This is a genomic window from Ruegeria sp. I3 (assembly GCF_056532525.1).
Window position 1 is genome coordinate 1 of record NZ_JBQFNI010000008.1, and the last position, 115,343, is coordinate 115,343.

Consider the following 115,343-nt stretch of genomic DNA (forward strand, 5'->3'; position numbering starts at 1 on the left):
CATCAAACGGCCCTGCATGTCAACCAGACAAACCAATACCGTATCAATCTCGCCAGACGAAACCTCAGCCTTCAAATGCTCAAATGTCAGCGTCGCGCTCACGATGCCCCCTCCCTGATCGTGATATCGTTCAGCGCCGGTTCAAGCAGCGCCAGTATGTCCCGGGACATGTTGGCAACCTGTACTTCATTGCCCAAAAGATCATTGCGCACTTCGATCATCACATTAGCCAGTCCTCGGCTGAGCGCATGTAGACGGAGCGAATGTGTCACTCCGTCCGCGGGGCCATAGGGTTCATTGCGTTTCGTACGGCGGAGCGGGATTTGGTCCACGTGATCCAGCATGGCATCAACCAGACGACTGTCTTCATCATGGAGCAGACCCAGTTCTACCGCACGCGGCTGCCCAAAATATACCGGCGTAAAGGAATGAACGGTTACGACGACCGTGTCCGGCCCGCGCGCGTCCAGCATCTGCGCAACAGCCTGACAGAACGGGATATATACCGATTGGATTCGCGCATCGCGTTGCGGTTGATCGAGGCCCACATTTCCCGGCACTTCGATCAGTTCAGATTTCTCGGGCATCGCGCTTGCCGCTTCGGGCGGGCGATTGCAATCATAGACCAGCCGCGACAACGTTGAGGCAACCACCGGCGCATCCAGTGCCTGCGACAACACCTGGGTCAGCGCCAACGCGCCAGGGTCCCAGGCGGCGTGGCTGACCTGATCAGCTTCGGACAGACCCAGCCCATCATATTCTTGCGGAATGTGGTTGCTTGCGTGTTCGCACAACAGAACAACCCGCCCCTTACCCGCCTGGTTCAGGATTTCGACCGATCCGGTCATCCTTTGACCTCGGTATCCGCATCCTGTTCCATCTGCGGCATTTCTTCGATCAGACGCGTTTCAAGCAACTGCCCATTGCGATACAAGATCGGATAGGCAACCGCCGCGATATGGCTGTTGAATTCGCGAAAGGCGCGCAGGGTTTCGAGGTGGATGTCACTGGTTTCAAAGCTCTCCGCACTGCCATGTTGCAGACGCTTTAGGTGACGTTTGCGGCTGTCACGCTCGGCCCGTTTGATTTCGGTCTTCTCAAGGCTCAGCAGGCGCGCGCTTTCCAGATCGTCCGAGATCAGCACGTTCGAGGCCAGTTTCAGATTGGCCAGAATGCTTTCGTGCATCTCGATCAGCTCGGACCAGCCTTCTTTCGAGAACGAGGCGCCCTTCTTGCGCATAACATCTGCCAGTTCAGTCAGGCGTTTGGCCGCCACGTCGCCCGCCGTTTCCAGACGAATGGCATACTCCATCAAGTCACGCGCGATCTTGGCATTTTCCTTGCCGAACGCATCAGCGGGGATCGCCGCCACAAATTGCCGGATGCCGGACAGGCATTCATTCACATCGGTATCCATGTCGCGGATCAACCGAATCTGCTCTTTGTCGCCACTGCGATACATCTCCAGCGCAGGGCGGAACATCGCGCCAACCATGTCGCTCATCCGCAGCAGTTCGCGCTTGAGGCTGGACAGTGCCTGGTTGGGTCTGGCCATGGTGTCGAGATCCAGCGCGCTGATCGGTTGGCCCGGCTGTGAGCTGCTAACGGTTGTCTTAGGATCAGGTAGCAAACGCTCGAACGGCGCGCACAGCATGCCACAGAACGGCAGGGCCAGAACCAGAAGCGAAGCGTTGAACAGCAAATGCGAGTTCACCAGCATCTGCCCGCCCTGCAGGTCTCCCAGCACCCCGGTTCGAAGCGCGAGATTGGCGGCAAACAGAGAGACGATGGACCAACTGCCCCGCAGAGCCAAATTGGCAAAAGGAATGCGTCGGGCAGACATGGGCATGCCGCGTGTCAGCCAAACCGGGATGAAGGCGGACCCGAAATTAGCACCCAACACCAGCGAGAGCCCGGCGGCAAACGGGATCGCCCCGATTTGCACCAGGGTCACACACATCAAGATCGCAGCGACCGAAGAATGCATGACAAAGGCCAGCGCTCCACCGACTAGGAACGCTGTGATGTAATCACGCGCAAGATACTCGGCGATGGCGGGTAGAAAGGCGCTGTCACGGATTGGGTCCATCGCCTCGCGGAGAAAACGCAGCGAGATCAGGATGAATGCGACACCCATCAGAATACGGCCCAACTGGCGCGGTTTCTTGGCCTCTGTCTTGACGAACAGATAGCCGCCGACCGCAAGCAGTAGCGGCACCAACCAATCCAGTTTGAAGGACAGAACCTGAATGATCAGCGCCGAGCCGAGATCGCCACCCAGAACCATCGCGAGCCCTGTCGGAAAGGCCAACATCCCGCCCGCCGCAAATCCGGAGGTCAGCAATGCAACCGCGGCCGAGCTTTGCAGGACGACGGCCATTGTAAGCCCTACCATCGAGGCCTGCACATAGCTGCGCTGCCCCGTCATCACCCGCTGAAACGATGCACCATAGCTACGCTCGATGCCCGTGCGCACCATGCGCACAGCGTAGAGCAGCAGCATCGTTGCACCAGCCAGACTTATGAGGAAACTGACAATCGCCATTCCGTTATCCGTTCACCAGGTCAAGCAGCTCGGAATGCAGTTGCGGCGTGGCCGCCGATATGACTCGGCCGTCGGAGTTCAGACCTAGCGGCTTACCCTCCCAATCGCTCATGATCCCGCCCGCAGCTTCAACTACGGCGGAAACCGGCAGATAGTCATAAGGCTGCAGATCATAATCAATGACCGCATCAACATGGCCCATCGCAAGCAGTGCATGCGGGTAGCAGTCATAGGCAAAGCGTCGGGTCTGTCCGGAATTCATCAACCGATCAAACAGGGCCGGATGATCCCGGTAAATCTTGTCGCCTTCGTTGACGAAAAAAACTGCGTCGCTCAATTGGCGTGTAACGCTGACCGAGACAGGCTTGCCATTCAGTGCGGCCCCTTGACCTTTCATGCCGATCAGAAATTCGTTCAGGGCAGGCATGCCGATGACCCCCAATCGGGGCACACCATTCGTGAGATATCCCAACAGGAACCCAAACAACGGATGCCCCGACAGGAATGACCGGGTGCCGTCAATGGGATCTACAACCCAGACATTCTGCCGATCCTGACCTTCGAACCCCTGTTCTTCGCCAAAGATACCGTCATCTGGAAAGTTCTCAGCCAAATATTGTCGCACCACGGCCTCGACACCCTTGTCCGCCTGTGTGACCGGGCTTTCGTCCGCCTTGAACTCAACCCCCAAACGTCCCCGAAAGTACCCGCGCGCAGCCTGCGCGGCGATATTGGCGATTTCGGCGGCGTGAATCGCGATATCTGCCGTACCTTCGGGCGTTGCAACGGTATTAGGTGGGGTTAGCATCTGTTTTTGTCCCTCATTGCAATGCCTTAAGCAGTATTCAGAGACGCCGTCATGGTACAGGTAAACTGGATGACTAACGGATCGCCATTGCACATGGGTGTTCCGGTTGTATCGTCACTCTGCGATGCTGCATTACGCAACATCTTTTAAGCATCAACGTCACAAAACCCCACACAGCACAGCAACATTAACCCACAAAAAACAACTTATTCAACCAAATTATTCCGTTTTTGGTTGATTAGCGGTTTCGTTTGTGGATTTTTGAGCGGTGGGTATCGCCATTCCGAGGCAAAGCAGGCAATACCGCCGCGTAGTTTTGGCAGGAATACACGCGCAGGGCCAAGGATTCGGTTCAGCGATCAGGAGCACCGGGATATGACAGACAAACACAACGTCCTGTTTATCATTACCGACCAGATGCGGGCGGATTGTTTGTTTGGGGCATTGGATGCCCATGTTGACCTGCCTCACATGCGCGCGTTGATGGAGGACAGTGTTTCTTTCACGCGGCACTTTTCCGTTACCAACCCCTGCGGGCCATCGCGCGCCTCATTGCTGACCGGGCAATACGCGATGAACCACCGGTCGGTACGAAACGGCACGCCCCTGCGCCACGATGCACCGACCATCGCCAGCGAGATGCGCAAAGCAGGGTATCTGCCGATGCTGTTTGGATATACCGACACATCACAGGACCCGCGCGTGTTTGATGCAAAAGACCCGGCGCTCAGGTCATATGAATTCCACATGGCCGGTTTTCAGGAAATGCTGGAAATGCGGCTGGAGATGTCATTCCCATGGCGTTCTCATCTGAAAAACCGTGGATATGAGTTCGAAAACTATATTGACGTGTTCAAACCGGTCGCACCCGATGGCGGCCAGCCTGCACTGAATGACCCGGCCTTCTACGCAGCCGAGGATAGCGATACCGCCTTTCTAACCGATCGGTTTCTGGAAACCATGCCGGCGTATGCGGATGATGACAGGGGATGGTTTGCACATCTGACCTACATTCGCCCGCATCCACCGCTGGTAGCCCCGGCACCATATAACCGAATGTATGACCCTGCCTCGCTACCATTGCCATCGCGACTGCTAACCGCCGAGGCCGAAGAGGCGTTGCATCCGTTTTTCGCTCCGGCACGGGCCAACAGCACGGTTGCCGGGTTTGTTGAAGGTTTCCCGGACCTTGAACCGACGGACGAGGTAGTGCAGACGCTGCGTTCGATCTATCTGGGTCTTGCCACGGAGGTAGATCATCATATCGGCCGCGTGGTTTCGTTTTTGAAAGAGACAGGGCAGTACGACAACACAATGCTGGTGGTCACCGCAGATCATGGCGAGATGCTGGGGGATCGGCACAGTTGGGGTAAGATGTCGGTTTATGATGCGGCCTATCATACACCCTTGATCGTGCGCATGCCCGATGGAGCCCGTGGTAAACGGGTCGAGGCACCCACGGAATCGATTGATATCGTTCCGACGATTCTCGAATGGATCGGGCAGACAATACCGGATTCCATGAATGGGCATTCGCTGTTGCCCTTCCTTCAGAGTGAATCCTCAACCCCGGCTGACTGGCGCCGCTATTCATTCTCGGAGTTGGACTTCGCTGATCCGCTGAACCCAACCCGCTGGCAACGCGAACTGGAAACGGGGTTAGAGGACAGCTGCCTGAGCATCCTGCGCGACAACCGGTTTACATTGGTTGAGTTTGCGGCTGATCTTCCGCCCATGCTGTTTGACGGTGAAGGGCAGGGTGAGATGGAGAACGTGGCAGAACATCCTGAACACGCCGCCACATTGGCGCGCATGACACGCGACATGTTGCGTCACCGGATGCGGAAAATGGACAAGACCCTATCAAACTGGATGATCACACCGGATGGTCCGCGCCATCCTTGACGTTCCTATATGGCTGAGGATCGTCAACCACCCCACGTTACAGTCATCAGCATATCCTCGAACTCTGCGGTGTCGAAAAACAGCACGATCTCACCCGTTGGGCCTGCGGGCAACGGAACCGTCGCCAACTGACCAACCGCCAGATCGCCCAGTTCCGGACGGCGGGTCAATGTGTCCTGAACCACACCTCCGTCGCTGGTATCAGAACGATCAGACACCGTGATTGTTGCCGGAGCAGCATCCAGACTGCTTTCAGCAAAAAGATCGCACCGTTTGAGCGTCGTGAGGCGACCAGCCGACCAATAGGGATAGTGCTCGGGTCGGAGTGTCAGCCGCAGCTCGTGACGCCCACCCGCAGCGGGTGTTTCGCGGCGGAAGCGTGCCCATTCTGTCGGGAACTCGTGCCGCAGTGAGAATAGCCGCACATTGCCCACAGTCCCGTCTGCCGCGATATCGGCTTTCAGATGATCAACCGCCGCATTGCGCACAGGTCCACCGCCATCCCGCGCAGTGTAGCGCAGGTGCAAGACGACGTCCGAGATCGTGTCATAGTCGAACTGTTGCGGATCGCCCTGCGTTGGGTCCGCCGGCAGCTCTAGCCGCCATTCGCTGACTGCGCCCACATTCTCGAATGGTAAATAGCGATCATCAGGCATGCCCTCGAACTGACCGGTTTCCATTTGAGCCGCACTGAACACATTGCTTTCGGCGCTGTGAATATCGGCGAAACGGTCGTCTTCGGGGCCCGTGCGAACATAGCCATCCCCGATATCCGGTCGTTGCCGGATGCTGCTCTTGAGATGCACGAGTTTCGCGTGGGTCCCAATATAGGGCCCGGACACGCAGGGCAGGCTGAGCGCAACATTCTTGATCCGGCGGAAGTAGTGGCCCGGCCCATCCAGATCGAACTGCGCCTCGGGGATTTTGAAGGTACACCGACCCGTGCGTCGTAGGTTGACCAGGGCCAGTGGATCGATTTGCAGCAGGCTGACATGTTTGGTCAGCTCGTATTCGTTGCGATTATGCTCGTGATACGCAAGCTCCATCCGCTTGACGTCGAGCAGTAGCGCCTCGCCGGAAAGAAGCCCTTTGCGACCACCGTCCCAATAGTTGAATTGTACCAGAGTTTTCTGATCCAGCTCGGGCCGCATCAGTTCGGCTTTCATGGTCTGCTCCGCACGCCGCGCGGTATCGAAGGCAAAGCGATAGTACTCGTAATACAGCTTTGACAGCTCGCCCTGCAGCCAGTCGTAGAGTTCTTCGTTGGTATATTTGTCCTGCAGGAAATCGCGGGTCTGTTCGGTCAGACGGATTGCCTTTTTGACGTTCAGATATTCGCGATGCTGCGCCTGTTCCGCGATCAGCGACGTCAGGATCTGACGCCCGATCTGCATCACATCATGGGCCGCCAGATTGTGCTGTAAAATCCATTCGTCGGCGCGGCGTTCATAGGCGGCAGCGCGAGCCGCCATCCCGGCCTGATCACGGTTCCAATCCGCGATCATCCCGGATACATCCCCCGCGATCCGCATGACCGAGGACAGTACGGTTCCCACCTTAAAGTCGATGGTGCCACCGAGGCCCCAATAATGCAGGTCCAGTTTCGGGTCGGGGATCGGGGTAAGCGTTGCCGAGATCGAGTGGAACACCGATTTGGCCAGCGTCGTGTCCCGGGCTATTGGCAGCAGGATGTTAAGTTCTTCATTCTCTTTTTTCGACAGGTGAAGGTCTCCGTCCCCGGTTTGGCCTGACGTCTGCGCGCCATCGCCATCGCCCGGACGCTCAAGATCGGGAAACTCCAGCCGCTGAACCGGCACGTCATATTGCGCAACAAGTGCTTCGTAGGCTTCGTCGAAATTGGCCTTTGTCAGGGTCTGACGGGTCAGCTCCAGGGTCTCGGGCGCATTTGGATCAGCTTCCTGACCCAGCAGGCGCTTGTAATAGTTCAATCGCTCAAGCGCCGCGCCACGGCTGCCTATCAGCGCTTGCGTCGCTGCTTCGGTATTTTTCCATTGCAGGTAACGCAGATCGACTTGCAGTTTCTGCAAGCTGACTTCGTGCCCCTGCCGCAACAGGGCTAGCGCCTCGGCGTCGCGTTTCTCCAAGGCGGTCAGCAACGCCGACCCGATATTTCGGACCTCACCAGCCAATTCCGCCGCCTTCTCGATCAACACGCGCGAGCGGACGGGGCTGACCGGTTGATTTAAGCCTGACACGACCGAGCCGATATCCAGCCCAGCCGCCGCCGCCTTGACCAGCATTCCGGGATCGATCGGCGGGTCGAACAGGGCAAGCGGACGAACCTGCCCTTCGATATCCATACAGTTGCGGATTTTGAACAGCCGGTCGGCAACCGTATCCCAATAACCCAGCAGCTTTTCATTATGCGGGATGCAGAAATACAACGTGCGGGCCATACCGAATAACGGCGCAGCGCTGTCGCTGGTGCCCGCACCTGTTGGCGTTGTGAAATTGAAGGGGAACGCGCCTTCAAGCTCGACCAGTGCATTGCCCATCGGATCAAGCCCTTGCGCCCGAAGCTGCGCAAAGGTGCGTGGCGTGGTTGTTCCACCCGCAGGTGAACGCTGCGGCTTGTCGCCCAGCAAGTTCGAGGCGAGCACATAGATCTGCAGCGCTTCCATGATGGCTTCGCGCGTGAATTGCTGGAACAGGTTGTCACCCCAGGCAATCAGATTGTCGAGGTACTTCATCACCACGTGCATCATGAATGAAATCGTCCGTGTGCGCGCGACTGCAAAGGGCTGAAACGGGGTGTTTCGCACCGCTTCATACCCATTTAGGATCGCTTCTTTCTCGGCCAGCTCCGCGTCGGTGCATTCGTCGTTTGGTTTGCTAAGCAGGGTCAACAACGTATCGATGGATTGGGCTTCGCCCTCGCGAAAGGCAAGGAAACGCCAATAGCGTGTGGGCACCGGTACATCGGGGTCATTCTCGGTCGGATCGAAAATCAGATGGAACCAGCGTTGCGCTTCGGCGAAACGTTGGGTCTTGGACAAGTGCACCGCAATGGTCAGCGGCACATGGAACATCAGTTCCCAATTGTAGTTGGCATAAGGCCCACCCATCCGCGTGTCGATTTCCTTCGGGAACGAATGGATGTCGATCTTGTCGGTTTCCTGCGGGGAATAGAGGGAATTGAAGAATGACTTGCGCAAGCTTTTGTGAAACTCCGGGGACAACATCCCGGGCACACCCTGTATGTTCAGACGCTCGATCAACTCCGACACGAAGGGGTGGAAGAAGTTTTCAAACGTGTAGTCCCAGTGTTTTTCATAGCTGATAAGCTTGATCTTCTGGGGGCCGAAAATGTCCTGATCAAGCAGGTGATGATAGCCGTAAGTGCTGATCTTGCTGGTATCCATGATCAAAGTCCTTTCCGGATCAAGTGCGACGCATGCGGACGGTGCTGCCCATCGGGCCGATGTCGCGGTCGCCAAAGCGGACCGTGCCACCGGTGCCCAGCGCTGTATGGACAAAGGCGTCTTCGGTCACGAATGCACGAAGAGTGCTCAGGTCGGCGCTGCCAAAGCCGGGGATTGCAGTCACCCGTTCAATCCGGTCGGGCTGCTCGGCAAGCGGCTCGAATGCCAGCACCATGGTATCGATTGTCGGGTCAACTTCGGCCACGCGGCCAAAATCAAGCCAAGTCACAACTTCAACGATCCGCTGCTTCGTGGACACGTAGAACACATGTCGCGGGTCGGCATAGAAGAACGGCGACTCCCAGGCTTCTCCATTGGTCGGGTGATGCGGCTGTGTGGCCTGATCGGGCGCCTTATTGGACAGCAACCGATGCGTGATCCCGTCATTGGAATAGATCGCTGTAAGGCGGTTTGACCCGGTCGACGTAATACGTTTCGGCAAGAAATGCGGCGCCTTCTTGGGTGAACGCGTATCGGGTGTGCTAAACGTGTTGTACATAAAGAACGAAACGCCCAGCCAATCCTTGTACGAGATCGATATCCGCATCCCGTTGGTCCATGGGAATGAAGACAGGCGGATGCCTTTGCGGAAATTGCGCATCTCTCGGGCTGGCACGTTTTCGCGCAGCAACAGGGGCTCATCAGGATCCGAACTGCGCGGCGGTTGCCACACGCCATCCACCCGTTCGGTCCAGTTCAGCATGACCTTGACGTCAAAGGTGGGTTCATCAACATCCATCAACGATGACGCCTCAACCTCGGCCAGCGGGCCTGATCCCGCGTTGGGTGTTCCTTGTGCCGTGTTTTCCGGCATCATCTTGATCCAGAACAGGAACAGACGATTGTTCCAGACCAGCGGCATGACCGGATTATCCTCGATATCCAGCGGGATTTTCTCCCACGCGCTCCACGAGCCGTAGGCACGGGTCCGGTGGTAATAACTGCGCTTGGCCCCGGCGGTCCGCCCGATGACGTGCAGCACATCGTCTGCTGCACCCGGATCGCCCTCGATCTGGTAGAGGCCGCATACTTCTAGCTTGGCGACCTCTTCCAGTTTCTGCAGATACCCGATCAGCGAGGTGGCTGCGCGTTCCTCGGTGATGTCACCCTGCAACAATTCACTCATCGCCTCGCGGAAGAAGGGTGACTGGTCGTCGCGCAATTCCGGCTCCATCCAGTTTTCAGGGTACAGGAAAATTTTCCGGTTTGCCTCCCACACGCGATAGCGTTTCATCCATTCCCAGTGTTTCGACCTGAGGCTGGACGCGGCTACACGGGGTTCAAGGTTCATCAGGCAGCGCTCGGTAAAGATCTGTACCGAGGACAATGCGTGGCGAACCCGCGAAGTGAGCATGCACGGCTCCATCTGCACGTCCATCAGGAAGTATTCGAACAACTTTTCGGGCGTGTTGATATGCGCCGCATCCGGACGCCCGCGCAGATCGTGCAGGATATGCGCCACCAATGCATCACGCTGGCGCTTGCGCAGGCGGTCATTGATCGGTTGCAGGATTTTGAGCCAGTCATCCGGGCTGTAACGCGCACGAAGGGCGGCGCGGAAATTCCGCACAATGGGTCCGGTTGGGGCGGGTGTTGCGGCAGCGATAAGCGCTGTCGCCGGAATCCCAAGTGCCGTCAGCCATTCGGCGATGTCATGAAGCCGCTCCAGAACGGCCAGATCGCCAATATCGGCTGGGGTGAGTCCGAAATGTACCAACAGGGCGGCGATATCCACGGGATCCCAGCGCGTGACTTGGAACAACTCAGCCTCGGCGTCGGCTATGGCGACCGCTGGATTCTCGGCTATCGAAACCAGCCGGGCATTTTCAGGGGCATAAGCCACCTTTAATCGCGCCATGCGCAGGTGGGCCGTTAGCACCCCCATCAGCGCGGCGGAGGTCGGATCATCGGGTGTACCGGTGATGGGCAGGCTGTTTGGCCAGGCCGCACCCGCAATCTGCAAATCGCCATGTGCCGTCAGGTGCAAGACCTCAGCGACGTCAAGTTTCAGCGTTTCGGACAACCGTGCAATGCGGCGCGTGCGGAGGTAGGCCGCGCCCAGATGCGATACCGGATCAGCCGGGTAGAGATGCGAAGCGCCGATGACCTCAGTTCCTCGGCCCGGTGCACTCCAACGCAACGCCAGACGGTCGGTCACATTGGCCACGCCCAGCGCGATTTCGACCAAAGTGCCTGCGCGAAGCTCGATCGCGTTGGTGTTTGACCATATGCCGCCCGCCTCGGTCAGAGGAACAGGTTCGCCTGCGATGCTGAGTGTCACGGTCGCGCCCGCATCAGCTTCGACAGCAATGTTGAAGAATCCGTTTTCAGGCGCTTCCAGATATCCCCGTAACTGGATCGAAATCGAAGAACCTGGTGTGGTTTGATTGTCTGGCAGCACTGTTCCAGTGGAGGCAAAATCAATCGCGCCAGATATGGTTTCGACCCGCGCAGGCGGTGCAGTGTGGGCCGGACCATCGCTGATTTCAGCACTCAGACCCCCGGATTCGAGCATCAGGGCATCCTCAAGCGCGGAGCTGGCTGGATCAGTCGCCGCATGCAGAACCTCGGCCTTTTCGAACAGGACAGCTGCCAGATCAGCCTCAACTTCGATCGCGGTACCCAGAAGCTGCAGCGCTACCTGACGTTTCCGTCTTGAGATCAGCTGCGGCAGGATGCCTTCCAGCAGGGCGCGATAGGCCTCGGCCTTTGGAGCGACTGAACTGCGATAGGCGTCGTGCAGCGGCAGCAGCTCTGGGAAGCGGGTGAAAAATGGCTGCGATTGTGCCTCGCTGGCGTTGAACAAGGCGTCAATAGCTGGCGCGAAGGCGGCAGGGGTCCCGGCAACGGCCTGCAGGGCATCCCTGACCGTGGTCGACATGAGCCCGCTGAAAACCAGAACCTTGCGGAAATCATCATAAGCGATTTGATCGGGTGCCTCGGCCAGAATTGCAGGCTCCAACACGGGTGCGGAATGGTCATAGGCAACCTCGGTCGAGGATGTGGCCTCAAGATATCCAAAAAATTGCTCGGTCGCTTCGGCCCCGTAGACCAGAGACATATGGGACCGGGCAATGCCGCCATCGGGATCGTCCACCAGAACAAAGTCATTGGTGATCGCCGCAAACCCTGCACGCAGATCGCGTGCCAGGGTCGTGATGTTTTCTGCGGGCGGTGTCGTCTGGCCACTTGGGTCATGGTTCAACAGCAGCGCCAGCGCTGTTTCCAGCGACAGGCCTAGCTCGGACAGGCGATGCACCAGATCGATAACCGTCAGCAGAGCGGGTGCAGTGGCGTCTTGCGGGCCATAGGGGTCAAGACCGGTGGCTTGCAGCAAACGCTCCAATCCCGGCACGCTTTGCTCAAGCGCGCGCGCCAACCAGCCGCGACGGTAGATTGCGCTGACCGACTCAATGGTCAGGGGTGTCGTGTCATCGAACCCCAAAACAGCAACGATCCGGTTAAATTCCGGACCCGTCAATGAAAAGGCCGCGCGCAATGTTTCAACCTCGGGCAGCAACAGGGCCGCAGGGTCTGTAAGCACGCCGCCAAAACCATCTTCGGCAAAGGCGGGGTTTTCGCGAGCAGGCCGCTGGAACATTTCACGGAATAGCGCGGCGGTTCCATTGGTGCTGATTGGTCCAAAGAGGGCCAGGATCGGGCGCAGCGCGTCCTCAGGCCTTAGCTCCAGCGCATCAAGGGCCGACATGGCGATGCCCAACTGTGGCAGGAGCTCGGCAAAGCCGGCGTCCATGCGAGCCAGGTCTACCTGCGCGTCGGCGCCGTCCGACATCTGGTTCGTCGGATAAAGCGCCGAGATGATAGCATCCGTGTCGGCAATGCTAAGTTCCAGAACACGCCACAGACGGACGAACCGGTTAATCCGGATAAAGTCATTCCATTCAAGGCGGTTGGACAGCGGATCAGGGTCTGGGTGACGCAGTTCAAGCGCGCTTAGGTCGCACATATCCGACGGGTCTTGCGGATTTGTAAGCACGATCAGACCCATGATCCGGTCGAAAGTAGTGTCATCAAGCAACCATGCCTCGATATCACCCCCAAAGCGTTCAGGCTCGACCCCTGCCGCCATCCGGCTTTGTAGTTCTGCGAAGTTGACCGCGCCGTCCCGGAAGGCCCGGATATCGTCGAAGCCCAGGCCAAGATGCTCAAGCTTCGGGATCAGCGCGGCTCCGGGGTTCACGAACTCGGTCTTTAGGATGTTCACGAGATCAACCGGCGTGACCTCGGTGCGGCGGCACAGGTCGCGCACGCTTTCCAAGCCATCACGCACTTCGGCTGCGCTGGCACCCGCATCAAAACCATAAAGCGAACGCACTGTCAGATCGGGTCGCGCTGACCCGGCAACCGACACGCTTTCGGTCAGGACGGCGTTGAGACCGCGCGAGATGTTCAAGCGCTGCAGCCAGATGTCGCGCCATCCGTACGGTGCATCGTCCAGCGCGTCTGACGAACGCAAGTCAGCCATAACCCGATGTAAAGGCGCGTCGAAACGATTGAACAGGGCCTTCAGTGCCTCCAACGAACGGTCAAACGGCAATGGGGTGGGGAACTGGGCGGTGGCCAGCGTGGCATAGGCGGCATCGCGTACAAATTGAGGGCTGGCCAACAACTCTTCAGGCGGTGTTTGACCATCGGTCGAATGACCCTGATATCCACCCAAAGACATGCCATTGACAACGAAATGCTCAAGCACCTCGTTCACCAAGTCGATGTATGGCACAGGCGTCAGAGTGTTTTCGCAAGTCAGAGGCAGGTGTTGAATATCAGGCCGCCGATCAAGCAACACATCAAGTGGATTGGTGAAGCCGTTCGGAATCTCGGTCGCGGGGCGATCGAGAAACAGCAGAAGATCGACAAGATAGGCTGCGGGGCTGAGGACTGACCGGCAATGCTCGCATCCGCAATAATCCATCGAACCGAAAAGCTCTTCTAATGTGGAGTATGCGAGCACATCACCAAAATTGTCCGACCCGCCCGGGGTAGGGTTCAAAAATCCGTCAGCAGCGCCCACGCTGGGGCCGATCGCTGGCATCATCCGATGAGTCATATAGGCGGTGGCCAGATTCAGAACCGCTCCATGGACCTGTTCTGCCTTGCGGTAGATCTGCATCGCGACGGCCTCGTTCAGAACGGCCTTGTGGGCGCGCAGGAACTCATCTTGTGGCAGCGCCACGACCGTATAGGCCGAATCCAACCCTGCAGCCAACATGGCATTCATACTGCTGTCGTCGGGCGAGATCTGATAGACCCGCTGAATGCGTGAGATTTCGCGCACCACTTCTGGCGGTTCGTCCAGCGCATTTTTTGCAATAAAGCGCGCAACGGGCTGCTGGCCTATCTGGAAGGTATCGGCATGTTTTGCGAGGAAATCATGCACGTTATTCGACAGCCCTGTATCGACCAATGGCGTCTCCTGCGCCCGGACCATTTCCGCAACAACCGCAGTCGGGAAAGACAGCCGCACCTGAGCGGCCATGAATTCTGCATAGTTGGCGCGTCTTTCGGCGGCATCCCGGCCCTGAACTGCCTCTGGCACGGGGTCGGTATCATCCATGATCGCGGCCCAGGCATCGGCTTTATGAAAACCCGCCTTCACTAGGCCTCCCAACGTACCGTCCGCATCGCCATCGGTGTCACGGTGCAAGCGTTCGACCAGCTTGGAGTTGTTGAGCGTCAGATAGGCAAGCTTGCCATCGGTCTGCAAACGGGTGGCTTTGTCCTGACCCAACTTACCCTCTACCTCGGTCCAGAATGTATCGAGATCATCACTATGCGCCGCATGGAGCGCGGCAAAAGTTTCACGCTCGTCATCCCGCGTCAGCGAAAGTGCAAGCAAAGGCTGCATTCCGGCCAAAGTCCCGGGAGGGGGCGTATCCAGCCGCACGCGCGCGGAGACTTCGGTAAATCGGGCAAGGGAGGCATCTGTCTGATCCGCCAGTTTGGCGTCGATCAATCCTTCATCCAGCGCGGATTTCCAGATTTGCGCCACTTTAGCAGGGGGCGTGCGGAAAACCGCGGTGTCATCGGCGGGAACACCTGCACGTAAAAGCGCATAGAACAGGCCAGAGTCGATGCGTTGACCACGCCGTCCAGCGGTCTTGTCTGACAACTGCTGGGATAGCGACGCCAGTGCCACGGCGCGCGCGTCCCAACCTGTTTTATTGGCCAGATATGTGATGTCCTGACGGGTATCGCTTTCTTCAAGTTTCGACAAGGGACCGTTGAACTGACCAGAGAGCGCCTTGGTCAGTGTGGCGTGTTCTGACGACAGTTTTGCGGCGCTTTCAGCAGGCAGAACCACGGAAAGCTTGGAATCCGGTCCGGCGTCATATTCCACCGCCGAAGCGGCAACCACATCGTCATTCAAACGCACCTGCACCTGAAGGTCTGGTGCATCCTTGCCGCGCTTGGTGATCTGATCTCCGGCAAACACAATCTCGAAGGCACCGCGTTTACCGGTTGTAGCCTTCCCCAGTTCAACGTCGCCGCCGACACCTTTGTCGACAACAACAACGGCAAGGCCATCAACTGCCGCACTTTGCGCACTTATGACGCGGCCGCTGACTCGGTAGGTGCCAAAATCCGTCGGTGTGTCCAGTCGAGCGACCAGATCGTTAATCATAGCCGCCGTTCTTTTATCGACACTGCCGGTCGGGGACAGATCGGCCTCTTTCTGAACCAGGCGAACGGCTTCAGTGGTGCCCTTTCCGTAGGTCGGTGTGCGGCCATCCTTTTCGCGCGACACGATATCGGCCAGCGCTCGGCGCGCGCTGATGTCATTGGCCAGCAGCAAGCCTTCACGCAGCAGTGCCAGCAAAGCGGATTGCAGATCGCCCACCGTAGCGCGGCGCATTCTGGGCTTTAGCGGATGCGTAACTTTGGTCATGAGGAGGTACCCTTTCTGACAACTGCGTTCACCATTTCAAATGGCCTTTGATGCCCTGGCCTTGCAGGATCGACATCGTGCCTGCCGCGCCCAGGCCAAGGTAACCAGCGGACCGTCGGAAGAAGCCGCCAACGCCGCCCTGACGATGGCCTGCATCGATTTCGTCCACCCAAAAATCGGCCGCTTCGCGTGCGGCGGTTTTTTCGCCTTTGATTGCGGAGCGAGCTTCGGTTCCGGCCAGTGCAATTGAGCCGAAAGCTGCGAGCCCGGCGGCAAGGACCGATCCAGCACCACCACCCGTGACGAGCTTGCCCGACACCGAGACCACGTTGAGAGTGCCCGAGGCCGTGCCCTCGACCACATTTGCAGTGCCAACGCCGGTCTCGCCTTCGGCGATTTGAGTGATCCCTGTGCCAACCTGAATGCCGCTGGCCGCCATACCGATCACCATGAGCCCACGGCCCATGACCCCTAGGATGGCGCGGCCCCCGGACAGGGTCTGCGACACTGCCTTGCTACCCCGCATTGCTTTGGCGAGCTTGGAGATTGAGGTGATTTTGCCTTGCTTGTTCACCATGTTCATGGTGTCGACTTTTTGCACCATCGACGCAGTGTCAGGCGCAGCGCCCGGGCGGTAGACTTGCACGGTGCCCTTTATCATGCCGGTATTGGTGTCGAATGAGGTCAACATTCCGTTTCCCTGTTTCGGGATCTCGATCAGCGTCCAATTGCCGTTGCCATGCGCCACCAGGTGAGACCGGACTCCGGCGACCTTCACACCCTGGGCATGGGTGGTGTTGACGTCTGCAAAGGAAACCATGGCAGTGGGCGGGTGCGTGTGTGCGATAGCCGTCGTTCCCTTTGGAATCGAGACCTCGGGCTTGGTGGCCGTGCCCTTCAATATCTTGAACGTGTTGTTCTCTTTGATAAGGGCGAACTCCTGCACGCTGCCTTCGGTGTTCCTGACCTGAGTCGCCAGCGCATCAAGCGTCTCAAGACCCTTCTGCAACGATGCAACTTCAAGGCCTCCGTTGGGCACAGTGGGCGGCGCAGTGCCCTCGGGATCGTTGAGCGTTACCGGGTTGTTATAGGCATAGGCATAAAGGTTCAGCCCGCCTTCAATTCCGATGGGATCGGCGCTGATCCATCGGCCGAGCCAAGGGGCGGCATAGCGGGCACCATGATGGTTAAGCCCGGTTTCGGCATCCCGCTCCATCGCGGTATATCGAAAACGTTTCGGACCTAGGCCAGCGGTGGCAACGCCTTGATAGGTGGTACTGCCAAAGGGGCTGTATTCCTCGTAAGACAGAACATTGCCGTTCTCGTCCAGTTCGATCCCCACACTGCCCACATGGTTACTGTGCTGATAACGAATGACGCGGCTGACCGCACCACCGGCGATCGTCGTCTCAACCAATGCAATACGGCCAGCTTCGTCACCCACATGCAGGGTCTCTCGGGTCCGCGGGTTTGCACCCGGTTCGCGGATAATGTCGAGCCCGCCCAGCGAGATCGTCTCGCGACGGATGGCTCCTGCAGCGGTTTCTGTCACTTTTCGGATGCGGGTCCCGTCAGATGCGTAAACAAAGAATGTGCGGTCCCCCTGATGGGCAAGGCCGTCCGTATCACCCGGTCCAACTGCCTGACGGCGACACATACGCAGCTGGTTGTCGTGATCCCATTCAATCTGATCGAGGTGGGAAAGCCGCAACATGTTACCCATCGCGTCATAGCCATCGCCGCCCTGACTGATGATATCATTCAAGGCACCGACCGATGTTTGACTTAAGCGGTTCGAGGATACCCCCGCGGCCAGATCGCTGTCCTCGCCATAGGTGTAGGTCCGCGTCCAACCGGGCGCCACGGGATCAGAGCCCCGGTGGCGCATCTCAATCAAGTTGCCCGCAATGTCATAGTGAAAACGCTCAAGATAACGGCCAAGGGCGAAACCATCACTGCGGTGTGGCAGCCGGGTTCGCGCGGCGTCATTATAGCTGTGGGCGCCGGGTGCGCCGCCTTGCTGGCCCAGATGTTCGCGGCCCGTCGCCTCGATCAAACGATGCAGGGCATCAAACGTATAGTCGTTAGAGGCATCGACACGGCGATTGCGGAAAAAGATCTGCTGTTGCGCGCTGTCGCGGATGTGGGTCACGTGGCCAGACACATCGTAGATCATGTGCTGCGCCTGCAAGTGGCATCCTGGCCAGCCTGCAACTGGCGGTGTCGGACAGTCCGAGCCAAATCCGATTGCATCGCGCCGGGTGATGATGCGTTCGGTGAGACGGGTCAACGGATCATGTAGGATTTCTGTTTCAACCGCGTTGCCATAGGTGATGCGTTCGCGGTCGCCCCAAGGGTTGTATGCAATGCCTGTGACCACGGCATGATCCGCAGTGGCGGGATCCAATAAAGTGTCAGGTGCCGCGGGTCGTGCGTGCCAGGTGTCCACCCGATCAAGCCGCGAGGACGGGTTATAGCGGTACTGCACAACCTGGATGCGCGCGCCCGGCCCTTGCGGTTGCAGCGGCACCAGTTGGACCGGACGGTCCAGCGCGTCAAAGCGGGTTTGCCCTGCGAAAATCTCGGGCTCAGTCGCCACGGGTGCGGCCCAATCGAGCGTGGTGCGAAACTCCTGCGCCAGTTGCCGCTGGCTGCGGATTGGGTTGCCTTTGAAATCATGGGCCAGAATTTCCATCGTGCCGGATTGGTCGCGGCTGATCGCAATGCGTTTGCGATGGTTCAGGGCTTCGGGCGTCGGCAGCGATTCTCCGTAGATCGTTTCATCGATCCGCAGCTCAGGACCCGCATTGATGCTTAGATGAGTGGCGATGGGTCGGCGCAATACATCGAATTCGTGGCGCAGCCGGTGGTCGCGCGCATCCCACGTAAACGCCGTTTCGCCACTTACATCCGTTAGCCGCCAACGGGTACCGCCCTCCATACTGTCGGTCCGAATGGCGGTGCTGAGCATGTCGAAAGCGGTACGCTGAACCTCGCGCCCAAGCTCATCCCAGGTTCGGCGCGTATTGCCTTCGATATCGATTTCGGTCGCAACGCGGTGGAGTGTCTCGGTCGGTAGGGTGCCCGGGGCCGCGTTGCTGTAGAGCGTGCGGTTCGGAGTTAGGCGCGCGATCAGCGCACCACGGGTATCCGCCAAAGCCCGCATCGGTGTGTTATCATAAAGCGCCGATTTCGATGCAGCCTCAGTGGCGCGCTGCCGGTCTTCGGGATCGGGGAAACGGGTAGCCAACGCCTGCGCTTGCGCCGGATCAGTACGCAGCGCGTGCCAAGTGGGTAAATAGACAGCCTGCGGCAACCTGCGGAAATGGTCGCCAAGATCGGGGTCTTGGGCGGGATCCGAAATCAGTACAGTATCGCCCGGGTCCCATGTCGTCTGGTCCCAAACAGAAAACCGGTGTTTGCTCCATGTATGATCGGGATTCAAAATCCCGATCTCTCTGCCCAATGCGTCGTAGAAGAAAATTGGGCTTACACCGATGCGGATGTCGGACTCATAGGTCGGGCGATCTGTGAAGAACGGTTCGAACTGTCGAACAATATTGCCTTTGTTGTTGCGCACTTGCCAGCCGGTACCGACCCAGCGTGGCGACTGCGATGCGGACATAACCGGCCGACCATCAGGTCCCAGCAGAATGCTCCCCGAGCCATCACGCGTTGGGACCGGACCGTCTTCGGCCTGAATCTTGCGTTGAATTTCCTGCCCCATCCCATCTGTAAAGGTAAGTTCGGCCAGGAACGGGGTGGCTTGACCCGGCAAAAGATCGCTGTCGTGAACCTCTCGATGCAGGGAAAGACCGATGACGGGTGATGGGGCAGGATCCCCACGAGAGTGATAATAGGCCCAGGGATCATAAACATAACGCATTGTTGCGCGCCCAAGTGCTGCCAGAGCTTCAGTTCCACGCGGATCGTTCAGCACTTGGGTGCGCGCTGCAGGCACCAGTGTCGGATCAAAGCCATCCAGCCTGTCACCTTCGTCGGGCCCATCGACCTTGCCCATTCGGGCCATGCCGGTCACGCGGCCATAGGCGTCAAAGACCACCTCGCTGCGATTACTGTTCTCATCGGTCAATACCGAGGCTTGCAAAACGCGATAATCCTGTCGGCGTTCGGTGATTGCGCCAGCTGGACCGGTCGAGCGTACCCCTGCCGACATGCGATTGCCCAATGCGTCCTGCGTTTCCTCGATCAGCAGGTCGAAAGCGTCATAGCGGGCTGTTGTTTCCGTATGTGTCGCAGGCTGATGGAACGGGTCCCGCAGGCGATGTGGTCGAAAGAAATGCTGTCGTGCAAATGCCAGCTCTTGCGCGGGCGTATCACCGCTTGAGGGCGACAAAAGCTGACGGTCCGATGGGCGCCACCACTGGCCGTCGCCGTCAATCTCGGTGTATCCCGCCTGCGCCATCTCGGCCGCACCAACGCGGCCTCCATAAACCTGCGTGACAAGACCCGGCGTGAAGGCCAGTTGGAAGCTTTGATGGAGAAGCCCCAAACTGCCCATCTGGCCAAGCGGCAGTGGGCCGGTCAGCGTATCATCCCTGAAGTACTGACGGCGGTGTTCGATCAGACGACGCTGCACCTGACCCGCGGTTGAGGTCGCTTCATAAGCAAGATCGGCTGCAGCGTTCGCCTCTGTCTCGATCTCATCAAAGGACAAACGCGTACCCGGCGCTGGGCTTAAGCCGGTAAGCTCAAAGCTTTGTTCTTCACATGACACCGGGGCGCGGTAGGTTTGATCTGTCGCGATCAGGTCCGTGACGCGCCGCGTGTGGAATACCGCATATAACTGCGCCTGACGCACCTGATCTTCAGGCGTCAGCGTCGGATCAGGTGTTTGCCGGCCATACATGACATCGACGCGGCGCAGTTCAGTCCCAAACGGGTCAACCTCCAGTATGACCTGATGCTGAAGGCGTGGGTCATCGGGGATCCGCTCATAATGCGCGGTTAGACTTTCCCGGGCATGGGTCAGAAACACGGCATGACGGTTGGGTCCACGGGACTGCAGCAGATGCACAGTCTGCGTTTGCTCGACCACCTGATAGGGGTGACCGTTGGGATAGCCGGGCTCCGCCCTGCCATCGAGTGCGTAGGTCTCACGTCGCAGCACTGTGCCGCGAAGCGCGCGCGCAGCCTCGCGGGTTTCTCCGGTTGTCAATCCGGGTGGCAACACCGTGTCGGGCAAAAGCCGCCGCCGCGCTTCAACATCGTCGTCACGCCAAGCGGGTGCGCGCCAGTATTCCCCACGATCCTGCCCATCAAGCAGACCAGCCAAGACATCGGGCAGACTACCTTGGTCGAGATACACGCCGGTATGAAACCATGTTCTGGTCAGTACGGGCGGAACATGAGACGCCGGGTCTTCGTTTGATGCCAGTGGCCCCAGCGCATCTGACGAGAGCGCTGCGAATTCCTCGGTGTCCCATTGTTCGACCATGCCAAACCCGCGAAACTCTCGCTCGACCCCGTCGAAATGGCCATGGTGAAAGGCAAAGCGAGATACGAACCGGGTTTGCGCCACACGATCATGTGTGACGATGCGATCAACCACCTGCACCGGGAACGGCAGGCGCGTGGCCCAAGGGCGTCCTTCATAAAGGTCTTGCAGGTAAAACCGCGACGACGAGGCATAGCGCAATTCGGTCTCGCCACCGAAATTGTTGACATATCGGGTCATAAGATGCGGTTTTTGTCCGCCCATCAGATCGACGTAACGCAGTGGCTGACCTGCGTCGCGGGACAAAGTAGAGGACCACACAAGACAGGCGGTGCCCGTTCCAAATAGATCGAGCAGATCAACCGAAGTTTCGGTATCAAGCGGCGGCACATTCCCTAGGCGTCGACGCGGTGCGAGCCGGTTGCCAGACATGTTGAAATAGAGGTCGATACCTTCTGCACCCAGATAGACAATGTCGGTGGTGCCCGAGCCGTCGATATCCGTCAGGCGCAGGCGGCTGCGGTCGAACATTTCGGGGCGATCAAATTGTGGCGCGTCGTCCATCGCCACTTTGGTGCCGAAACGCCCATATCCGCAATTGGGCCAATAGGAGACTTCACCACAGCGGATACGAACCAGATCAGACAATCCGTCGCCGGACATATCCGCCAGAAATATTGCAGCCTCCGGATCGGAAAACACAAGTCGGGGTCCGTCAGTGTCGTTCCATGGCTGCGCTTGCCTGCGCGCGGGGCCAAACCCGGCCTCGCCTTCGGAGGGGTACCAGACAAAAGCGGTGTCCTCGGTCAGAAGAATGTCTGCAAGGCCATCGCCTGTCAGGTCAACCATCTTCATGCTGTCATTGGACGCATCTACATGTGGCCAATATTCAAACGCGCGGAAGTCGGACCAGCCGGATTGCGCGTCGCGCTCATGGAACCCCGGAGTGGTCCGGTCCATTACCACCAGATCCGGGCGACCGTCCCCTGCAAGGTCCATCCATTGGCCTGACTCAGCAAATGCAGGCCGCTCGGCAACCAGCACGGGGGCCGCAAAGCGCGCCGTGCCGTTCATTGGCCCAAGGTTGCGAGTGTAGTGCCAGGCACCCGGGGTCGAGGTCAGTATTCCACCAACACCGTCACCGTCCAAATCAACCCAGTTTGCCGGATCGGTAAGTCCGGCCGGAGCACCTTCGGTCTGCCCGCGGTCAAGGCTGTGCACAATATCGTTCACCTCGGCCCGGCTATAGGTGAATTCCACCGGTGGAATCGCCTGACGCCGATAGGCAAGGAACGTGGCTCCGTTCACATCGCGCGGTGCAACAGTATCGTCCGGAGCGAAGCCCGACTGCGCGACCGCCATGAGGAATGAGCCATAGCGCGTACTGCCGGGGTGCTGACGCTCGTCATCAGTGTCAGCACCGGGAGGGGTGAAATCGTCATAGGAAAACTCAGTTGCCTTCACGAGACCGCGATAGCCCGGTTCGCCCGTCGGCAGGTCGGGGATATCGTGAAATGTCAGAATTCGATGGCAGCGACGATAGCGCCGAACCTCAAAGCCCGCGCGGTAGCTTGATGTGGGGTCCGGGCGCACTTGCCAATTTCGGCCGGGATCAGCGGATGCATGGACAAGCTCATGCTGAGCATCCGCCGCCACGTTGGGATCAGGTGCGATTGGCAACAGGTGGTCTTCGCCATAATCGAATACGACCGTGAACAGCCATCCACCTGCATTCACATCCGGATCAACCAAACGAGAGACTCGATTGCCGTAGCGGATGCGTTTCAGATACCGCTCGGCTGTGCGGAACCGATTGGCTTCGTGCGCCTGCGCCTGATCGATGCCAACTGCGTCTTCGGCGACATGCTCGTATCGGATGGCGTTGCCTTTGTCGTCAAAGGTCTCGGACAACAACCAGCGAAATACACGGGCGGGGTCGTCCGGGTCTGCCACCCTTGATAGGCCTGACGCGCCATAGATCGAAGTGACGTTTTCGCGCGACGTGACACGCCAATGCGCGATACCCGACGCCTCGTCTGTCCACCGCTCAATGCGGGCAAAAGTGCTTTCGATCCGTGGGCGGAACCTGTGGATGGTCACACCTGGAAACCGCGCGCGATCTTCCCATTGTGCCCCCTGAGAATCGAGCAGCGGCACCAGATCTTCAGACCCAGAAATCAGGAAGACATCCGATCTGGCGGCATCGTCGTATTGGGGCAGGCCCTTTTCCGTTTTGCGCGTGATCTCGGGCAGCGAAAGCGACCATCCAAAGCCGAAAATGCCGCTGCTGGTGCCAGCCTCATAGCTCAGTTGCAACTCTGGTGTGAAACCACCACGCCCGGGGCTCACAGGAACCGGAATCGTCAAGGACGCAGACCCGGTCACCGGATTCGAGGTGATCTTTTCACCAATACCAGAAATCGCGCCACCGCCTTTCGGCAGATTAAGCGACAGCACATCTTTGTTGGCGCCATTGTCACCTGAAATGGCGGATGCTTCCGACCTTTGAGGTCGGGAAATGGCAGTGGAGCCTAACATTCGGCCACCATAAATTCGTCATAAAAATATCAGCGCCACAGGGGTGCTTTACGTAGGGTAAGCAATCGGAAACCGCTGGGTCAATGCAATCAGATGGGATCGGCGATTGTCTGCCATACCGTTCTGGTTGTGTTGTTAAGCACAAGCTCGCAAGCCTTGGACAAGGCTACGAAGTTTCATTGCGCCGGCAGTTTATCACCGGGGTTGCGGGACCTGCAGAAACAATAAACCAGTAGGGGTAAGGGCAGGGTACGCGTGCGAATCCGGTTCATGTGGGCCAGCTAGAATCAGCGATCCGACTAACGGACGCGCCTGAGGTAGACGTAATAGGCGCCATCACCGCCATGGCTGATATGTGCGGGTGTTACCTGCAGCACCGCTTGTGCAAGTGGTGGAATAGATAACCAGTGGGGCACCTGATTGCGCAAGACCCCACGCGGCGTTGGAATGGGTCCCGGTTCGTCCCGGTCCTTGCCCTTGCCGGTTATGACAAGCACCAGCCGTTTGCCCTGTGCCTGTGCGGTCAGGACGAACCGAACCAATGCGGGATGGGCTGCGCTCATGCGCATCCCGTGCAGGTCCAGCTTGCCTTCGGGCTTGAGCTTGCCGCGTTTCATGCGACCAAAAGACTTGGTGTCCATCTGCACCGGATTTGTCCGTAGACCTTCGGTGATCGATGGCTTCAGGTTATTCCGTGGCGGTTTGGTTGGCGCAGTCTGACCCAGTTCAAAGGCTTCTATCCGCGCCTTGGGCGTTTTGGTCGGTTTGGGCTTGGGCAAGGTAGTGGGGTGCACAGTCTGAGGCAGTTCGGGGTGCAAACGCTCAGCCTGTTTGGCGACCTTGCGCCACAAATCGATCTCATCCGCAGTTAGTTTGCGCCGGGTCATCAGAACTCATCCGGTAACAGGGCGTAGGCCCTCTGGATCGGCAACAGCACAACCATACGGCCGGGATCCTTCAAGCGACCGGCGGCCTGCCCGGCATCATCCCCTGTGCCCATGAAAATGTCGGCACGTTGCGCACCCTTGATCGCCGATCCGGTGTCTTGTGCGATCATCAATCGGCGCAGCGGGTTTTTGCCATCCTTTTCTACCCAAACTGGCGCGCCCAAAGGTGTATAAGCCGGATCTGCCGCGATACTGCGCATCGTGGTCACTGAGCGGTTCATGGCGCCTAACGGTCCGAACTCGGGCGCGACACGCGTCACTTCACGGAAGAAAACATACGAAGGGTTGTGTAGTAACAGCTCAGCCCCGGCTTCAGGGTTTTTGCGTACCCAGGTCCGGATCATCTGCGCGCTGACCTGGTGCGCGCCCAGCGCACCCCGTCGGACCAGTTCCGCGCCGATCGAGCGATAGGGATGCCCATTCGCACCGCCATATCCAACCCGCAATGCACCGCCATCGGGCAGACGTATCCGGCCCGAGCCTTGAATTTGCAGAAAGAACAACTCAACAGGGTCATCGACCCACGCTATCTCAAGGCCCCGACCTGTCAGGGCGTCACCGGTCAGCAGGTCACGGCGACTGAGCCACTTGCCCGCCTCTCGCGCCTCGGGCGGCATCCGGTAGAGTGGATAGCGGTATTTATCAGTTGGGGTTTTCGACCCATCCAGTTCAGGTTCAAAATATCCGGTGAACAGGGCGTCATCGCCGTCTTCGACCAGAACAGGACGAAAGAACAGCTCGAAAAAAGCCCGCGCCGCGCCAGGTTCATAACTCTGAGCCACGCCACACAGCGCCTGCCAATCAGGATCGTCCAGATCACCGCAGGTGTTCAAAAAAACCGAAAGGGCCGCCCCGTGATCGTCGGCGGCCCAGCCATCGAGGTCATCGAATGACAGGATGGATCGCGTCGCCTCGGCTCCGGCGGCGCTGGCAGTGGTCATGACGACCCCCAGAAATAGCGACCGGAGCGCTGCAATCATGCGTCCGTGGCAACAAGCAGCCAGTTCGGATCGTCCGCGCCCATGACACGGGCAAAGGTCCAGCTGTCCTTTTGGCGTTTGACGGTGTTCGGGTTGCCTTCGACAATATCCCCGCCGCGATCGCGCACGACTGACGTCAGCTCACCGATAAAGCGCATGGTGATCTCAGCCTGATTGGTATCCTTATCGAAGGTCGCATCGACCAGAGTGGTTTCACGCACCCCGATGAATTCGGCTTCGATGGTCAGACCTTTGTCTTCGCGATCCGCAACAACTGATACAAAACTGTCGAATACTTCTTCTGACAGGAATGGCTGAATTTCGTCCAGATTGCCCTTTTCAAAACCCATAACGATCATCTCATAGGCGCCGCGCGCGCCCTGAACAAATTCGCTGACAGAAAAACTGGGTTCGACCCGCTTCATTGCGGCCAATGTTTGCGCCTGTTCACTGTCTTCGGCCACATGGTCGGTGATGTCGTGATCTGGCCCGCCTTCAATCACTTCGAAATCACGGCGCGCGCCATTGGTATCAGGCTGTTGCTGAAGGGGCGGTTTCTCAAAACCTTCGCGTGTACCCAACACGCTTTTCAAGCGCAGGATCAGGAAAATAGCAATTCCGGCCAGCACCAGAAGCTGGATCAGGGGTGAGTTCATTTCGTCCTCTTTTCAGAACCCGGGCTTTGTATACGCTGCCCTCTGCCACTATGTAGGTGACAGTCGGGGCCAAGTCCACAGCCCGGACCATGCTAAAGGATACCGCAAATGTACTTGTTCTTGGCTTTTTTATTGGTTCCGATCATCGAGATCGCCTTGTTTATACAGGTTGGCGGTCTGATCGGGCTTTGGCCGACGCTTGCAATCGTGGTTCTGACCGCCGTTCTGGGCACGGTTCTGGTGCGGACACAAGGTCGCATGGCGCTGGCGAATTTGCAGCGATCCTTTGCCGAATTGGACGACCCAACCGAACCGCTGGCCCATGGGGCGATGATCTTGCTGTCTGGTGTTTTGCTGCTGACACCAGGGTTTTTCACCGATGCCATTGGTTTTGCTCTGCTTGTTCCCGGCATCCGGGTCGCAGTGTTCCGCTATCTCAAGTCTAAGGCGACCATCACGCATTTTCAAATGGGCACCGGCGCACAATTCAGGTCGGGGCCAAACCCGTTTGATCAGGACGATGTGATAGATGGCGAATTCACCGAGGTTCGCCCTCGCCAGAACTCCGGAAAGCCGTCGAAGTGGGTGGAAGGCCCGCACCAGCATTGAGCTATCCGGCCCAAATTGCTAAGCAGTGCCGAATTTCAATTCCGGAGAAGTTTCATGGCTGACGAAAGCCCTGCAGAAAACACCGCCGCACAGGCAGCCCCTCAGATCCAGATGCGCGTTCTGGGACAGTTCATTCGCGACATGTCCTTTGAAAACGTCATGGCGCAAAAAGGCGTCTCAGGCGACGTACAGCCCGAGATTTCAGTTCAGGTCAATCTGGACGCAAAGAAACGCACGACCGAGCACCAGTATGAAGTCTCGATCAAGCTAAAACTGACATCCAAGGCCAAGGGCCTGGAAGACGTCCTGTTCCTGTGCGAAATCGACTATTGCGGCCTGTTCCACGTGGAAGGCGTGCCCGAAGATCAAATGCATCCGTTCCTGATGATCGAATGCCCGCGCATGCTGTTCCCGTTCCTGCGCCGCATCGTCAGCGACATCACACGCGACGGTGGCTACCCGCCGGTCAACCTGGATAACATTGATTTCGTGGCGCTCTATCGCAACGAACTGGCGCGCCGTCAGGCGGCCGCACAAGAGCAAAAAACCGACGCCTAAGGTTTTGGTCCGCGTCTGGTTCGGGTCAGGCGCGGGTCCACAGGGCGTTCTCGCCCAGCTTTTCAACAAATTTCTGATGTGCTGCGCGCTCATCCTCGGTGATCCGGGATGGCAGGGCATCGGGTCGCGCTGTCGGGCGCCATTCCTCACCACCGCCAGACGCTGCGCTTGCCGACGTTGACAATCCAAAGTCGGGCTGACGGCCTCCGATCAGCTCCAGATACACTTCGGCCAGAATTTCCGAGTCAAGCAGCGCGCCGTGCAGCACCCTGTTTGAGTTATCGATGCCAAACCGGCGGCACAACGCATCCAACGAAGCGGGTGATCCAGGAAACCGCTTACGCGCAATGGCCAGCGTGTCGATTGCCTGATCCATCGGGATCAGCGACACCCCCATCCAGCCCAGTTCGGCGTTCAGAAACTTCATGTCGAACGAGGCGTTGTGGATCACCAGCTTGGCGTCACCCACGAATTCACGAAACCCTTGCCCAACCTTGGCAAAGACAGGTTTGTCCTTCAGCGTCACTTCGCCCTTTTCCGGCGGGCGCGGGTTTTCCAGCAGGTCGGGGCCGATGCCATGCACACCAAATGCCTCTTCCGGCATAGAACGCTCGGGGTTGATGTAGACGTGATAAGTTTCTCCTGTGGCAACGTGGTTCCACAGCTCAACCGCGCCGATCTCGACGATCCGGTCGCCGCTTTCGGGATCAAACCCTGTGGTCTCGGTATCGAGTACAATCTCACGCATCTGCCAACCCTGCCCGTATCTGCCTGACGATATCCTGCACCTGCGCGCGAGCATGGTCCAGAGTATCCGTGACAATCACGAAATCCGATCGCGCGCATTTCTCTTCGTTTGGCATTTGCTTGGAGCGAATCTGTTCAAACTGCGCCTCATTCATCGTGCCGCGCGCCATGACCCGTCTTTTTTGTTCTTCAGCAGAGATTGAAACACAAGCAACAGCATCCATCGCCGCATCACCACCGGTTTCAAACAACAGCGGAATGTCGAATACCAAGATATCGGCGGACGACGAAGAACGAAATGAGGCGCGATCCGCCGCTACCAGAGGGTGTACGATTTTTTCAATTGTTTTTAGCGCGTCAGGATCATTCGCAATGATTTGCTTCAATGCATCCCGGCTGACCGCATCCTCGGCAATGGCGGTGGGAAACGTAATCCGCATGGGCTCAACCGCAGCGCCGCCCTTTGCATAGAGCCGATGCACCGCAGCATCGGCATCCCAAAACGCACAGCCTTCATCTGCAAACATCTGAGCGGTCGTGCTTTTTCCCATTCCGATTGATCCGGTGAGCCCCAGCGCAAAACTCATGCCAAGGCCGCCGCGCGGGTTTCAGCGTCCACTTCTGGGCGAACACCGAACCAGCGTTCAAACCCGGGAACAGCTTGATGCAGCAACATTCCCAGCCCGTCGACCGTTGTACATCCAACCTCTTCCGCCTGTTGTAACAGATGCGTTTGAAGCGGCGCGTATACCAGATCGGTGACAACAGCGCCGGGTTGCAATCCATCCAGTGGAACGCGTAACTCTGGCTGCCCTTGCATACCCAAAGACGTAGTATTCACGACCAGTTCTGCGTCTTCGATCACATTTCCCGCCTGCACCCAGTCGACGACCGTAATCCGTTGGCCGAACTCTTCTTTCAAATGATCCGCACGGGTGCGGGTGCGATTGGTCAGCAGGATTTCAGGCACTCCGGCTTCTGCCAGCGCTTGAAGCACCGCCCGCGCAGCACCGCCCGCACCAAATACAACCGCAGGCCCATCCTGCGGGTTCCAATCAGGCGCACCGCTGCGAAGATTGGCCATGAACCCGTAGCCATCCGTATTATCCGCGTGAATTGAACCATCCTCGCGGAATACAAGCGTATTTGCCGCCCCGATGACTGAGGCACGGTCCGAGACATGATCCGCCAACCGCAAAGCAGCCTCTTTATGCGGTACGGTCACGTTGGCCCCAACAAACCCAGCCTTGGGTAGTGTCCGCAGAACGGTTTCCAGATCGGCTGGGGCGACATCCATTGGGATGTAGTGCCCCACCAATCCATAGGTTTTCAGCCAATGCCCGTGCAGTTTTGGCGAGCGGGAATGTGCGATGGGTTGCCCAATCACGCCGGCCAGAGGAACGCGATGCTCCGTCATTGATTGATCACTCCCTTCACGGCCAGAAAATTGAGCAGCTCTAACAGGGGCATACCCAAGACGTTAAAGTAGTCGCCGTCAATGGTGGCAAACAGGCGCACGCCTTCTTCTTCCAGTTTGTAAGCCCCCACTGCGTGCCGAATACTGTCCCAGTTCCGCGCCACGTAATCACGTAAATAAGCATCCGAGCTCGCCCGCATCCGCAAACGCACCTGACCTACATGCCGCCAGATGGGCTCACCATCCTGATAGATCACCGCCGCCGACAGCAACATATGTCGCTTGCCGCGCATTGCTTTAAGCTGCGCCAGTGCTTTTTCGGGTGTTTCCGGCTTCGACAGCATCTGACCTTCGAAATCCAGAACCTGATCGCAACCCAGAACCATAGCGCCGCGCACTTTGTCACTGATCTTACGTGCTTTCATTTCGGCAAGCGCATCGGCAACATCACGGGGCGAAGCTCCCTCAGCAATCAGGGCGCGTTTGGCTGTGTCTTCATCAACCCGCGCGATCTGAACCGAAAACGGGACGCCTGCGTTTCTGAGCAACTGCGCGCGGATCACGGACCCTGAGGCAAGGACTATGGGGACAGTCATGTGGAAAACCCCGTGTGCAAATCAATGAGTAGTCTCGAATGGTTTGTATGGCTTTACGGTTGACACGCAACCCCGGGAATTTGGCGCAAGACTTCCCCGAGTCGCCCGGATCCTGTCCAGACGGGACAAGGATAAGTTGGAATACTCGGATAAGCATCCCGTCCCGGATTGTTCCAATGGTTATCCACAATTCAGCCCGAGCTTTTATCTCATAATTTATTGTTATTAATCATTTTTTTTCTTGATCAACAGATTCTGCGCCGATGTGCTTCACTTTTCCCACCTGGGGAAAAAGGCAGGACAAAAAAGTAATCCACCGAATTTGACCTCCCTACAAAACCATCATCCTTTTTCTTTCTTATTTTTTTTATTAGGAGGGGTTCAGGTAAGCCCGGAATACCCAATGACCGATATTCTTTTCGCAATATACCCTTGGGTGAAATCGCTGCACATCATGGCCGTGATTTCATGGATGGCTGGTTTATTCTATCTGCCCAGATTGTTCGTGTATCACGTTGAAAAGGCGCAAGCCGTAGAGGGTGCGCAACAGATTTTCTTTGAAATGGAAGAAAAGCTGCTGCGTGTGATCATGCGCCCCGCAATGGTCGTGGCCTGGATTTGCGGGCTGATCATGGTGTTCACGCCTGGTATTGTCGGATGGGACTGGAGCTGGCCCTGGGTCAAAGGCGCAGCAGTGATCGGCATGACATGGTTTCACCATTGGCTTATGGCTCGGCGCAAGGACTTTGCAGAGGGGCGAAATAAGCTGACTGGGCGGCAGTACCGCATGATGAATGAGGTTCCGACCGTTCTAATGGTTGTTATCGTTCTAGCGGTCGTTGTGAAGTTCTGAGGGCCTGTTTGACTCTTTTGAGGTAAGCGCTTATCTAACGCGTAACGCGCCCGTCCGGGCGAGGTATCTTCCGTTCTGAAATTCCACTCTGGTGCCGCGATCCAAGCGGCCGAGGTTCGTATCATCATGACAACTGAATCCCTGAATCTGGCCGATCTGAAGGCCAAAAGCCCCAAAGACCTTCTGGCCATGGCCGAGGAGCTTGAGGTCGAAAACGCCTCAACCATGCGCAAGGGCGAGATGATGTTTCAGATTCTGCGCGAACGTGCGGATGAGGGCTGGACCATCGGTGGCGACGGCGTGCTGGAGGTTTTGCAAGACGGGTTCGGGTTTCTGCGCTCGCCCGAGGCGAACTATCTACCCGGACCGGATGACATCTATGTTTCGCCTGACATGATCCGCAAGCATTCGCTGCGCACTGGAGATACGGTTGAAGGTGAGATCAAAGCGCCTGACGAGAATGAACGTTACTTTGCGCTGACAAATGTCACCAAGATCAACTTTGAAAATCCGGACAAGGCCAAACACAAGATTCTGTTCGACAACCTGACGCCTCTGTATCCGGATGAGCGTCTGAAGATGGAAATCGAAGATCCGACCATCAAGGACAAGTCTGCTCGCGTGATCGATTTGGTTTCGCCGATTGGTAAAGGTCAGCGATCGCTGATCGTGGCGCCTCCGCGGACTGGTAAGACGGTGATCCTGCAGAACATCGCGCATTCCATCGAGCAGAACCACCCGGAGTGTTATCTGATCGTCCTGCTGATCGACGAACGCCCGGAAGAGGTGACTGACATGCAACGCTCGGTGAAGGGTGAAGTTGTGTCTTCAACCTTCGATGAGCCCGCGACCCGCCACGTGGCCGTATCCGAGATGGTGATCGAAAAAGCCAAGCGTTTGGTTGAGCATAAACGAGATGTTGTTATTCTACTCGATTCGATAACAAGACTTGGTAGGGCGTTCAACACTGTAGTGCCATCTTCGGGTAAGGTTCTGACCGGTGGTGTAGATGCAAATGCCCTGCAACGGCCCAAGCGCTTCTTTGGTGCTGCGCGGAACATCGAAGAAGGTGGTTCGCTGACCATCATCGCCACCGCCCTGATCGATACCGGCAGCCGCATGGACGAAGTGATCTTCGAAGAATTCAAGGGCACTGGTAACTCGGAAATCGTTCTGGATCGTAAGATTGCAGACAAACGCGTGTTCCCGGCAATCGACATCCTCAAATCCGGCACCCGGAAAGAGGATCTGCTGGTCGACAAAGGCGATTTGGCCAAGACCTTCGTTCTGCGCCGCATCCTCAATCCGATGGGCACAACAGATGCAATCGAGTTCCTGTTGTCGAAGTTGAAACAAACCAAGACGAACGGCGAGTTCTTCGATTCAATGAACACCTGACAAGGTTCTGGCACTGACGCGGGGGCTATCAATGGATACGATATTCGCCCTGGCCAGCGCCCAGGGCAAAGCAGGCGTGGCTGTGATCAGGCTTTCTGGTCCGCAGGCATATGCCTCCGCCAATGAGTTGTCTGGCGGGGGCCTGCCAAGGCGTGGAATGAGAGTACGAACACTCAGCGCGTCGGATGGATCGCGGTTGGACGAGGGCTTGGTTCTGACGTTTCAGGCCCCGTCCAGCTTTACCGGCGAAGACGTGGCCGAGCTTCAGATTCACGGAAGTATGGCGTCAGTCAACGCTGTGCTGACCTCTCTTTCGGATATGGACGATCTTCGGTTGGCCGAACCTGGTGAGTTCACGCGTCGTGCACTGGAAAACGGCAAGATGGATCTGGCGCAGGTCGAAGGTCTTGCTGATCTGATTGATGCAGAAACCGAAGCACAACGGAAACAAGCACAGACGATTTTGGCTGGTGCCTTGGGCACACTGGCTGAAGGTTGGCGGCGTGATCTGATCCGTGCGGCGTCTTTGTTGGAAGCCGTGATTGATTTTGCTGATGAAGAGGTGCCGACAGATGTATCACCTGAGGTTCGGAGGTTGATCTCTGGTGTGATGGCCGAATTGACCCAAGAAGCCAAAGGTGTTCGGATCGCCGAGCGCATTCGCACCGGCTTTGAGGTCGCCATAGTTGGTCTTCCGAACGCAGGAAAATCGACCTTGCTGAATGCGTTGGCAGGGCGGGAAGCCGCAATCACCTCAGAATATGCCGGGACAACCCGCGATGTAATCGAAGTTCGCATGGATTTGGACGGACTGCCTGTCACGCTGTTGGATACGGCTGGTTTGAGACAGACCGAAGATCACGTTGAAAACCTTGGAATTGAACTGGCGCGCAAGCGGGCAGAGGCCGCTGATTTGCGGGTGTTTCTGACGGATGACCCTGATCACTTAGGTGTACCGAGGCAGGCGGAAGACATTCATGTTCTGCCAAAATCTGACCTACGTGGGCCTTCTGCCGGCGGCATATCAGGGAAAACCGGGCAGGGGATTGACCAGCTGATAGACAACATATCGCGTGTATTGATAGCCCAAACTGCTAGTCATGGTATTGCAACGCGGGAACGCCATCGCGTTGCGATGACAAAAGCAGCTGACTCTCTTGCCGCTGCGCAAGCTGTTCTGGAATCGGGCCCAGATATGTATGATATAGCTGCTGAAGAACTAAGGACGGCCATTCGGTCGCTTGAGTCTCTGGTTGGCAGGATTGATGTCGAGACCCTTTTGGATGAAATCTTCGCAAGTTTTTGTCTGGGAAAATAGGGAGTGTTTCACGTGAAACATTCGAAATTTGATGTTGTCGTCATCGGTGCCGGACATGCAGGTGCAGAAGCCGCACATGCTGCAGCACGGATGGGTGCGAACACAGCACTAGTCACTCTTTCCGAACGGGACATCGGTGTCATGTCTTGCAATCCAGCAATAGGTGGGTTGGGCAAAGGGCATCTAGTCCGCGAGATCGATGCACTAGATGGCGTAATGGGGCGCGTGGCGGACCGTGCCGGTATTCAGTTTCGTCTATTGAATCGGCGTAAAGGACCGGCCGTTCAAGGGCCGAGGGCGCAGGCGGATCGAGCCCTTTATCGGGCAGCAATGGCGGGGGAAACGCAAAAACAAGACAATCTGTCGGTGATTACCGGGGAAGTGGTTGATTTCCTAATGGATGGCGACCGCGTCACCGGTGTTAAACTGGCAGATGAATCCGAGGTCCCCGCGCAGACAGTTATCCTGACGTCGGGTACATTTCTGCGCGGCGTGATCCACATAGGGGACGTTTTAAAACCAGGTGGCCGCATGGGGGATCGCCCATCGATCAGGCTGGCTGAACGCCTTGATGCCTTTGATTTGCCTACGGCACGACTAAAAACAGGTACGCCACCAAGGTTGGACGGACGAACCATAAATTGGGATATACTTGAACGACAAGATGGCGATGCAGAGCCAACACTGTTTTCATTCATGTCCCAAGCGGTGACAGCGCCGCAAATTGCCTGTGGAATAACTCATACCAATGCTCAGACGCACGGAATAATTGAGAAAAATCTATCGCGATCAGCAATGTATGGAGGTCATATTGATGGTGTTGGTCCCAGATATTGCCCTTCAATCGAAGACAAAATCGTCCGATTTGCGGAAAAAGAGTCACACCAGATATTTCTGGAACCGGAAGGCGTGCGGGATCATACGGTGTACCCAAACGGGATTTCAACGTCTTTGCCCGAAGATGTACAAGTCGAATATGTCCAATCCATCATAGGATTGGAAAACGCGGTAGTCTTACAACCCGGATACGCGATTGAATACGACTACGTTGACCCGCGCGTTCTATCTGCGTCTTTGTCTGTGCCCGATGTTCCTGGTCTATATCTTGCAGGACAGATCAATGGGACCACAGGATATGAGGAAGCGGCCGCGCAAGGCCTCGTTGCGGGTTTGAATGCAGCTCTGGAAACACAGGGGCGTGCGCCAATACATTTTACACGCTCAGACAGCTATATTGGCGTAATGATAGACGATTTGACAACTCGAGGCGTTGCCGAGCCTTATCGGATGTTCACATCCCGTGCAGAGTTTCGCCTATCACTTCGTGCTGACAACGCAGATCAAAGACTGACCCCGATTGGCGAACAGCTGGGCTGTGTGGGTGAGCACCGCCGCAAGGTTTTTGCTGAGAAATCAGAAAAGCTTGTAAAAGCAAAGAATAAACTGACAGAGACCACATATACGCCAAAGCAAATTCGCGAAGCTGGTATCAGCGTAAATCAAGACGGAAACCGGCGCGATGGAATGGCGGTTCTTGCTTTTCCAGAAGTATCGTTTGAAGACATGGTTTTACTCGAACCCGATCTACAGAATACAGACGATGAAATTCGCCGTCAGGTCGAGCGCGATGCTTTGTATGCAAACTATATTGCGCGCCAACAACGGGATGTCGAAGCAATGAAGCGCGATGAGGCGCATGAAATTCCTCGGGATTTCAATTATTTTGCGCTTGATGGTCTGTCGAATGAAATGAAGCAAAAGCTATCGCAGGCGAAGCCTGCGAATATTGCGCAGGCGAGTCGGGTTGAAGGTGTCACGCCTGCGGCTTTAACCCTCGTCCTGGCGAAGCTCAGGCGCGATGTGAAAGCCAAAAAAGCATGAGTTATCAGAACGCCGTTTCTGCGGAGGCTCTGGATGTTTCACGTGAAACATTCGAACGCCTGGTGATCTATGTATCTCTGCTTGAAAAATGGAACCCAAAAATCAATCTGGTTTCAAGAAATAGTCTTGAAGAGATTTGGATTCGCCATATCAAAGATTCCATTCAAGTTTTTCAGAACGCAGATCGCGTAGATCATTGGGTGGATTTAGGCAGCGGAGGCGGCTTTCCTGGCATGGTCTGCGCCATCATGGCAATTGAATTTGCGCCTGAAACGCGTTTCACATTAGTCGAAAGCGACCAACGTAAATCCGCATTTCTTCGAAGTGTGACCAGAGAGAGTGGCGCCAATTGTTCCGTGATCGCTCGTCGAATTGAAGCCATTGATCCCTTGCATGCGGACGTGCTTTCAGCTCGGGCTCTGGCTGATCTGACCACTCTAATGTCATTTTGTGACAGGCATTTAAGTAAAAACGGTACAGCGTTGTTGCCAAAAGGCGCAACCTGGAAAAAAGAGCTGGAAGATGCGCGCAAAGAATGGAAATTCGAGGCTGAACCCATTAAGAGTTCAACAGAACCCCAAGCCGTTATCCTGAAAATCAAAGGAGTTGCACGTGGTTGATCTGTCTCGTCCTGCTGGGCCTCGGATTATCGCGGTTGCCAATCAAAAGGGCGGGGTCGGGAAAACCACTACAGCGATCAATCTGGCAGCCGGATTGGCCGAGGCCGGATGCAAGGTTCTTGTGGTCGATCTTGATCCTCAGGGAAATGCCTCTACGGGTCTAGGGGTCGAAGATCGCGACTGGACGACATATGATCTTCTTCTCGACGATGCACCATTGGAAGCTGTGGTGCAGGAGACCGAGATTGGTAATCTTTTTGTGGTTCCGGCGACCGTAGATCTCAGCTCGGCAGATATTGAGTTGATCTCGAATGAAAAGCGCAGTTATTTGCTGCATGACGCGCTTCGACAGACTGCAATTGATGCCTTCGATCTGGACTTTGTGCTGATTGATTGTCCGCCGTCCTTGAACCTGCTCACCGTAAACGCAATGGTAGCAGCGCATTCCGTCCTTGTTCCATTGCAAAGTGAGTTCTTTGCGCTGGAAGGCCTTTCACAATTGATGTTGACCATTCGCGAGGTTCGTCAGACCGCTAATCCTGACCTCAGAATCGAAGGTGTTGTGTTAACGATGTATGACAACCGCAACAACTTGTCCCGTCAGGTCGAAAAGGATGCGCGTGACAATCTGGGTGAGATGGTATTTAAAACCAAGATACCCAGAAATGTGCGGGTCAGCGAGGCACCATCTTACGCGCTTCCTGTGCTGCAATATGATTCGGGTTCGCTCGGGGCGATGGCGTACCGGTATCTCGCCCGAGAGGTTATGCACAAGAACAACAAGGTAGCCATTTAAGTGGCCGTGAGGAGGGCAACATGAATGCCAGGAAAGGAAAACCCCGAGGATTAGGTCGCGGGCTATCTGCGTTGATGGCTGATGTCGCACCAGAAGCTGACGGTCGGATTGTATCTGAACCCCGCCGTCCGGATCTCACGGTACCGATCGAAAAACTGCAGGCGAACCCAGATCAGCCGCGCCGCCGTTTCGCGCAAGAGCAATTGGATGAGCTTGCGGCCTCGGTCAAGGAAAAGGGTATTATCCAGCCGCTGATTGTCCGCAGCATCGATGGTGGCCAATACGAAATCGTTGCGGGTGAACGGCGCTGGCGTGCTGCGCAGATGGCGCAACTGCATGATATCCCAGTTATTGTTCGCGAATTTGATGACACCGAAGTGCTTGAGGTCGCGATTATCGAGAACATTCAGCGCGCAGATCTGAACGCGGTGGAAGAGGCTGCAGGCTTTAAGCAATTGATGGATCGCTTTGGTCACACGCAAGAAAAGCTGGCCGAAGCGCTTGGTAAAAGCAGAAGCCATATCGCTAATCTGCTGCGTCTTTTGTCACTCCCATTGGACGTGCAATCCCTTGTAATAGAAGGGAAATTATCCGCCGGTCATGCAAGGGCGTTAATCACGGCAGAAAACCCATCGGAGCTGGCGAAACAGGTGGTTCGTGAGGGCCTTTCGGTGCGTGCGACCGAGGCATTAGTGAAAAAGCAGCAAGGTGGGTCGGATAAGCCGGCTCCGAAATCCAGAAATCTGAATGCTGGGAAGGACGCAGACACCCGAGCACTTGAAAAGGATTTGTCTGCGATTCTGGCGATGAAGGTGACGATCAACCATAAGGCCGGATCTGAATCCGGGCAGGTTGTGTTGGCTTATGAGAACCTGGATCAGTTGGATGATCTGTGCGCGAAGCTCAGCCGTTAGGTCGGGTCCAGATAAAGAGCATCACAGCGCTGAGCACAATGGCCTGAATGATCAGGACGTGAGAAGGAACCGACAGTAGAACCGATAAACCAAATACGGCGGCAACCGAAAGGGTGGCCGCCTTTTTTGCACCGGGTCTGATCGCGCCAGAGCTTTGCCAATCGATGATCATAGGGCCAAAGGTTCGATGGCTCAGCAACCAGTTATGCAGCCGTGACGATGAGCGAGCAAAAAAGAACGCGGCCAACAGAAGAAATGGCACCGTCGGCAGCAGCGGCAGAGCGACACCGATCATGGCAAGCGCAACGCATAATAACCCCAATCCGGCCCAGAGAAATTGCATCTGTTACTCCAACAGCTCTCGGATTACCGCGTTGAGCACGGCGCGCCCGTTTGAAGTGGCGCGCAATTGATTGCGATCAAGGGTTAGCATGCCCAGATCGATCAGCGAATCAAGTTTGTCATGCGAAAGCTCTTCACCTGCAAGCAGAGTGTATCTGTCTATATTTAGGCCCTCGACCAAACGTAGACACATCATAAGGTATTCTGAGGCTTGTTCACGTTGGCTAAGCTCGAACCGATTGCTTTCGCCGTGCCCATTGGAGGCAGCCGTCAGCCATTTGTTTGGTGAAAGATGAGTTTCCGTCGCGAATTTCCGGCGATCCAGGGTGATCCGACCGTGTGCGCCGGGTCCAATACCGATGTAGTCACCATAGCGCCAATAGATGAGGTTATGCCGTGATTCCGCTCCGGGCCGGGCGTGGTTTGAGATCTCATAGGCAGGCAGCCCATGCGCTTCGCAGATTTCCTGCGTCGCCAGATACATATCCGCAGCGTTGTCGTCCTCGGGCAGACCGCGCAGCTTGCCCAGGGCATAGCGATCACCAAACGCTGTGCCTTCCTCAATGGTCAGTTGGTATAGCGACAGGTGATCAACTGCCATCGATAGCGCCTCGGTCAGCTCAGCACGCCAGGCGTCCAGAGTTTGATGCTGGCGGGCATAGATCAGATCAAAGCTCACACGGTCAAAGCAAGAGCGCGCGATATCGAAGGCAGCGCGAGCCTCGGCAACCGTGTGAATGCGCCCCAGACGACGCAGGTCATCGTCGTTCAAGGCCTGAACACCCATCGAGATGCGGTTCACGCCCGCATCATGATAGGCCGCGAACCGCCCGGCCTCGACCGAGCCTGGATTGGCCTCAAGCGTGATTTCCATATCGTTGGCCGATCGCCAAAGGGCGCGGGCCTTGTCGATGATGGTGGCGACGGTCTCGGGGGCCATCAGTGATGGAGTTCCGCCGCCAAAGAAGATTGTGTTCAAAACCCGGTCAGGAGTTTCGATGGCCGAGCGGCTCAGTTCACTGAGATAACACTCAAGCCATTGTTTTTGATTAATATTCTTGGAAACGTGGCTGTTGAAATCGCAATAGGGGCACTTGGCCTCGCAAAAGGGCCAATGCACATAAAGGCCAAAGCCCCCGTTTCGCCAATCATCCGCCAAAGCAGCCTTTCACGAACATCTCCACCGCGCGCCCGCGATGGCTGATCTTGTTCTTTTCCCAGCGATCCATTTCGGCAAAGGTAATGTCGTGCCCCTCAGGGACAAACATCGGGTCATAGCCGAACCCGTCCTTGCCACGGATCGGCCAAATCAGGTGACCGGGCGCGATGCCCTCGAACACTTCGTCATGCCCGTCGGGCCAGGCCAGAACCAGTGTGCAGCGAAACTGGGCCATACGCGGGTGGGGGGCGTTTTTCACCTCTAGCTCATTATGGGCGCGAGTCATCGCCATCAGGAAATCGCGGCCACTGCCGGTTTCGGCCCAATCGGCGGTGTAAACACCGGGTGCGCCATCCAATGCATCGATGGTGATCCCGGAATCGTCCGACAAGGCAGGTAGGCCGGTCGCCTTTGCAGCTGCGTGGGCCTTGATCCGGGCGTTGCCGACGAAAGTGTCTTCGGTCTCTTCCGGTTCGGGCAGGTTCATTTCGCCCGCGCCGACAATCGTTACGCCAAAGGGCTCAAGCAGATGCGCCATCTCCTCGAGCTTGCCTTTGTTGTGGGTGGCGACCAGCAGTCGATCACCTTCGAACCTGCGAGTCATGCGGTTGCAGCTTTCTGGACAGCAGCAAGTTCACCCACGCCTTTCTCGGCCAGGTCCATCAGTTGATCCATTTGCGCGCGGCTGAAAACGGATCCTTCGGCGCTCATCTGCACTTCGATCAGCTTGCCCGAGCCGGTCATGATGAAATTGCCGTCAACGCCAGCTTCGCTATCTTCGGGATAGTCCAGATCTAGCACGGGCTGACCGGCATAAATTCCGCAGGAAACGGCCGCAACAGGGTCTAACAAAGGGTCGGATATCACATCGCCCGTTTTCATCAGCTTGTTCACGGCAAGGCGCAGCGCTACCCAACCGCCAGTGATCGAGGCACAGCGGGTGCCGCCGTCGGCTTGAATGACATCGCAGTCGACGGTGATCTGACGCTCACCCAACGCAACCCGATCCACACCGGCGCGGAGGGCGCGGCCGATCAGGCGTTGAATCTCAACCGTGCGGCCACCTTGCTTGCCGCTGGCAGCCTCGCGCCGCATCCGCGTATTGGTCGCACGGGGCAGCATGCCATATTCAGCGGTGACCCAGCCCAGGCCCGAGCCCTTTATAAAAGGCGGCACCCGATCCTCAATTGTGGCGGTGCACAGCACATGCGTGTCGCCCATCTTGATCAGGCAAGAGCCTTCGGCATGTTTGGTGAACCCCGTTTCAATTGAAACGGCGCGCATTTCGTTTAGATCACGTCCTGAGGGTCGCATGAGAAATCCTTTATCTGCTGGGTTGGGGATACCGTCCTGCGGCGTTACGATGCAAGCCCGATTGACCTTTCATTTGCCTGCGATTTAATGACGATCCAGCAGAGGGCCGCCGATGAGCGAAGCAAGCAAAATTCTGGACGAGATGAATGACCGGTCGCGTGAGGTGTTCCGGTTGATTGTCGAAAGCTATCTGGAAAGCGGTGAACCCGTGGGCAGCCGGACTCTGACGCGCACATTGTCCGAGAAAGTCAGTGCTGCGACCGTACGCAATGTGATGCAGGATCTTGAATTTCTGGGTTTGCTCGACAGTCCGCATGTCAGCGCTGGTCGAATTCCAACACAGCAGGGGCTGCGCATGTTCGTGGACGGATTGCTGGAAATGGGCGATCTGGGTGCGGATGATCGGCAGAAGCTGGACGAAACACTAGGCTCTAACGCAGGCGATGTGGGTGGTATGCTCGATCGCGTGGGCGCGGCGCTATCACACGTGACACAAGGGGCTTCGCTGGTTCTGACGCCAAAGCATGAGGCCGAGATCAAGCATATCGAATTCGTCTCGCTTGGGCATGACCGGGCCTTAGTGGTTTTGGTGTTTTCGGACGGGCAGGTGGAAAACCGGCTGTTTACACCTCCGCCTGGCCAAACACCCAGTTCGATGCGCGAGGCAGCCAATTTTCTGAATGCACTCATCGAAGGTCGAACGCTGGGCGAAGTGCGGCGGCAGATGCTGTCACAGATCGACGCGCGGAAACAGGAAATCGATGTTCTGGCGCGTGAGATGGTCGAGAGCGGCATTGCCGCTTGGGACGGGGACGGCGGCGACTCGGCCCGGCTGATCGTGCGCGGGCGGGCGAATCTGTTAAATGAGCCGGGTCAGGCAGAAGAACTTGATCGAATCCGCACCCTGTTTGACGACCTTGAACGCAAACGCGATATCGCCGAATTCCTTGAATTGACCGAAGAAGGCGAAGGTGTGCGCATTTTTATTGGCTCTGAGAACAAACTTTTCTCACTTTCGGGTTCCTCTTTGGTGGTGTCTCCATATATGAACGCTGATCGTAAGATAATCGGTGCGGTTGGGGTCATTGGACCCACACGTCTGAATTACGGGCGAATCGTACCAATCGTGGATTATACGGCGCAACTGGTCGGCAAGCTGATTTCCGACCGGAGCTAGAGGGTAAGAGATGGCAGAGCCCAAGAACGAAGATTTTCTGGACGACATCATGTCCGCCGAGGCGGAAGAGTTTGCCGAAGATTTTGCTGAGATCAGCGATGAGGCGCTTGAGGTCGATCAACTGCGTGCTGAGCGCGATGATTACAAAGACAAGTTCATGCGTGCGCTGGCCGATGCCGAAAATGCGCGCAAGCGTGGCGACAAGGCGCGTCGGGATGCGGAACAGTATGGCGGGTCAAAACTGGCCCGCGATATGCTTCCGGTTTACGACAATATGAAACGCGCGCTTGAGGCCGCAACGGATGAGCAGAAAGAGGTTGCCGCCGGTTTGCTGGAAGGTGTCGAGTTGACCATGCGCGCGCTGAAGGATGTGTTCCAGAAGCATGGGATTGAGGTGATTACGCCTCAGGTCGGGGACAGGTTCGACCCGAATGTGCATGAGGCGATGTTCGAGGCCCCTGTGCCCGGAACCAAGGCCGGCGACATCATTCAGGTGTCGGCAGAAGGCTTCATGCTGCACGACAGGTTGTTGCGTCCGGCGCAGGTTGGGGTGTCGTCAACGCCCGCAAGCTGAACAGTTCCTGGGTCAACCGGGTTCGAGGCGGTCAGGATCTGGCCGCCTCTTTCAGTTTGTAGATCAAGTCCAAGGCTTCGCGGGGGCTGAGTTCATCTGGAAGGATGGTTTCCAGCATATCAGCAACGGGCGAGGTTTTTGGCGCAGGGGGAGGCGGCGGCGCAGCTGAAAACAGGGGCAGATCGTCGATCAGTGCTTTCTGCTTACCGCCTTCACGTTCGGTTTTTTCTAATTGATCCAACACGATACGGGCGCGGTCCACGACCGAGGTGGGCAAGCCAGCCAATTGTGCAACCTGGACGCCGTAAGACCGATCGGCAGCGCCTTTATGTACCTCATGCAGAAAGATGACTTCACCCTCCCATTCTTTGACTGCAACGGTCGCGTTTTCTACACCGTTCAGACTTCCAGCGAGTGCAGTTAATTCGTGGTAGTGGGTGGCGAACAATGCGCGGCATTGGTTTGCCGCGTGTAGGTGTTCCAATGTGGCCCAGGCAATGGAAAGGCCGTCGTAGGTCGCGGTGCCTCGGCCGATCTCATCAAGGATTACGAGCGCGCGGTCGTCGGCCTGATTCAGAATAGCTGCGGTTTCGACCATTTCGACCATAAAGGTCGAGCGGCCCCGCGCCAGATCGTCTGACGCTCCGACGCGGCTGAACAATTGACTGACTAATCCGATTTGCGCCCGTTCCGCCGGAACATAGCTGCCCATCTGCGCCAGTAGGGCGATCAGCGCATTCTGGCGCAGGAAGGTTGATTTACCGGCCATGTTGGGACCGGTGAGCAACCAAATTGCAGCGCCTGCATCGGCGCTCAGATCGCAGTCGTTGGCGATGAAAGCATCGCCGCTTTGCTGCCTCAGGGCATGCTCGACCACCGGGTGACGGCCTCCTTTGATGTCGAATGCGCGTGACCCGTCGACCTTTGGACGGCACCAGCTTTCGCCGCGAGCCAGATCGGCGAGTGCAGTGGTCAAATCCAGCTCAGCCAGTCCGCGCGCGGCTTGATTCAATCGGGCGGCAAGATCCAGAACGGCCCCAGAAAGCCTTTGATAGAGCCGTTTTTCGATCTCTAGCGCGAGATTTCCGGCATTCAGAATCCTTGTTTCGATCTCGGACAGCTCCACCGTGGTGAAGCGCACCTGATTGGCGGTGGTTTGGCGGTGGATATAAGTCTCGCTAAATGGCGGGTTCAACATTTTCTCGGCATGGGTTGCCGTGGTCTCGATGAAGTAGCCAAGCACATTGTTGTGTTTGATCTTCAGTGACGTGATGCCGGTATGCTCGGCGTATTTCTGTTGGAAACCTGCGATGACCGAACGGCCTTCGTCACGCAAGGTGCGCGCTTCGTCCAATTCGCTATCAAACCCGGGGGCGATAAAGCCGCCATCGCGGGCCAGCAAGGGTGGATCGGCAACCAATGCTTCGTCCAGCAAGGTCAACAGATCGTCAAATCCGACAAGGTTCTGGGCGGCAGTGGCCAGCAGAACAGGCAGATCCTGTGAGGCACAGGTTTCGGCGATTGTTGCGGCTTGTTCCAATCCATTGCGGATAGCGGCCAGATCACGCGGGCCGCCCCGGTCCAGCGAAAGCCGGGACAGGGCACGATCCAGATCAGGTGTTTTGCGCAAAGCTTCGCGCAGGTCCGAGGCGATCAGGCTGTCTTCGACTGCGAAAGATACCGCGTCCAGCCGGGCGTGGATCACGTCCAGATTGCGTGATGGGCTTGATAGACGCTGTTCTAGCAGCCGCGCGCCACCTGGCGTAACGGTGCGATCGACCACCGACAGCAACGACCCGGCGCGCCCGCCCGAGAGCGACCGGGTCAGTTCCAGATTGCGCCGCGTGGCAGCATCGATCTGAACCACACGATCTTCGGATTCCTTCAGGGGTGTTTGCAACAGGGGCAGTTTGCCCTTTTGCGTGATCTCCAGATAATCGATCAGCGCGCCCATGGCTGAAACCTCGGCGCGCCCGAAGTTCCCGAATGCATCCAGTGCGCCCACATGAAACAACCCGCAGATGCGTTTCTCGGCTGCAGCGCTGTCAAAACTGGCGCGTCCGACAGGGGTGAGCGATATGCCAAGGTCCATGACGGTTTCATGCAGCTTTTCCTCGGACCCATCGGCCACGATCAGCTCGGACGGGGCCAGCCGAGCGAGTTCAGGGCTCAACCGGATTGACGTCAGCGGCATCACGTGAAACGCACCGGTTGAGATATCGGCCCAGGCCAGTGCGGCTTCGTCCCGAACCTCGGCATAGGCGGCCAGAAAGTTGTGCCGCCGCGCCTCTAGCAGGGCATCTTCGGTCAGTGTGCCGGGCGTCACCAGACGCACAACACCGCGCTTTACCACCGATTTAGAGCCTCTTTTCTTGGCTTCCGCCGGGCTTTCCATCTGCTCGCAGACCGCGACGCGGAATCCTTTGCGGATCAGGGTCAGCAAGTAGCCCTCGGCAGAATGCACCGGCACGCCGCACATCGGGATATCGTCGCCATTGTGTTTGCCGCGCTTGGTCAGCGCGATATCCAACGCCTCAGCCGCGTTCACCGCATCCTCGAAGAACATCTCGTAGAAGTCGCCCATGCGGTAAAACAGCAGGGCATCTACATGAGCCTCTTTGATCTCAAGGTACTGCGCCATCATCGGCGTGACTGTGGACAAATTCGGCCCCCTTCTGGCGTGTTCCGGGCGCGACCTTACAAATCCCGCATCTTCAGTAAAAGGTGAAAACTCATTCTCGTTGAGGCGCGGCCCCGCCTGCGTTATGAGGCAAAAGCCCCAAAGTCATGGAAACGACCTGTAAGATGCCCAAAGCGAAGATCACCAAAGAAGAGGCGCTGGCCTTTCACCTAGACCCGACCCCCGGCAAGTGGGAGGTGCAGGCCACCGTACCCATGACCACGCAGCGCGATCTTTCGCTAGCTTACAGCCCTGGCGTTGCGGTTCCCTGTGAAGCCATCGCTGAAGCACCAGAGACGGCGTATGACTATACAAACAAAGGCAATCTGGTTGCCGTGATCTCGAACGGGACCGCCGTTCTGGGCCTTGGAAATCTGGGTGCGCTGGGCTCAAAACCGGTGATGGAAGGCAAATCGGTCCTGTTCAAGCGCTTCGCTGATGTGAACTCGATCGATATCGAGCTGGATACCGAAGACCCGGACGAGTTCTGTCGCGCTGTGCGCCTGATGGGTCCGACCTTTGGCGGTATTAATCTGGAAGATATCAAAGCACCCGAATGTTTCATCATCGAACAACGCTTGAAGGAAGAGATGGATATCCCGGTCTTCCACGATGATCAGCATGGCACAGCAGTGATTTGTGCGGCGGGCCTGCTTAACGCGTTGCATATCTCGGGCAAGAAGATCGAAGATGTAAAAATCGTCCTGAACGGGGCAGGCGCTGCAGGAATTGCCTGTATCGAACTGCTCAAGGCCATGGGTGCACGGCATGAGAATTGCATCGTCTGCGACACCAAAGGCGTGATTTATCAGGGCCGGACCGAGGGTATGAACCAGTGGAAGTCGGCCCATGCCATCACGACTGATCTTCGCACTTTGGAAGAGGCCATGAAGGATGCGGATGTATTTCTGGGCGTGTCGGTCAAAGGGGCGGTGACACAAGACATGGTCGCCAGCATGGCTGACAATCCGGTGATTTTCGCCATGGCGAACCCTGACCCGGAAATCACCCCGGAAGAGGCGCACGAGGTGCGCGTTGATGCGATCGTCGCGACGGGCCGTAGCGATTATCCGAATCAGGTGAATAACGTTCTGGGTTTTCCCTACCTGTTCCGTGGTGCGCTGGATATTCATGCCCGTGCGATCAATGACGAGATGAAAATCGCCTGCGCCCACGCTCTGGCGCGATTGGCACGTGAAGATGTTCCGGATGAGGTCGCCATGGCGTATGGCAAGTCGCTGACTTTTGGGCGCGACTACATCATCCCAACGCCTTTTGATCCGCGCCTGATCCACCGTATCCCGCCTGCGGTTGCCAAGGCTGGTATGGATACCGGCGCGGCGCGACGTCCGATCATCGATATGGACGCTTATGAGCTGAGCCTGAAATCCCGCATGGACCCGACCGCAAGCATCTTGCGCGGCTTGAACGCGCGGGCGCGTCAGGCGCAAAGCCGGATGATCTTTGCCGAGGGCGACGATCCGCGCGTATTGCGCGCGGCCGTTATGTATCAACGCTCGGGCTTTGGTAAGGCTCTGGTTGTGGGCCGGCCAGACGACGTAAAGGAAAAGCTCGAATCCGCTGGTCTTGGGGACGCGGTGCGTGAAATTGATGTGGTGAATGCCGCCAATACCGCGCATCTCGAGGCCTATAAGGATTTTCTGTATCAGCGCCTGCAGCGTAAGGGCTTCGATCACAAAGATATTCACCGACTCGCTGCACGGGATCGGCATGTGTTTTCGTCTTTAATGCTGGCGCATGGTCATGCGGATGGTCTGGTGACAGGGGCCACTCGTAAGTCGGCGCATGTGCTGGACCGTATCAACCATGTGTTCGATGCGGATGCCGCCCATGGCGCGGCGGGGGTTACCGCATTGCTGCACAAAGGACGGATCGTTCTGATTGGCGACACGCTGGTGCATGAATGGCCGGACGAGAACGATCTGGCCAATATCGCTGAACGCGCCGCAGCCGTGGCGCGCCACATGGGGCTAGAGCCCCGGGCGGCCTTTGTCAGTTTCTCGACCTTCGGTTACCCGGTGTCTGAACGTGCTGAGAAGATGCACCGTGCTCCGGCGGTGCTGGACGAGCGCGGCGTCGATTTCGAGTACGAGGGCGAGATGACGGTTGATGTCGCCCTGAATGTTGATCAGCAGGAAGCCTATCCGTTCCAACGACTGACCGGACCAGCCAATATCCTGATTGTTCCTGCACGACACTCGGCCTCGATTTCGACCAAACTGATGCAGGAAATGGGCGGCGCTACCGTGATCGGCCCGATCCTGTCCGGCGTCGACAAGCCGATCCAGATCTGTTCGACGGTCTCGACCGCAAATGACATTCTGAACATGGCCATCCTGGCCTCCTGCGATATCGGGTAAATCATGACAATCTGGAACCTTGGCTCAATCAACGCGGATATGGTCTATGCCCTGCCGCATTTGCCCGAAGCGGGTGAGACACTGGCGGCCAGCAGGCTACAGAGGTTTCTGGGTGGCAAGGGCGCCAACATGTCTGTGGCGTCTGCACGAGCCGGATCGCGGGTATCCCATATCGGCGCGGTGGGCGCGGATGGCCTTTGGGCACGGGACCGGCTGACCGAATATGGCGTGGACACGCGGCATATTGCCGAGGTGGATGTGCCGACCGGTCACGCCATCATCGCAGTAGATGCGCAGGGTGAAAACCTGATCGTTCTGTATCAAGGCGCCAACCATGCCATCTCGAACGACCAAATTGGGCAGGCGTTGTCCTCGGCTGTTTCAGGTGATCTGCTGGTGATGCAGAACGAAACCAATGCGCAGATTGAGGCCGCTAAACTAGGTTGTGAAATGGGGCTGACCGTCTGTTACGCCGCCGCCCCATTTCAAGCAGACGCAGTTCAAGCGGTTCTACCGTATTTGGATTTTCTGATCCTCAACGAAGTCGAGGCCGAGCAATTGCAGGATGCAACGGGTCTCGCCCCTTCAGACCTGCCGGTCGAACATGTGATCGTCACCTTTGGCTCAAAAGGTGCGCGCTACTATCAGCAAGATCATCAACCCCAAGCGTTTCAGGCCCATAAGGTCAATGCTGTGGATACCACCGGGGCAGGTGACACATTCACCGGCTATGTGTTGGCTGGAATGGACCGGGGTATGCCGATGGCGCAGGCGATTACCCAAGCAAACCGTGCCGCGGCCCTGATGGTCACGCGGCACGGCACTGCAGATGTCATTCCTGATCTGAAAGAGGTGCGCGAAGCGCAGTTTGACTAGGACCCCGCAAAGGGCGCTTCGTTGCCCCACAATTGTTTGACCCGCGCATCGCGACCGCAGGCTTCGCGGTAGGCCTTATAGGCGTTCTTTTGGCGCTTGGGGCCAAAGCGGGTCAATACCAGCTTGCTACCCTTGTAATAATCCTGGTGATACGCCTCGGCTGGATAAAACGTTCCGGCTTGCAGGATCGGCGTGACCACAGTCTGCCCCAGCGCGTTTTGTGCGCTGGTCTTGGCTTGCTGTGCCTGCGCCTTTTCCCCTTTGTTAGAGACGAAAATTGCTGTGCGATAGCTGTCGCCGCGATCGCAGAACTGGCCGCCCGCATCCGTGGGATCGACTGAGCGGAAGAACATGTTCAGCAAGGTTGCACGGGAAACGCGGGCGGGATCGAAGGTGATCTGGACCGCCTCGTAATGCCCTGTTCCGCCTTTCGAGACCTGATCATAGGTGGGACTATCCGTCTTGCCACCGGTATAGCCCGAGACCGCGCCGATCACGCCGGGCACGGATTCGAAATCGGATTCCACGCACCAGAAACAGCCACCGGCGACTGTTAGCGTCTCAGTGCCAGCGGCCGGAGCAGGTAAGGCGCGCAGCATTGCTGCCAACAAGATCAGCACAAACAGAAGTGAAGGTTTCAGGCGATCAAGGTAAGTGATCCGGGTCATGGCAGGTCTCCTTCCGAAACCAAGCTGCCCGCAGATTTTTGTGCTTGCAATGCGCTGACATGATTTGTCACGCGCTGGTGAGACGAGTTTATCAGCCCAGCAGCTGCCCCAGCTTCATCGCAACACCCATGTTGCCCGAGATTTTCAGTTTGCCCAGCGCAACCCCGGTCGTTGGGTTCAGCTTACCGGTCAGCAACTTAGAGAGGTTCTCGCGTGAGATGCGGATGGTGCAGTCTGTGTCCCGATCCTGGGTTGAGGCAGTATTCTCCGCCAGAACGATCACACCCTCATCACCACAATCGAACTTAAGCGATCCGTCAAAGCTTTTGCCGTTCAAACCCTTTTGAATTCCGTCGGCGATGTCTTGCAGCATTATCCGTCCTTCCCTGGTTGACGTATGCGTAAAGACAATTTCCTGATCCGGGCAAGCCCGACCCGACGGAAACCCGGCAAAGAAAAACCCCGGTGCCTGATCAGACACCGGTGCCAGATCTAAAATTCTGAACGCTTACTTGCTCAGCCGTTTGTCACGCGCGGCCAGAAGCTTCAGGCGCAGTGCGTTCAACTGGATGAAGCCTGCCGCATCTTTCTGGTCATATGCACCAGCGTCTTCCTCAAAGGTCACGTGCGCCTCGGAGTACAGCGAATGATCCGACCAGCGGCCCACGGTTGAGGCAAGACCTTTGTACAGTTTCACGCGAACGGTGCCGGTGACATGCTCTTGCGATTTGTCGATGGCCGCCTGCAGCATCTCACGCTCGGGGCTGTACCAGAAGCCGTTATAGATCAGCTCGGCATATTGCGGCATCAATTGGTCTTTCAGGTGCATCGCGCCCCGGTCCATGGTGATGGATTCGATGCCACGATGTGCTTCCAGCAGGATGGTGCCGCCGGGAGTTTCGTAGATGCCGCGCGATTTCATGCCCACGAACCGGCCTTCAACCAGGTCCAAACGACCGATGCCGTGCTTGCCGCCATATTCGTTCAGCTTGGTCAGGATGGTCGCGGGGCTCATCGCCTCGCCATTGATGCTGACCGCGTCGCCTTTTTCAAAACCGATCTCGATAAACTCCGGCTCGTTCGGCGCATCCTCGGGGTGGACAGTGCGTTGATAGACATAGTCGGGTGCCATATCGGCGGGGTCTTCCAGAACCTTACCCTCGGACGAGGTGTGCAGCAGGTTGGCGTCAACCGAGAAGGGCGCTTCGCCGCGCTTGTCCTTGGCGATCGGGATCTGGTTCGCCTCGGCAAATTCCAACAGCTTGGTACGGCTGGTCAGGTCCCACTCACGCCACGGCGCGATCACCTTGATTTCGGGATTCAGTGCGTAAGCAGCCAGTTCAAAACGAACCTGATCGTTGCCCTTGCCAGTCGCGCCGTGGGCCACAGCGTCAGCACCGGTCGCTTCGGCGATCTCGACCAGACGTTTCGAGATCAGAGGCCGTGCGATCGAGGTGCCCAGCAGGTACAGCCCTTCGTACTGTGCATTGGCGCGGAACATCGGGAAGACAAAGTCGCGAACGAATTCCTCGCGAATATCTTCGATATAGATGTTCTCGGGCTTGATCCCCAGCAGCTCGGCTTTCTTGCGGGCGGGTTCCAGCTCCTCGCCCTGACCCAGATCGGCGGTGAAGGTCACGACCTCACAGCCATACTCGGTCTGCAGCCATTTCAGAATGATCGAGGTATCAAGGCCACCGGAATAGGCCAGAACAACTTTCTTGGGCGCGGACATCTGACTTCCCTTTATGCGTAGAACGACTGGCCCCTAACGGGTTTTGGGCGTGGGGGCAAGCTGTGTGGATTGACGCAGCCCGGGAATTGGGGTGAAACGGGCGGATAGAGAACAAGGATTGGTTGAGAGGGCGGTATTTATGCTGGGATTAGAGATTTTCGTGCATTCGGTGAGGATGGTTCTTAGGAACCTGACGCAGGCGCTACAGATTTCAGTCGTACCGGCGCTCATTGGCGGCTTTTTAGCCATCGGCCTGTTCTTCCTGTTTGGCATCCCTTTCGAAGAATTCAACAGTGAAACCAATGGCTTCCCTGAAGGCGTAACGGCCGCCTCCTTCACCGGATTTCTGCTCTGCCTTATGGCCGTTGTCTTTGGGGTCATGCTGTGGATTGTCGTGTCGTGGCACCGTTTTGTTCTACTTGAGGAATATCCAAGCGGTTTGGTTCCGCCTTTCAGGTTCGACCGTGTGCTCGCCTATTTCGGACGCCTTCTGATGCTCGGCCTAATCGCTCTTATCATCATGATACCGGGAGCGCTGATCATGGGCATGATGGCGCAATCCTCTGTGGCGCTGGGAATTCTGGTTTGGCTGGGTTTGATCATCTTTCTCACGATCGGATTCTATCGGGCCTCCCCGATTTTACCCGGCGCAGCGATCGGAAAACCAATAAAGCTGTCTGAAGCGTGGCAAGCAACCTCGGGCGCAAGCGGAGCCATCGCACTTCTGGTCGTCTTGTCGATCCTCTTTCAATTGTTGCTTCAGTTGATGGCGTCTTTGCTGCTTTTCGTCCCGATCATCGGTGTCTTGATTGTCTTGTTTGCGAGCATGCTGATCGTCCCATTGATCAATGTCAGTATCTTGACGACGATCTATGGTGTGTTCATCGAAAAGCGTGAGCTGGCCTAAGCCCGTACACATATGTATTCCTTGCCCTTTCGACGATGATGGGGCAGGGAATCCAACATGACTGATTTCACGACCCGCGCCCGCGCTGCCGAAAAGGCAATGCGCTCAGTGTTTCCGGCAACTCCGTTGCAGCGGAACGCCCATCTGTCCGACCGTTACGGCGCGGATATCTGGCTCAAGCGCGAAGACCTCAGCCCGGTGCGGTCGTATAAAATCCGCGGTGCGTTCAATGCGATGCGCAAGCAGCAGGGGCAGGACCTTTTCGTTTGCGCCAGCGCTGGCAACCATGCGCAGGGCGTGGCCTATATGTGTAAGCATCTGGGTGTGCGGGGTGTGATCTTCATGCCGGTGACCACGCCGCAGCAGAAGATCCAGAAGACGCGCATTTTCGGCGGCGACAATATCGAGGTTCACCTGATCGGTGACTATTTCGATGACACGCTGGCTGCGGCGCAAAGCTGGTGCGCAGAACAGGGCGGATATTTCCTGTCTCCGTTCGATGATGCGGATGTGATTGAGGGGCAGGCCTCATTGGCGGTTGAGATCGAAGAGCAATTGGGCCGAGTGCCCGATCATGTAATTCTGCCGGTCGGCGGCGGCGGTATGTCTTCGGGGGTGGCGACCTGGTTCGGGGACCGGGCGCATTGCCTGTTCGTGGAACCGGCCGGCGGGGCGTGTTTGCGCGCGGCGCTGGCAGCGGGGCACCCGGTGGCGCTGGATCATGTGGATACATTTGTTGATGGCGCAGCAGTAGGCCGGATTGGTGAGAAACCGTTTGAATTGCTGAAATCGCGGCATCTGTCGGATGTGCTGACTTTGTCCGAAGACCGCATCTGTACCACCATGATCGAGATGCTGAATGTCGAGGGCATCGTTCTGGAACCTGCCGGTGCGTTGGCGGTTGAGGCTGTGGGTGACGTGCAAAGCTTTGTGCGTGGCAAGACGGTGGTCTGTGTCACCTCGGGCGGGAACTTCGATTTCGAGCGTTTACCAGAGGTCAAAGAGCGTGCGCAGCGTTATTCCGGGGTCAAGAAATACTTAATCCTTCGCCTGCCGCAGCGTCCTGGCGCTTTGAAAGAATTTCTGGGTATTCTGGGGCCCGAAGACGATATCGCACGGTTCGAATACATGAAGAAATCGGCGCGCAACTTTGGCTCGGTCCTGATCGGAATCGAAACGCGAAAGCCTGAGAACTTCATGCGCCTGTTTGCGCATCTGGATGAAGCCGGGTTCACTTATACGGATATCACCGAAGATGAGACGCTGGCACAGTTTGTGATCTAGCGCAGGTTTTCGGCCAGACCGGCCTGAAACAGTTTTTTCGACTCGTCGTAGGCCGCGATAATCGCCAGCAAATCAACGGCGGCGCTTTCACCTGCGGCTGCGCGTCGCTCACCGTCTTGGCACAGTTTCGAGAAACTATCAAAGCCAAGACTCAGCGCGCTGCCCTTCAGGAAATGCAGGTTCTGTTCGATCTCGGAGCGGGTAGTGTCATCGCGTAGCTTAGTGATAACTTCCTGAACCTCGTCCAAAAAGATTTCGACAACCTCGGTGAACTCGTCTGCGCCGACTTCATCACGTAATTGTCTGACTCTGGACCACTGAATCATGCCACCCTCTTGCGGTTGCATATTGTTAAACCGTCACGGGTAAAGATGGGGTTAAATCGCGGCCATTTGGTTTTTCATAGGATGTTAAGCTGAGAGGCATAGCGTTGCGACAACTGGAGAGTTGAGCAAGTACAGGGACTTCATGGTGCCGGATGCCAGTCAAGTAGAGGCCCGGGTCGAGCTGGATTTTGGCGCGATCCGCAAGGTTCTTGTTGTGGACGACAGCCGTCTGCAGCGGCGGATTCTGGTGGCCTCGCTAAAAAAGTGGGGATTCGAGGTTCTTGAAGCCGACAGTGGCGAAGCCGCGATAGAGCTTTGCACCTCGGACCCACCTGATCTTGTTCTAAGCGACTGGGTCATGCCAGGTATGGGCGGGCTTGAGTTCTGTCGCGCCTTCCGAGAGCTGGACAGTGAGCAATATAGCTATTTCATTCTTCTGACCTCAAAAAGCGAAAAGCAGGAGGTCGCACGCGGTCTGGACGCTGGGGCAGACGATTTTCTGATCAAGCCGCTTGAGGCTGATGAGCTGCGTGCTCGCATATCGGCCGGGGCGCGTATTCTTGACATGCAACGCGAATTGTCCCGAAAAAACCAGTTGATCGAAACAGCGCTGAACGAACTGAAGCTTGCCCATGATGCGATCGATAAAGATCTGATGCAGGCCCGAAAGATTCAGGACTCGCTGGTGCCCGAATTGAAGGGAACCTTTGGCAACTCACAGGTCAGCCTGCTTCTGAAACCTTGCGGTCATATCGGCGGTGATCTGGTGGGGATGTTCTCGCCCGGTGTCAATCGGCTGGGGTTTTACAGCATCGATGTCTCCGGCCACGGGATCACCTCTGCGATGATGACGGCACGGCTGGGCGGGTATCTGTCCAGCACGCATTTCGATCAGAACATTGCGATGGAGCGTCGTTTCAATAAATTCTACGCCCTTCTGCCACCCGAAGAGGTCGCGTCGCTGCTTAATTCGCGTCTGATCGCCGATGCCGGGATCGAAGAGTATTTCACCATGGTCTATGCCATCATCGATCTGCGCAACGGACATCTGAAAATGGTGCAGGCCGGACACCCGCATCCGCTGTTGCTGCGCCGTGATGGCAAAACCGAGTTTCTGGGCGAAGGCGGGTTGCCCATTGGTCTGCTGCCTGAGGCGCAGTTTCAGCAGACGGAAACCTATATGCAACCGGGCGACAAGCTGCTCTTGCATTCGGACGGGTTCACCGAATGCCAGCTCGCCGACGGCAGTCTGCTGGATGATGACGGGTTGAAGGCGATGGCTGTTGAATGCGCCGCCGATCACGGTGGACCGGAATTTCTGGATGACATGTTCTGGCGTCTTACACAGGTGATGTCACCGGACAGCGGAATTGCGGATGATGTCTCTGCAGTGTTTTTTGAATATAACGGACCTTAAAGCCCATGCAGGTGGCGCTGGGCGAAATGGGCGTCGCCCTCGTTGCCCAACAGATGAACGGCATCTGCGGTCTCCATCCAAATGGCCTCGTGAAGGTCTTCGGTCGGAGGGCCTAGGCGTCTGACCGGGTGGGCGCGGTAAATCAGGCAGACCTTCTCGGCCCACAGATCGTATTCCGGCATGTAGGTATATCGACGAAACGCACCCACTCTCCGGGGCGCGGCGATCAGCCAGCCGGTTTCTTCGTAAACCTCACGGTGAAGCGCTGTAGTGGGTGATTCCCCCGGATCGATGCCGCCGCCCGGCAGCTGCAGATCGGGTCCGGGTTCCAGCTGACAGGTCAGCAGCAATCGGTTGCCTTGTGGCAATAGGGCATAAACGCCGACCCGCCGGGTGTATTTTCGCTCTGCCTCGGGGCTTTCACCGAACCGTCTGATCATGTAAGGCCCCTTTCAACCCAAACTGTTCAACCTATATGGTGGCGGTATGCCAACCTGTGGCGCTTAAGGAAACCCCATGTCTATTGGAACCAAAATCGCGTGGGACGATACCGTCCTGCCCTTTCAACTCGATATACCCGACATGCGAGGCCGCGTGGCCCGGCTGGACGGCGTATTGGGCGGCATCTTGAAACAGCACGACTACCCCGAGGTGGTCGAGGCGCTGGTGGCCGAGATGGCCCTGCTGACTGCATTGATAGGGCAAACGGTATCGCTGCGCTGGAAGCTGTCTCTGCAGGTGCAATCCAAGGGCGCGGTCCGGATGATCGCAACCGATTATTATGCGCCACAGGTCGAGGGCGAACCCGCGCAGATCCGCGCCTATGCGAGCTTTGACCGCGACCGGCTGACCGATGCAGCCCCTTTCGATCAGGTGGGTGACGGGTACTTCGCCATCATGATCGACCAAGGTGAAGGTACACAGCCTTATCAGGGCATCACCCCACTAGCCGGGGGATCACTGAGCGCGTGTGCGGAAGCCTATTTTGCGCAGTCCGAACAGCTGCCGACCCGGTTTTCGCTGAGCTTCGGCAAATCGACCGAACCCGGCGTCGGTGAACACTGGCGCGCTGGCGGGATCATGCTGCAGCACATGCCCAAAGCCTCGCCCTTTGCCGCTTCCGGGGAGGGCAGCGGAGAGATCCTGTCTGCCTCGGATCTGGTGGATGGTGAAGAGGGCGAGAACTGGGATCGCGTCAACATCCTGCTCGACACCGTGGATGATCTGGAGATGATCGGGCCATCCGTCGCGCCAACCGACCTTCTGGTGCGTCTGTTTCACGAGGAACAGCCTCGCGTCTATGATGCACAGCAGGTAAAATTCGGTTGCACCTGTTCCGAAGATCGCGTGCGCCAAAGCTTGTCGATCTATTCGGCGCAGGATATTGCGACAATGACCACGGACGAAGGCACCGTCACAGCAGACTGCCAATTCTGCGGTGCGCACTATGTGCTGGACCCTGCGACCGTCGGGTTCGAGGCCGAAGGCCCGGATGGCGCGTGATCTGATCACAGACCTGACCGAGGCGCTGAGTCGTGATGGGTCCGGGTCCAGTGACTTTGATCTGAACCCGGAAACGGTGCTGCCGGCGGGGCGCAAACTGCGCCCTGCGGGCGTGCTAGTGCCTGTTTCCGTGACCGGAGACGCACCCCGGTTGATCTTGACCAAACGCTCTTCGGCGCTGAAACACCATCCGGGCCAGATCGCCTTTCCGGGTGGAAAACAGGATGAGGGCGACATCGACGTTACTGCGACAGCTTTGCGCGAAGCACAGGAAGAAATTGGTCTTCCGCCAGAACTACCCAGTATTCTGGGTCATCTGCCCACTCATGAAACCGTGACATCCTTTTCGGTCACGCCGGTTGTTGCGATCCTTGAAGCCAGTTTTGAACCAGTCGCCGAACCGGGCGAGGTGGATGAGATCTTCTTCGTTCCGCTTGCGCATGTCCTGAACCCAGAGAATTATGTCGTCGAGTCGCGCCGTTGGCGTGGACAAAGACGGTATTACTATGCTGTGCCCTATGGCCCCTATTATATCTGGGGTGCGACGGCACGGATGCTGCGGGGATTGGCAGCGCGGATGAGTGAATGAAGCGGATCACAGAAGATTGGTTAACCGACCAAGCCACGCAGGATGTATGCACCGCCCTGACCAACGGCGGGGCGCAGGCGCTATTCGTCGGTGGCTGTGTGCGCAATGCTCTGCTGAAGGCGCCGGTTTCTGACATTGATATCGCCACAGACGCCAGGCCTGAACACGTCGTGGAACTGGCGCAGAAAGCTGGGCTGAAGCCGATACCAACAGGGATAGACCATGGCACCGTGACGATTGTCAGCAAAGGTATCCCACACGAGGTCACGACGTTTCGCCGTGACGTCGAAACGGATGGTCGGCGTGCTGTCGTCGCTTTTTCCGACAAGGTCGAAGAAGACGCCGCGCGTCGTGATTTCACCATGAACGCGCTTTATGCCAAACCTGACGGCACAATCCTTGACCCGCTGAACGGTCTGCCGGATCTACAGGCGCGTCGCGTACGGTTCATCGGGGAGGCCAGTGATCGCATCCAAGAAGACTACCTAAGGTCGCTCAGATATTTCAGGTTTCATGCTTGGTACGGGGATGTGGATGGTGGCTTTGACCCCGCTGCACTGGATGCAATAGCTGCAAATTTGGACGGGTTAGAGACACTTTCGCGCGAACGGGTCGGGGCAGAGATGCTTAAACTGCTCGCTGCGCCTGACCCCGCGCCGTCGGTTGCCGCCATGCGCGTCACTGGCGTTTTGGCGCAGCTCTTACCCGGGGCTGATGACCGGGCACTGCCGATCCTGATTCAGCTGGAACAAGACGCCCATGCAGCGCCCGAAGCGATTCGTCGTTTGGCAGCGATTGCGTCGCCCGAAGTGGCCAAAACTCTGCGTCTTAGCCGCGCGCAACTGCAGCGTCTGGCTCGGATGCGCGACGAAGCGATGGCGACGACCAGTGTCGCAGAATTGGGTTATCGCTATGGGTCGGAAGGCGGATTGCACGAGACACTTTTGCGTCATGCATTTCTTGAACAGCCTTGGTCCGAAGACCTGAACCGAGCTTTGCAAAAAGGGTCCGCGGCCAGTTTCCCGATCAAGGCGGCGGATTTGATCCCCGCCTTCTCGGGCCCCGCGCTGGGCGCAAAACTGGCCGAGCTTGAGGCGCGTTGGATCGCGTCGGATTTCGCGCTTAGCCGCGAAGAATTGCTGGCCGACTGATTTGAAGTCTCAAAAAGGGATGACAAACCCGATTTGATTTGGCAGGGTGCGCCTGACTCATATGGAGGGAGGAATGCGAATGTATTACGGGATCTGGTTCGGCTAAAGCCCGGAACACTTTGACCCGTAGGGGTGGTGTTCTGGCGCCATCTTTCTTCGCATGACCTATTTTCTGCTCAATCGGAGCACTCTTCATGTTTCGCTACTTCGAAAATCTCATTGACCCTTTTGTTGCCTATGAACAGGTTGACAAGCCACCGACGCGGCTGTGGCCTTTCATGCTGGGATACTCGCAGCCTTTCAAACGCGTTTTTGTATTGGCCGCGCTGATGTCCGTGGTCGTTGCTGCTGTCGAGGTCGGGCTGATCTTTTATATGGGTCGCGTTGTGGACCTGTTGGGCAGTTCTCCTGCTGAATTCTGGCAGGCGCACGGGACTGAATTGGTCGTGGTTGCCGCCTTGATCCTGTTTATTCGTCCCATCCTTCAGCTTGTTGACGTCTTGCTGCTCAACAACACAATCCTGCCGAACTTTGGCACTCTGATCCGTTGGCGGGCGCATAAACATGTTCTGCGTCAATCGGTTGGCTGGTTCGAGAATGACTTTGCCGGGCGCATCGCAAACCGGGTTGTTCAGACCCCGCCCGCCGCGGGTGAGGTGGTCTTTCAAGTCTTTGACGCGATCTCGTTCTCGATCGCCTACATGATCGGTGCGGCCATTTTGCTGATGGCAGCTGATCCGCGCCTGTTGCTGCCGTTGCTGATTTGGCTGGTGTTCTATGGGGCCTTGGTGCGGTGGACCGTCAAGCGGGTCGGCCCCGCGTCGCAGGCGGCGTCGGATGCAAGATCTACCGTGACGGGCCGGGTGGTGGATAGCTATACCAACATCCACTCCATCAAGATGTTTGCCCATGACACTCAGGAACAGGACTATGCGCGCGAGGCGATTGCGGAAACCCGCCGCACTTTCCAGATCGAGATGCGGATTTTCACCATTATGGATGCCGCGCTGGTTGCATTGAACGGTGTGCTGATCGTGGGAGTCGTTGGTTGGGCGATCTTGCTTTGGACGCAAGGTAGCGCAACGGTCGGTGTGGTGGCCGCCGCCACAGCCTTGACGCTGCGGCTGAATGCCATGACCGGGTGGATCATGTGGGCGCTGACCAGCTTCTTTCGCGAATTGGGTATCGTTGCCGAGGGTATGCAGACCATCGCGCAGCCCATCGATCTGTTGGACGAACCTGATGCGAAACCTTTGCGGCTGGGTAATGGCCAGATCGAAATACGCGATCTGTCTCATCACTATGGACGGGAAACCGGTGGTTTGGATCACGTCAACTTGACCATCCGGCCAGGCGAAAAGATCGGCCTGATCGGTCGCTCAGGTGCCGGAAAATCGACCCTAGTAAAGCTGCTTTTGCGGTTTTACGACGTCGAGAAGGGTGCGATCCTGATCGATGGCCAGGATATCTCGAAGGTCACGCAGGACAGTTTGCGCAGCCATATCGGGATGGTCCAACAAGACAGCGCTCTTCTGCATCGATCGGTGCGGGCTAACATCCTCTATGGTCGTCCTGATGCGACCGAGGAACAGATGGTCGCCGCTGCGAAACAGGCCGAGGCGCATGATTTCATCCTTGACCTGCAGGACCCGGAGGGCCGCACCGGCTACGATGCGCATGTGGGCGAGCGGGGCGTGAAACTCTCGGGTGGTCAGCGACAGCGGGTGACGCTTGCGCGGGTGATCCTCAAAGATGCTCCGATTTTGCTGTTGGATGAGGCCACATCCGCCCTAGATTCCGAAGTCGAAGCGTCGATACAGGAAACACTCTACGGCATGATGCAAGGCAAGACCGTGATCGCCATCGCGCACCGGCTCAGCACGATTGCTCAGATGGATCGCATCCTTGTGATGGATGGCGGCCGGATCGTTGAACAAGGTGGTCATTCCGATCTGTTGGCGCAAGGAGGGCTTTACGCTCAGTTCTGGGCGCGGCAATCTGGAGGCTTCCTAAACCCGGAGGCCGCTGAATGAGGATTGCCGACCTCATCCAACCGTTCAAAGACACAGAAACGCCCCCGCCGCAAACGCTGGGGGCGTTCATCCGTTGGAGCTTGTCCGGCGCCTGGCCGATGCTGTTCGTCGCAGCAGCCTTCTCGGCGATCGCGGGTGCGATGGAAGCTGGCACCGCCTGGGTCCTGGGCCGCGTCATTGATCTGACCACCAACAGCAGTCCCGAGACGTTTCTGACCGGCGGTAATCTCGCGATCATTTTGGGTGCTGTCGCATTCTTCATGCTTCTACGCCCCGCACTGTTCGGCCTGTCGTCGGTGGCAAATAACTACATCGTCATGCCCAACATCACGCCGTTGGTTTTGGCAAAACTGAACCGCTGGACGCTGGGCCAGTCGGTGACCTATTTCGATGACGATTTCGCCGGACGTATCGCCCAAAAACAGATGCAGACATCGAACGCCATGACGCAAGTGGTGTCCGAAACAATCAGCGCTATTGTCTTCGCTATTGCCTCACTTGCAGGCTCATTGCTTTTGTTAGGGTCTATTCACCCGCTTGTGATGCTGCCATTTGTTGCCTGGCTTGTTGTCTATTTCCTGCTGGTGCGCTGGTATCTTCCACGCATACGCGTACGCTCTGCCGCGCGGGCGGGGGCGCGGGCGATGGTGTCGGGGCAGGTGGTCGATACGATCACCAACATCAAGACCGTCAAGCTGTTTGCCCATTCCGAGTTCGAAGATCATACCGCCCGAAATTCCATGGTCGACCTGCGTGAACGGTCGCTGGAATTCGGCAAGCTATCGGCCAGTTTCCGGTTCATCCTAATGACTCTGGCGGGGGTGCTGCCGGTCCTGTTGATCGGCGCGACACTGGGGTTGTGGCAGGCGGGCATCGCGACGGCCGGGGACATCGTGGCGGCCGGGGCCGTGGCGATACGCATCTCGCAAATGACCGGCTGGGTCAGTTTCACACTGATGGGCCTTTACGCAAATGTCGGTGAGATTGAAAACGGAATGCACACACTGACCAAGCGCGTTCGGGTCGAGGATGCTCCGAACGCATCGACACTTGTGGTCTCAGAGGGCGAGATTGCCTTTGACAGCGTCAGCTTTGCCTATGGCCGCGATATCGGTGGTGTAGCTAATCTTAATTTCACTGCCGCGCCGGGTGAAAAGCTGGGCATAGTCGGGGCCTCAGGTGCGGGGAAATCCACTTTGGTTTCACTTTTGCTAAGGCTCTATGACGGGGAACATGGCGTTATTGCCATCGACGGGCAGAATGTCTCTCACGTGACTCAGGACAGCCTGCGTCAACAGATTGGGATGGTCACGCAGGAAACCGCGATGTTCAATCGTTCGGCGCGCGAGAACATCCTCTATGGTCGTCCTGACGCGACTGAAGATGAGCTGATAGAGGCCGCGACCAAAGCCGAGGCGCATGAATTCATACTCGGTCTCGAAGATGCGCAAGGACGCAAGGGCTATGACGCGCATCTGGGCGAACGCGGCGTGAAGCTGAGCGGCGGGCAACGACAGCGGATCGCTCTGGCTCGCGCTATCCTGAAAGACGCACCGATATTGGTTCTGGACGAGGCGACGTCGGCATTGGATTCCGAGGTCGAGGCAGCGATTCAGACGGCACTGCACCGGGTGATGCAGGGCAAGACCGTGCTGGCTATTGCCCACCGCCTGTCCACGCTTAGCGAGATGGATCGGATTATTGTTCTGGACCACGGTCACATCGTTGAAAGCGGGACGCACGAGGCTCTGCTGGAGCGTGGCGGGTTGTACGCCCGGTTCTGGCATCGCCAATCGGGCGGGTTCATTCAGGCCGAGGCTGCAGAATAAGGGGTTTTGTTGCGCTCAAACCCCAGTTATCAGGCCTCCATGACGCAGCAATACACAATAAACCGCCTTGGACATCAGGGCGACGGAATCGCCGATGGTCCGATCTATGCGCCACGCACTCTTCCGGGTGAAGTGGTCAGCGGTACGTTGCTGGGTCAGTTTCTGAACGATATTCGCGTCGAAACACCCTCGGATCAGCGGGTCAAGGCACCCTGCCGTCATTACAAGGCCTGCGGCGGCTGCCAGTTGCAACATGCGACCGATAATTTTGTCGCCGAGTGGAAAATTGAGGTGGTGCGCAACGCGTTGGCCGCGCAGGAGCTCAATGCCCTGATGCGGCCTATTCACACTTCGCCTGAACGATCCCGCCGTCGGGCCACCATCGCCGTACGGCGCACCAAGAAGGGTACGTTGGCCGGGTTTCATGGTCGCGCTTCTGACACGATTACCGAAATCCCGGATTGCCATTTGCTGCACCCAACCTTGATTGCGGCCATCCCGGTGGCCGAAGCCTTGGCGTTGTTGGGTGGCAGTCGGAAAGGTGTGTTGGCCGTAACGCTGACCCTGTCCGAAGGCGGTTTGGATGTTGCGGTCAAGGGCGGCAAACCGCTGGATGGACCGTTGGAGCTGGCGCTCGCGCAAGCGACCGAGCATCACGGCCTTGCCCGGCTTAGTTGGGATGATGAGGTTATCGCCATGCGTGTACCTCCGATCCAACGCTTTGGAACCGCTGGCGTCACCCCACCGCCCGGAGCGTTTTTACAAGCCACAAAAGACGGAGAACAGGCTCTATTACAGGCTGTTTCCGACGCTACGTCAGGGGCAAAGCGGATTGTCGATCTGTTCGCCGGATGCGGGACATTCTCTCTGCCGCTGGCACAGACTGCTGAAGTTCATGCAGTCGAAGGTGAGACCGAGATGACGAAGGCCTTGGATCAGGGCTGGCGCAAGGCGCAAGGTTTGAAACAGGTCACAGTCGAGGCCCGAGACCTGTTCCGCCGCCCGCTCATGCCCGATGAACTCAAGAAATTCGACGCCGTTGTGCTTGACCCGCCGCGCGCTGGGGCCGAGGCGCAGCTGGCCGAGCTGGCGCAGGCCATGCGCCCGGTGGTTGTTTATGTCTCGTGCAACCCGATCACCTTCGCCCGTGACGCAAAAATGCTGGTTAACGCCGGATATGCCCTTGAATGGGTACAGGTGGTTGACCAATTTCGATGGTCGTCACACACCGAACTTGCCGCTCGGTTCATTTTGAACAAATAACCCTGAGATAAGGACCGCCCGCATGGTGATCGCCCAACGACTGCTGCCCATCATCGAAGCACCGGCTTTCGGGAAATTCATCACCGGTGTGATCCTGTTCAACGCGGTACTGCTGGGGATGGAGACATCGCCCACGCTGATGGACGCAGCGGGTCCACTGATCGTGACGTTGGACAAGCTGTGCCTTACCATATTCGTCATCGAAATCGTCATGAAACTGATCGCCACAGGGCGCCGGTTCTTCACCAGCGGCTGGAATGTGTTTGATTTCGTGATCGTGGGCGTCGCCCTAGTTCCCAGTGCAGGGGCGCTTTCGGTTCTGCGGGCACTGCGTATCCTCCGGGTCCTGCGCGTTATCTCGGTCGCGCCGCGCCTGCGCCGAGTGGTCGAAGGCTTCATCTCAGCCCTGCCGGGCATGGCCAGCGTGTTCCTGCTGATGGCGATCCTGTTTTACATCGGCGCTGTGATCTCAACCAAGCTTTTCTCGGGCACGTTCCCCGATTGGTTCGGTGATCTGGGTCTGTCGGCCTATACGCTGTTCCAGATCATGACGCTGGAAAGCTGGTCCATGGGCATCGTCCGCCCTGTGATGGAGGTGTATCCCTACGCCTGGCTTTTCTTTGTTCCCTTCATCATGGTGACCACCTTTGCGGTGGTGAACTTGCTGGTAGGTCTCATCGTGAACTCGATGCAGGATGCCCACCATGCCGAGGATGAGGTCAAGACCGATGCCTATCGTGATGAGGTTCTTGAAAGGCTGGAATCGATTGAACGCCGACTGACGGAACAGTCGAACAGCAAAAAGTGATTTAAGTTTCGCGAAAATCTGACATAATAATTGACAAAAAAGAGCATCAGGCAGTGAAAATAATGGATCGTCGAGCATTCGGAATGGGCGCAATGGCAACGCTGAGCCTTTCAGCATGTGCCTCAGCCAAACCCAGATTTCTTTCTTATCGCGGGCCCGAGGTGACCTCGATGGTCATCAACAAAGGTGCACGCAAGCTGTATTTGCTCCATAACGAGCAGATTTTGCGGGAGTATGATATCGATCTAGGATTTGCGCCCACCGGCACGAAAAACAAAAAAGGCGATGGCCGTACGCCCGAGGGTACCTATCTGATCGACCGCCGCAATCCGCGCAGCAGGTATCATCTATCGTTGGGTATATCGTATCCCAATTCGGAAGACTTGGCTAAAGCCAAGGCCGCAGGTGTTGATCCGGGCGGCGACATCTTCATTCACGGACAACCCAATCTGCGATCCGAGTTAAAGCGGGCGAAGAAGACCCCGGATTGGACGGCAGGTTGTATTGCGGTCAAGAATGATGAGATCGAAGAGATCTACGCCATGGTGAATGAAGGAACCGTGATTACCCTGCGCCCCTAAGCAAGGTTCAAAGCGGTTTCCAGTCACCAAATCCAAATATTGTATAGTCGCGCTGGTACGCTTCCTTCGCTAGCGCTTCAAGCTGTGCGTCGTAAATCTGATCAAGTGCAAACGGCGCGTCCGGCTTGGCCCTGTTTGGCGTTGGCGGGGCTGTATGCCCAACTTTGTAGGCAAGGTCGGGCAAGGCGGTTTCCATCTCATTCTCGCGCAGGATCAGGTCGGGCATGGTGAAACCGGCCATGCCTTCCAGCGTCTGCGCCTGTCCGCACCATTCCCCATCCACACGGATCGGGGTTTGACCCGCCAAAATACTGCGCAGCATGCCCAGAAAGGCCGCGAACGCCTCGGAATGCTGATCCCGGGTATAATTGCTGAGATCACCCTTGGCAGGCAGAGGCACCTTGTACCGTCGGCTCAGCATATTGCGAATGCTCACATACGCGCCGGGGCCTGTGTGCAGAATACGGTCGCAGAACACAGCGTGCGCGCGCGCCAGCGGATGGCGTAGCACCGTGAATTTGCGGTGACCGGGATGATCCTGCATCCATTGACGGGTCTGTTTTTGATTGCGGCCGGTGATCAGGTCGGCTTGAGACACCCCGTCCAGATCGGCAATCCACCGCACCACTTCAGCCTCGGGGCCGCCGCGCACCGGAAGGTACATCAGCGAAGTTTGCGCAGCACCCACATAGCGCGAAACAGCCGGCCCGCGGTGCGGCTCGTAACTTGGGATATGGTGTAGCTTGAAGCGGTCACGTTGCGACACGGCCAGCTCCATATCACCCGGATTGGTCACTTTCGACAGGGCAGGCGCCGGGTTTTGACGTTTGAGATGCTGGTTCAGTTCCTCAAGACGTGCGCTGACGCCAAGCCACGCGGCAAGGCCGTTCAGAACGTCCAAATCTGTTAGATCGTCATAGTCGATATAGAACGGTGTTTGCCCGGTGGTCTGGAGATGTTTGAGCACTGTTTGTTGAAATGCTTGCCGCTGGTCGAGCTGTTCGGCGAATTCTTCGGCATCGAAGGTGATTTGCGCCTCCCGCCGTTGCTTAATGTTCACCAACCGCCACTGCTTTGTTTCCAAAGCGATTTTCCACGATATGTAGCTATCCAGAGGGTTGCGCATCAGAATGATTTTGGCGCAGCGCGGATCATCCAGCGCCGGTGGCAGCGCCCGCGCATCGTGGTCGCTAAAAAAGCGAAAGCCGTTCATCTCGCCCGGCGCGTTTCGGATGGCGTTGATCAGCGCCATCGGGTCGCGTTCACGATCTTCCAGGGTAAAGCCCAGAACGCTGTCCAGTTTTGGCAGGCCGACGAAATAGGGGTTAAACGCTTCTCCGTGACACGTGACGCCATCCAGCGTGTTCAGCTGTAATTCAAGCAGGTTCGAACCTGTGCGCATATCGGCCAGAACGATGAAATAATCGAAGCGGCGGGTCATTTTAGGTTACTGCACCAAATAGGGCTTCTTGAACGATTTGGACTGTGCGCCAAACACGTCATTCACAGGGAAATCCCCCATCAGATAGGGATGCATCCCTTGGTTCTTGAGGTTTTGCAGGAACTTTCCGAACCCGGTCAGATCGACCATCGTCGGTGCCTCGGTCAGATGCGTGGGTTTGGGCGCGCCCATGTCCTCCAGAACGGTCTGTAGTTGTTCCATGGGGGATTCCACAAACTCTGCCATTGTCCATATTCGGATGCGCGTCTTTGCCCGAGCGGCATCCAGTAGCTTGAGCTGTTTGCTTTCGATCTGTTGTAGGCGGGCAGCTTCGCACCGGATATCGGCAAAATTCAGGTTCGAACGGAACAATGGAACCGCCCAGGCCCCCGAGATGACCGCAATATGTGCATTCTGATCTTGCGTCAGGAATTCATTGATTTTCTGAATATCCGTTGGCCCGAATTGAAAGCACTGACGCTCGCCTCTTGTATTCCAGATGAGGTTCGACAGAAAGGCCGAGGGGTTATAGTCGCGTAGCGTGGCGCAATCGCTGAGCGCACCGTTGATGATCGTCTCATCTTCGGCAAATTGCGCCCGTTCGGGACCGAACAGATGCCCATGCACCCGCCCGCCGATGGCGTTTGTCAGCCAAGGTTCGAAATCCTCGAACAACTCGGTAAAGCCTTGAAACACCGAATAGGGAAAGGCTGTCAGGCTGCGTTCCGTAGCCGCGCGAGGGAAGCGGCTTTGCATATAAAGACCATCACGACCGCGAACGCGCCGCTCGACCGCTTTGGAAAACACCCGGTCGATCTTGCCGGGGTTGGGCTCGGCCGGGGTCAGTGCGCCTTCGTGGTCGGTCAGGAAGGTCTGATACAACCGGTTCGCGCTGTGCCAGACTTTGCGCGCCACGAAACAGTCGGACCGGCGCAGCAATTGTAGGTGATCGTCGTAGAACATGTGCGGCCGACCTTGATAGTCGAACTTCGACAGGGTCAGCGATCGGCTTTCGATATGGGTGGAATAGAGCCGTGCCAGTGTCTGGAAATAGCTTTCATCGGGAATCCAGACCTGGCGGAAATAACGATCATATTCGGCGCGCTTGGGATCCTGAAGAATGGCCGACAAGGTTTGACGGGTCAGACACCACCATTGGCTGCCCATATGCGGCACCAAACCATCGGGAATTGCGCGGCGCAATCCGAGGGTGCGTTGCAGCCGCACGTAATTGTCAAACAGCTTTCGTTGCCTGCGCCACGAGAAGGGGAACCGCAGGGTGAAACGTTCCAGATCCAGACCGCCAATCGTCCAGCTGACGTCGCGCGTGGTTGCGCTTTCGATGAAATCGACACGGGGCCGGTCGGCCAGATAGTCGATCAGATCAGCGACCGGACGCAGTGGCAGGCACGCGCCCGAAGACAGATATACATGCCGGACGTTCGGAAACTTCTCCAACATAAGCGATGCGGCGGATTGTGATGCGGCGACAATACCCCAGCCGCCCCATTCACAGACATGGCGTTCGGAAAACAGAATAAGCGGTTCATCCGAACAAGCGGCGACAAAATCGGAATAAGCCGGATCGCCGACTTTCTGATCTACATGAATGACCACAGGACAGCCCGAGGCGGCCCAATGTCGCGCCACCTGCTCAACCCGATCCAGCGCGGTGTGCACCAGCATTACGATGCCCAAGCTGCTCATGCCCAGTTCCCCTTGGACATCAGGCCGAGGATCTCAATCTGTCGCCAGTTGATGTATTTCTCGGACCATTTGTTCCAGAAAACCGGATTATCCTCTAACTGTTTGGCATAAGCCTTGTACTCGCCCGATGCAGCATAGTGCTGTCCGCGCAGCAACTCTTCTTTAGCTTTTTCCCCAAGCGTATTGATCAGCTTTGCATGCAGCAGCGCTCCGCTGGTTTTTTCACCGCCCTGCTCTTCATAGACCTGATTGAGCCCGCGCGGCAGCAATGCGTGGGTTGAGCTGACATAGGCGTAGCGCCGGTGCCATTTCACAAGAGGTATCTTGTTCAGGGCCGGGGCCTTCAGGGGATTGTCCTGAAAGAAAACTCGTGCGCGTGCACCGCCTTGAATCCACAGATTCCCATAGGTCGGGTTGCGGGTAATCATGAAGTTGCCTGAATCGAACCAAGGCGCGACTTCAAAAGGGTTCTGGCCCTCATGATAGGGCGCATCCATGATTCCGGTTTCGGGATACATGTCGATCAGCATGGTGCCGAAACTGCGCACACCAGTATCGTCCAGCCAGTCGGTCAGGGCGCGGATCGGGCGGGTATCGCAAAAAGGATAGATAAAGAATTCATCCGGATCGACCGTCAGAACCCAGTGCTTATGCGCATAGCGGCGCAGCAGGTAGTTGGACCAATCCAGACCAAAGGTCGCATTCTTGTAACCTACATCCGTCCACCACAGCGAAACGTCCGGCTGGCTGCTCAGGTATTCGCGGGTGCCGTCATCGCTGTTGTTGTCCACGCACAGGAAGTGATTGATGCCAAGCTTTCGATAGTAGTCTAAGAAATAGGGAAGGCGGATCTTTTCGTTCCGCATCACGCTCATCAACAAGATGTCGTTTTCTTTGATCTTGTTGGTGTTATCTTGCACCGCTTTCAGATCCCGACGCCGACGTAGGCAACGCAGCAGGCGGCGCTTGCGCCGCAATCTCATGCGATAGGAATCCAAAAGGCTCACGCGGCTGCCCAACCTTTTTTGATACGCGCGTCTGCCCGGGGCCGCCTGAGGCCTGAGTGGTGCCGGACATTAACGTTTTATGACATCTCTGCACCTTGTGAGGCAACGGGTTTAAATCCGGTTTACTTCCCCCCTGTGGCAGGAAATCCGCCCGCGTTCATGAGCCCAAGGTCTTGTAACTGTTGCCAATCACCTAGTTTGACCGAGTCAGAAGTCCAAAGATCAGGCCCGCTGATGATCCCGTCATAATAGGCGCCGAACCGATCGGGGTCGTGAAAATGTTGCCGCCTCTGTTTTTCGATCCGCGATTTGTCGACAACCTCGGGCAGGAATTTCGTGTGGAACAACACGCCCGAGGCGGTCTGCCCACCCGGACCGTCATATTCAAAATTCAGGAACCGAGGCAGCGCGGAATGGCACGAATTCACATAGGCCATATGCCGTGACCACCGGGTCAGAGGGATTTTGTTCAGGGTCGGTGATTTTTGGGGCTGATCTGCAAAAAACACCCGCTCGCGTACGCCGCCCTGAACCCAAAGGTTGCCCATCGGCCTTTGGCGCTGGGCACGATAGGGGCCGGGGTCAAACCAGTTCAGGCAATCGGTTGGATCGGAATGCGGATCATAACTTTGCGTGCCCAGCCGACCTTTGGGATAGAGATCCAGCATCATCGCCCCAAACGTGGCTTGTCCGCGCGCGTCCAGCCATGCGGTCAAATCGCGCAGCGTATGGGTGTTGAGATGTGCGTAGATCAGTAACTCATCGGCGTCGACCATCAACGTCCAGTGGTCGTGCCCAAATTTCCACTGCAGCCAAGTCAGCCAATCCAACCCGAACCGAGACGCGCGATAGCTTGCCGTAGTCCGCCACAGCGACACATCCGGCTGTTTAAGCAAATACGGGACCGAGCCGTCATCGCTGCCATTATCCACCATCAGAAAATGATCAACGCCCAGCGTGCGATAATGGTGAAAGAACCACGGCAGACGGCTGATCTCATTCCGCAGCGTGGTAAAGGCCAGAATGGCGCCGGGTGTGATCTTTTGCGTGTTGTCAGTCAACGACTTCAGTTGATGGCGGCTGCGAAAAGATCGCCACAACAGCCGCTTGCGTTTCAGGCGCAGCTTGTAGCGCTGCACCCAGGTAAGCGGCTGATCCTCAAGGTTCACTTGGTATAGCTGCCATTCTGATGCCAACGCCAGGCATCCGTGATCATCGTCTCTAACGTTGATCTTTTTGGTGTCCAGCCCAGCTCTTCCTTGGCTCGGACCGAGCCTGAAACTAGAAGCGTACAATCCCCGGCCCGGCGCGGGCCGATGCTGTAGGGTACCGCGCGGTTGGTGACGGCCTTGGAATGCTCGATGACTTCCATCACCGAAAACCCCGACCCGGTGCCCAGATTGAACACGCGGCTTTCTTTGCCTTGCTCAAGCCATTTCAACCCCAGAACATGTGCATCGACCAGATCACAAACATGTACATAATCGCGGATGCAGGTGCCGTCGGGTGTATCGTAATCGGTGCCGAATACAGTCAAGCCACTCCGCTTGCCGTCGATGGCGTCTAGCATCAGCGGCACCAGATGGGTTTCTGGTTGGTGGAACTCTCCAACTTCGGCATCCGGGTCGGCCCCGGCCACGTTGAAATAGCGGAAGATCACGTGCTTCAGGCCATATGCGGCTTGAAAATCACGTAAGATGTCCTCGATCGCTCGTTTCGAGGCACCATAGGCATTCAATGGCTGCTGCTGAGTGCTCTCGTCCAGCACAACGTTGTCATGTTCGCCATAGGTGGCGCAGGTCGACGAGAACACAAAGTTCAAACATCCCGCATCCACAGCCGCCTGTATCAGTGTCAGCGAACCGGTGACATTGTTCGACCAATATTTTCCGGGCTCAACCATCGCTTCGCCGACCTGACTGAGGGCGGCGAAATGTATCACGGCGGCGGGTTGGTATTTGGCGAACACTTCGTCCAGCCGGGTGCGGTCCAGCAGGTCGCCCTGCTCGAAAGGGCCGAATTTCACCGCGTCCTGCCATCCGGTGACAAGATTGTCATAGGTTACGGGCGTATACCCCGCCCTTGCCAGTGCCTTGCAGGCATGAGAGCCGATATAACCTGCGCCACCTGTAACCAGAATATTTGTCATTCAAGCCCCATAGCGGCCATCATTTCTTCGATCTTGGCCACGTCCTGCGGGTTGTTCAGCTCCCAGAACTGACGACCTTTGGCTTCAACTTCGACACACAGAACCTTGCGGCCGTTTTCCATGAAGCGCAGCTGTTCCAACCCTTCCAGTGTCTCCAGCGGACCGCTGGTCCAGCCCGGATAAGCAGTCAGAGCGTCCGGCCGATAGGCATAAACTCCGACATGGTGGAATACCGGTGTCGGGTCACTACTGGCATAGGTCTCGGCAGTGAAAGGGATCACTTCTTTCGAGAAGTAAAGCGCGCTGTGGTCATTGCCGAACACCGCTGTAGTGCCCCCGACCCGGCCTTGCTTGCGATCGTTCAGTAATCCGTTCAGTGCGTCCCCGTCACAGCGCAGCACGGGGGTGGCCACACCCGCATCTGGCGCGTTGCGCAGACCCGAGATCAGGTCTTCAACAAACCAATGCGGGGTCAAAGGCGCATCCCCTTGCAGGTTGACGACGATGTCATAACCGCCACCCAGAGCCGAGTGCGCCTCGGCGCAGCGTTCGGTACCGTTGCGGCAGGTGTCTGAAGTCATCACCACCTCGGCACCAAATCCCTTTGAGACTTCGCGGATACGGTCATCGTCGGTTGCCACAACCACGCGATCTACGCCTGACACGGAAATCGCAGCGCGCCAGGATCGTTCGATCAGAGTCATGCTGGTTCCGTTTGCCCCGGTCAGCGGAACCAGAGGTTTGCCTGGATAGCGGGTCGAAGCGTAGCGCGCGGGAATGACAATCAATACTGACATCAGGCTTCCTTCAGCTCAACGCCTGGAGCATAGGCGATGAAAAATGGATTGGCATAGCCGTCTTTGCCATAGGTCAGCGGCGAATGGTCGTCAAAGCGCACCACATGTCCGCCCGCACCGGCCAGAACCGCCTGGCCCGCAGCGGTGTCCCACTCCATGGTGCGGCCAACACGGGGGTAGAGGTCGGCCTCTCCCGTCGCCACCAGACAGAACTTCAGCGACGACCCGGCACTTTTGCTGTCGCGCACCTGATATTTGTTGATGTAATCCTCGGTCGCCTGATCCCGATGCGACTTGGATGCAACGATCATCAGCGCCGAATTGTTTGGTTTAGAGATTGATATTGGCGTCAACACGCCCGGCTGATCTTTGTCCAGTGCGCCGGTTTCCTCGACAGCTTGCCCATCGGCTTGCGTATAGAACATCCGCCCCCGCGCAGGTGCGTAAACCACACCGCGCGTCGGCACGCCGTTCTCGACCAGAGCAATATTTACCGTGAAATCGCCCCGTCGGTTGATGAACTCTTTGGTGCCGTCCAAAGGATCAACGATCAGAAAGGTATCACTCTTTTCGGAATGCGAAGCTGCCTGTTCCTCGGTCACCAGCAGGATATCTGGAAAAGCCTCGCGCAATCCGGCCGAGATCAAAGCATCCGCCGCCTCGTCCGCCTCGGTTACTGGGCTTGAGTCTGACTTGACCTTGACGTCGAAATCATCTGCTTCATAGATCTGCATGATCTTGTCGCCTGCCTGCAAGGCCAGCCGCCGGATGACGGGAATAAGCGCGTCATAAGTCACAAAAAAGCTCCGTTCCTGTGGTTTGTTGATCAGGGCATCTCACGGACTTATGATGCGATGGATACGGAACAGCAAGAATTTCGTGCCAATTTGCGGCTGACACAGCAGGAAAGAGTATTCGAGTGTTTCACTACAAGCGAAATCGGTCGTTGCTGGGCGGGGTTTTCACCACCGCTGAGCTTATATTCCATGCGGTGGTCCGCAATATCCGCTCGCAGCATTCAAATGCGGTGATCGCAATCCTGATAAACATTGTTCAGGTCGTTCTTCTGGTGACGGCGTTTTATATACTTATGACGCTAATTGGTCGAATGACCGGCATGGCCAAAATCCGGGGCGAGATGGTTTTGTTCCTGCTCTCCGGAGTTTTTCTGTTCCTGACGCATATCAAGTCTGTCGCTGCTATTGCCGGGGTTGGATCCGGCAACAATCCGATGACACTGCATTCGCCGATGACCATGATGGTGATGTTGTCAGCATCTGCCTTCGGTATACTGTACACGCAGCTTGTCTCGATCCTGGTCATCCTGTTCGTCTATAGTGTAGCAGTCTCGCCCCTTGTGATTCAGGAGCCCGGCGGCGCCTTTGGGATGCTTTTACTGGCATGGTTTGTAGGATGCTCGGTCGGTCTTGTGTTTCTGGCGCTAAAGCCCTGGTTTCCAAATACGGTTAGCATCCTGACAAGTATGTACCGTCGTCTGAACATGATATTTTCTGGCAAGATGTTCGTCGGCAACGCATTGGGTGGGTTCATGCTGACTATGTTTGCGTGGAACCCGCTGTTTCACATCATAGATCAATGCCGTGGTTTTGTGTTCCGAAACTACTTTCCCCGCAACTCCAGTTGGGAATACGCGCTTTGGGTCGGGATAATCCTGACGATGATCGGCCTGCTGGGCGAGTTCTATACCCGCAGGCAGGTCTCGAAAAGCTGGGATGCGCGACGCTGATCTTTGCTGTGCGTGCTGTATTCTGAAAACTTGTTCCCGGATATTGGATCGCACTTCACGTTGCGACTCTCAAAGTCAGGTTGATGCGTCCTCCTTTTGGCAAAAGTTTGGATGATCTAAACCGGATGCGATCCACCCCATGATAGGTCAAGCGTGCCGGGCCGCCCATGATCACCACATCGCCTGAGCTCAGCCAGATCGACTCGGTCTTGCCGCCCCGTGTTGTATTGCCGATGCGGAACAGCGCGTCATCGCCCAATGAGATCGACAGCACGGGCCACGAGAAATCGGCCTCATCCTTGTCCTGATGCAGGCCCATCTTGGTGCCTTCACCGTAATAGTTGATCAGACAGCAATCGGGCTGGCGATCCGCGCCGGTCAGGTCCTGCCAGATGGTCAAAATCTCATCTGGAATCGCGGGCCATGTCATGCCCTTTGGGTGCGTGTCCTGATACCGATAGCCCGCCTGGTCAGTGACCCATCCCAGCGCCCCGGCCGAGGTCATGCGCACTGACATTTCCTTGCCCGAAGGTGTCACGGGCCGATAAAGCGGTGCCACTTTCAGAATCGGCCTAAGCAGGTCAACTAGATGCGACTGCGCCGCCGCATCCAAATAGCCTTTCCGAATATCAAATCCGCGCAATAACAGCCGCGCCATTCCAGAATCCCCAAACCTTGCCAAAACCTTGCCAAAAAAGGCCACAGATTCCCGAAAACCTGCGTTTCTGAACGCTTGCAGGCCCCTGTTCTCGCCCTTATATACGCCTCGACGCGCGATGGTGTAGTGCTGTCGCGCACATCAATCGGGGGCAGGATGCCGCAACGGGTCCAACCCTCGGGACATCGCCTTGAATGGAAAGGGATTGAAAATATGGGAAAAGTAATCGGGATTGACCTCGGTACCACCAACTCGTGTGTGGCCATCATGGACGGCTCGCAGCCGAAGGTCATCGAAAACGCCGAAGGGGCGCGGACCACGCCCTCGATCGTCGCTTTTACAGAAGATGAGCGTCTGGTCGGTCAGCCTGCAAAACGTCAGGCGGTCACCAACCCCGACAACACGATCTTTGGCGTCAAGCGTCTGATCGGTCGTCGTGTGGATGATGCAGAAGTCGAAAAAGACAAGAAAATGGTGCCCTACGCCATCGTTGATGGCGGCAATGGCGACGCGTGGGTTGAAGCCCGCGGTGAAAAGTACTCCCCAAGCCAGATCTCGGCCTTCACTCTGGGCAAGATGAAGGAAACCGCAGAAAGCTATCTGGGTGAGGAAGTCACGCAGGCGGTTATCACCGTTCCGGCATACTTCAACGACGCACAGCGTCAGGCCACCAAAGACGCCGGTAAAATTGCCGGTCTGGAAGTGCTGCGGATCATCAACGAGCCGACAGCAGCTGCTCTGGCCTATGGTCTGGACAAAGAAGAAACCCAAACCATCGCGGTTTATGACCTTGGTGGTGGTACTTTCGACGTAACCATTCTGGAAATCGACGACGGTCTGTTCGAAGTCAAATCGACCAACGGTGACACCTTCCTGGGTGGTGAAGACTTTGACATGCGCATCGTCAACTACTTGGCGGATGAGTTCAAAAAGGAACACGGTGTCGATCTGTCTGCCGACAAGATGGCCCTGCAGCGTCTGAAAGAAGCTGCTGAAAAAGCCAAGATCGAGCTGTCCTCGACCTCGCAGACCGAGATTAACCAGCCGTTCATCTCGATGGGCTCGAACGGTCAACCGCTGCACATGGTCATGAAACTGACCCGTGCCAAGCTGGAATCGCTGGTTGGCGACCTGATTAAGAAGTCGATGAAGCCTTGCCAGGCTGCCCTGAAAGACGCAGGCCTGTCGGCTGGCGACGTGGATGAGGTTGTTCTGGTCGGTGGTATGACCCGGATGCCGAAAGTGATCGAAGAGGTCACCAAGTTCTTCGGCAAGGAGCCACACAAAGGTGTGAACCCGGACGAAGTTGTTGCCATGGGCGCCGCCATTCAGGCCGGTGTTCTGCAGGGCGACGTCAAAGACGTGGTTCTGCTGGACGTGACCCCGCTCAGCTTGGGCATCGAGACGCTGGGTGGCGTATTCACCCGACTGATCGACCGCAACACGACCATTCCGACCAAGAAGTCTCAGGTCTTCTCGACCGCCGAGGATAACCAAAACGCCGTGACCATCCGCTGTTTCCAGGGTGAGCGCGAAATGGCTGCGGACAACAAGATCCTGGGTCAGTTCAATCTAGAAGAGATCCCACCCGCACCGCGCGGCATGCCTCAGATCGAGGTGACTTTTGACATCGACGCCAACGGCATTGTCTCGGTTTCGGCCAAGGACAAAGGCACCGGCAAAGAGCAGAAGATCACCATTCAGGCCTCGGGCGGTCTGTCGGACGAAGATATCGACAAGATGGTCAAGGATGCCGAGGAAAACGCCGAGGCAGACAAGGCCCGCAAAGAGCTGGTCGAAGCCAAGAACCAGGCCGAAAGCCTTGTCCACGCGACCGAGAAATCGATCGAGGAACATGGCGACAAGGTCGACCCGTCAACCGTCGAAGCGATTGAGCTGGCCGTTGCTGCGCTGAGGGATGAGCTGGAAACGGACAATGCCGACAAGATCAAGTCGGGCATCCAGAACGTGACCGAAGCGGCCATGAAACTGGGTGAGGCGATCTATAAGGCACAGGCGGAAGAGGGCGAAGATGAGCCCGCAGCCGCAGATGCCGCGCCGGGTGACGATGACATTGTCGACGCCGAGTTCGAAGATCTGGACGACGACAAGCGTAACTAACGGGTAACCGGGCCAATTTGGGCCGGTCCGGTTGCCGGGCCGGCCCGATTACGTTGAGGCAGAAGGAAATACTGATGTCCAAACGCGACTATTACGAAGTGCTCGGCGTGTCCAAGGGCGCTTCTGCGGATGAGATCAAGAAAGGCTTTCGCTCGAAAGCCAAACAGCTGCATCCCGATCGCAACAAGGACAACCCCGATGCCGAAGCGCAGTTCAAAGAGGCCAACGAGGCTTACGATGTTCTGCGTGATGCTGAAAAGAAAGCCGCTTATGATCGCTTTGGTCACGCCGCGTTTGAAAACGGCATGGGCGGTGGCGGCGGCCGTCCCGGTGGCGGCTTCGGTCAGGGCGATTTCTCCAGCGCGTTCTCTGACGTGTTCGACGACTTGTTCGGCGACTTCATGGGTGGCCAGCGTGGGGCAGGCGGGGGCCGTCGCGCCGCACGCGGTTCAGACCTGCGCTATAACCTGCGGGTCACGCTGGAAGAGGCTTATGCAGGCCTGCAGAAAACCATAAACGTTCCTACGGCTGTGGCGTGTTCCTCTTGCGAGGGAACTGGTGCCGAAGGTGGTGTTGAACCTACTGCATGTCCGACTTGTTCCGGCATGGGCAAGGTTCGCGCGCAACAGGGCTTTTTCACGGTTGAGCGCACCTGCCCGACCTGCTCTGGTTTGGGTCAGATCATTAAGAACCCTTGTAAGTCGTGCCAAGGTGCGGGGCGTGTTGAAAAAGATCGCGCATTGTCCGTGAACATCCCTGCCGGTGTCGAGACCGGCACCCGGATTCGTCTGGCCGGTGAGGGTGAGGCCGGAATGCGTGGTGGTCCTCCGGGTGACCTCTATATTTTTGTCGAAGTTTCCGAGCACAAGCTGTTCGAACGTGACAGCGTGAACCTCTATTGCCGTGTGCCAGTCAGCATGGCCAAGGCAGCACTTGGCGGTTCGATCGAGGTGCCGACCATCGACGGTGGTCGCGGTCGTGTACAGATTCCTGCCGGCAGCCAGTCGGGTCGCCAGATGCGCCTGCGTAGCAAAGGCATGCCCGCCCTGCGTGGCGGAGGCATCGGGGATATGTTCATCGAACTTGCCGTGGAAACTCCGGTCAATCTGACCAGTCGTCAGAAAGAACTTCTGCGTGAGTTTGATGATTTGGGTGAGGATAACCATCCGGAATCTAAAAGCTTTTTCTCTTCTGTAAAGTCCTTCTGGGATGGCATGAAGGGTTAAACGGTTAAGCAGGGGGGCTCTGCCCCCATCGCCCTTTGGGCGACCCCCCCGAGATATTTATGGCCAGATGAAACAGGGGATCCGTGTGTTGCCGATCCGGCGGGCAGGGATAGAGCGCGTTAACTTTTCGGAAACCGATTCTGCGTCAGAGTGGTGTTATGACCCAAGACGCCTTTGCCGAAGCCCCCATGCTGTTCGATACGGATGAAGCACCGGCGCAGCCGCTGCCCGTTGGTCGGTTACCCTCCTACATCAAAGACCATCGCAAGCGGCTGCGCGAAAGGTTCATGTCTGGCGGATCAGCAGCGATGCCGGATTATGAACTGCTGGAACTTGCTCTGTTCCGATCCATCCCGCGTCAGGATGTGAAACCGCTGGCGCGCGCGCTGATGGAAGCGTTTGGTGATTTCAATCGTGTGTTGACGGCACCCGAGGAACGGCTGCGTCAGATCAAAGGCGTTGGGGACACGGTGATTACCGATCTGAAAATCCTTGAGGCCTGTGCCCATCGCATGGCGCGTGCCCGGGTGATGCAACGGCATGTGATCTCGGGATGGGATGCGCTTCTGGACTATTGTCACACCACGATGGCGCACCGCGAGATCGAGCAGTTTCGTGTGTTTTATCTAGATCGCAAGAATGTGCTGATTGCGGATGAAGAGCAGGCTAAAGGCACGGTGGATCATGTGCCGGTCTATCCGCGAGAGGTCGCGAAGCGGGCGTTGGAACTCAATGCCTCGGCTCTGATCCTGGTCCACAATCATCCATCCGGTGATCCGACGCCGTCGCAGTCGGATATCGATATGACCAACCGGATTCAGGATGCGTGTTCCGCCCTTGGGCTGACTTTGCATGATCACCTGATCATCGGGAAATCGGCTGAACTGAGTTTCCGCTCGCAAGGCTATTTGTAAGGGTTATCGGATCCAAACTTCGACCCGACGATTCACCTTGCGGCCCCATTCGGTGTCGTCGCAGGCCATCGGCATGGCCTCGCCAAAGCCCTCGACACTGATTTCGATGCTGTCGGGGAGGCTGGTTTCGACCGATGCCAGCACTGCGTTTCGGACGGTTTTGGCTCGCTGCAGGGCAATACGTGAATTGGCGACCGCCGCGCCCTCGCCGTCACTAAACCCAACAAAGATCAATTGACGCGCCTCCAACGTTCCGCTTTCCAAAGCTTGCGCAAGGTTCAAGATGTTTGACCGGGACTGAGCATCGGGCCGCGAAGACCCCGGTTCGAACCGAAAGGACAAAGATAGCCGCGAAAGTGGACGGAGAGTTTCGATCATGCGCTGCAACTCTTTCAACCCGACCTCAGCTCCACCGGTGCTGATCGCATTGGCCAGCCGATCGCCTTGCAGCCCAACCTGGATTGTTTCAAGGGATTGATCGACAAATCCGGCTTGCCGGATGACCATCTGTGCGGCGCTGCTTTGGGTATAGGCCAAAAACTGTCGCGCGACTTTGGGCAATCGTCGTTGCGGCAAATAGAAAAACATGGGTGAGGTCAGCGGATAATCTTCGGTCTTGACCGATTGCCGTGTTGCCGACAGGGCATGTCCGCACCCACCGGTCAGAGGCAGGGCGCGTACAGTCCCGGCCTCGGCAAGGCTGGCGACGCCGAGCGCGAACGGGTCGTTCGAGACTGTGCGCACCAGATCGCTGTTGCGGTCATGGCGTGTGATCTGAGCTGCCATATGTGCGTTGGCAGGTGCCAGCAACAAATCCTCGACCGCCTGATCCAGCCCGGAACCGACCTGCGGAAGATGCAGAGAGATCGGCGCATCGGGACCGCCGAGATCGCTCCAATTTGTGACCTCGGCGGTAAAGACCATCACCAGATCAGCAAGTGAAATCTGACGCACGGGATTGTCGCCCGACACAATCGGAACGATTGCATCCAGCGCCAAGACGCGGGACCGGCGGGTTTGCGTCAGATCTCCGAGCCCGGCGTTTTTGGTCAACTCCAGCTCGTCCGGTCGAATTTCGCGCTGTGCCAACACGATATCTGCGGTGTTCTCTGCTAGATCGGCAAACCCGTCAGAGGTGCCCGCTGCGCGAAATGTGAATCTGGCCAACGGCGCCTGCCGGTCGGGGTGATGTAGAGCGTAGACCTCCAGGTCCCCGGTGCCTTCGGAGTGCGACAGGGTCAACCCTTCCTCAGCGGCAAAGCCCTGTACAAGCGCAGGCAGCAACGTTTCCGCAATCACCGATGAGCCAGAGAACCGAACTTCGGCCACAAAATCCGTCAGGTTGGGGCAAGCTGGGCCGTCGCAGGTGACCCCTGATCCATCGACCGTCAGCTCTCCGAACTGTGTATCGACACGGTAGAATTCACCGTCGTAACCAAGAAGGGTGCCGACCACTTCGACCTTGCCGTCATGTGAGGTCAAGGTGATGTCCTGCGCGGATGCGCCCTGCGATAGGGATAAGGCAAAAAGCGCGGCGAACGCCGCACGAAGAATGCTCATTGGAAACCGTAGATCTGCCTGCTGCTTATTTGGCAGCGATTGTCAGGTCTGAGAACAGATTATTCAACACCAGAAAATCGCCAGCTGCCTCACAACCGGGCATATCCAGCGACAGGTCGCGTGAGCGTAGCCGTTCCGCGCGCCATTCCAATGATTGCACGCTTAGGGGCTTGCCGCAATTTGCTTCGGTGACCTCAGTTTCAACCGACAGAGTGATACTTCCGGCCTCGGTTGCGGTCTCGATGGGGTATGAATAAACCTCGATATTGCGCGCGACGTCCGAACCGCCCTGACCCAGATGGATCACCGAGCCCGCGCCGCCGGTCTGGGACCCTGACCACACGTGGCCTTCTTCCCCGTAACCTGCGCCGAATTCCAGCGCATGAAGCTGCAGATCGGTTTCGCCCTGCCACTGCAAGGCAAACCGGTTGAAGCTGTTGATCTCGGGCACATGCGTCGTCGCAACGGTGCCTTTCTCATCCGGCAGCGAGATCAGGAAAATAGCGTATTCCGACAGCGCCGGGATGGTCAGGTTCAAGCCGCCAAGCGCATCGGTCTCGGTGCTGAAAACCAGCCCGTTGTGATGAACCTCAATGGTCTCATTGGCGTGGCAGGGGGCCTTGACCCGCAGCCGTACGTTGGCGCCGGGCACAGCCATGGCGCGCGCGCTCATATCGCAATTCGAAGGCAAACGGCTGGTTTCTGGCGCTGAGCGTATGGATTGAGATAGATCCTTGGGACGCGTTTCTGTCGGGGAAGAAGAGGTCAGGACAACGCTTTCCAGTCCGGTCAGGTCCGAGTCCTGTTCCGAGATCGAAGCGACGCGTTCACCGCTCGGCTCAGCATTGGGTTGCTGCGCCGATCCGCTTTGCATCAAATATCCAATGGCCAGAGCGCAGGCAACGGTTCCGCCCGTGGTCACGTAGTTCTTAATGACAAACAAGACACCCTCCCCAGTTGAAGGAGCGAGTCGCAATTTGCTTCCCAATCAAGGCCAATATGTGGCCGTGAGGCGGACTCATTGTGGTGGAAAGCAGGTGACGTTAAGTCAACCTGCCGTGGCAATGTTTGAATTTTTTCCCCGAGCCACAGGGGCAAGGATCATTGCGTGACGGGTTACCCCAAGTCGAAGGATCATCCTCAACAAAACCCGGACGACTGTCACCAGACGCTTCAGCTTCGGCGATCGCCTCAGCATTCCCGGCAGCTTGATCCACAGCTTTCTGCGCCTGTGCCTGTTGCGCCGCCATCTGCGCGAGCATTTCCTTCTGTTCTTCTTCGCTCAGCGGGCGCACGCGCGACAATTGCTGAGTGACGGTTTCGCGCAAGGAATCAAGCATCCCTTCGAACAGCTGGAAGCTTTCGTTCTTGTACTCGTTCAGCGGATCGCGCTGTGCATAGCCACGGAAACCCACGACCGAGCGCAGATGCTCCAGCGTCAAAAGATGTTCGCGCCATTTGCCATCGATAGTCTGCAGCAGAACCTGCTTTTCGATGTTGCGCATGTTTTCCGGGCCAAAGGCCACGGCCTTCTGCGCCATCATTTCATCGGCGGCCTTGATCAGACGTTCGCGGATTTGCTCGTCATCCACGCCTTCCTCGGCGGCCCAGTCCTGAACCGGCGCATCGATGGTTAGCTTGTCTTTGACCGCTTCGTGCAGACCTTCTGTATCCCATTGATCTGCATATGATTTTGGCGGCATGAATTCGTCGATCATATCGTCGATCACCTGCTCACGCATATCGGACACGACATCCGACAGATCATCCGCTGACATGATTTCACGCCGCTGGCTGAACACGACTTTCCGCTGATCGTTCATCACGTCGTCGAATTTCAGAACGTTTTTGCGCATGTCAAAGTTGCGACCTTCGACTTTGGATTGCGCCCGTTCCAGCGATTTGTTCACCCAGGGGTGAATGATTGCCTCGCCCTCTTTCATGCCCAGCGTGGTCAGGACCTTGTCCAGACGTTCCGAACCGAAGATGCGCATCAGGTCATCTTCCAGGCTCAGGTAGAACACGGTGCGGCCCGGGTCACCTTGGCGTCCCGAACGCCCGCGCAGCTGGTTGTCGATCCGGCGGCTTTCATGACGTTCGGACGCCATTACGTAAAGACCACCGGCCTGCAGCACCTTTTCCTTTTCTTCCGCGTGCTTGGCTTCTTCTGCCGCACGCAACTCGGCCGGGTCAGCCTCGGGGTTTTCGGCCAGCGCCTGTAGCACCTTCATCTCAACGTTACCGCCCAGCTGGATGTCAGTACCGCGACCCGCCATGTTGGTGGCGATGGTCACCGCACCCAGACGGCCGGCATCTGCCACGATCTGGGCTTCCTGTTCGTGCTGACGGGCGTTCAGAACATTGTGCTTGATACCCTCCTTAGTCAGCATCTGGCTGATCACTTCGGACTTTTCGATCGACGTGGTGCCGACAAGAACCGGCTGACCTTTTTCACCGGCCTTTTTGACCTGTTCAATAATGGCACCGTATTTTTCGACTGTCGTGCGATAGACCTGGTCGTCTTTGTCCTCACGCGCGATTGGTTTATTGGTCGGAACCTCGACCACACCCAGACCATAGATTTCCTGAAATTCTTCCGCCTCGGTCAGCGCAGTGCCGGTCATGCCGGACAGCTTGTCATAGAGGCGGAAATAGTTCTGGAATGTCACACTGGCCAGAGTCACATTCTCGGGCTGAATCTGTACGCCTTCCTTGGCTTCGATGGCTTGGTGCAGACCTTCCGACAAGCGGCGGCCCGGCATCATCCGACCGGTGAATTCGTCGATTAGCACCACATTGCCATCCCGAACGATATAGTCCTTGTCGCGTTGGAACAGTTTATGCGCGCGCAGGCCCTGATTGACATGATGCACTACAGTGGTGCTTTCGGGGTCGTACAGCGAATGCCCCTCGGGCAGCAGACCCGCTGAAAGCAGTTGCTGCTCCAAAAACTCGTTGCCTTCATCGGTGAACGTCACGCTGCGGCTTTTTTCATCGAGCGAGTAATGATCGTCCTGCAGCGTCGGGATCACGGTATCGATGGCAGTATAAAGGTCCGATCGGTCTTGTGCCGGCCCCGAGATGATCAGCGGCGTCCGCGCCTCATCAATCAGGATCGAGTCGACTTCGTCGACGATCGCGAAATTGTGGTGCTTCTGATAGACCTGTTCCAGATCGGCCTTCATGTTGTCGCGCAGATAGTCGAAGCCCAACTCATTATTTGTGGCATAGGTGATGTCACACTTGTACGCCGCCATCTTCTCGGCATCCGGTTGGCCCGACCAGATCACACCGGTCGTCATGCCAACGGACGCAAACACCTTGCCCATCCATTCCGAGTCGCGCTTGGCCAGGTATTCGTTCACCGTGACCACATGCACGCCCTTGCCGGTCAGTGCATTCAGATAGGCGGGGAAGGTGGCGACCAGGGTTTTGCCTTCACCCGTTTTCATTTCCGAGATATTGCCCTGGTGCAGGAACAAACCACCCATCAACTGCACATCAAAGGCCCGAAGACCCAGGGCGCGCTTGGCCCCTTCGCGGACATTGGCAAATGCTTCCGGCAGCAAGTCATCCAGTTTTTCACCGTCCAGCGCTCGTTTGCGCAGCTCAGCGGTTTTCTCAATCAGGCCATCGTCGGTCAGGATCTCGAACTCCGGCTCCAGCGCATTGATCTTTTCGACCAGCGGGCGGGCCGCCTTGATCTTGCGGTCGTTCGGTGTTCCGAACACCTTTTTGGCGAGCGTTCCGAGTCCCAGCATGTTCACTCCAGCGGATCTGTTTTTTTCTTGGTTGCGACAGGCTTGCCCACCTTGCGCGCAGCCCCTAGATACGGGGGGTGAAAGGCGGCCCTGTCCAAGGCTTCAAAGCGATGTAAGGGGCAGGTTCCACAGTGTCAACGCTGCGCCCTGTCGCGGCAAAGAAATAGGATAATTCCATGCCCAAAGGCCTCACTTTTCTGCCATCGCTTGCGCTTGCTGCCGTGATGGCGTTGCCGCTGGCCGCCCAGGACGCACCGGATGCCAACACCGTGGTTGCGCGCGTGAACGGCGACGAGATCACATTGGGTCACGTCATCGCCACCGCCTCGGCGCTGCCGGCGCAGTATCAGCAGCTTGAAGATGAGGTGCTATATGATTTCATCCTCGAGCAACTGGTCCAGCAGCACCTGCTGAGCCTTGAACAGGAAGAGCTGAATACACTCAACGCCCTTCGACTGGAAAACGAAACCCGGTCCCTGCGCGCCGTGCAAACCGTCGAAGCGCTGACAGCCGCCAGTGTCACTGATGAGGCCATACAGGCCGCCTATGACACGCAATTCGCCGAGTTTCAGGGCGAAGACGAGTTCAATGCCAGCCACATTCTGGTCGAATCCGAGGACGAAGCCAAAGCTGTCAAAGCCCAACTTGAAGAAGGCGCAGATTTCGCTGAGCTAGCGAAAGAAAAATCCACAGGACCCTCTGGCCCCAATGGCGGTGCGCTGGGCTGGTTCGGCAAAGGCCAGATGGTGCCCGAGTTTGAAGGTGCCGTGCTTGGCCTTGAAAAGGGTCAGGTCTCGGATCCGGTGCAAACCCAGTTCGGTTGGCACGTGGTCACGCTGAACGACAAGCGCAAGACCGAGGCCCCCGAATTGGCGGTCGTGCGCGATGAATTGGCTCAGACCATTCGGCAAGAAGCAATTCAGGCCAAGATTGACGAGTTGACGCAGCAAGCGCAGATCGAGCGTCCCGCGCTCGAGGGCGCTGGCCCCGAGGTCATGCGCCAGCTGGAGCTGCTGCAGGAGTAACCCCGTGGCCACGATAACCAAGGTTTCACCGCTGGCCCCGGCGGCCTTCCCCGAATTGCCCGCGATCGACGGTGTGCGCTTCGCCACTGTCGAGGCTGGTGTCCGATATCAAGGCCGCACCGATGTGATGCTGGCCGTTCTTGATCCGGGCACTTCGGTGGCGGGGGTGTTCACCCGCTCGGCCACCCGTGCGGCCCCCGTTCTGGATTGTCAGGACAAGATCGGCGGGCCCCGCGACGGGCCTGCAGCGATCCTTGTGAATTCGGGCAACGCCAATGCGTTTACCGGCCATTACGGGCAGACCTCAGTGGCCGAGGTGACGCAAGCCGTCTCCAAAGCTACCGGAGTCGCGGTAGATCGGGTTTTTACCTCGTCGACCGGTGTCATCGGCGAGCCGCTGCCCCATGACCGCATCGTTGCACAGCTTGAGGCGTTGAAGGCGGGCCTCAGCCGTCACGCGATTGAGGACGCGGCGCGCGCGATCATGACCACCGACACCTTCCCGAAGGGGTCGTCGGCGCAGGTCGATATTGGCGGCCAAACAGTCTCTATTGCAGGGATAGCGAAGGGTTCCGGCATGATCGCGCCCGATATGGCGACGATGCTGGTTTATATCTTCACCGACGCTCAGATCGAGCAAACAGCGCTGCAAGCGATGCTGGGCGCGCAGACCGACCGGACCTTCAACTGCATCACCGTGGATAGCGATACCTCGACATCCGACAGCCTCTTGCTTTGCGCCACCGGGGCATCGGGCGTCGATGCCACCGGCAATGCCGCTTTCGCGCAAGCGCTGGAAACAGTGATGTTGGACCTTGCGCAGCAAGTGGTCCGCGACGGCGAAGGGGCCACGAAATTCGTAGAAATTCGTGTGACCGGCGCCGCCACGGATGCTGATGCCAAAACCCACGGGCTGGCTATCGCCAACTCCCCGCTGGTCAAAACCGCCATCGCGGGCGAGGACCCGAATTGGGGCCGCATCGTCATGGCCATCGGCAAATCCGGTGCTGCTGCAGACCGCGACCTTTTGAGCATATCGTTCGGAGACATCCTTGTGGCTGAAAAAGGCTGGGTCAGCCCCGACTACCGCGAGGAAGACGCTGCGGCCTATATGAAAGGTCAGGATTTGGTGATCGCAGTCGATCTGGGACTGGGTCAGGGCGCTTCCACCGTCTGGACCTGCGATCTGACCCACGGCTATATCGAAATCAACGCGGATTATCGCTCGTGAAGACAGTATTGGTGTCTGCTGTCGCTCTGATCGACATCGAGGGCCGCGTCCTGCTGGCCCAACGCCCCGAGGGCAAATCCATGGCCGGTCTGTGGGAATTCCCCGGCGGCAAGATCGAACCCGGAGAAACCCCCGAGGCCGCCCTGATCCGCGAATTGCACGAGGAACTGGGCATCGACACCTGGGCCTCGTGCCTCGCCCCGCTGACCTTTGCTAGCCACAGCTATGACGATTTCCATCTGCTTATGCCGCTATTTGCCTGCCGCAAATGGGAGGGGATTCCGCAATCGAAAGAAGGTCAGGCGCTGAAATGGGTGCGTGCGAATGATCTGAGGAACTACCCGATGCCTGCGGCAGATGTGCCGTTGATCCCGGTTCTGAGGGATTGGTTGTAGTTCAGGAGCAGCGCAAACTGTCAAAAGCTCTGGCTGGCTGACAGGCAGATTATCTTTCACGAAAATGGTCAGCTGCGCTGAAAAATCCGGGCTGCCTTCATCACCGGTTCAACGTAAACGCCATAAAGTGATCGATAATCTTTGGTTTCCGGCCCGATACCGAACTGCAGGTCTTCGCGGCCTTGAGGCACATAGAGCGTCCCGCCCAGCCTGTCCCAGATTGCCAACCCGCCACCCATGTTTTTATCCCAGTGCTTGGGATCACTTGAGTGATGGATCTGATGCATGGCTGGCGAAATCAGCCATTTTTCGACATGCGGGCCAAAGCTGACCCATGCTGGACTGTGACGCAGGACACCGCCGATAATGTTGGAGGCAAAGAAAATGACGTTCGCCCCACCAATTTGATAGACCGTCAGATGATCTCCAAACAGGCCCCAAAACACACCATTTACTATCGCGGCTGCGCCTACCGTGCAGAACACGAAAAATACAGTATCGAACGGGTGGTGCCGTTCAGCTGTCGCAAAGTTCAAATGTTCTGCTGAGTGATGGATTTTGTGGAATTCCCAGAGCAACGGAACCTTATGTTGCAGATAGTGCAACCACCAGCGCATGAAATCGTTGACCAGATACAACGTAATGGTCAGTGCGATTGCGGCCCAAACCGAACCTTCATCATTTTGAAGATTTACGCCCAGAGTTCTGATCTCATCTGCGATTACAGGCGTCAATTTCCAAAGCGTCCTCACAATCCAATCGAGTACGAACACATAGAGGACCGGATTAAGCACGAGAATTACGTAGTCGATAAACGCCGAACGGGATCGCCAAACCTCTTTCCTGAAAAAGACGGAAAGGAACCTTCGGTCATCTCCCCCAATCCTATGAGCATAGATAGCAATGAGCATTCCGCACAGAATATACACCCAAAAATGCCGCAGGTTTGCATTATCAACAATGCCTGAGATCTTGGATACGGCTATCTGAGCCAGTTCTGATGGATCCATTGCACCGCGCCCGCGTGTATTTTCCGACATGAGTCCTGTCACATAAAAAACCGGCGGAATTATGACGCTTTGTTTCGTTCTGCCAGTCGTCTACCCCGCCTCACAGATCGCTAAATTTTGCGTTTAGCGAACCCTGCTGCTGTTCCTATAGTCTCCACTCGTGATCTTGATTTGTTCTTTCCGCTAAACACGGGCAACAAGACAATAGGTCCGTCGCGATCTGCTTTATGACGGGACCGCCCAACTCAAAGGGATGTAAGTTTTGTACAACTCGAAAGGTTGACCCAGCCTCCTTGTTACAATTCGTAAGAATTGAGAAAACATCAGGCAAAACTTGACGCTGATCGTTACGACGTCCCTTATCGGGGCATTGGCGTTCGGGCACCATCCCGAACCCGCCATTTTCGGCCCGGGGAGGGGTCGGATGGGGAGGAGAGAAAGATTGGCTCAGACGCAGTCGGGCGCTGAAGGGATGGACTCTCTTCCGGCGCTATTACACCGCAATGTGACCCAGTTCGGGGATGCCCCGGCCTATCGGGAAAAGGAATTCGGGATCTGGCAATGCTGGACCTGGGCGGAAGCCGCCAAAGAAATCCGTGCCATCGCGCTTGGGTTTCTAGAACTTGGCGTTGAAAAGGGTGACCATATTGCTGTGATTGGTCGGAACCGTCCCGCCCATTACTGGTCGATGGTTGCCGCTCAAATGGTAGGCGCGGTGCCGGTGCCTCTGTATCAGGATTCGGTCGCCGAAGAGATGGCCTATGTGCTGGAACATTGCGGTGCGAAATATGTCGTCTGCGGTGATCAGGAGCAGGTCGACAAGGTCATTGAAATTCAGGAAAACCTGCATCAGGTCAAACACATACTCTACACCGACAAGCGCGGGATGCGGAAGTATGACCACTCGCAGATGAACGCGCTTGAGGACATCATGGCCGAGGGCAGTGCGGGGCACGCGCGGTTTGATGCGGAACTGGACAAGCGCATTGCGGCGATCACTTACGATGATACCTGCGTTATGCTTTATACCTCGGGCACTACGGGCAAGCCCAAGGGCGTGGTGCTGTCGAACCGCAATGTTATCGAAAGCGCTAAGAACTCGGCGGAATTCGATCATCTGACCCGGAACGAAGACATCCTGTCTTACCTGCCGATGGCTTGGGTCGGCGATTTCATATTCTCCATCGGTCAGGCCTACTGGTGCAGTTTCTGTGTGAACTGCCCCGAAAGCGCCGATACGATGATGACCGACCTGCGCGAGATCGGGCCGACCTATTTCTTTGCTCCACCGCGCGTGTTCGAGACCCAGCTGACCAATGTGATGATCCGGATGGAGGATGCGGGCAAGCTGAAGCAGCGCATGTTCCATTATTTCATGGCCCATGCCAAGAAGGTGGGTGGCCTGTTGCTGGACGGCAAGCCGGTGGGCTTTGGCGACAAGCTGAAATACACGCTGGGCAATTTGCTGGTCTATGGCCCGCTGAAAGATACGCTTGGCTATGGCCGGTTCCGTGTGGGCTATACGGCGGGTGAAGCGATCGGGCCGGAAATCTTTGATTTCTACCGCTCTTTGGGCATTAACCTGAAGCAGCTTTACGGTCAGACCGAAGCGACCGTGTTCATCACCGTGCAGCCGGATGGCGAGGTACGGGCGGATACGGTTGGTGTTCCGGCGCCGGATGTCGAGCTGAAGATCGATGATAAGGGCGAGATTCATTACCGCTCACCCGGCGTGTTCGTCGAGTATTACAACAACCCGGATTCGACGGCTTCGACCAAGGATGCCGAAGGTTGGGTGGCGACGGGGGATGCCGGGTTCATCGAGGAGAATTCAGGCCATCTGCGGATCATTGATCGTGCCAAAGACGTGGGCAAGATGGCTGATGGTTCGATGTTTGCGCCGAAATATGTCGAGAACAAGCTGAAGTTCTATCCCGATATTCTTGAAGTCGTGCTGTTCGGGAATGGCAAGGATCGATGCGTGGCTTTCATCAATATCGATTTGACAGCGGTTGGAAACTGGGCGGAACGCAACAACGTGGCCTACGCGTCCTATCAGGAACTCGCGGGACATCCTCGTGTGTTAGAGACGATTCGGAGCCACGTTGAAGAGGTAAACAAGTCGGTCGCGGCGGATGAAATGCTATCGGGCTGTCAGGTGCATCGCTTTGTGGTTCTGCACAAGGAACTGGATGCCGATGATGGCGAGATGACTCGGACCCGCAAGGTGCGGCGTGGGTTTGTCGAGGACAAATTCAGCGACATTATTGCGGCGTTGTATGACGGGTCGTCGAGCGTTTCGACCACGACTGAAGTGACCTATGAAGATGGTCGTAAGGGATCGATTTCTGCGACGTTGGAAATTGTCGATGCGCCAGTGGTTCCGGTCGCGCAGCACAAGGTGGCGGCGGAATGAGTGGGCTGAAGCGCGCCGCTCGACCTGCGGTCATCGCCCCGCCCGCCGTCCCGTTTTTGTGTCAGGGAGGTTCTGATGCTGGATAACTCCGAAGGATATGTCACCGAAGACGGCCGCAAGATCGGCGGTGTGGTGATGGAGATGAAGAACATCACCCTGCGCTTTGGCGGCGTGGTGGCGATCAAGGATATCTCGTTCGACATCCGTGAAGGTGAGATCCGTGCGATCATCGGGCCGAACGGGGCGGGTAAGTCCTCGATGCTGAATGTGATCTCGGGCTTTTATGTTCCGCAAGAGGGTGAGGTTTGGTTTCACGGTGCCAAACGCCCGCCGATGCGGCCCTTTGAAGTAGCCCAGCAAGGGATCGCGCGGACGTTCCAGAACATTGCCTTGTTTGAAGGGATGAGCGTTCTGGACAACGTCATGACCGGGCGTTTGGGTTTTATGAAGACCAATATTCTTCAGCAGGCGCTGTGGAAGGGTAAGGCCGAGGCAGAAGAGACCGAGAATCGCGAGGCGGTCGAGAAGATCATTGATTTCCTTGAGATTCAGCACATCCGCAAAACGCCGGTGTCCCGGTTGCCTTACGGGTTGAAGAAACGGGTCGAACTGGCGCGCGCGCTGGCAGCGGAACCGAAATTGCTGCTGCTGGATGAGCCGATGGCCGGGATGAACGTCGAAGAGAAAGAGGACATGAGCCGCTTTATCCTCGACGTGAATGACGAGTTTGGCACCACGATTGCGCTGATCGAGCACGATATGGGCGTGGTAATGGATCTGAGCGACCGTGTGGTTGTGATGGATTACGGCAAAAAGATTGGTGACGGCACCCCGGATGAGGTGCGCAACAACCAAGAAGTCATTGATGCCTATTTGGGGGTCAGCCATGACTGAGGTCCGGGCAGAATTGGGGAGGGGCTGGCATGCCTGAACAATTAATCTTCGCGATGGAGGTCATCCTCAACGGTCTGATGGCTGGGGTGCTGTATGCGCTGGTCGCGCTGGGCTTTGTGTTGATCTACAAGGCGTCGGGGATTTTCAATTATGCCCAAGGGGTTATGGCCCTGTTTGCGGCGATGACGCTGGTCGGAATCATGAACGGGCAGGTGCCTTTTGCGCACCTGATCAACGCGACTTTCGGCACGCACGTCTATAATTTTGGTTGGAATGTGCCCGCGTTGCTTGCGATTATTCTGACCATGGCCGTGATGGTGTTGCTGGCCTGGTGCGTGCAACGGTTCGTCATGCGCCATCTGGTCGGGCAAGAGCCGATCATCCTGTTCATGGCGACCATTGGTCTGGCCTATTTCCTTGAGGGCGTCGCCGACCTGATGTGGGGGTCCGAGATCAAGACGCTGGATGTGGGTCTGCCGCAGGGTATCAACCTGTGGATTGACGAGACGACCTTTAATATCTTCGACTACGGTTTCTTCATCGACAATCTGGACATCGTGGCCACGATCATCGCAGCACTTCTGGTGGCGGCTCTGGTCGCGTTCAGCCAGTACACCAAGCAGGGTCGGGCGATGCGTGCGGTGGCGGATGACCATCAGGCGGCGCTATCGGTCGGGATTTCGCTGAACTTCATCTGGATCATGGTCTGGTCGGTCGCCGGGTTTGTGGCGCTGGTCGCGGGCATCATGTGGGGCACCAAATCGGGCGTTCAGTTCTCGCTGTCGCTGATCGCGCTGAAGGCGCTGCCGGTGCTGATGCTAGGCGGGTTCACCTCGATCCCCGGAGCCATCGTCGGTGGCCTGATCATCGGTGTGGGTGAGAAACTGTTCGAGTTCGCCATCGGCCCAATGGTTGGCGGTGCGACTGAGAACTGGTTTGCCTATGTATTGGCGCTGATATTCCTCGTGTTCCGACCTCAGGGCCTGTTCGGCGAGAAGATCATCGAGAGGGTGTAGGGCGTGACCAAGCTGATTGCCATCATCAACGTGATCGCATGGGCGGGGTTTTGGGCTTTCGGCTACATCGCCCTGACATCGAGCGATCTGACCGAGGGCCAACTTGTGATCGCTGTAATTCTGGCCTTTGCCGGGCTGGTCATGGGCATCCTGGCTTACATGAAACTGGTGCGCGCTTCCGAGGCCACCGGATATGCCAAAGGGTCCAATCAACTGGACGCCGCCGCCCGCAATCGGGCGCAGGAAGAATGGGGAAAGTAAGATATGTTCTATCGTGAGGCCGGGGATTTCAAAACCTCATATATCGCCGACAGCCAGACTTTCCCGATCAAGTTTGACCGGTATCGGTACTATGCCGTTCTGGCGGTGGCGTTCGGTATTATTCCGTTCATCATCAACGATTATTGGGCCAACGCGCTGCTGCTGCCGTTCCTGATCTATGCGATTGCGGCGATTGGGCTGAACATCCTGGTGGGCTATTGCGGACAGGTTTCGCTGGGCACCGGCGGGTTCATGGCGGTGGGGGCTTATGCCTGCTACAAACTGATGACAGCGTTTCCGGATGTCAGCATGTTCATTCATGTGCTGCTGGCAGGCGGGATCACGGCCATCGTGGGCGTGTTGTTCGGCTTGCCCTCCTTGCGGATCAAGGGGTTCTATCTGGCGGTGGCGACGCTGGCGGCGCAGTTCTTTCTGGTGTGGCTGTTCAACCGGGTGCCGTGGTTCTACAACTATTCGGCTTCGGGTCAGATCAATGCACCGGAACGCGACGTATTTGGGATCATCATCACCGGCCCGAATGCTCCGGCATGGGCGACTTATCTGTTCTGCCTGATCTTCCTGACCGTCTGCGCGATCATCGCGCGTAACCTGACCCGCGGCACCACTGGTCGTACCTGGATGGCAATCCGCGACATGGACATCGCGGCCGAGATCATCGGGGTGAACCCGCTCAAGGCCAAGCTGACAGCTTTTGCCGTCAGCTCGTTCTTTGTGGGCATCGCCGGGGCGCTGTTCTTTGCGGTCTATCTGGGCGCGGTCGAGGTTGGAGAAGTGTTCGGCATTCAAAAATCGTTCCTGGTGCTGTTCATGGTGATTATCGGCGGATTAGGGTCTATTTTTGGATCCTTTGCCGGTGCCGCCTTCCTCGTGTTGCTGCCAGTCGTTTTGAAACTGCTTGGCGTCGATCTGCTGGGCTGGCCCACAGATATCGTGGCGCACCTGAACCTCGTCATCGTCGGTGCTCTGATCATCATGTTCCTGATCCTCGAACCGCACGGTCTGGCGCAGCTTTGGCGTGTGGCGAAAGAGAAACTCAGACTCTGGCCGTTCCCGCACTAAGGACCGGCCCAACGAAAAGAAGGGTGTGAAACCCGAAACCCAACATCGGATCAACCAAGGGAGGAGACACCCGATGAAAAAGAAACTGGCAACCCTGGCGCTGGGCGCCGTGATGGCCGCAGGTCCGGTCATGGCCGACCTCGTATTCCCGTCGCTCAGTTACCGGACCGGGCCTTATGCGGCCGGCGGTATCCCATTTGCGGACGGATATGCCGACTACTTCACACTGCTGAACGAACGCGATGGCGGTATCGGCGGTGTTGCGGCCAACGTGATCGAATGCGAGACCGGATATAACACGGAAAAAGGCGTGGAATGTTATGAATCGACCAAGGGCGAAGGTGCTTTGGTCTATCAGCCCCTGTCCACCGGCATCACCTATCAGTTGATCCCTAAAGTGACCGCAGACGGCATTCCGCTGCACACAATGGGTTATGGCCGCACCTCGGCGGCGAACGGTAAGGTGTTCAGCAACGTGTTCAACTATCCTGCCAACTACTGGAACGGGGCGTCGGGCGCGATCAACTATCTGCTGGACGAAAACGGTGGCGACTTGAGCGGCAAGAAGATCGCGCTGGTCTATCACAACTCGGCCTATGGCAAGGAACCGATCCGTACGCTGGAAACACTGGCTGAAAAACATGGCTATGACCTGACCCTGCTGCCGGTCGACCACCCCGGTCAGGAGCAGAAGTCGCAGTGGCTGCAAATCCGCCGGGAAAAGCCCGACTATGTGATCATGTGGGGCTGGGGCGTGATGAACCAGGTCGCCGTGCAAGAAGCCGCCAATATCCGCTTCCCGATGGAGAACTTCATCGGCGTCTGGTGGTCCGGGGCCGAGTTTGATGTTGAGCCTGCGGGTGATAAGGCCACCGGTTACAAAGCGCTGACCTTCACCGGTCTGGGCGACGACTATCCTGTCTATGACGACCTGAAGAAATATGTCGTCGATGCGGGCAAAGCTGCAGGCGCCGGTGATCAACTGGGTACGGTGCAGTACAACCGCGGCCTCTATGCTGCGATGCTGGCCGCAGAAGCAGTGAAAACCGCGCAAGAGATGCACGGCACTGCCGAAATCGACGCATCGATGATGCGCGATGGCATGGAGGCGCTGGAGATCACCAACGCCAAGATGGAAGCGTTGGGTATGGCCGGTTTCGGACCTGAATTCGCGGTCTCATGCGAAAACCACGGCGGCCCAGGCCTTGTCGGCGTTGTTCAGTGGGATGCAGCGGCGGGTACCTGGAACTCGATTCAGGGCTTCGAACCGACTGACGCTGAGGTCATCAACGCACTGATCGACGAAGACTCGGGCGCATATGCTGCTGAGAACAATATTTCTCAGCGCTGCGAATAAGGTGCTCTGAACCAAACGGGGCGGCGGATCGCTGCCGCCCCGAACCCCACACTCGCACAAGGACACGCACTGATGTTGGATGCGGCACAAACCACTGACGTGCAGGCGGAAACCCTGCTTGAGGTCAACAATATCGAGGTGATCTACAACCATGTGATCCTTGTTCTGAAAGGCGTCAGCCTGACTGTGCCCAAGGGCGGCATCACAGCCCTACTGGGTGGCAATGGTGCGGGCAAGACAACCACTTTGAAGGCCGTGTCGAACTTGCTGCATTCGGAACGGGGCGAGGTCACCAAAGGCTCGATTAAATATCGCGGCGAGGGCGTGCATGAAAGCGACCCGGCTGCCTTGGTGGAGAAGGGCGTCATTCAAGTCATGGAAGGCCGCCACTGTTTCGAACACCTCACAGTCGAAGAAAATCTGCTGACCGGTGCCTATACCCGTAAGGACGGGTCTGCCGCGATCCAGCAGGACCTGGAACTGGTTTACAATTACTTCCCACGCTTGAAGGAACGCCGTCGTAGTCAGGCCGGTTATACTTCGGGCGGTGAGCAGCAGATGGTTGCGATGGGCAGGGCTCTGATGTCGCGCCCCGAGACCATCCTTCTTGATGAACCCTCAATGGGTCTAGCCCCGCAACTTGTCGAAGAGATTTTTGGCATCGTAAGGGACCTGAACGAGAAGGAAGGCGTGTCCTTCCTGCTGGCTGAGCAGAACACAAATGTGGCTCTAAGGTTTGCTCATTACGGTTATATTCTGGAATCTGGCCGCGTGGTGATGGACGGCCCCGCCGCTGAATTGCGCGAAAACCCGGACGTAAAGGAATTTTATCTCGGCATGTCTGACGAAGGCCGCAAGAGCTTTCGAGACGTGCGCTCATACCGCCGCCGCAAGAGATGGCTGTAAGCGGGTGGAGGATATTTCAATGACCTATTTTGATAAGCTTGAAACCCGATCCGCTGACGAGCGCACCGCTGATCACGCGCGCGCCTTGCCAGAACAGATTGCCCGCGCGCAAAAAGCGCCCGGATATGCCGGCATCCTGTCCAACGTGGACGCCGGCACAGTGACAGACATGCAGGCGCTGGCACAACTGCCGGTTCTGCGAAAATCCGATCTGACAAAGGCGCAGGGCACCCGGCCTCCGTTTGGAGGGTTCACCGTCAAACCGGCGCGGAATTTCCAGCATGTCTTTCAATCTCCGGGGCCAATCTATGAACCCGGCAGCACTGATCACGACTGGTGGCGCATGGGCCGGTTCCTGAATGCTGCAGGGGTTGGTCCGGGCGATATCGTTCAGAACTGTTTTGGCTATCACCTCACCCCCGCGGGCATGATCTTTGAAAGCGGCGCGCAGGCCGTTGGCGCGTCGGTCCTGCCTGCAGGTACAGGTCAGACCGAGTTGCAGGTGACCGCTGCGCGCGATGTGGGTTGCACCGCATATGCAGGTACGCCCGACTATCTGAAAGTCATACTTGATAAAGCCGAAGCCATGGGCGTCGCGCTGAAATTTTCCAAGGCCGTTGTGGGTGGCGGGGCGCTGTTTCCTAGCCTACGACAGGATTACGCCGATCGGGGCATCGTCTGCCTGCAATGCTACGCGACCGCTGATCTGGGCAACATAGCTTATGAAAGCCCTGCGATGGAGGGTATGATCATCGACGAACACGTGATCGTTGAGATCGTCACCCCCGGCACAGGAACCCCGGTTGCACCTGGTGAAGTAGGTGAGGTGGTTGTGACCACGCTGAACCCCGATTACCCGTTGATCCGTTTTGCCACCGGCGATCTGTCGGCGATCATGCCCGGAGAGTCTCCGTGCGGGCGCACAAATATGCGTATCAAAGGCTGGATGGGTCGCGCCGATCAGACCACCAAGATCAAGGGCATGTTCGTCCGTCCCGAACAGGTGGCCGCGCTGGTCGACAAGCATGATGAAATCGTCAAGGCGCGTGTCATTGCGGCGCGACAGGGCGAGATGGATACCATGACCGTTCAGATCGAAAGCCCCTGCGAGAACGATGGTGCCTATGCAAAATCGGTGGTCGAAGTCCTGAAACTGAAAGGCGCGATTGAAGTTGTGGCGCCGGGCTCTTTGCCCAAAGATGGCTTGGTGATCGAGGATCAGCGCGTTTATGAATAGGGATCTGCGGCAAACATTGCCGCAGTTTTTGTTAGTGGGCCCACTGGTGTTTCTTAGAGTTTTAGTCGATTAAAGGCAGACCCTATGGGATTCTCAGTCAGACGCGATGGCCGAAGTCGAATATTCAGAACACGGAACGCATAACCGCGGCGCCCTAGGCACACGCTTTGTGGGCGGCATTGCCTATGTCGTGGCGGCCGCTTGTCTGTTGCCAATGGTGGCGGTTGTTCTAGCGGCGGTGACCGGTGGCACCGACACAATTTCCCATTTGTTAGAGACTGTTTTGCCTGGCTATGCGCTGACCACGGTGATCCTGGTGGTGCTGGTCGCAGCAGGGACGTTTTCGATTGGCGTCGGCGCTGCGTGGCTGGTCACGATGACCCGCTTTCCCGGAGTGCGGTGGCTGGAAATCGCTCTGGTCCTGCCGCTGGCCTTTCCGGCTTATGTGCTGGCCTATGCCTATACCTTCATTCTGGATCACCCCGGAATCGTTCAGACCACGCTGCGGGATGTGACCGGCTGGGGCCCGCGCGACTATTGGTTCCCCGAGATTCGCTCGACCGAGGGCGCGGCGGTGATGTTGATCCTGGTGTTGTATCCCTATGTCTATTTGCTGGCGCGCGCGGCATTTCTGCAGCAAAGCGCCACGGCCTTTCTGGCGGCCCGGGCGCTGGGCAATGGCCCCTGGCATGCCTTTTGGCGCGTATCCCTGCCGATGGCACGACCGGCGATTGCGGGGGGCGTCTTGCTGGCGGTTATGGAAACCATCGCCGATTTCGGCACAGTCGCCTATTTCGGAGTGCAGACTTTTGCCACTGGCATCTACACAAGCTGGTTTTCCATGGCTGATCGCGCTGCTGCGGCGCAACTCGCCCTTTGTCTGTTGGGTTTTGCGCTTGTCATGGCCGTGGCCGAGCGGACACAGCGCGGCAAAGCCAAATACTATCAGGCAGGCAAGCGCCACGCACGTCTGCCAGCGGCGCAACTCAAGGGATGGCAATCACTTGCGGCATTTCTGCTATGCGCAATTCCCGTTCTGTTCGGATTCCTTCTGCCTGTGGTTATCCTGGTGCAGATGGGGTTGGAATCCGAGCAGAACCTGCTGTCGCGCCGATATATCGGGTTCATACAGAACTCGCTGACACTGGCGGGGACTGCGGCGGTTATCACCGTCAGCGCGGCGATTTCGATAGGATTCTTCCAACGCCTGCGCCCCGGGCGCGGGTCCGCCATGGCGGCTTATGTGGCGCGGTTGGGCTATGCGGTGCCGGGTGGCGTGATTGCCGTGGGGCTGATCGTCCCCTTTGCGGGATTCGACAACGCACTGGATGCGTGGATGCGCCAGACCTTTGATATCTCGACCGGATTGCTGGTCACGGGATCCATCTGGTTGCTGATCGCGGCCTATATGGTGCGCTTTCTGGCCGCCGCGCTCAGCGCCTATGAGGGCGGGCAAAGTACCGTTCACGCCAATATGGATGCCGCCGCGCGGTCACTGGGTCAAACCCCGTTAGGAACGCTGCGCCGGGTACATCTGCCGATCCTTACGCCTTCATTGCTGACGGCACTGTTGATTGTCTTTGTGGATGTGATGAAAGAGCTGCCCGCGACCCTGATCATGCGGCCTTTTAACTTCGACACGCTAGCAGTGCAGGCCTATCGTCTGGCCTCGGATGAGAGGCTTGAAGGTGCAGCGGTTCCGTCGCTGGTTATTCTGGCTGTCGGGTTGCTGCCGGTGATCTTGATTTGCCGTCAGGTTGGGCGCAGATAGCGGGCGGGCGATCCAAAAATACAACACCTTGATGCCAGTGGGCTTGATTCGACGGCGATTTCCGGCAAGGCTTGTCATATGAACATGCAGCCTCCCAGCCGGTTCGGGTCCGGCTCTGCCCAGATGCCGGTCGCGTTTGACCGGCGCGAGATGTCTCAAATCCTGTCTGTTTATGGCCGAATGGTTGCTGCCGGTGAATGGCGCGACTACGGAATCTCGAACCTGCGGGATATGGCGGTGTTTTCGATCTTTCGGCGCACGGCGGAACATCCCATTTACAGGGTCGAGAAGCACCCGCGTCTGCGGCTACGTCAGGGCATGTATTCCGTGGTCGGCATGGATGGGCGTATTTTGAAGCGCGGGCACGATCTGCGCGCGGTTCTGAGGGTTCTGGAACGCAAGCTTATCCGTGCGGTTGACCTGGATTAGAGCCTTTTGTGCGCTGTAACCGGCCCGTCACCCTGGGCAGCGATCCGGGCAATCGCTTGATCCATCGGTTCGAGCGCGACGGCCATGTGATAGGCGTTGGCGTGAAGTAGAAGGTTTTCGGCGGCAACCCAGGCCACATGGCCTTTCCAGAACAGCAAGTCTCCGCGCCGTGCGGGATCGCCCTCGGGCACCGATCCACCAACTTCGCGTTCCTGATCGCCGCTGTCTCCGGGACAAGGGACGCCGCAGGCGAGCAGTGCGAGCTGTACGAGGCCCGAGCAATCCAGCCCGAATCGACTGTTACCACCCCAAAGATAAGGGGTGCCGAGAAAAAGTTCGGCCGCGGAAACGGGATCGGTCAGCAGGGAATAAGCGGGCACGGCATGCACCCCCGGAATGAACCCGATTGGCGTTTCCAGAAACCCGCCCTCCTCAGACAGAGCCCTGATTTTACTGCCAAAGCTAAGAGAGGTCAGATCGCGGCTTTTTATATCGGGCTTCTGATAGGCATGGGTCGAAGCGGCGACGATCCAGTGAGTCTGTGGCTCAATTGGTCCCAGATCGTCCGTCGCCACCCATCCGGTATAGCCGTCCTTGCTGGCTGAGATCTTGCTCCAGCCGTTTTGGTCGTCCAAAACAGTGACCGTGTCGCCGAACAACAATTGCCGGTCGCGCGGACCGTCAGGGTGGCGCAGCAGGTCTATGACCGGTTGAATGATGCGCGCCTGAGTCATAGGCCAAGGATCTCTGGCAAAGCCCCCAGGAGGGCACGCGGGCCTTGGCCCAAACCACCCTTGCTGCGACCGGGTTCCTTACTGCGTTGCCACGAATAGATGTCAAAATGCATATAGCGACTTTCGGCAGCGAACCGGCGCAGGAACAGTGCCGCGGTGATAGAGCCTGCAAATCCACCAGAAGGCGCATTGTCGAGGTTAGCGATGCCGGGTTCGATCATCGCTTCATAGGGGTCATGAAAAGGCATGCGCCAGACCGGATCAGCGGCAGCCCGGCCAGCACGCGCCAGCACGTCCGCGGCTTTGTCGTCATCGGTATAAAACGGGGCCAGATCAGCGCCCAATGCAACCCGGGCCGCGCCAGTCAAAGTGGCCATCGAGATGAGCAGGTTTGGTGCCCCTTCATGCGCCAGAGTAAGGGCATCGGCCAGCACCAACCGACCCTCGGCATCAGTGTTGTTGATCTCAACCGTTAGCCCATTACGCGCCGTCAGGATGTCGCCGGGGCGGAAAGCATTGCCCGCTACTGCGTTTTCGACCGCCGGGATCAGGACCCGTAATTGCACCTTCAGATCCAGCACCATGATCATACGGGCCAGACCCAGAACATTGGCCGCTCCGCCCATATCTTTTTTCATCAACCCCATCGACGCACCGGGTTTCAGATTCAGGCCGCCGGTATCGAAACAGACCCCTTTCCCAACTAATGTTAGTTTTGGCCCTTGATCGCCCCAGTTCATCTCGATCAGACGCGGGGCCTGTTCGGCAGCACGCCCCACCGCGTGGATCATCGGAAAATTCTGTTCCAGCAACGCATCGCCTGTGATGACCGAGATGTCTGCGCCGTGTTCCCGTGCCAGTGCCTCAACCGCGTGTTGTAATTGCACCGGGCCCATGTCCGAAGCGGGTGTGTTGACCAGATCCCGTGTCAATGCCTCGGCATTGGCCATGATTTCGATCCGCCGGGCATCTACGCCCTCGGGCGCGATCAGCGTGGCGTTAGCCGGGCTTTGCGCTGCATAGCGATCAAAGGCATACCCCGTCATCAGCCAGCCCAGGCATTCAGCCTCAAGCACATCTGCGGGAACGCCCGAGGCGATATGATAGGTGCCCTTGGGCAGCGATTCTGCGGCAGCGGCTAGCGGAAATCGCTTGCGTACCCGTTTTGCCGCGCTGCCATATCCCGCCAAGGCAAACTGCGGATTACCATCTGTGCCGGGCACCAGAAGTGTTTGACCCAGAGCTCCGGAAAACCCATCGGCCGCAACCCAAGCTCGGATATGATCCGGCTGATCGGTCAGCCAGCTTTCAAAATCTGATTGCTCTAACACATGTAGTGGCAGCGATGGGTCGGAGGCAGGGGCGAAGGACAGTGTCATGCGTGTCTCGGCTGGTTGGATTTTCGCCCAGACTATCTGTCTGCGGCGCACTCGCAACCCCCCTCAGACGGATAGATCTTGCTGGTCCCAGACCGCAGTCAGCGATCGCTCGCCCACCCGGATCAGGCGGCTCAGAGTCGCCCCTGTCGCGACCGCATCGCCAGCGTCGACAGTACAGGCTACATCGCCTGCCACACGTGCCAGTGCTGTCATGCCGATTTGCTCGGATATGGCCACGAGAGATTTTGCGCATTTGCGCAGCCCGGCCCAATCGCGTTGCCGCCAAAACCGTTCACAATTCGACAGCCGCAACGCCAGTTCTTCAACCGTGCGGCACAGCACGTCCATCGCGTTGGTGTCGCCGAGCTGATTGTACAGGCTGCTCAGGCGGTCCGGGTCCAGACGCACGGGTTCTTTCTGTTCCAGTGTGATAATCTTGTCCACCACATTCACCCCAATTGAAGTGCCCCCACGGCACTGTCAGAGATTGGCGGCAAAATACTTTGCAAAACCTTGCACCGGTTCAAAAGAATGGGTCGAATTTTCTGAGAATTCAGGCTTCCACGCGGTTCTGTGGGCAAAATTGGGCGAGAGTCAGGTCACACCTCTTGCGTTGACGCTCACTTGCTGCCAGTACCATAGAAACCGGACAGAGAAGGACAGGATCATGCCGATTACCACTGACGAGCTGGCCGCTGCCCGTACCGCCTGGGGCGATGGGTTGATTGCGATCTCCAAAGCTTTTGAAGACGGTGGGATCGATGCGGCCCGTTCCGTTGCCGAGGGTGTTCTGGATGCGGCATACGGCTATAATCTGGGTCCGGTCCTGTTCAAACCAACTATGGCATCCGGAGATCAAACCTTTCGCCCGACTCGCCACGGTGCACTGGCCTATTTTGTCGGTCACGATGCCGAATTTCCGCTTGATGGCGGTTTCGGAATCAAGGGTTGGTGCGAAATGGCAAGTGAGACATCGGCCAGCTTCGTCGAAGGCGATGTCGCCATGTGGATGGGCAAGGTCATTCTGACGGATAGCCAAGGTAACATAACGCAAGTCGACAAAAGCTTCGGCTACAAAAAAGACGCTGACGGAGTGCTTCGCATCGTGCTGCACCATTCGTCGCTGCCTTACCAGCCACCGGCCTGATCCTGCGGGCCATACGATCGGGCCTCTGAAATTACGTCGATTTTTTGATATGTTTCCGATGATGTTTTCAGAATCGGATCGAGCTCATGAAATTGATCAAACGTATTCTCGTCACCCTACTGGTGATCACTCTGGCGCTTGTCGGAGTGTCTTATCTGCTCCCCGGAAAAGCCGAAGTGTCCCGCAGCATCACGATCGACGCACCAGCCTCGGCGATTTTTCCCTATGTGAATTCGATGCAGGAGACCGAGAAATGGTCCCCCTGGCTGTCCCGGGACCCCGAAACCAAGCTGAGCTATAGTGGCCCGGAAGCGGGTGTTGGAAACATACTGAACTGGGCCTCGGACAACCCGCAGGTGGGAATCGGTTCGCAGGAAATCACCGAGAGCACCCCGGATCAGTCCGTGCAAACCGCACTGGATTTTGGCCCGATGGGGACAGCCACCGCCTCGTTCCAGTTGCGGCCCGAAGGATCAGGCACACAGGTTACTTGGGGATTCGCATCCGACCTTGGTATGAACCCCATGTCCCGCTGGATGGGCCTAATGATGGACAATTGGGTCGGCGGAGATTACGAGCGCGGGTTGGAGAATTTGAAGACGCTGGTTGAGGGACAGGGGTGATCACTTTGAAACTAAGCTGACAATGCCAGAGGTGTTTTGAGTTTCTTGGCAAGTATCCGGGATACTTGCAGCCTGCAGGTGGCAGAATAGTCACTACAAAGCCTCGGGCTTCAGATTGATGCGGAGATTTGTCATCAATTTGCCAAATTGCTCTGAAAAGTCCAAATCATGACCAATATCGAAATACCCATGCTTCGTCACGCCGTCGATTTTGATCGCACTGTAAATGCTGTCAGTGCTCTCGTATTCATTGTGGTGTGTTACCTATACCGAGGATTTGTTGCCGACGACGCTTATATAGTGGGTCGTTATGCAATGAACGCTGCCGCAGGGCATGGTCTAGTCTACAATATTGGTGAACAAGTTTCTGCACTCACTTCACCACTTCATGCGTTGCTGGAAACGTTTGTCGCATATGCCGGCCTGGATCCGGTCGACAGCTACCGGTTTCTATCGCCACTAATCGTTCTGGCAGCTTGGTATTTAGCCCAGCGCGAGGTTGGTCTGAGCGGCTACCGTTTACTGCTTTTTAATACGTTCGCACTTATGTCGCCTTTTCTGGCTTTGTGGACCGTAGGTGGGCTTGAAACACCAATTCTGAGCTTTTTCGCTACGCTATTCATATCGCGTCTCATCGTCGTTCATCGAAATGGCGAAAGTCATACAAAAGACCTTTTCTGGCTTGGTTTCTTGGCCGCGCTGATGTTTTTGACACGACATGACAGCGTGCTGATTACCGCCCCAATTTTGCTTACTGTAGCCGTGGTCGAATTCCGACGTGCTTCACTCTGGGCTGCGGCGGCTCTTTGTTTGGCAATTTCTTCAAGCTGGTTGGTCTTCGCCAAACTGTACTATGGAGACGTCCTGCCAACGTCGTACTACATCAAGTTTACCTTTGGAGGCCGCGCACCCATCGATAGCCTATCGGCAGTTTTGAATTTCTTGCTGCTCTCTGGTTTTGCCGTACTCGCCTTCTTTTTGAAGCCCGCAAGCAGTGGCCATGACTCTCCTATATCTAAGGCTATTATTCGAGGCGGGATTTTCAGCGTAATTTTGTTCCTGATCTATTCGAGCCGTGCGTCTGGACAGCACATGATGTTCGGTTTTAGGCTTTTTGTACCTTATGTGGTCGGCCTTGGCCTTCTTATAGTTCTGGCAATGCCGTCTCCGCGCCCACTGATTTCGGGATTAATCGTGATGTGGCAAGCAGTAATGATAGCAGTTGTCTACTTTGGTGGCATAAACCCGGCGCCACTAAACCGGATCCCTGGTCTGGACCGTGCTTATGCTGAATATCAGTACATTACTCCAAATACATATGCTGAGTTCATGGAGATGCTGAGAGAAGATGCGCGCGAGATTTCTGCGCATTGGCGCGAAACAGGTAAGTCGGGACAACCGCGTATCTACCTGCGCACCGGCGGTACGGGTTACTGGCTGCCTGATTTTTATGTCTATGAGACACTTGTAACCTATCGTCACGGGTGTTTGGACAACTTGCACGATTCCATCTATTCAGCCCACTACCTACAGCAGCTCGGCTTTAGTTTGATGGGCACCGTCATTGAAGATATTGGCCGGTCCCGCCCTGATATAGACGATGACGCTGAACTTATGTTTGCGACCGAAATGGATTGGATGGGTACCTACGTTACAGGTTACCTGTACGGCCCAGAGCCGGTGAACCGCAAGCCGGGTCCAAGGCTTTCAGACGGATGCTCCGGGACTGCACAGGACTCGTGAGCTAGGTAGTCTGTTGAACAATAATTCGGCTATGAAAAACCCCACCACTGGTGGCGGGGTTTCAATTGCTTTTTTCAGAAGAGCCTGATCTACCCCTTCTTCAGAACCTCGCGGCCCAGCAATTCTGCAATTTGAACAGCGTTCAATGCCGCGCCTTTGCGCAGGTTGTCCGAAACGCACCACAGGTTGATGCCATTCTCAACCGTCGAATCCTGACGGATGCGGCTGATGAAGGTGGCGAAGTCGCCCGCGCATTCGATGGGCGAGACGTAGCCGCCGGCTTCGCGCTTGTCGATCACCATGATGCCCGGTGCTTCGCGCAGGATGTCGCGGGCTTCGTCTTCGTCGAGGAACTCTTCGAACTCGATATTCACCGCCTCGGAGTGGCCAACGAATACCGGAACGCGAACGCAGGTTGCGGTGACCTTGATCGACGGATCGACGATCTTTTTGGTCTCGACAACCATCTTCCACTCTTCCTTGGTCGAGCCGTCTTCCATGAAGACGTCGATTTGAGGGATGACGTTGAAGGCGATCTGTTTCTGGAACTTCTTCGGCTCAACCTCGGTCGTCGGGTTGTAGATGGCCTTGGTCTGATCCCAAAGCTCGTCCATGCCTTCCTTGCCGGCTCCCGACACCGATTGATAGGTCGAGACGACCACGCGCTTAATGCGTGCACGGTCATGCAGCGGCTTCAGCGCGACCACCATCTGCGCGGTCGAGCAGTTTGGGTTGGCAATGATGTTTTTGTTTTTATAGTCGTGGATCGCCTCGGGGTTACATTCCGGCACGATCAGCGGAATGTCCGGGTCATAGCGATAGAGCGAGCTGTTATCGATCACCACGCAGCCAGCCGCTGCCGCCTTGGGGGCGTAAACCTTTGTGGCCTCGGAACCCACGGCAAACAGCGCCATGTCCCAACCAGTGAAATCGAATGTGTCCAGATCTTTGGTAGTGAGCGTCTTGTCGCCAAATGTCACCTCAGTACCCAGCGAACGACGGCTTGCCAGAGCAGCAAGTTCATCGACAGGGAACTGGCGTTCCGCCAGGATGTTCAGCATTTCGCGGCCCACGTTGCCCGTGGCGCCGACGACTACGACGCGATAGCCCATTTCATGTCTCCAAAGTTAAGGACGCGCGTTCATAGCCGCGTTGCGGCAAAGAAAAAAGAGGGGTTTCGGCTTATTTCACCCCGTCACACCGATTTGACACAGTTCAGTACCGTTCAGGGTTGTTTCAGCAACGATCGATAAACCTCGATAATCGCCTGCGCTTCGCCTTCGATTCGAAAATTCTGTTCGACATGGGCGCGGGCGACTTGCCCGGCGGAAGCCAGCGCTGCGCGGTCCTGCACCATATCCTCCAGCGCGTCGGCCAGTGCAGGGGCATTGTCTTTCTCGACCAGTCTTCCGGTCTCACCATCCTTGATTTGCGCACTGAACGCTCCGACCCCGTGACTGGCTATGGCGGGCACGCCCGAGGCCATCGCTTCAAGCGGTGTAAGGCCGAACCCTTCGTGCCGTGCGGGCGCAACGAACAGATCGAGCGCGCGATAGGTCTCGACGATCTCATCCCAGGGGCGCTCACCTAGAAAATGAACGCGGTTGCCCAGCCCGGCGTCCTGCAGCTTTTGCTCCTGCTCAGCCTGAAACGCCTCAAATTCGTTGGTGGTACGCCCGGTGAAGATCACATGCGCATCGGGGTGATTAGGCAGCACCTTCAGGGCGGCATCGACCAACAAGTCGACCCCTTTCTGAGGGCGGATGCGGCCAAAGCAGCCGATCAACAACCCGTCTGGCAGGCCAAGCTTTTGGCGCAGGGCGTGTTTGTCCTCGGCGGGGTGAAATAGCTCGGTGTTGACGCCATGCATGATGACAGTAGCGGGATGCTCCAGAAAGGAAGCGGCCTGAGGCGTCGTCGCGATCAACGCGTCCATTTTCGAAATCAGCCGCTTGGTGAACCCGGAATGATCACGTTGCGCGGCTGAGGTGAATAGCAGTTTGTAGTTGCGTCGAAGCACCGAACGCAAGACCAGACCCATCAACATCTCGGTATTCCGGCGTGCATGCCAGACGCGTTTTCGATTGGGCAGAAACAAAAGTTTCCAGAGTCTGATATGCGGCAAATCATCAGGTAGACCCGGGCCGGTGGCACGGATGCCGATCATTTTCTGCTGGATTGGCAGCAGTCGGATCACCGTCGTTGTCACGCCCGACAGGGAATGCTTCAGATTGGGTGCAATCACCTCAATGTCCTGCACGGGCGGTCTCCGGTTTCAGTCCACGCTGTCCCGACTGAATAGATAGATCAAGCAGCCAATGGCAAGAGTGACCGCGAAAAAGCCGAAGATCGCCGTATAAGGTGCTGAGGGGCTGATCCCGGCGCTGGCCGCATGGATGCGCCCGGTGGCAAATTGCGCCAGACCGACGCCGCCGACGCCAAAAAGGTTCAGCAGGGTCACGCCCCGCCCGACCAGATGCGGCGGCACGAAGGCCCGGCCATGGGCCATGATCACCGGAAAACTGGCGCCCAGAAAGCCGATCACCGCCAACAGCAGCACCGAGACCCAAACGCCGCTGTTAATCCACAGGCACAGCAGGCCCAGTGCTGCGACTCCCAAGGTATTACCGCCCAGGATCACCCATTTCCGGGTGCCCAGGATACGGTCCAGCGGCCCATAGGCGAAGGTTCCCGCGATCATCGCGGCCCCCATGATCAACGTTGCCGTCCCGATCTGAGCGGTGCTGAGCCCGAACACGTCATTCAAATACGGCCCGGCCCAAAGCCCTCGGATCGCACCCGATGGCGCATAAGACACAAGCATGAGCGGCAGAATGGTCCACAGCGCAGGTTCTTTCAGCAGGTCCAGAAGTGATCCTTTTTGCTCGGTTTTTACCTTTTCAGGGTCATGCACCGTCAGCCAGATCCCTGCAGCCACCGCAGCAGAGATAATTGCCAGACCGGCCAGCGTAGCGCGCCAGCCCATCAGCTCGACCGCCAGCGCCGTGGGGTATGAGGCGACCAGATTGCCGACAGATCCCACGCCCAGCATCACGGCGGCGAGCGTGGCGAATTTGGCAGGTGGAAACTCTCGTGCAAAGATATAGTAGGATGCCATCAGAACCGGCGAGCATCCTACCCCGATCAGCGCCATGGCGAGCGCCACATGGAACGGGGTCGTTGCGACCGCGAACAGGCCAGCCCCGCCAGCCCCGCCGATCAGTAGCAGCACCGCAGAACTGCGCCGAGGACCGACGCGGTCCAGTGCCCAGCCCACCGGAATCTGCATCGCCGCAAAGATTAGAAACCAAAGACCTGAAGCAAAGGCGAGGTCTTCGGGTGTTGCGCCGATATCGCGTCCCAGATCGGTAGTCAAAACTGCCAGAAAAGCGCGGAAAAACTGGCTGAGTACATAGGCCAGACACAAGATCACCAAACCTGCCTGCATTTCTTGACCTATTGTCTAGCTGCCCCGCCCCGATGCTTTGCACGCCGCGTTGATCGGCACAAGTGCCATGATTGAATCGATTGGGGCGGACATTCTTCACAATTGAGCTATCATCACGGCAGATTTTGGATTTCCCGAGTGTGTTATGACCCTCTCAGACTCTGTATTTTATGACTCCGTCCCCATTTCGGACAATTTCCTCAGCCTCAGTGACCCCGCGCAGTTCACACCTTTGCCAGAGACATGGGTTCTGGGCGTCGCCGATATCGTAGATTCGACCGGTGAAATCGCGCGGGGCCGGTACAAGACCGTCAACATGGTGGGGGCGGCCGTGATTTCAGGCATGATCAATGCGCTGGGTGGGCGCATATTTCCGTATGTCTTCGGTGGTGATGGTGCTGGATTCGCCGTATCGGGTGAGGATGCCGAGATCGCGCGGGATACGCTGGCAACATTGCAAAGCTGGGCCGAAACGGAATTCGCCATCACTCTGCGCGCGGCGCTGGTTTCGGTGGCCGACATCCGCGCCGCTGGACGTGATCTGCGTGTTGCTCGCTTTGCGCCTTCCACCGGCGTTGACTATGCGATGTTTACCGGCGGGGGACTGGCCTGGGCCGAGGCTCAGATGAAATCCGGGCAACTTGTTGTGCAACCAGCCGGACCTGACGCGCAGCCCGATCTGACCGGCCTATCTTGTCGTTGGTCCAACAGTCCAGCGAGGGTTGGTCAGATCGTTTCACTGGTTATTCAGCCTACATCAGAGTCTAATGAGGCTGAATTCGCCGCCCTGACCCAATCCATCCTGTCCGTCGCCGAAGGGCTAGAACGCGCCGGTCACCCGGTTCCGGCCAAAGGACCTCCGATGAGTTTCCCTCCGCCCGGCGTCGATATCGACGCCCATGTCTCACGCGCAGGTCGGAATCTTCTGATGCAGAAAACACGCTTGATGATCGGGAATATGTTGATCGGCTTGTTGTTCAAAACCGGGATGCGCCTGGGTCAATTCGAACCCAAGCATTACAAAGAGATGGTCAGTCGCAACGCTGATTTCCGAAAGTTTGATGACGGTCTGAAAATGACGCTGGATTGTGACTCGAGCACGTTGGAACAGCTCACTCAGATGCTGGACGACGCGCAAACAAAAGGCAAAATCAGATATGGAATGCACGCCCAGCAAGAGGCGATGATGACCTGCTTTGTTCCCTCGGCCATGCGCGACGACCATGTGCATTTTGTTGACGGGGCCTCGGGGGGATACGCGCAGGCTGCAGCGTCAATGAGGGCCTAAAGCCCTCGAGCGATTTCAGTGATCACGTCATAGGCCATCATCACGTCCTGTTCTGTGGTTTCAAACTGACCGGCCTGAAAGCGGATGACCAGATCGCCATCCACGCGGGTCTGTGTCAGGTAGATCCGCCCATCATCATTGATTGCATTCACCAGCCGCAGGTTCAGATCATCCAGATCGTCGGCCCCATCCGGCTCGTATCGGAAGGTCCAAAGAGACCACATTGGAGGCGTCACGATCCGAAAATCCGGTTCTGCTGCTAAACGGTCATGCAGCGCGCGCGACCAATTGACGTGATTCCGCAGCCGTTCGCGCAGCCCCTCCAGCCCATAGGTGCGGATGACGAACCACAGTTTCAGCGCGCGGAACCGACGTCCCAATGGCACCGACCATTCCGAGTAATTGATGATCCCGTCCTTGCCGTGGGTTTTCAGATATTCCGGGCTGATCGCAAGCGTGCGGACCAGATCATCGGGGTTTTTCAGGAAATGCGCACAGCAATCGAATTGCACGCCCAGCCACTTATGGGGATTGAATACAATGCTGTCGGCCTGATCGATGCCCGGCCAGTAGTGACGATATTCGGGGCAGATCATCGCCGACCCCGCCCAGGCTGCATCGACATGGCTATAAAGGCCGTATTTCTGTGCGATCGCAAGGCAGCGATCCACTGGATCAGTTGCCCCGGTTCCGGTCCCTCCAACACAAAGGATCACGCCCGCCGGGTGGAAACCAGACTCTAAATCTGATTGAATCGCTGCTTCAAGCGCCTCGGGGTTCATTCCACGCCAATCACCTTGCACGGGGATGCGCACCAGATTGTCCTGTCCAATCCCCGCAACCCAGATTGCGCGGTCGATTGAGGTATGAACCTCGGAAGAGCAATAAATGCGCAGTGGCTTTTGACCGAACAGCCCCAGCGTGTTGCCCTGCCAGTTCATCGCCTTCTCGCGCATGGTCAGCACAGCCGCCAATGTCGCAGATGACGCCGAATCCTGAATGACCCCGGCAAAACCTTTGGGCAGGTCCAGCGCTTCGCGCAGCCAGTCCATCATTCGTGTTTCCATCTCGGTTGCGGCGGGCGAGGTCTGCCACAGCATACATTGCGGCGCGATGGCGCTGGCCAGGAACTCGGCCAGAACAGACGGGGCCGAGGCGTTCGAATTGAAGTAGGCGAAGAACCGAGGGTGTTGCCAATGGGTAATGCCGGGCATCACGATTTGTTCGAAATCATGAAAGATGTCCTCGATCGGCTCGCCCTGTTCAGGGGGATGCGCGGGCAGAGCGTTCAGGATATCGCCCGGCTCGGTCCGGGCGCGCACGGGCTTGTCGCCCACCCTCAGGTGATAGTCTTGCGTCCACTCGGCAACCTTCTTGCCCCAATCGGAGAATTCATTCCATTTCATCTTATCCGCCTCGGTAGCCTTTTTGTCAGTATCATATGCTAAACAAGTTAAGTAAAGTCCAGTAAACGAAACTCAACCACAACCAACGTTCTATTGCGAAATATTTGGAATTGCGCGAAAATTCCATATGTCAAAGAACTTACCACAGACGTCCCGATCATTGCCGATAGCGCTGTTGCGCGCTCGGGAAAGGGTGATGGGGCCTATTCGTGGTGTGCTAACGGATGCTGGCGTCACCGAGCAACAATGGCGCGTTCTGCGCGTTTTGCAGGAAGAAGGACCTCAGGAGCCTACTCAGATCGCCGAGCTCGCTTGCCTCTTGTTGCCCAGCCTGACGCGCATTCTGAAAAAGCTAGAAGACAGCAAGCTGATCATGAGGCGGCCGGATACCAAAGACCGCCGCCGACAGATTGTCGAAATCAGCGAGAACGGGTTGCAAATTATCGACGCAAATCTGGCGGAAATGTTGGAGCTGGCGGAACACACCCGCTCTTTGCTCGGGGCAGAGCAGCACGAGAAGTTGCTGGACCTTCTAGTAGAGCTTCACCAGCTGGAAGGCTGAGCGCAATGCTCAGAACAGGCTCTAACCAAGTTGTTTGCCGTCGTTCAGACCTCGTTTAAGGCCCCAAACGATAAGCATTGTGGGCGGAGAAGGTAATATTCGTTGCCCGTTGATGGTTCGCGTCGTAGCCTCATCCTTACCTTTAACAAACGGTTCAATGCAGATGGATGGGCCCAAACCGCCAGAATCGGCACCGCCTGCACATATTGCAAAGCAGGATTTGAGCAAACGAGTGGGCGCGCGAGTACGCCGGGCGCGTCAAATGCGAGGCATCCCGCGCCGGATCCTGTCTGAGAACTCGGGCGTTTCCCCACGCTATTTGGCGCAGCTTGAGGCGGGTGAGGGCAACATCTCGATCGGCGTGTTGCACCGTGTCGCACAGGCACTGGATTACAAAGCCGAATGGTTGATTGGTGAAGATGATCCGTGGGATTCGGATGCTTTGCAGATAGTTGAGCTTTTCCGACAAGCCAGCGACGACGTCAAAGAAAGCGTCAGGCGTGCATTGCAACCTCACCCAGATGAGGATGCACGTGCGCATCGGGTTTGTCTGATTGGGTTACGCGGAGCGGGTAAGTCAACTCTTGGCGCTATGCTGGCTGCCGCACAAAGACTGCCGTTTGTTGAACTCACAGCCATGATTGAAGAGATGGCCGGCATGCCCATGTCTGAAGTGATGGCGTTCTACGGGCAAGAAGGGTATCGCAATCTGGAAGCGCAGGCGCTGGATCGGGTGATTGCAGAGCATGATCGGGTCGTGCTGGCAGTCGCGGGCGGGATCGTATCAGAGCCTTCGACCTATGCTACCCTGCTTGGCCGGTTTCACACCATCTGGCTGCGCGCGTCACCGACCGAGCATATGGACCGCGTGCGCGCCCAAGGCGACGAACGCCCGATGGCTGGAAATCCCAAGGCGATGGAGCAGCTCAAGAACATATTGGCCAGTCGCGAGGCTTTGTATGGGCGGGCAAATGCGCAGCTAGATACATCGGGCAGGGCGCCCCATGTTTCGCTGAACGAGCTGCGCCTACTGATTGAGGAACAAGGTTTCCTGATCGAAAAATTGGGTTCTATTTAGGATCTTTCAGCCAATCCTTTTCAAATTCCACCCCGTCAAGTTCCGCAAATCGCCGTACACGGTCCAATTCGGCGTGCAGGCGGCGGGTTCTTGCATCAGACCAACGCACTGACCTTTCAGGCCATACGGATCGGACTTGCAACAGTCCACGGTCTCGCTGGGCCTTCATGTCGATGCGTCCGATCAACCGGTGCCCCTCAAGCAACGGAAAGACATAATAGCCGTAGGTACGCTTGGGTTCGGGGACGAACACCTCGATCCGATAGTGGAATCCGAACAACCGCTCGGCCCGGTTCCGGTCACGCAACATAGGGTCAAAAGGGCTGAGAACTCTGATCCGGCCCGGCGCATCGGGCAGCTCTGTAGCGTGTTCACATAGACCGGGGCGGGCGAACACTTTTCGTTCCCGTCCGTCTGCGCATTCGACGCAGATCTCTTCGATTTCACCCTGTGTTAGAGCCTGTTGGCACCAGGATTTTGCCTCGGCAGCGCTTACCGTATCCCAGAACGCGGCAAGCTCTCCTGATGTGGCGAACCCCAGCCGGTCGAGTGCGGCGTTACACAACCAATCCACAGTTTCATTTGCGTCGCAGTGCAAGTTGCCGGGGCAAAGTTGAGTTTCTATAACCCGCTCTGTCAGGTCATAGCGTTTCTGAAACCCATCGCGTCCAACCACGGTCAGCGCGCCGGATCGCCAGAGATATTCCAGCGCGGTCTTGGATGGATGCCAGTCCCACCAACCGCCAGATCCCTTTTTCTCGTCTTTTCCCACATCGGACGAGCCAACCGGACCATGGTCGCGGATATGTTGCAGGACGGTTTCGAACTTTTGCTCAAACCCGTCACGCCGCCAGTTCTTCCAACGAGCTTTCAGCATGTCGGCATCGCGCAGGAACCGCAGATGCCAATGGCGATAGAATTCCATTGGAATCACCGCCGCATCGTGCGTCCAATGCTCAAACAGTGCGCGGTCGCGTTCGTAGAGCTGCTTGAGGTGGCGTGAACGATAGCTGGGCTTACGCGCATATAGTATCATGTCATGCGCGCGGGCGACGGTGTTGATACTGTCGAGCTGGACAAACCCTAAACGATGGATCAGCTGTAACAAGTCATCGCCTTTGGAACTTCCAGTAGGCTGTTCCAAAAGCGCGTGCCGATCCATGAACAGCGCCCGCGCCGCGCGGTTGTCCAGACGTTGCTGCGCCATCGGGATTTATCGCCGTTTCAGCGTGTCGCCATAGCTGATTTTGGGGGTCAGGGTAACGCGGGTTTCAACCTCGGAATCCGGATCGGCCAACTTCGCCGCAATGATCTCGGCCGCGGTGCGCCCAATCTCGGTCCGGCAGGCATCCATGGTGGCCAGCTTGCGTGGTAGTCCCTGCAGCAGCTCCACATTGTTGAATCCGGCCAATCCGATTTGACCGGGCACATCGATCCCTTGGTCCAGCAAATATAGCAGCCCACCCGCGCCGATCATATCGTTGGAATAATACAGAAAATCCAACTCGGGCGAGCGTTCCAGCATCGCTTGTGTCATCTCGCGCCCCTTGGCCAGCGCTGAGCCACCCGAATAAAATTCACGGTCCTCAATCTCGATCCCGTGCTTGCCCAATACTTCGGTGAACCCTTCGAACCGTTTACGGGCACGGTGGTCCAACGGCATCTTGGTGCCCATAAACCCGATATGCTCATAGCCCGCCTTCAGGATTGCCTGCGCCATTTCGCGCCCGGCGCGGCGGTGAGAGATTCCCACCATCGCATCCACCGGTTTGCCATCGGTATCCATGATCTCGACCACCGGTATGCCAGCTGAATCCAGCATAGCGCGCGCGGCTTCGGTATGCTCCAGCCCGGCAATGATCACGCCTGAGGGCCGCCACGAGAGCATCTCGTACAGCACTTTTTCTTCTTTTTCTGGCAGATAGTCCGTGACGCCAACCACCGGCTGAAGTTCAGTATCTTCCAGCACCTGATTGATACCGGTTAGAACTTCGGGGAAGACCATATTTGACAATGACGGGATGATCACAGCGACAAGATTCACCCGGCTTGACGCCAATGCTCCCGCGATCTTGTTGGGCACATATCCCAGCTCTTTTGCGGCGGCCAAAACACGGGTACGGGTGGCATCCGACACATCCCCGCGATTACGTAGCACCCGGCTAACGGTCATTTCGGATACTCCGGACGCTTCCGAGACATCACGAAGGGTAAGCGGGCGTTTTGTTTCTGTTGTCACCGAGATACCTGCATTGTTTGTTTGGCTGATGGTAGCGTGAACAGGGCGAATTGTTCAACTGTTGTGCAAAGCTCATGACAATCTGAAAAAACCCCGCTAGAGAAAACGACGCGCGGCCCCGTGGCTCAACTGGATAGAGCAGCCCCCTCCTAAGGGGCAGGTTGCAGGTTCGAATCCTGCCGGGGTCGCCAAGCTTTTCTGAACGTACCCGATTAAATGCGTTACAGATCAAGCGTTCTAATTCTCTGCCTTTTGGGAGACGAAGGAATTATACCCTCGTCACTTCTTGCCGGGTGTGCCGTCGAATTTCTTTTCGATGTCGCTCCAACAGTCGATGTAATCGTCCTGCAGCGGTGCCTCATTGGCGGCGAACGCTGTGAGATGCTGCGGAAAGCGGGTTTCGAACATGAAGGACATGGTGTTCTCCAGTTTGTCTGGCCCCAGGTTTGAATTCGATGCTTTTTCAAAGGCTTCGCGATCCGGTCCATGGGGCAGCATCATGTTGTGCAGGCTCATACCGCCGGGAATAAAGCCCTGCGGTTTCGCATCATATTGGCCGTAAATATTGCCCATCAGTTCGGACATGATGTTCTTGTGGTACCAGGGCGGACGGAAGGTATCTTCCATGACCATCCAGCGCTCGCGGAACAGAACAAAGTCGATATTGGCGGTGCCGGGCTGGCCTGAAGGTGCGGTCAGAACGGTGAAGATCGACGGATCCGGATGATCGAACAGGATGGCTCCGACCGGGCAATATGTACGCAGGTCGTATTTGACGGGTGCATAGTTGCCATGCCACGCCACCACGTCCAGCGGGCTGTGACCGATCTTGGTCTGGTGAAACTGGCCGCACCATTTGACGGTCACGGTTGAGGGCACTTCGCGGTCCTCAAACGCCGCGACCGGTGCTTTGAAATCACGCGGGTTGGCCATGCAGTTGGCGCCGATCGGGCCGCGGCCAGGCAGTTCGAATTTCTGGCCGTAGTTTTCGCACACGAACCCGCGCGCAGGGCCTTCCACAACTTCGACCCGGTAGACAAGGCCGCGTGGAATGATAGCGATTTCCTTGGGTTCAAGGTCGATGATCCC

Annotated in this window: 93 protein-coding genes and 1 tRNA gene (1 of these 94 running past the window's edge); 49 read left to right on the forward strand and 45 right to left on the reverse strand. The window is 57.1% G+C overall.

Translation table 11 applies throughout. The features are described 5' to 3' along the window. Nucleotides 1-98: 98 nt before the first annotated feature. Genes ACR0L9_RS17825 through ACR0L9_RS17835 form a run of 3 tightly spaced genes read right to left on the reverse strand, consistent with a single transcriptional unit; the run spans nt 99 to nt 3,353 of the window. Entirely contained in the window at nt 99-848 is a 750-nt protein-coding gene (locus ACR0L9_RS17825) for an N-formylglutamate amidohydrolase (protein ID WP_480896314.1), read from the reverse strand. Beyond that, a complete protein-coding gene (locus ACR0L9_RS17830; protein ID WP_480896315.1) occupies nt 845-2,545 on the reverse strand; it encodes a Na/Pi cotransporter family protein in 1,701 nt (566 codons plus the stop codon). The genes ACR0L9_RS17825 and ACR0L9_RS17830 overlap by 4 nt, the downstream gene beginning before the upstream one ends. Before the next feature lie 4 nt (nt 2,546-2,549). After that, entirely contained in the window at nt 2,550-3,353 is an 804-nt protein-coding gene (locus tag ACR0L9_RS17835; RefSeq protein ID WP_480896316.1) for an inositol monophosphatase family protein, read from the reverse strand. Nucleotides 3,354-3,728: 375 nt separating this feature from the next. Here ACR0L9_RS17835 and ACR0L9_RS17840 point away from each other — a divergent pair, with 375 nt between their 5' ends. Further along, on the forward strand, nt 3,729-5,258 hold the full coding sequence (locus ACR0L9_RS17840; RefSeq protein WP_480896317.1) for a sulfatase-like hydrolase/transferase: 1,530 nt from the start codon (nt 3,729-3,731) through the stop codon (nt 5,256-5,258). Between the two features lie 23 nt (nt 5,259-5,281). Here ACR0L9_RS17840 and ACR0L9_RS17845 read toward each other — a convergent pair whose 3' ends face one another. From ACR0L9_RS17845 to ACR0L9_RS17870, 6 genes are all read right to left on the reverse strand, one after another. Then, nucleotides 5,282-8,641, reverse strand: a complete 3,360-nt coding sequence (locus tag ACR0L9_RS17845; RefSeq protein ID WP_480896318.1) for a Tc toxin subunit A-related protein — start codon at nt 8,639-8,641, stop codon at nt 5,282-5,284. A gap of 19 nt (nt 8,642-8,660) precedes the next feature. Further along, complete coding sequence (locus ACR0L9_RS17850; RefSeq protein WP_480896319.1) at nt 8,661-15,608, reverse strand: neuraminidase-like domain-containing protein; 6,948 nt, start codon at nt 15,606-15,608, stop codon at nt 8,661-8,663. A gap of 28 nt (nt 15,609-15,636) precedes the next feature. Next, a complete protein-coding gene (locus tag ACR0L9_RS17855; RefSeq protein ID WP_480896320.1) occupies nt 15,637-23,604 on the reverse strand; it encodes a SpvB/TcaC N-terminal domain-containing protein in 7,968 nt (2,655 codons plus the stop codon). A gap of 299 nt (nt 23,605-23,903) precedes the next feature. Further along, the gene (locus ACR0L9_RS17860; protein WP_480896321.1) at nt 23,904-24,491 is read right to left on the reverse strand and encodes a Smr/MutS family protein; all 588 of its coding nucleotides are present in this window, start codon (nt 24,489-24,491) and stop codon (nt 23,904-23,906) included. Next, nucleotides 24,491-25,531, reverse strand: coding sequence for a murein transglycosylase A (gene mltA, locus ACR0L9_RS17865; protein ID WP_480896322.1), 1,041 nt, complete (start codon nt 25,529-25,531; stop codon nt 24,491-24,493). The genes ACR0L9_RS17860 and mltA overlap by 1 nt, the downstream gene beginning before the upstream one ends. Beyond that, complete coding sequence (locus tag ACR0L9_RS17870) at nt 25,528-26,187, reverse strand: Tim44/TimA family putative adaptor protein (RefSeq protein ID WP_170399461.1); 660 nt, start codon at nt 26,185-26,187, stop codon at nt 25,528-25,530. Before ACR0L9_RS17870 ends, mltA begins: the two co-directional genes overlap by 4 nt. 108 nt (nt 26,188-26,295) lie before the next feature. Between ACR0L9_RS17870 and ACR0L9_RS17875 the strand changes: the two genes are divergently transcribed. Both ACR0L9_RS17875 and secB read left to right on the forward strand, forming a co-directional pair. Continuing rightward, on the forward strand, nt 26,296-26,796 hold the full coding sequence (locus ACR0L9_RS17875) for an FxsA family protein (RefSeq protein WP_170399458.1): 501 nt from the start codon (nt 26,296-26,298) through the stop codon (nt 26,794-26,796). A 54-nt stretch (nt 26,797-26,850) separates the two neighbouring features. Then, nucleotides 26,851-27,354 carry a protein-export chaperone SecB gene (gene secB, locus ACR0L9_RS17880; RefSeq protein WP_170399455.1) on the forward strand — a complete coding sequence of 168 codons (504 nt, stop codon included), beginning with the start codon at nt 26,851-26,853 and terminating at the stop codon, nt 27,352-27,354. A gap of 25 nt (nt 27,355-27,379) precedes the next feature. On the opposite strand, the gene dnaQ is transcribed toward secB, so the two are convergent. Genes dnaQ through ACR0L9_RS17900 form a run of 4 tightly spaced genes read right to left on the reverse strand, consistent with a single transcriptional unit; the run spans nt 27,380 to nt 30,114 of the window. Then, nucleotides 27,380-28,102 carry a DNA polymerase III subunit epsilon gene (dnaQ, locus tag ACR0L9_RS17885; RefSeq protein ID WP_170399452.1) on the reverse strand — a complete coding sequence of 241 codons (723 nt, stop codon included), beginning with the start codon at nt 28,100-28,102 and terminating at the stop codon, nt 27,380-27,382. Continuing rightward, the gene (coaE, locus tag ACR0L9_RS17890; protein WP_480896323.1) at nt 28,095-28,688 is read right to left on the reverse strand and encodes a dephospho-CoA kinase; all 594 of its coding nucleotides are present in this window, start codon (nt 28,686-28,688) and stop codon (nt 28,095-28,097) included. Before coaE ends, dnaQ begins: the two co-directional genes overlap by 8 nt. Then, nucleotides 28,685-29,518 carry a shikimate dehydrogenase gene (locus ACR0L9_RS17895; RefSeq protein WP_170399446.1) on the reverse strand — a complete coding sequence of 278 codons (834 nt, stop codon included), beginning with the start codon at nt 29,516-29,518 and terminating at the stop codon, nt 28,685-28,687. Before ACR0L9_RS17895 ends, coaE begins: the two co-directional genes overlap by 4 nt. Continuing rightward, nucleotides 29,515-30,114, reverse strand: a complete 600-nt coding sequence (locus tag ACR0L9_RS17900; protein WP_480562836.1) for a Maf family protein — start codon at nt 30,112-30,114, stop codon at nt 29,515-29,517. The genes ACR0L9_RS17895 and ACR0L9_RS17900 overlap by 4 nt, the downstream gene beginning before the upstream one ends. Nucleotides 30,115-30,517: 403 nt before the next feature. On the opposite strand from ACR0L9_RS17900, the gene hemJ reads away from it, so the two are divergent. The 7 genes from hemJ (at nt 30,518) to ACR0L9_RS17935 (ending at nt 37,894) form a co-directional block, all read left to right on the forward strand. Beyond that, a complete protein-coding gene (gene hemJ, locus ACR0L9_RS17905) occupies nt 30,518-30,967 on the forward strand; it encodes a protoporphyrinogen oxidase HemJ (protein WP_170408805.1) in 450 nt (149 codons plus the stop codon). Nucleotides 30,968-31,093: 126 nt separating this feature from the next. After that, entirely contained in the window at nt 31,094-32,365 is a 1,272-nt protein-coding gene (gene rho / locus ACR0L9_RS17910) for a transcription termination factor Rho (protein ID WP_170399438.1), read from the forward strand. 31 nt (nt 32,366-32,396) lie between these two features. Further along, a complete protein-coding gene (mnmE, locus tag ACR0L9_RS17915) occupies nt 32,397-33,683 on the forward strand; it encodes a tRNA uridine-5-carboxymethylaminomethyl(34) synthesis GTPase MnmE (protein ID WP_480896324.1) in 1,287 nt (428 codons plus the stop codon). 12 nt (nt 33,684-33,695) lie between these two features. After that, on the forward strand, nt 33,696-35,564 hold the full coding sequence (gene mnmG / locus ACR0L9_RS17920) for a tRNA uridine-5-carboxymethylaminomethyl(34) synthesis enzyme MnmG (protein ID WP_480896325.1): 1,869 nt from the start codon (nt 33,696-33,698) through the stop codon (nt 35,562-35,564). Next, on the forward strand, nt 35,561-36,184 hold the full coding sequence (gene rsmG / locus ACR0L9_RS17925; protein ID WP_480896326.1) for a 16S rRNA (guanine(527)-N(7))-methyltransferase RsmG: 624 nt from the start codon (nt 35,561-35,563) through the stop codon (nt 36,182-36,184). The genes mnmG and rsmG overlap by 4 nt, the downstream gene beginning before the upstream one ends. Further along, entirely contained in the window at nt 36,177-36,980 is an 804-nt protein-coding gene (locus tag ACR0L9_RS17930) for an AAA family ATPase (protein WP_170408801.1), read from the forward strand. Before rsmG ends, ACR0L9_RS17930 begins: the two co-directional genes overlap by 8 nt. Nucleotides 36,981-37,000: 20 nt before the next feature. Then, nucleotides 37,001-37,894 carry a ParB/RepB/Spo0J family partition protein gene (locus ACR0L9_RS17935; RefSeq protein ID WP_480896327.1) on the forward strand — a complete coding sequence of 298 codons (894 nt, stop codon included), beginning with the start codon at nt 37,001-37,003 and terminating at the stop codon, nt 37,892-37,894. Here ACR0L9_RS17935 and ACR0L9_RS17940 read toward each other — a convergent pair. The 4 genes from ACR0L9_RS17940 to rph are packed head-to-tail and all read right to left on the reverse strand — an operon-like array spanning nt 37,884 to nt 40,709. Beyond that, entirely contained in the window at nt 37,884-38,237 is a 354-nt protein-coding gene (locus ACR0L9_RS17940; RefSeq protein WP_170399420.1) for a YbaN family protein, read from the reverse strand. The two genes, ACR0L9_RS17935 and ACR0L9_RS17940, sit on opposite strands and share 11 nt — an antisense overlap. A 3-nt stretch (nt 38,238-38,240) precedes the next feature. Continuing rightward, complete coding sequence (gene hemW / locus ACR0L9_RS17945) at nt 38,241-39,395, reverse strand: radical SAM family heme chaperone HemW (RefSeq protein WP_480571637.1); 1,155 nt, start codon at nt 39,393-39,395, stop codon at nt 38,241-38,243. Beyond that, a complete protein-coding gene (rdgB, locus tag ACR0L9_RS17950; RefSeq protein ID WP_480896328.1) occupies nt 39,385-39,999 on the reverse strand; it encodes an RdgB/HAM1 family non-canonical purine NTP pyrophosphatase in 615 nt (204 codons plus the stop codon). The genes hemW and rdgB overlap by 11 nt, the downstream gene beginning before the upstream one ends. After that, nucleotides 39,996-40,709: a ribonuclease PH gene (rph, locus tag ACR0L9_RS17955; RefSeq protein ID WP_480592860.1), complete on the reverse strand. Its 714-nt coding sequence runs from the start codon at nt 40,707-40,709 to the stop codon at nt 39,996-39,998. The genes rdgB and rph overlap by 4 nt, the downstream gene beginning before the upstream one ends. 112 nt (nt 40,710-40,821) lie before the next feature. On the opposite strand from rph, the gene hrcA reads away from it, so the two are divergent. Then, entirely contained in the window at nt 40,822-41,886 is a 1,065-nt protein-coding gene (hrcA, locus tag ACR0L9_RS17960) for a heat-inducible transcriptional repressor HrcA (RefSeq protein ID WP_170399408.1), read from the forward strand. Between the two features lie 10 nt (nt 41,887-41,896). Beyond that, nucleotides 41,897-42,460, forward strand: coding sequence for a nucleotide exchange factor GrpE (locus tag ACR0L9_RS17965; protein WP_170399405.1), 564 nt, complete (start codon nt 41,897-41,899; stop codon nt 42,458-42,460). A 31-nt stretch (nt 42,461-42,491) separates the two neighbouring features. Here the strand turns inward: ACR0L9_RS17965 and mutS are convergent, their stop codons facing one another. Continuing rightward, nucleotides 42,492-45,104, reverse strand: coding sequence for a DNA mismatch repair protein MutS (gene mutS, locus ACR0L9_RS17970; RefSeq protein ID WP_480896367.1), 2,613 nt, complete (start codon nt 45,102-45,104; stop codon nt 42,492-42,494). 161 nt (nt 45,105-45,265) lie between these two features. On the opposite strand from mutS, the gene ACR0L9_RS17975 reads away from it, so the two are divergent. Beyond that, entirely contained in the window at nt 45,266-47,521 is a 2,256-nt protein-coding gene (locus ACR0L9_RS17975; RefSeq protein ID WP_170466734.1) for an NADP-dependent malic enzyme, read from the forward strand. Nucleotides 47,522-47,524: 3 nt separating this feature from the next. After that, nucleotides 47,525-48,397: a ribokinase gene (locus ACR0L9_RS17980; RefSeq protein ID WP_480896329.1), complete on the forward strand. Its 873-nt coding sequence runs from the start codon at nt 47,525-47,527 to the stop codon at nt 48,395-48,397. Here ACR0L9_RS17980 and msrA read toward each other — a convergent pair. From msrA to ACR0L9_RS17995, 3 genes are all read right to left on the reverse strand, one after another. Further along, entirely contained in the window at nt 48,394-49,065 is a 672-nt protein-coding gene (gene msrA / locus ACR0L9_RS17985) for a peptide-methionine (S)-S-oxide reductase MsrA (protein WP_170426329.1), read from the reverse strand. The genes ACR0L9_RS17980 and msrA overlap by 4 nt on opposite strands. Before the next feature lie 91 nt (nt 49,066-49,156). Next, nucleotides 49,157-49,438, reverse strand: a complete 282-nt coding sequence (locus ACR0L9_RS17990) for an SCP2 sterol-binding domain-containing protein (protein ID WP_480896330.1) — start codon at nt 49,436-49,438, stop codon at nt 49,157-49,159. A gap of 135 nt (nt 49,439-49,573) precedes the next feature. Then, nucleotides 49,574-50,800: an argininosuccinate synthase gene (locus tag ACR0L9_RS17995; protein WP_170426327.1), complete on the reverse strand. Its 1,227-nt coding sequence runs from the start codon at nt 50,798-50,800 to the stop codon at nt 49,574-49,576. A gap of 139 nt (nt 50,801-50,939) precedes the next feature. On the opposite strand from ACR0L9_RS17995, the gene ACR0L9_RS18000 reads away from it, so the two are divergent. Beyond that, on the forward strand, nt 50,940-51,707 hold the full coding sequence (locus tag ACR0L9_RS18000) for a hypothetical protein (protein ID WP_480896331.1): 768 nt from the start codon (nt 50,940-50,942) through the stop codon (nt 51,705-51,707). A 57-nt stretch (nt 51,708-51,764) separates the two neighbouring features. Beyond that, nucleotides 51,765-52,991 (forward strand): threonine ammonia-lyase IlvA, encoded by a 1,227-nt coding sequence (ilvA, locus tag ACR0L9_RS18005; RefSeq protein WP_480896332.1) that lies wholly within the window; start codon nt 51,765-51,767, stop codon nt 52,989-52,991. On the opposite strand, the gene ACR0L9_RS18010 is transcribed toward ilvA, so the two are convergent. Beyond that, nucleotides 52,988-53,338, reverse strand: a complete 351-nt coding sequence (locus ACR0L9_RS18010) for an Hpt domain-containing protein (protein WP_480592864.1) — start codon at nt 53,336-53,338, stop codon at nt 52,988-52,990. The genes ilvA and ACR0L9_RS18010 overlap by 4 nt on opposite strands. Before the next feature lie 121 nt (nt 53,339-53,459). Between ACR0L9_RS18010 and ACR0L9_RS18015 the strand changes: the two genes are divergently transcribed. Then, nucleotides 53,460-54,734, forward strand: a complete 1,275-nt coding sequence (locus ACR0L9_RS18015) for a SpoIIE family protein phosphatase (RefSeq protein WP_170399510.1) — start codon at nt 53,460-53,462, stop codon at nt 54,732-54,734. Here ACR0L9_RS18015 and ACR0L9_RS18020 read toward each other — a convergent pair. Further along, nucleotides 54,731-55,174, reverse strand: a complete 444-nt coding sequence (locus tag ACR0L9_RS18020) for an NUDIX hydrolase (RefSeq protein ID WP_480896333.1) — start codon at nt 55,172-55,174, stop codon at nt 54,731-54,733. The genes ACR0L9_RS18015 and ACR0L9_RS18020 overlap by 4 nt on opposite strands. 76 nt (nt 55,175-55,250) lie before the next feature. Here ACR0L9_RS18020 and hslO point away from each other — a divergent pair, with 76 nt between their 5' ends. From hslO to ACR0L9_RS18060, 8 genes are all read left to right on the forward strand, one after another. Next, nucleotides 55,251-56,237, forward strand: a complete 987-nt coding sequence (gene hslO, locus ACR0L9_RS18025; RefSeq protein WP_170399357.1) for an Hsp33 family molecular chaperone HslO — start codon at nt 55,251-55,253, stop codon at nt 56,235-56,237. Then, a complete protein-coding gene (locus ACR0L9_RS18030; protein WP_170399354.1) occupies nt 56,227-56,826 on the forward strand; it encodes a CoA pyrophosphatase in 600 nt (199 codons plus the stop codon). Before hslO ends, ACR0L9_RS18030 begins: the two co-directional genes overlap by 11 nt. Then, nucleotides 56,823-57,977 (forward strand): CCA tRNA nucleotidyltransferase, encoded by a 1,155-nt coding sequence (locus ACR0L9_RS18035; RefSeq protein ID WP_480588298.1) that lies wholly within the window; start codon nt 56,823-56,825, stop codon nt 57,975-57,977. The genes ACR0L9_RS18030 and ACR0L9_RS18035 overlap by 4 nt, the downstream gene beginning before the upstream one ends. A gap of 194 nt (nt 57,978-58,171) precedes the next feature. After that, nucleotides 58,172-60,010 carry an ABC transporter ATP-binding protein gene (locus ACR0L9_RS18040; RefSeq protein ID WP_170626971.1) on the forward strand — a complete coding sequence of 613 codons (1,839 nt, stop codon included), beginning with the start codon at nt 58,172-58,174 and terminating at the stop codon, nt 60,008-60,010. Continuing rightward, nucleotides 60,007-61,839: an ABC transporter ATP-binding protein gene (locus ACR0L9_RS18045; protein WP_480896334.1), complete on the forward strand. Its 1,833-nt coding sequence runs from the start codon at nt 60,007-60,009 to the stop codon at nt 61,837-61,839. Before ACR0L9_RS18040 ends, ACR0L9_RS18045 begins: the two co-directional genes overlap by 4 nt. A gap of 39 nt (nt 61,840-61,878) precedes the next feature. Next, complete coding sequence (locus ACR0L9_RS18050; RefSeq protein WP_480896335.1) at nt 61,879-63,102, forward strand: class I SAM-dependent RNA methyltransferase; 1,224 nt, start codon at nt 61,879-61,881, stop codon at nt 63,100-63,102. 22 nt (nt 63,103-63,124) lie between these two features. After that, complete coding sequence (locus ACR0L9_RS18055; RefSeq protein ID WP_170515151.1) at nt 63,125-63,910, forward strand: ion transporter; 786 nt, start codon at nt 63,125-63,127, stop codon at nt 63,908-63,910. A 62-nt stretch (nt 63,911-63,972) separates the two neighbouring features. Then, nucleotides 63,973-64,491, forward strand: coding sequence for a L,D-transpeptidase family protein (locus ACR0L9_RS18060; protein WP_480896336.1), 519 nt, complete (start codon nt 63,973-63,975; stop codon nt 64,489-64,491). Nucleotides 64,492-64,498: 7 nt separating this feature from the next. Here ACR0L9_RS18060 and ACR0L9_RS18065 read toward each other — a convergent pair whose 3' ends face one another. The 7 genes from ACR0L9_RS18065 to cysQ form a co-directional block, all read right to left on the reverse strand. After that, on the reverse strand, nt 64,499-65,932 hold the full coding sequence (locus ACR0L9_RS18065; RefSeq protein WP_480896337.1) for a nodulation protein NodH: 1,434 nt from the start codon (nt 65,930-65,932) through the stop codon (nt 64,499-64,501). Between the two features lie 6 nt (nt 65,933-65,938). Beyond that, complete coding sequence (locus tag ACR0L9_RS18070; RefSeq protein ID WP_480896338.1) at nt 65,939-67,639, reverse strand: DUF5927 domain-containing protein; 1,701 nt, start codon at nt 67,637-67,639, stop codon at nt 65,939-65,941. Continuing rightward, entirely contained in the window at nt 67,636-68,622 is a 987-nt protein-coding gene (locus ACR0L9_RS18075; RefSeq protein WP_170613532.1) for a glycosyltransferase family 2 protein, read from the reverse strand. Before ACR0L9_RS18075 ends, ACR0L9_RS18070 begins: the two co-directional genes overlap by 4 nt. 146 nt (nt 68,623-68,768) lie before the next feature. Beyond that, nucleotides 68,769-69,815 (reverse strand): glycosyltransferase family 2 protein, encoded by a 1,047-nt coding sequence (locus ACR0L9_RS18080; RefSeq protein WP_480896339.1) that lies wholly within the window; start codon nt 69,813-69,815, stop codon nt 68,769-68,771. Further along, nucleotides 69,812-70,795 carry a UDP-glucose 4-epimerase GalE gene (gene galE / locus ACR0L9_RS18085; RefSeq protein WP_480896340.1) on the reverse strand — a complete coding sequence of 328 codons (984 nt, stop codon included), beginning with the start codon at nt 70,793-70,795 and terminating at the stop codon, nt 69,812-69,814. Before galE ends, ACR0L9_RS18080 begins: the two co-directional genes overlap by 4 nt. Continuing rightward, entirely contained in the window at nt 70,792-71,592 is an 801-nt protein-coding gene (locus ACR0L9_RS18090) for a 3-deoxy-manno-octulosonate cytidylyltransferase (RefSeq protein ID WP_480763849.1), read from the reverse strand. Before ACR0L9_RS18090 ends, galE begins: the two co-directional genes overlap by 4 nt. Beyond that, nucleotides 71,592-72,389, reverse strand: coding sequence for a 3'(2'),5'-bisphosphate nucleotidase CysQ (gene cysQ / locus ACR0L9_RS18095; RefSeq protein WP_480896341.1), 798 nt, complete (start codon nt 72,387-72,389; stop codon nt 71,592-71,594). The genes ACR0L9_RS18090 and cysQ overlap by 1 nt, the downstream gene beginning before the upstream one ends. Before the next feature lie 122 nt (nt 72,390-72,511). Between cysQ and ACR0L9_RS18100 the strand changes: the two genes are divergently transcribed. After that, the gene (locus ACR0L9_RS18100; protein WP_170649008.1) at nt 72,512-73,339 is read left to right on the forward strand and encodes an ABC-2 transporter permease; all 828 of its coding nucleotides are present in this window, start codon (nt 72,512-72,514) and stop codon (nt 73,337-73,339) included. Between the two features lie 55 nt (nt 73,340-73,394). Here ACR0L9_RS18100 and ACR0L9_RS18105 read toward each other — a convergent pair whose 3' ends face one another. Beyond that, nucleotides 73,395-73,997: an alpha-ketoglutarate-dependent dioxygenase AlkB family protein gene (locus ACR0L9_RS18105; RefSeq protein WP_480896342.1), complete on the reverse strand. Its 603-nt coding sequence runs from the start codon at nt 73,995-73,997 to the stop codon at nt 73,395-73,397. A gap of 213 nt (nt 73,998-74,210) precedes the next feature. On the opposite strand from ACR0L9_RS18105, the gene dnaK reads away from it, so the two are divergent. The 3 genes from dnaK to radC all read left to right on the forward strand — a co-directional run bounded on the left by dnaK (nt 74,211) and on the right by radC (nt 78,258). After that, nucleotides 74,211-76,118 (forward strand): molecular chaperone DnaK, encoded by a 1,908-nt coding sequence (dnaK, locus tag ACR0L9_RS18110; RefSeq protein ID WP_480896343.1) that lies wholly within the window; start codon nt 74,211-74,213, stop codon nt 76,116-76,118. A 74-nt stretch (nt 76,119-76,192) separates the two neighbouring features. Further along, the gene (dnaJ, locus tag ACR0L9_RS18115; RefSeq protein WP_170408772.1) at nt 76,193-77,344 is read left to right on the forward strand and encodes a molecular chaperone DnaJ; all 1,152 of its coding nucleotides are present in this window, start codon (nt 76,193-76,195) and stop codon (nt 77,342-77,344) included. 158 nt (nt 77,345-77,502) lie between these two features. After that, nucleotides 77,503-78,258 (forward strand): RadC family protein, encoded by a 756-nt coding sequence (radC, locus tag ACR0L9_RS18120; RefSeq protein WP_170426295.1) that lies wholly within the window; start codon nt 77,503-77,505, stop codon nt 78,256-78,258. 3 nt (nt 78,259-78,261) lie between these two features. Here the strand turns inward: radC and ACR0L9_RS18125 are convergent, their stop codons facing one another. From ACR0L9_RS18125 to secA, 3 genes are all read right to left on the reverse strand, one after another. After that, complete coding sequence (locus ACR0L9_RS18125; protein ID WP_480896344.1) at nt 78,262-79,818, reverse strand: phosphate ABC transporter substrate-binding/OmpA family protein; 1,557 nt, start codon at nt 79,816-79,818, stop codon at nt 78,262-78,264. A 25-nt stretch (nt 79,819-79,843) separates the two neighbouring features. Then, a complete protein-coding gene (locus ACR0L9_RS18130; RefSeq protein WP_480896345.1) occupies nt 79,844-80,761 on the reverse strand; it encodes a hypothetical protein in 918 nt (305 codons plus the stop codon). 100 nt (nt 80,762-80,861) lie between these two features. Continuing rightward, nucleotides 80,862-83,579, reverse strand: coding sequence for a preprotein translocase subunit SecA (gene secA, locus ACR0L9_RS18135; protein ID WP_480896346.1), 2,718 nt, complete (start codon nt 83,577-83,579; stop codon nt 80,862-80,864). 176 nt (nt 83,580-83,755) lie between these two features. Here secA and ACR0L9_RS18140 point away from each other — a divergent pair, with 176 nt between their 5' ends. Genes ACR0L9_RS18140 through mutT form a run of 3 tightly spaced genes read left to right on the forward strand, consistent with a single transcriptional unit; the run spans nt 83,756 to nt 86,230 of the window. Continuing rightward, entirely contained in the window at nt 83,756-84,604 is an 849-nt protein-coding gene (locus ACR0L9_RS18140; RefSeq protein ID WP_170399297.1) for a peptidylprolyl isomerase, read from the forward strand. A gap of 4 nt (nt 84,605-84,608) precedes the next feature. Further along, nucleotides 84,609-85,835, forward strand: coding sequence for a bifunctional glutamate N-acetyltransferase/amino-acid acetyltransferase ArgJ (argJ, locus tag ACR0L9_RS18145; RefSeq protein WP_170598547.1), 1,227 nt, complete (start codon nt 84,609-84,611; stop codon nt 85,833-85,835). After that, nucleotides 85,832-86,230: an 8-oxo-dGTP diphosphatase MutT gene (gene mutT, locus ACR0L9_RS18150; protein ID WP_170399291.1), complete on the forward strand. Its 399-nt coding sequence runs from the start codon at nt 85,832-85,834 to the stop codon at nt 86,228-86,230. The genes argJ and mutT overlap by 4 nt, the downstream gene beginning before the upstream one ends. Nucleotides 86,231-86,298: 68 nt before the next feature. Here mutT and ACR0L9_RS18155 read toward each other — a convergent pair whose 3' ends face one another. Then, nucleotides 86,299-87,270, reverse strand: coding sequence for a sterol desaturase family protein (locus ACR0L9_RS18155; protein WP_480571689.1), 972 nt, complete (start codon nt 87,268-87,270; stop codon nt 86,299-86,301). Between the two features lie 442 nt (nt 87,271-87,712). On the opposite strand from ACR0L9_RS18155, the gene ACR0L9_RS18160 reads away from it, so the two are divergent. The 10 genes from ACR0L9_RS18160 to ACR0L9_RS18205 all read left to right on the forward strand — a co-directional run bounded on the left by ACR0L9_RS18160 (nt 87,713) and on the right by ACR0L9_RS18205 (nt 98,607). Continuing rightward, on the forward strand, nt 87,713-89,656 hold the full coding sequence (locus tag ACR0L9_RS18160) for an AMP-binding protein (RefSeq protein WP_170613582.1): 1,944 nt from the start codon (nt 87,713-87,715) through the stop codon (nt 89,654-89,656). A gap of 75 nt (nt 89,657-89,731) precedes the next feature. Continuing rightward, nucleotides 89,732-90,550 (forward strand): ABC transporter ATP-binding protein, encoded by an 819-nt coding sequence (locus tag ACR0L9_RS18165; RefSeq protein WP_170426283.1) that lies wholly within the window; start codon nt 89,732-89,734, stop codon nt 90,548-90,550. A gap of 29 nt (nt 90,551-90,579) precedes the next feature. Further along, a complete protein-coding gene (locus tag ACR0L9_RS18170; RefSeq protein WP_170408767.1) occupies nt 90,580-91,566 on the forward strand; it encodes a branched-chain amino acid ABC transporter permease in 987 nt (328 codons plus the stop codon). Between the two features lie 3 nt (nt 91,567-91,569). Continuing rightward, the gene (locus ACR0L9_RS18175) at nt 91,570-91,827 is read left to right on the forward strand and encodes a hypothetical protein (protein ID WP_170408766.1); all 258 of its coding nucleotides are present in this window, start codon (nt 91,570-91,572) and stop codon (nt 91,825-91,827) included. Between the two features lie 3 nt (nt 91,828-91,830). Beyond that, nucleotides 91,831-92,907 carry a branched-chain amino acid ABC transporter permease gene (locus ACR0L9_RS18180; protein WP_480896347.1) on the forward strand — a complete coding sequence of 359 codons (1,077 nt, stop codon included), beginning with the start codon at nt 91,831-91,833 and terminating at the stop codon, nt 92,905-92,907. Between the two features lie 73 nt (nt 92,908-92,980). Next, nucleotides 92,981-94,264, forward strand: coding sequence for an ABC transporter substrate-binding protein (locus ACR0L9_RS18185; RefSeq protein ID WP_170408764.1), 1,284 nt, complete (start codon nt 92,981-92,983; stop codon nt 94,262-94,264). A 72-nt stretch (nt 94,265-94,336) separates the two neighbouring features. Then, nucleotides 94,337-95,170 (forward strand): ABC transporter ATP-binding protein, encoded by an 834-nt coding sequence (locus tag ACR0L9_RS18190; protein WP_170399269.1) that lies wholly within the window; start codon nt 94,337-94,339, stop codon nt 95,168-95,170. 19 nt (nt 95,171-95,189) lie between these two features. Continuing rightward, a complete protein-coding gene (locus tag ACR0L9_RS18195; RefSeq protein ID WP_170426281.1) occupies nt 95,190-96,407 on the forward strand; it encodes an acyl-CoA synthetase family protein in 1,218 nt (405 codons plus the stop codon). Nucleotides 96,408-96,513: 106 nt separating this feature from the next. Beyond that, nucleotides 96,514-98,178 carry an ABC transporter permease gene (locus ACR0L9_RS18200; RefSeq protein WP_480896348.1) on the forward strand — a complete coding sequence of 555 codons (1,665 nt, stop codon included), beginning with the start codon at nt 96,514-96,516 and terminating at the stop codon, nt 98,176-98,178. 78 nt (nt 98,179-98,256) lie between these two features. Then, nucleotides 98,257-98,607, forward strand: coding sequence for a DUF2794 domain-containing protein (locus ACR0L9_RS18205; protein WP_170399260.1), 351 nt, complete (start codon nt 98,257-98,259; stop codon nt 98,605-98,607). On the opposite strand, the gene ACR0L9_RS18210 is transcribed toward ACR0L9_RS18205, so the two are convergent. From ACR0L9_RS18210 to ACR0L9_RS18220, 3 genes are all read right to left on the reverse strand, one after another. Then, complete coding sequence (locus ACR0L9_RS18210) at nt 98,604-99,341, reverse strand: C40 family peptidase (protein ID WP_480571701.1); 738 nt, start codon at nt 99,339-99,341, stop codon at nt 98,604-98,606. The two genes, ACR0L9_RS18205 and ACR0L9_RS18210, sit on opposite strands and share 4 nt — an antisense overlap. Further along, nucleotides 99,338-100,720: a leucyl aminopeptidase family protein gene (locus ACR0L9_RS18215; RefSeq protein ID WP_480896349.1), complete on the reverse strand. Its 1,383-nt coding sequence runs from the start codon at nt 100,718-100,720 to the stop codon at nt 99,338-99,340. Before ACR0L9_RS18215 ends, ACR0L9_RS18210 begins: the two co-directional genes overlap by 4 nt. A gap of 63 nt (nt 100,721-100,783) precedes the next feature. Next, nucleotides 100,784-101,173, reverse strand: coding sequence for a hypothetical protein (locus tag ACR0L9_RS18220; RefSeq protein WP_170399254.1), 390 nt, complete (start codon nt 101,171-101,173; stop codon nt 100,784-100,786). Between the two features lie 214 nt (nt 101,174-101,387). On the opposite strand from ACR0L9_RS18220, the gene ACR0L9_RS18225 reads away from it, so the two are divergent. The 3 genes from ACR0L9_RS18225 to ACR0L9_RS18235 all read left to right on the forward strand — a co-directional run bounded on the left by ACR0L9_RS18225 (nt 101,388) and on the right by ACR0L9_RS18235 (nt 104,233). Then, a complete protein-coding gene (locus ACR0L9_RS18225) occupies nt 101,388-101,867 on the forward strand; it encodes a phosphoribosyl-AMP cyclohydrolase (RefSeq protein ID WP_170636732.1) in 480 nt (159 codons plus the stop codon). An 86-nt stretch (nt 101,868-101,953) separates the two neighbouring features. Further along, nucleotides 101,954-102,490, forward strand: a complete 537-nt coding sequence (locus tag ACR0L9_RS18230) for an SRPBCC family protein (RefSeq protein ID WP_480896350.1) — start codon at nt 101,954-101,956, stop codon at nt 102,488-102,490. A gap of 168 nt (nt 102,491-102,658) precedes the next feature. Next, nucleotides 102,659-104,233 carry a hypothetical protein gene (locus tag ACR0L9_RS18235; RefSeq protein WP_480896351.1) on the forward strand — a complete coding sequence of 525 codons (1,575 nt, stop codon included), beginning with the start codon at nt 102,659-102,661 and terminating at the stop codon, nt 104,231-104,233. Between the two features lie 89 nt (nt 104,234-104,322). Here the strand turns inward: ACR0L9_RS18235 and ACR0L9_RS18240 are convergent, their stop codons facing one another. From ACR0L9_RS18240 to ACR0L9_RS18250, 3 genes are all read right to left on the reverse strand, one after another. Next, on the reverse strand, nt 104,323-105,345 hold the full coding sequence (locus ACR0L9_RS18240; protein WP_170408757.1) for an aspartate-semialdehyde dehydrogenase: 1,023 nt from the start codon (nt 105,343-105,345) through the stop codon (nt 104,323-104,325). 113 nt (nt 105,346-105,458) lie between these two features. Continuing rightward, the gene (locus tag ACR0L9_RS18245; protein WP_480616022.1) at nt 105,459-106,493 is read right to left on the reverse strand and encodes a glycosyltransferase family 4 protein; all 1,035 of its coding nucleotides are present in this window, start codon (nt 106,491-106,493) and stop codon (nt 105,459-105,461) included. 15 nt (nt 106,494-106,508) lie between these two features. Then, nucleotides 106,509-107,681 carry an MFS transporter gene (locus ACR0L9_RS18250; RefSeq protein ID WP_480896352.1) on the reverse strand — a complete coding sequence of 391 codons (1,173 nt, stop codon included), beginning with the start codon at nt 107,679-107,681 and terminating at the stop codon, nt 106,509-106,511. A 145-nt stretch (nt 107,682-107,826) separates the two neighbouring features. Here ACR0L9_RS18250 and ACR0L9_RS18255 point away from each other — a divergent pair, with 145 nt between their 5' ends. After that, nucleotides 107,827-108,969 carry a DUF3095 domain-containing protein gene (locus ACR0L9_RS18255; RefSeq protein WP_170515402.1) on the forward strand — a complete coding sequence of 381 codons (1,143 nt, stop codon included), beginning with the start codon at nt 107,827-107,829 and terminating at the stop codon, nt 108,967-108,969. Here ACR0L9_RS18255 and ACR0L9_RS18260 read toward each other — a convergent pair. Further along, nucleotides 108,966-110,375: a pyridoxal phosphate-dependent decarboxylase family protein gene (locus tag ACR0L9_RS18260; RefSeq protein ID WP_480896353.1), complete on the reverse strand. Its 1,410-nt coding sequence runs from the start codon at nt 110,373-110,375 to the stop codon at nt 108,966-108,968. The genes ACR0L9_RS18255 and ACR0L9_RS18260 overlap by 4 nt on opposite strands. Nucleotides 110,376-110,502: 127 nt before the next feature. Here ACR0L9_RS18260 and hpaR point away from each other — a divergent pair, with 127 nt between their 5' ends. Further along, nucleotides 110,503-110,937: a homoprotocatechuate degradation operon regulator HpaR gene (hpaR, locus tag ACR0L9_RS18265; RefSeq protein WP_480896354.1), complete on the forward strand. Its 435-nt coding sequence runs from the start codon at nt 110,503-110,505 to the stop codon at nt 110,935-110,937. A 163-nt stretch (nt 110,938-111,100) separates the two neighbouring features. Further along, the gene (locus ACR0L9_RS18270; RefSeq protein WP_480896368.1) at nt 111,101-112,015 is read left to right on the forward strand and encodes a helix-turn-helix transcriptional regulator; all 915 of its coding nucleotides are present in this window, start codon (nt 111,101-111,103) and stop codon (nt 112,013-112,015) included. Here the strand turns inward: ACR0L9_RS18270 and ACR0L9_RS18275 are convergent. Further along, nucleotides 112,008-113,222 (reverse strand): winged helix-turn-helix domain-containing protein, encoded by a 1,215-nt coding sequence (locus tag ACR0L9_RS18275; RefSeq protein ID WP_480896355.1) that lies wholly within the window; start codon nt 113,220-113,222, stop codon nt 112,008-112,010. The two genes, ACR0L9_RS18270 and ACR0L9_RS18275, sit on opposite strands and share 8 nt — an antisense overlap. A 6-nt stretch (nt 113,223-113,228) precedes the next feature. Continuing rightward, the gene (locus ACR0L9_RS18280) at nt 113,229-114,254 is read right to left on the reverse strand and encodes a LacI family DNA-binding transcriptional regulator (protein ID WP_170399205.1); all 1,026 of its coding nucleotides are present in this window, start codon (nt 114,252-114,254) and stop codon (nt 113,229-113,231) included. Between the two features lie 114 nt (nt 114,255-114,368). Here ACR0L9_RS18280 and ACR0L9_RS18285 point away from each other — a divergent pair. Further along, nucleotides 114,369-114,445, forward strand: a tRNA-Arg gene (locus tag ACR0L9_RS18285). Between the two features lie 88 nt (nt 114,446-114,533). On the opposite strand, the gene hmgA is transcribed toward ACR0L9_RS18285, so the two are convergent. Further along, nucleotides 114,534-115,343: the 3' portion of a homogentisate 1,2-dioxygenase gene (hmgA, locus tag ACR0L9_RS18290; protein WP_480887653.1), read on the reverse strand. 552 nt of this gene lie beyond the right edge of the window; only the last 810 of its 1,362 coding nucleotides appear in the window; its start codon lies beyond the right edge, outside the window; the stop codon is at nt 114,534-114,536.

Bases quoted from the DNA above. Each gene is read 5' to 3' on its own strand.
- ACR0L9_RS18125 (WP_480896344.1), bottom strand. From the start codon at position 79,818: ATGAGCATTCTTCGTGCGGCGTTCGCCGCGCTTTTTGCCTTATCCCTA.
- ACR0L9_RS18140 (WP_170399297.1), top strand. From the start codon at position 83,756: ATGCCCAAAGGCCTCACTTTTCTGCCATCGCTTGCGCTTGCTGCCGTG.
- ACR0L9_RS18105 (WP_480896342.1), bottom strand. From the start codon at position 73,997: ATGGCGCGGCTGTTATTGCGCGGATTTGATATTCGGAAAGGCTATTTG.
- ACR0L9_RS18260 (WP_480896353.1), bottom strand. From the start codon at position 110,375: ATGAAATGGAATGAATTCTCCGATTGGGGCAAGAAGGTTGCCGAGTGG.
- ilvA (WP_480896332.1), top strand. From the start codon at position 51,765: ATGACTGATTTCACGACCCGCGCCCGCGCTGCCGAAAAGGCAATGCGC.
- ACR0L9_RS17845 (WP_480896318.1), bottom strand. From the start codon at position 8,641: ATGGATACCAGCAAGATCAGCACTTACGGCTATCATCACCTGCTTGAT.
- ACR0L9_RS18165 (WP_170426283.1), top strand. From the start codon at position 89,732: ATGCTGGATAACTCCGAAGGATATGTCACCGAAGACGGCCGCAAGATC.
- ACR0L9_RS18015 (WP_170399510.1), top strand. From the start codon at position 53,460: ATGGTGCCGGATGCCAGTCAAGTAGAGGCCCGGGTCGAGCTGGATTTT.
- rho (WP_170399438.1), top strand. From the start codon at position 31,094: ATGACAACTGAATCCCTGAATCTGGCCGATCTGAAGGCCAAAAGCCCC.
- ACR0L9_RS17900 (WP_480562836.1), bottom strand. From the start codon at position 30,114: ATGACTGTCCCCATAGTCCTTGCCTCAGGGTCCGTGATCCGCGCGCAG.
- ACR0L9_RS17965 (WP_170399405.1), top strand. From the start codon at position 41,897: ATGGCAGAGCCCAAGAACGAAGATTTTCTGGACGACATCATGTCCGCC.
- ACR0L9_RS18235 (WP_480896351.1), top strand. From the start codon at position 102,659: ATGACCAATATCGAAATACCCATGCTTCGTCACGCCGTCGATTTTGAT.
- ACR0L9_RS18040 (WP_170626971.1), top strand. From the start codon at position 58,172: ATGTTTCGCTACTTCGAAAATCTCATTGACCCTTTTGTTGCCTATGAA.
- ACR0L9_RS18065 (WP_480896337.1), bottom strand. From the start codon at position 65,932: ATGACCCGCCGCTTCGATTATTTCATCGTTCTGGCCGATATGCGCACA.
- ACR0L9_RS18270 (WP_480896368.1), top strand. From the start codon at position 111,101: ATGGATGGGCCCAAACCGCCAGAATCGGCACCGCCTGCACATATTGCA.
- ACR0L9_RS18000 (WP_480896331.1), top strand. From the start codon at position 50,940: ATGCTGGGATTAGAGATTTTCGTGCATTCGGTGAGGATGGTTCTTAGG.
- ACR0L9_RS17940 (WP_170399420.1), bottom strand. From the start codon at position 38,237: ATGCAATTTCTCTGGGCCGGATTGGGGTTATTATGCGTTGCGCTTGCC.
- hrcA (WP_170399408.1), top strand. From the start codon at position 40,822: ATGAGCGAAGCAAGCAAAATTCTGGACGAGATGAATGACCGGTCGCGT.
- mnmE (WP_480896324.1), top strand. From the start codon at position 32,397: ATGGATACGATATTCGCCCTGGCCAGCGCCCAGGGCAAAGCAGGCGTG.
- ACR0L9_RS18255 (WP_170515402.1), top strand. From the start codon at position 107,827: ATGACCCTCTCAGACTCTGTATTTTATGACTCCGTCCCCATTTCGGAC.
- msrA (WP_170426329.1), bottom strand. From the start codon at position 49,065: ATGACCCGGATCACTTACCTTGATCGCCTGAAACCTTCACTTCTGTTT.
- rph (WP_480592860.1), bottom strand. From the start codon at position 40,709: ATGCGACCCTCAGGACGTGATCTAAACGAAATGCGCGCCGTTTCAATT.
- dnaJ (WP_170408772.1), top strand. From the start codon at position 76,193: ATGTCCAAACGCGACTATTACGAAGTGCTCGGCGTGTCCAAGGGCGCT.
- ACR0L9_RS18275 (WP_480896355.1), bottom strand. From the start codon at position 113,222: ATGGCGCAGCAACGTCTGGACAACCGCGCGGCGCGGGCGCTGTTCATG.
- ACR0L9_RS18155 (WP_480571689.1), bottom strand. From the start codon at position 87,270: ATGTCGGAAAATACACGCGGGCGCGGTGCAATGGATCCATCAGAACTG.
- ACR0L9_RS18170 (WP_170408767.1), top strand. From the start codon at position 90,580: ATGCCTGAACAATTAATCTTCGCGATGGAGGTCATCCTCAACGGTCTG.
- ACR0L9_RS18020 (WP_480896333.1), bottom strand. From the start codon at position 55,174: ATGATCAGACGGTTCGGTGAAAGCCCCGAGGCAGAGCGAAAATACACC.
- ACR0L9_RS18215 (WP_480896349.1), bottom strand. From the start codon at position 100,720: ATGACACTGTCCTTCGCCCCTGCCTCCGACCCATCGCTGCCACTACAT.
- mutS (WP_480896367.1), bottom strand. From the start codon at position 45,104: ATGATGGCGCAGTACCTTGAGATCAAAGAGGCTCATGTAGATGCCCTG.
- hslO (WP_170399357.1), top strand. From the start codon at position 55,251: ATGTCTATTGGAACCAAAATCGCGTGGGACGATACCGTCCTGCCCTTT.
- ACR0L9_RS17895 (WP_170399446.1), bottom strand. From the start codon at position 29,518: ATGACGGAGCATCGCGTTCCTCTGGCCGGCGTGATTGGGCAACCCATC.
- ACR0L9_RS17975 (WP_170466734.1), top strand. From the start codon at position 45,266: ATGCCCAAAGCGAAGATCACCAAAGAAGAGGCGCTGGCCTTTCACCTA.
- hpaR (WP_480896354.1), top strand. From the start codon at position 110,503: ATGTCAAAGAACTTACCACAGACGTCCCGATCATTGCCGATAGCGCTG.
- secB (WP_170399455.1), top strand. From the start codon at position 26,851: ATGGCTGACGAAAGCCCTGCAGAAAACACCGCCGCACAGGCAGCCCCT.
- ACR0L9_RS18180 (WP_480896347.1), top strand. From the start codon at position 91,831: ATGTTCTATCGTGAGGCCGGGGATTTCAAAACCTCATATATCGCCGAC.
- ACR0L9_RS18190 (WP_170399269.1), top strand. From the start codon at position 94,337: ATGTTGGATGCGGCACAAACCACTGACGTGCAGGCGGAAACCCTGCTT.
- ACR0L9_RS18055 (WP_170515151.1), top strand. From the start codon at position 63,125: ATGGTGATCGCCCAACGACTGCTGCCCATCATCGAAGCACCGGCTTTC.
- ACR0L9_RS18060 (WP_480896336.1), top strand. From the start codon at position 63,973: ATGGATCGTCGAGCATTCGGAATGGGCGCAATGGCAACGCTGAGCCTT.
- ACR0L9_RS17835 (WP_480896316.1), bottom strand. From the start codon at position 3,353: ATGCTAACCCCACCTAATACCGTTGCAACGCCCGAAGGTACGGCAGAT.
- ACR0L9_RS18205 (WP_170399260.1), top strand. From the start codon at position 98,257: ATGAACATGCAGCCTCCCAGCCGGTTCGGGTCCGGCTCTGCCCAGATG.
- ACR0L9_RS17995 (WP_170426327.1), bottom strand. From the start codon at position 50,800: ATGTCCGCGCCCAAGAAAGTTGTTCTGGCCTATTCCGGTGGCCTTGAT.
- ACR0L9_RS17850 (WP_480896319.1), bottom strand. From the start codon at position 15,608: ATGACCAAAGTTACGCATCCGCTAAAGCCCAGAATGCGCCGCGCTACG.
- ACR0L9_RS18185 (WP_170408764.1), top strand. From the start codon at position 92,981: ATGAAAAAGAAACTGGCAACCCTGGCGCTGGGCGCCGTGATGGCCGCA.
- ACR0L9_RS17825 (WP_480896314.1), bottom strand. From the start codon at position 848: ATGACCGGATCGGTCGAAATCCTGAACCAGGCGGGTAAGGGGCGGGTT.
- radC (WP_170426295.1), top strand. From the start codon at position 77,503: ATGACCCAAGACGCCTTTGCCGAAGCCCCCATGCTGTTCGATACGGAT.
- ACR0L9_RS18210 (WP_480571701.1), bottom strand. From the start codon at position 99,341: ATGACTCAGGCGCGCATCATTCAACCGGTCATAGACCTGCTGCGCCAC.
- ACR0L9_RS17875 (WP_170399458.1), top strand. From the start codon at position 26,296: ATGTACTTGTTCTTGGCTTTTTTATTGGTTCCGATCATCGAGATCGCC.
- ACR0L9_RS18045 (WP_480896334.1), top strand. From the start codon at position 60,007: ATGAGGATTGCCGACCTCATCCAACCGTTCAAAGACACAGAAACGCCC.
- mltA (WP_480896322.1), bottom strand. From the start codon at position 25,531: ATGATTGCAGCGCTCCGGTCGCTATTTCTGGGGGTCGTCATGACCACT.
- ACR0L9_RS17870 (WP_170399461.1), bottom strand. From the start codon at position 26,187: ATGAACTCACCCCTGATCCAGCTTCTGGTGCTGGCCGGAATTGCTATT.
- ACR0L9_RS18160 (WP_170613582.1), top strand. From the start codon at position 87,713: ATGGACTCTCTTCCGGCGCTATTACACCGCAATGTGACCCAGTTCGGG.
- ACR0L9_RS18240 (WP_170408757.1), bottom strand. From the start codon at position 105,345: ATGGGCTATCGCGTCGTAGTCGTCGGCGCCACGGGCAACGTGGGCCGC.
- ACR0L9_RS17860 (WP_480896321.1), bottom strand. From the start codon at position 24,491: ATGACCCGGCGCAAACTAACTGCGGATGAGATCGATTTGTGGCGCAAG.
- rdgB (WP_480896328.1), bottom strand. From the start codon at position 39,999: ATGACTCGCAGGTTCGAAGGTGATCGACTGCTGGTCGCCACCCACAAC.
- ACR0L9_RS18075 (WP_170613532.1), bottom strand. From the start codon at position 68,622: ATGAGATTGCGGCGCAAGCGCCGCCTGCTGCGTTGCCTACGTCGGCGT.
- ACR0L9_RS18010 (WP_480592864.1), bottom strand. From the start codon at position 53,338: ATGCAACCGCAAGAGGGTGGCATGATTCAGTGGTCCAGAGTCAGACAA.
- ACR0L9_RS18250 (WP_480896352.1), bottom strand. From the start codon at position 107,681: ATGCAGGCAGGTTTGGTGATCTTGTGTCTGGCCTATGTACTCAGCCAG.
- rsmG (WP_480896326.1), top strand. From the start codon at position 35,561: ATGAGTTATCAGAACGCCGTTTCTGCGGAGGCTCTGGATGTTTCACGT.
- dnaK (WP_480896343.1), top strand. From the start codon at position 74,211: ATGGGAAAAGTAATCGGGATTGACCTCGGTACCACCAACTCGTGTGTG.
- galE (WP_480896340.1), bottom strand. From the start codon at position 70,795: ATGACAAATATTCTGGTTACAGGTGGCGCAGGTTATATCGGCTCTCAT.
- ACR0L9_RS18195 (WP_170426281.1), top strand. From the start codon at position 95,190: ATGACCTATTTTGATAAGCTTGAAACCCGATCCGCTGACGAGCGCACC.
- ACR0L9_RS17990 (WP_480896330.1), bottom strand. From the start codon at position 49,438: ATGCTGCAAGACATCGCCGACGGAATTCAAAAGGGTTTGAACGGCAAA.
- ACR0L9_RS18225 (WP_170636732.1), top strand. From the start codon at position 101,388: ATGCCGATTACCACTGACGAGCTGGCCGCTGCCCGTACCGCCTGGGGC.
- ACR0L9_RS17840 (WP_480896317.1), top strand. From the start codon at position 3,729: ATGACAGACAAACACAACGTCCTGTTTATCATTACCGACCAGATGCGG.
- ACR0L9_RS17980 (WP_480896329.1), top strand. From the start codon at position 47,525: ATGACAATCTGGAACCTTGGCTCAATCAACGCGGATATGGTCTATGCC.
- coaE (WP_480896323.1), bottom strand. From the start codon at position 28,688: ATGAGTTTTGCGCTGGGGCTCACCGGATCAATCGGAATGGGAAAAAGC.
- ACR0L9_RS18200 (WP_480896348.1), top strand. From the start codon at position 96,514: ATGGCCGAAGTCGAATATTCAGAACACGGAACGCATAACCGCGGCGCC.
- ACR0L9_RS17935 (WP_480896327.1), top strand. From the start codon at position 37,001: ATGAATGCCAGGAAAGGAAAACCCCGAGGATTAGGTCGCGGGCTATCT.
- dnaQ (WP_170399452.1), bottom strand. From the start codon at position 28,102: ATGCGTGAGATTGTACTCGATACCGAGACCACAGGGTTTGATCCCGAA.
- ACR0L9_RS18035 (WP_480588298.1), top strand. From the start codon at position 56,823: ATGAAGCGGATCACAGAAGATTGGTTAACCGACCAAGCCACGCAGGAT.
- ACR0L9_RS17830 (WP_480896315.1), bottom strand. From the start codon at position 2,545: ATGGCGATTGTCAGTTTCCTCATAAGTCTGGCTGGTGCAACGATGCTG.
- ACR0L9_RS18050 (WP_480896335.1), top strand. From the start codon at position 61,879: ATGACGCAGCAATACACAATAAACCGCCTTGGACATCAGGGCGACGGA.
- ACR0L9_RS18030 (WP_170399354.1), top strand. From the start codon at position 56,227: ATGGCGCGTGATCTGATCACAGACCTGACCGAGGCGCTGAGTCGTGAT.
- ACR0L9_RS17855 (WP_480896320.1), bottom strand. From the start codon at position 23,604: ATGTTAGGCTCCACTGCCATTTCCCGACCTCAAAGGTCGGAAGCATCC.
- secA (WP_480896346.1), bottom strand. From the start codon at position 83,579: ATGCTGGGACTCGGAACGCTCGCCAAAAAGGTGTTCGGAACACCGAAC.
- hemJ (WP_170408805.1), top strand. From the start codon at position 30,518: ATGACCGATATTCTTTTCGCAATATACCCTTGGGTGAAATCGCTGCAC.
- ACR0L9_RS18090 (WP_480763849.1), bottom strand. From the start codon at position 71,592: ATGTCAGTATTGATTGTCATTCCCGCGCGCTACGCTTCGACCCGCTAT.
- ACR0L9_RS18070 (WP_480896338.1), bottom strand. From the start codon at position 67,639: ATGAGCAGCTTGGGCATCGTAATGCTGGTGCACACCGCGCTGGATCGG.
- ACR0L9_RS18230 (WP_480896350.1), top strand. From the start codon at position 101,954: ATGAAATTGATCAAACGTATTCTCGTCACCCTACTGGTGATCACTCTG.